We start from the raw sequence: 110,808 nt of genomic DNA on the forward strand, positions 1-110,808 counted from the left end.
CGTCACCCGTTTGCACCGTGAAACGCGGCGTGGATCGCCTCGGCCAGGGCCTCGCTGATGCCGGGCACCTTGGCCAGCTCCTCAACCCCGGCACGCTTGACCTCCTGCAGTCCTCCCAGATATTTAAGCAGCGCCTGCCGCCGCTTGGGGCCGACCCCCGGGATCTCCTCGAGTGAGCTCGATACCCGCGCCTTGGCGCGCCGTGCCCGGTGGCCGGTGATGGCGAAGCGGTGGGACTCGTCGCGAATGTGCTGAATGAGGTGCAGTGCCGGCATATCCACCGGCAGGTGCAGCTCCTCGTGGCTGTCGCCGATGATCAGCGTCTCGAGACCCGCCTTTCGGGTCACCCCCTTGGCCACCCCGATAAGCAGAGGCTGCTTGCCACCGAGCCGCTCCTGCTGGCTGGCGAGGATCTCCTCGGCCCGGCGCAACTGGCCGAGGCCGCCATCGATAAACAGCACGTCCGGTACCTTGTCCGGATCCTGTTGCTTGGCAAAACGGCGCTCCAGGGCCTGCTCCATGGCGGCATAATCATCGCCCCCGGTGATCCCCTCGATGTTGAAGCGGCGATATTCGCCGCCCACCGGCCCCTCGCGACCAAACACCACGCAGGAGGCCACGGTGCGCTCCCCCATGGTGTGAGAGATATCGAAACACTCCATGCGTGCGATCGGCGTCTCCAGCTCGAGCAGCTCCTCGAGCTGGCGCAGTCGCTCACCCATGGTGCTCTTGTGAGCCAGACGCGATTGCAGTGCGGTGAGCGCATTGGTGCTGGCAAGCTTGATAAATCGGGCCCGCTCGGCGCGGGTGCGGCTCACCACCCGCACCTTGTAGCCGGCGGTCTGCGCCAGGGTGTCGGCGATGACCGATTCATCCTCGAGGGCCACATCGAGCAACACCTCGCTCGGGATCTGCCGACCGGAGTGACCCGAGAGATAAAATTGCAGCAGGAAGGATTGCACCACCTCGTCCAGGGGCGTGTCACTCGGCACCTTGGGAAAGTAGCTACGCGAGCCGAGCACCTTGCCCTGGCGGATAAAGAGCACGTGCACACAGGCGGTGCCCTGCTCCTGGGCCACCCCCACCACGTCGAGATCGTCCAGCACGTTGCCGCTCACCGACTGCTGCTCGGTCACCCGGCGCAGGGCCTGGATCTGATCGCGAAAACGGGCCGCCTCCTCGAAACGCAGTTCCAGGCTCGCCGTCTCCATCCTGGCCACCAGCCGGCCAATCACCTCCTGGTTCTTGCCGGCCAGGAAGAGGCGCGCCAGCTCCACCTGGCGTTGGTACTCCTCGTCACTCACCAGCCCCGCCACACAGGGGCCGGCACAGCGCTTGAGCTGGTACATGAGACAGGGGCGCGAGCGGTTGGCATAGACGGCGTCCTCGCACTGGCGCACCGGGAAGATCTTCTGCATCAGGTGCAGGCTCTCGCGCACCGCACCGCCAGAGGGGTAAGGTCCGAAGTACTCCCCCTTCACCTTGCGCGCCCCACGGTGCACCCCGATGCGCGGGTGGCGCTGATCGGTGATGATGATCCAGGGGTAGGACTTGTCATCCCGCAGCAGCACGTTGTAGCGCGGCTGGTACTGCTTGATGAGGTTGTGCTCGAGGATCAGCGCCTCGGTCTCGGTGTGGGTCACCACCACCTGAATGTCGGCGATCTGGCTCACCAGGGCGCGGGTCTTGGCGCTGTCGACCTGTTTGCGAAAGTAGGAGGAGAGCCTTTTTTTAAGATCCTTGGCCTTGCCCACGTAGATGACAACGCCGCCGGCGTCATACATGCGATAGACACCGCTCTGGTGGGTCACGACCTTGAGGAAGGCCTTGCTGTCAAACTGCTCGCTCATGGTGCTCCATCAAGGGAAAAGGCGGCCACGGCCGCCTTTGACAAACGTGAGCCCAAGGCTCAGAGGGTATCGGCATCCAGCATGCCGTAGCGGATGGCCAGGTGAGTCAACTCTACGTCACCGTTGATCCCGAGCTTGCTGAAGAGGCGATAGCGGTAGCTGTTGACCGTCTTGGGGCTCAGGTTGAGCTGCTCGGAAATGTCGTTCACCTTCTGCCCCTTGGTGATCATCATCATGATCTGCAGCTCGCGCTCGGAGAGAGACTTGAAGGGGTTCTCATCGCCGGAGGCAAACTGGCTCAGGGCCATCTGCTGGGCGATCTCGGGGGAGAGATAGCGCTGCCCGGAGTGAACCAGACGGATCGCCTGGATCATCTCCTCGGGGGCCGCCCCCTTGGTGAGGTAACCGGCGGCGCCCGCCTGCATCACCTTGGTCGGGAACGGATTCTCGGAATGGATCGTCAGCACTATGATGCGCACATCGGGGCAGATACGCAGGATCTTGCGGGTCGCCTCGAGCCCGCCGATCCCGGGCATGTTCATGTCCATCAGGATCACGTCGGGATGGCTCTGGCGGCAGAAGGTGACGGCAGCCTCGCCGCTTTGGGCCTCGCCCACCACCTTGATCCCGCGCACATCTTCCAGAATTCGTCTTATCCCGGTACGCACCAGCTCATGGTCATCGACCAGAAATACATTAATCACCCGGACACCCCATTTTTATTACTTATTTCGCCCTCACTCGGGCGAACCACAATTCTTGCATCATAACCAAACTGCCCGATTTGGCAATCCGGGGCAAGTCCGAGGCAAAAAATCGAGAACATCCTCACTAAAATCAATAAATTAGACAATAACAGTGCATAAAAAAGCGACACCGGGTGTCGCTTTATCCGAAAAACAGGAAAAGAGGGTCTCTCGCCTACCCGGCCAGGACCCGGCGCACCGCCTCCAGATCCTCGGGGGTATCGACCCCCACCGGCGGCGCTTCAATGGCTTCGGCCACGTGGATCTTCTCTCCGTACCAGAGCACCCGCAGCTGCTCGAGAGCCTCAACTTGCTCGAGCTGGCTCGGTGCCCAGGAGACGTAGCGCTCGATAAAGCCGGCACGATAGGCGTAGATGCCGATGTGGCGCTGGAACCAGGGACCGATGGCCTCGCGGCTCTGGGCGAAGCGATCCCGCTCCCAGGGAATGGGGGCGCGACTGAAGTAGAGGGCGTAGCCATCCTTGTCGGTCACCACCTTCACCGCATTGGGATTGAAGGCCTCGGCGGCGGTGTGTACCGGTACGCTCAGGGTCGCCATGGGGGCACTGGCGCCGGCCAGATTGTCTGCCACCTGGCGGATGAGGGCGGGCGGAATGAGGGGCTCATCCCCTTGCACGTTGACGATGATGGTGTCCGCAGCAAAGCCGTAGTGGCGGCACACCTCGGCCAGACGCTCGGTGCCGGACTGGTGATCCTGTGATGTCATGCACACCTCGACGCCGGTCCCCGCGACAAGGGGGAGCAGCGCCTGGCGCACCCGCTCGTCATCGGTGGCGACGATCACCCGCTCGGCGCCTGACTGCAGGGCCTTCTCCGCCACGTGCTGCACCATGGGCTTGCCATGGATATCGGCCAGCGGCTTGCCCGGCAGCCGGGTCGAGGCGTAACGGGCCGGAATAATGACGATAAAACTCATGGATTGAGCTCTTCCAGGGAGAGGTGACGGGCACGGTTTTCGAGGAGCACGGGGATCCCCTCCTCCAGCGGATAGGCGAGTCGGTCAAACCGGCACACCAGCTCCTGTTTGCTCTTGTCATAGTTCAGCTTGCCCTTGCACAGGGGGCAGGCCACGATATCCAGCAGTTTCGGATCGAGAGCCACTGCGTCACTCCTTTAGCGATGTCATGAGGGTGGCGAGCAGCCCTTCCGGCAGCTCGGCACGCACGGGAATATACCACCAGTTGGGCCGGGCGAAGGCGCGGCACTTTACCGCGTCTTTCTCGGTCATCAGCAGCGGCCGCTCGCCAAAACGGGCGGTCAGCTCGGCCTCATCGAAGCCGTGGTGATCGGGGTAGCCCTGCGCCTGGACCAGGTCATAGCCCAGCTCGCGCAGGGTGGCAAAGAATCGGGGCGGATGGCCGATACCCGCCAGGGCGTCCACCTTGGGACCGAGCGCCCCCTCGGCGGGAAGCTCATCCTGCACCCGGCGCGGTGCATCCGGGACCAGGCGCATGGCCCACTCCCCCGGCGCAGGCTCGCCACCGTTGCAGATGATGGCATCTACCGAGCCAAGGCGCGAAAGCGGTTCGCGCAGTGGCCCCATGGGCAGCAGGCAGCCATTGCCGAAGCGGCGTATCCCGTCGAGCACCACTATCTCCACATCCCGGGCCAGGGCGTAGTGCTGCAGGCCGTCGTCAGTGATGATGATGTCCACCTCACCGCTCTGCTCGAGCAGCCGCACCGCATCGGCCCGTTTGGGAGAGACGGCCACCGGACAGGCGCAGCGACGGTGGATCAGCACAGGCTCATCCCCCGCCTCGGCGGTGGTGGTGCCGGCGACGAGGCGCAGCGGATAGTGCGGCGCCTTGCCACCGTAGCCACGGCTCACCACCCCGGGGCGCAGCCCCCGGGCGCGCAAGGCCTCCACCAGCCAGACCACCACGGGGGTCTTGCCGTTTCCTCCCACCGAGAGGTTGCCCACCACCACCACCGGCAGAGACGAGCGATAGGCCTTGCACAGCCCCAGCCGGTAAGCCACGCGGCGAGCGCTGCTCACGGCGGCAAACAGGGCAGCCAGGGGCAAGAGCCCCCAGCGCAGGGGGCTTTTTTGATACCAGAGGGCGTCAAGCATCAGGCTTTGTCACCAAACTGAATGGCGCGCAGCTGGGCATAGGTGCCGGCTTTGCCCATCAGCTCGGCGTGGTTGCCACGCTCGACGATGCGCCCTTCGTCGATCACCAGGATCTCGTCGGCCTTCTCGATGGTAGAGAGGCGGTGAGCGATGACCAGGGAAGTGCGCTGCTTGCACAGCTCGTCGATGGCCGCCTGGATGTGGCGCTCGGATTCGGTATCCAGGGCCGAGGTGGCCTCGTCGAGCAGCAGCACGGGGGCATCGCGCAGCAGGGCACGGGCGATGGCCAGACGCTGGCGCTGGCCCCCCGAGAGCGACGCGCCATTTTCCCCGACCACGGTGTCATAGCCCTGGGGCATCTTGCTCACGAACTCGTCGGCATGAGCGATGCGGGCCGCCTGCACTACCTCATCACGGCTGTAGCGATCCTCGGCGGCGTAGGCGATGTTATTGGCCACCGAGTCGTTAAACAGGTGCACCTGCTGGGAGACCAGGGCGAACTGTTTGCGCAGCTCACTCAGGCGATAGTCACGAATATTGACCCCATCGAGCAGGATCTCCCCCTCATCGATGTCATAGAAACGGGTGATGAGGCTCGCAATGGTGCTCTTGCCAGAGCCCGAGCGTCCCACCAGGGCCACCGACTTGCCCGCCTCGACCTTGAAACTGAGGTTGTAAAGGGCCGGGGTCTCCTTGGTCGGGTAGGTGAAGGTGACGTTGCGAAACTCGAGCTCGCCGCGGGCACGCTCCAGGGTGCGGGTGCCGGTGTCCGGCTCCGGCTCGGTGTCGAGCAGGCCAAACAGGCTGTGGCAGGCGGTGATGGCGCGCTGGAACTGGTTGTTGACGTCGGTCAGGCTTTTTAGCGGCTTGAGCAGCATCATCATGGAGGTGATCATGACGGTGAAGGTACCGGCAGTCAGGGTGCTGCGCACACTGTCGATGGTTGCCACGTAGAGGAAGGCCGCCAGGGCGATGGAGGCAACCATCTGGACGATGGGACTGCCGATGGCATCGGCCGCCACCATCTTCATGGTCTGCTGGCGCATGTTGTTGCTGACCTGGTAGAAGCGTTTCTCCTCCACCTTCTGGCCACCAAACATCAGCACCTCTTTATGCCCCTTGAGCATCTGCTCGGTAGAGGTGGTGATATTGCCCACCGCGTGCTGAATGTGGCGGCTTATCTTGCGAAAACGGCGGCTGATGAGACCGATGATGATGCCCACCAGGGGACCCACCACCAGAAAGATCACCGACAGCTGCCAGGAGTGATAGAACATCAGGCCAAGCAGGCCCACCACGGTCGCCCCTTCACGCACCAGGGTCACCAGCGTGGTACTGGCGGCCGAGGAGACCTGGCTCGCATCGTAAGTCACCTTGGAGAGCAGATGACCGGTATTTTGCCGGTCGAAGAAGCTCATCGGCATAGCCACCATGTGGTTGAATACTTGCTGCTGCAGACGCATCACTACGTGGTTGCCGACCCAGGCCATGCAGTAGTTGGAGAGGAAGTTGGCCAGCCCGCGCAGGGCGACGATGCCGAGCACGAAGAAAGGCATCCACTTGAGCACGCTCGGATCGCTGCCGTTGATCCCCTCATCGATGAGGGGCTTGATGGAGTAGACGAAGGTGGTATCGACGGCGGCGTAGCCCAGCATGCCGATGATGCCACCGATGAGACCCAGCTTGCGATCGCGCACATAACCGAGCAGGCGTTTGAAGATGGGCCAGCTCGGCTGATCATGAGTTTCTTGCATTGAAATGCTGCTTGTTAATTGAAAAGACGGGTCATTCTAGCCAAAGCGCCGGCATCCACCAAGCGCCGTGACGCCGGTACCAGGGGCCCCCTTCACGCTCGGCCTTCACCGTGAGGCCATCTGACCCCGCCACCATCACCACCTCGCCGTGTTCACCGGTGACCCACTGGCGGGCGCCGATCGCCCGATAGCGGGCCACCACCTCGGGGCGTGGAAAGCGCCAGCGGTTGTAAAGACCGGCGCTGTAGACGACGAAGCGGGGCGAGACCGCCGCCACGAAAGCCGGGGTGGATGAGGTGCGGCTGCCGTGGTGGGGCACCACCAGCAGATCGCTTCCAAGCGCAGAGCCCCAGCGCGCCACCAGGGCAGCCTCGGCCTCCTTTTCGATATCGCCGGGCAGCAACAGGCTCCACCCCTCCCCCTCAAGGCGCAGCACACAGCTGCCGTTGTTGCGGCTGTTATCCGCCCTGTGTCCCTCCTCGGGCCAGAGCACCCGCACCCGGATCCCCTGCCAATGCCACTGCTGCCCGGCCTGACAGGGCTCGGTGCTGCCTGCGAAAGGGTAGGAGGACACCTCTCGCCCCACCCTTATCTGGCGCAGCAACGCTCGCCGCCCACCCGAGTGGTCCCTGTCCTTGTGGCTGATAACCAGTGTATCGACCCGGCGGATCCCCCGCTCATGAAGATGGGGCAGCAAGACCGCCTCGGCCATGTTGTACCCGCCCGGATAGCGATCTCCGGTGTCATAGACCAGCGCGCGGCCCCCCTGGCTCACGACCACGCTGAGCCCCTGACCCACATCGAGCACGCTGACCCCGCCCCTGTCGTGGGACCAACCCGCCATCAGGCTCAGCAGCAGTGCCGGCAGCAGCAACCAGCGTCCCCCCGAGAGGCGCCAGGCCACCATAGAGAGCAGCGCCAGCGCCACGATAAGCCCCCACTCACGCCCCAAGGGCCACCAGAGCACGACCTGCCCAGCCAACCACTCGAGCAGCCAGATCACGCCCACCAGCGCCTCATTGGAGAGCCACAGCAGTGGATAGGCGAGCACTGCAGCCAGAGGCGACAACAACACCCCCAACAGGGCCGCCGGGATGATGAGCAGGCCAAAGAGGGGCAGAAGTAGCAGGTTGGTGGCAAAGGCCAGGGGCGCCACGCCGCCAAACAGGATGACTTGCAGGGGAAACAGCCCGAGCAGCATCCAGAGCTGCAACCGCCACAGGGAGGGGCGTCGCCAGAGGAGCCCCGCCACCATCAGGAGGGCCACCGCCACAAACGAGAGCCAAAAGCCGGCCGAGCAAAGCGAGAGGGGATCCCACAACAGCAGGAGGGAAAAGGCCCAGAGCCACACTCGCCAGGGTGGCCAGGCGCGGCGCCACCAACGCAGCGCGCCCCATACCAGTACCATAAGCAGCGCCCGCTCGGCCGAGACCCCGAAACCGGCCAGATAGGTGTAGATAAGGGCGAGTAGCGAAGAGAGGATGATGGCCGGACGCTCCCCCCAGAGGCGGCCGAGCCACCAACCGAGTAGCGCAACGATGGCGATGTGTTGACCCGAGATGGCGATGACATGGGTCAACCCTCCGCCGCGAAAGAGATCCCACTGGTGGCGGCTGATCCCCCCCTGCTCGCCAAAGGTGAGGGCCCGCAGCAGGGCAGCCTGGGAGAGCGGCGACCAGAGGGCATCGGCTTGGCTCAGCCAGCGTTCGCGAAGAGCCGGGGGCCGGGCCTCTTGCACCGCTACGCTATCGAGGGTGCCGGTGGCGGTGATCCCCTTCCCGAGCAGGGTACGCCGCCCATCCCAACCGGCACCGTTAGCCAGGCCATGGGCCGGCTTGAGCCGGGCAGTCAGGGCGAGGCGCGCGCCGACCGCCGGCGGAGTCAGGGGGCGATAGAGGTTGAGCTGGACCAGCGGCTCGGGCCAGAGGGGGCTCCCCTCCATTCGGTTGACGCGCACCCACCAGCGACTGAAACGCTCGTCGACACGCTCCCAACGCTCCAGTTTCCCGACCAGGGAGAGTCGCTGCTGGGCTGGCAACTGCTCAAGCCAGGCGAGCCTGAGATGCAGGCTCAGCTGCAGCCAGAGGAGCCCGATGCAGAGCCCCAGCAACAGGGGGCTGGGCCCCTTTCTGAGGGCCAAGATGAGGGTTGCCAGGGGAAGCAATGCCCATGGCCAGGCGGGGATGAAGGGCCAGAGCAGGGCCGATGCCCCGCCCAGGCAGAAGCCGATGAGATGACGGTCCATGGATTGAGTATTCGTATGGCTCGCAAGCTTCGCCACCTTGGCCACCTCTTCGGATGCAGATAGACTGACGCCTCCTCACAGCAAGAGCATGGCAACCTTGAACAGCCGGTTTTTATCCCGCCTGGGGCTGACCCCCGAGGCCCTGCGCCAGCAACGCTGGTTTGCCCTCTTCGGGGAGCGCCTGCTCGCCCCCCGCCTCTGGCGCACGACCCCCTTTGCCTTGGGCGGCGCCCTGGCCGCCGGCCTCTTTGCCAGCTGGATCCCGGTGCCCATGCACTCCCTGATCGCCGTGGTGCTGGCTCTCTGGCTCGGGCTCAACCTTCCCCTGGCCCTGCTGGCGGTCTGGTTTAACAATCCCCTGACCCTGCCCCTCATGTATCTGGCCGCCTACGAGATCGGCTGTCGCCTGCTCGGGCTTCCGGCCGAGCAGTTCCATCTGGTGTGGCGCCTGGGGTGGTTCGAGCACGAGGCACTGACCGTGCTCCCTCCCTTCCTGCTCGGCTCCCTGCTGCTGGGTCTGCTGAGCGCGGCACTGGGTTACCTGCTACTGGGCGGCACGCTTGCCCTGTGGCGACGGTGGCACTGAGTTAATCCGTGCCAACGGGGGTTGAGAGGTTTACACTCACCGCCCTTTGTGACCCAAGGAGCACACGCCATGCAGCTCAAGCGCCTGCTCAATCGTTGGATGCCCAACCCGGCGCAGTTGCGCCATCACCCCAGACTGCGCCTCTTTGGCCGCTGGCTCGACCGCCCCACCCTGTGGCACCTCAACCGGCGCACGGCGGCGCGCGCCTTCGCCGTCGGTCTCTTCTGTGCCTGGCTACCCATCCCGTTTCAGATGGTGGTGGCAGTAGCCGGTGCCCTCTTGCTGGGCGCCAATCTCCCCCTCTCGGTGGCTCTGGTATGGCTCAACAATCCCGTCACCCTGATGCCCATGTTTTACGGGGCCTACAAACTCGGCGCCAGATTGCTCGGTACGGATCCCCAACCCTTCACCTTCGAGGCAAGCTGGCAATGGCTGAGCCACTCGTTTGCTACCCTGGGACCTGCCCTGCTGCTCGGGACCCTGCTGCTTGGCTCGCTTTGTGCCCTGCTTGGCGCCATCGTCATCGAGCGCCTCTGGACCTGCTCGGTCCTGCGACGGCGAGCCCTCGACCGCCATTCCCGGTCCGGTTGTTCATGACAAGTACATACTGGTGAGTAATAATCGACGCCAAAGGTTGTGACACGGCACTGCCGTCCCCATCTCGGTGGGGTCAACAGGCCGCAGCCGGCCCATTCATCACAAGAGGATCGACAAGATGGAAACCCGTTCTGTCTTTACCGGTGTCCAGAGCACCGCCCGCGACACCAACAAGGTGCTGCGCAACACCTATATGCTGCTCTCCATGACCCTGGGCTTCTCCGCCCTGGTGGCCGGGACTGCCGCCATGCTGGCCCTGCCTGCCCCCCACTGGGCCGTCTTTCTCATCGGTGCCTATGGCCTGATGTTCCTGACCGAGAAGAACCGCAACAACAGCATGGGGCTGGTGTTCACCTTCCTGTTCACCGGCTTTATGGGCTACACCCTGGGTCCCATCATCAACCTGTTTATGAACAACGGCGGTGGCGATATCGTGCTGACGGCCATTGGCGGCACGGCGCTGACCTTCTTCGCCCTCTCCGCCTATGCCCTGACCACCAAGCGTGATCTCTCCTTCATCGGCGGCATGCTGTTCGTGGGCTTCTGGGTACTGCTGGTGGCCATGATTGCCAACATCTTCCTGCAGATGCCGGCCCTGCATCTGGCCCTCTCGGCCATGTTCATGCTCTTCTCCTCCGGTGCCATCCTGCTCACTACCCAGCAGATCGTGCGCGGCGGCGAGACCAACTACATCTCGGCCACCATCACCCTCTATATCTCCATCTACAACATCTTCGTCAGCCTGCTGAGCCTGCTCGGCGGCAGCCGCAACTAAGCCAGATGGTAAAATGACCCCCGCTTCGGCGGGGGTTTTTCTTGCCCCCTGATTTGGATCAGGATGTCGCCCCTCTCTTTTGGGCTAATATCAGGGCTTTGTTACCGCTTCGGATGTGTCACCTCTCCCATGCCGATGGATATCCTGGGCCCCCTGCGCCGCCTCGTTACCGACAGTCACGTCTATTTTGCACTCAAAGTCCTGATCGCCATCCTGGGGATCCTCGCCTTTGCCCTCGTCACCGGCGAGCTGCGTATGGCGGTGCTCCTCTCCCTCGGGGTCGTGGCCGGCGCCATCGCCGAGACCGATGACCACCCCTGGGGGCGCATCAAGAACCTGGCCATGACCCTCGGCTGCTTCCTCTTTGCCAGTGTCTGCGTGCAGTTTCTCTTCCCCTGGCCCTGGCTCTTCGCCCTGGGACTGGCCGGCTCGAGCTTCCTGTTTGTGATGGTCGGTGCCCTCGGCCAGCGCTACGCCACCATCAGTTTTGGCTCCCTGCTCATCGCCATCTACACCATGCTGGGGGCCGCCAGCGCCCCTTCACTCTTCTATCAACCCCTCCTGCTGTCGGCCGGCGCCCTTTGGTACGGGGCGGTGTCGCTCGTCTGGCTCTGGCTGCTCCCCTACAAGACCCTGCACGAGCAACTGGCTCAGGGCTATTTCGCCCTCGGCCGCTACCTGCTGGAGAAATCCCGCTTCTTTCCGGCCGATGAGCACGGCAGCCAGGCGATCCGCCACAACCTGGCCCTGCTCAATATCGAGGTGGTACAGGGGATGAACCTGGCCAAGGCCAGCCTCAACAGCCGCCTCGGCCAACCTCCGGCACCCGAGCTGGCCCGCCTGTTGCAACTCTATCTGCTGGCCCAGGAGATCCATGAACGGGCAACCTCGAGCCACTACCCCTACAGCCGCCTCGAGCAGGATCTCAAGCAGGGCATCGTTCTGGAGGGATTCCAGGAGGTGCTGCTGCAACTGGCCGAGGCGTGCCAGCGCCTGGGTTACAGCATCCTGGTGCACAAGCCTTATCAACACTCACGGCGCATTCACTGGACCCTGGAGGCACTCGGGGACCAGCTGGAGTTCACTCATCTCAAGCAGCACTATCCCAGCAGCCTCTTCACCCCCATGAAGTTTTTGCGACGTAACCTGGCCAGCATCAACGCCCTGCTGCAGAGCGCGGCGGCCCTTCCCGAGCCGGAGGGGGCGCTCCCTCCCCTGGCAAGGCCAGCCCGGATCGGCTGGCAGAGCCTGCGCCAGCACCTCTCTCTTGACTCCATGCTGCTGCGTCATGCCATCCGTATCTCTCTGGGCCTGGTGTTGGGTTACGGCCTGCTGCAAGCCTTCTCCCTCGACAAGGGGTACTGGATCCTGTTGACCCTGCTGTTCGTCTGCCAGCCCAGCTATAGCGCCACACGACGCCGTCTGGTGCAGCGAATGCTCGGCACCTTCATCGGGATCCTGCTCGGGGTTCCCGTGCTGCTGCTCTTCCCCGATCTCCACTCCCAGCTGGTGGTGATGGGGTTGGCGGCGTTTCTCTTCTTCACCCAGGTGCGCAGCAACTACAGCGCGGCGGTCTGTTTTATCACCCTCTATGTACTGATGGCCTTCAACCTGCTCGATCAGCAGGGTCTCGGCATCGTCGCCCCTCGCCTGCTCGACACCACCCTCGGCTGCCTGCTTGCCTATGCCCTGGTGGCCTGGCTCTGGCCTGACTGGCAGTACAAGCGCCTGCCGGCCCTGATAGCCCGCTCCTTGTCGGCCAATGCCGGCTATCTGGAGCGAGTCCTTTCGGCCCTTCATCAGGGACGCAGGGACTCCCTCGACTATCGTATCGCCCGCAAGCAAGCCCATCAGGCCGACAGCGAGCTGGCCCTGGCCTGGCAAAGCATGCTGGTTGAGCCCCAGAAGCGGCGCCGCTTTCTCGATCTCTGCTTCTCGCTGACCTGGCACAACCATGCCCTGCTCTCCTACATCTCGGCCCTAGGAGCACACCGGGACAAGCTCGAGAGCATAGAGGGTCTGACCGAGATCGGGCTCTATCTGGAGCAGACCCTGCACAGCGCCGCAAGGCAGGTGACCGGTCAGCCCCCCCTGCCCCCCCAGGGACATTGCCCCCTGCTTAGCCACGATCAGAGCGAGGAGCAGCAGATGTTGACCCAGCAACTCAACCTCATCAGCCAACAGGCCGAGGAGCTGCAGGCACTGGCGCGCCAGACCCGGTTGCTCGCGCCGGAGTGAGGCGCTACCATGCCCGCCTCATCACAGGAGTCATCCATGGCAGAACTGATTTTCAACGGGCGAGCCATCGCCACCGATGCCCAGGGGTATCTGTGCGACATCCACGACTGGAGCGAGGAGCTGGCACAGCTTTTGGCCGAGCAGGAGGGAATCGTGATGGAGGAGCCTCACTGGGAGGTGGTGCGTTTCGTACGCGCCTTCTACCTGGAGTTCAACACCTCGCCGGCGATCCGCGCCCTGGTCAAGGCGATGGAGAAGCACTACGGCCCCGAGAAGGGCAACAGTCGCTATCTCTACAAGCTCTTCCCCAAGGGGCCGGCCAAGCAGGCGACCAAGATCGGCGGCCTTCCCAAGCCGGTTAAATGCATCTGAAAAAACACCGCGCCAAGGCGCGGTGTTTTTAAACGCGAGAGTGACTAGGGGTTGTAGGCCACCACAGAGCCACTCAGGGCGGTCAACTGATTGAGTCGTGGCAACATTCCCTGCAGCTTGTCGCGGGAGACATCGGGCCCCACCACCACTCGATTGAGCTCTCCCTGGCGCGGAGTACGGGGGATGGTATGAGCCGGATAACCGGCAGCCCGCAGCTTGGCGACTATGCTGTTGACGCTCTCCACGTTCTTGAAGGCCCCCAGCTGGATGATCCAGGCCCCCTGACTCGGCGAGGCCGGCTTGGGTTTGTCGAGGCTGGAGACCAGATCGCCGAGGGGATCGACCGATTTGGGCTTGCTCTCCACCACGTTTTGCTTGGCCTCGACCGGCTTGGGTTTGGCCTGGGCCAGCTCGGCGGGCTTTGGCTTTGGCTTGGGTTCGGGCTCAGGCTTGGGTGGCACCGTCGCCTGCGGCACGGGTTGGCTCTGCACCGTCACCGGCTCGGCAATGGGCTCAACCTGCCAGCTATTGGCATCGCCGCTGGCCTCGGGCTGAGCCGCGGCCACCTTCGCCTGCTCATGAGCCGCCTGCAGATCGGCAGCACCGGAGACCTGCAAGGCCGGCTTGGCGGGCTCGAGTTCCGGACGCAGGGGGATCTTGGCAAAGGCGGCGTCTTCGACCTCCTGCTGCTTGTTACCATCGAGCAAGTCCGGCAGGAAGATGACCACCAGGGCGACCAGTATGATGGTGCCCACTAAACGATTCTGAAACTGCGAGGCCACTATGACTCCTTTTTCTCGTGCCCGGCCAATACATCCGCGACAGTATAAAACGAGCCAAAAACGATAACCATATCAAGGGGCCCCGATTGGGCAAGGGCTGTCCGATAGGCCTCCATCACGGCGTCATGACAGCTCGCCTCCTCTCCCAGAGCCACCTGCAGCTGGGCTGCACTGGCGCCACGCGGCCCGCCCAGACTGGCCAGATGCCACTGCCCGATCAACCCCTTGAGCTCGGCCAGCGACCCGGCCATGTCCTTGTCCTTGAGCATGCCGACCACGGCGCGGCGCACCCCGGCGCACGGCATCTGACGCAGACGTGTGGCCAGATAGGCCGCCGAATGAGGGTTATGGGCCACGTCCAGATAGACGGTCGGCCTCTCCTGCAGCAGTTGCAGGCGGCCGGCCAGAGTGGCGCAGGCCAGCCCCTCGCGGATCGCGGCCTCGCCCAGGGGCAGACCGAGGGATTCCAGGGCCGCCAATACGGTGACGGCATTCATCAGAGGCAGGCTTGGCAGCGGCAAGTTCAGATAGGTGTGCAGGCCATGGTAGTCCCAACATAGCTCCCGCACTTCACCACGAAAATCGCGGCCAACCTGACGAAGGTGAGCGCCGATCCGGGCCGCCTCACTGGCGATGGTGGCCGGTGGCTCAGGCTCACCACTGATGGCGGGCTTGCCGGCGCGGTAGATCCCCGCCTTCTCCACCGCTACCTGCTCGCGGGTATCCCCGAGCCAGTCGCAGTGATCGAGGGCAATCGAGGTGGTTACCGCCACGTCGGACGCCACCACGTTGGTGGCGTCGAGCCGCCCACCGAGCCCTACCTCAAGCAGCAGCACGTCGAGGTTGGCGCGGGCAAAAAGCCAGAGGGCGGCCAGGGTGGCGAACTCGAAGAAGGTGAGGGAGATATCGCCGCGGGCGGCCTCGACCGCCGCGAAGGCCTCGCAGTGGGCTTCGCCTTCCAATTCGGCGCCGTTGATCCTTACCCGTTCGGTAAAGCGCAGCAGATGCGGCGAGGAGTAGACCCCCACCCGATAACCCTGGGCCATCAAGATGCTGGCGGCCATGGCACAGGAGGTTCCCTTGCCGTTGGTACCCCCCACAGTGATCACCTTGCAGGGCAGCGTGGTCACCCCAAGGCGCCGGGCGACCTCACCGACCCGGGTCAACCCCATATCGATGTTGGCCGGATGGATGGCTTCCAAATAAGAAAGCCAGTCGACCAGCGACCGGCTTTGATTCTGAGACGAAGCGTTCATGCTTACTCGGCGTCGACTGTGGTGTTCATCAGTTTGGCCATGAGGCCGGCCAGGCGATCGCGCATCTCGCGGCGATCGATGATGAGGTCGATGGCCCCCTTCTCGAGCAGGAACTCGGAGCGCTGGAATCCTTCCGGCAGCTTCTCGCGCACGGTCTGCTCGATGACGCGCGGGCCGGCGAAGCCGATAAGCGCCTTGGGCTCACCCACCTGAATATCGCCGAGCATCGCCAGGCTGGCGGAAACGCCGCCCAGGGTCGGGTCGGTCAGCACGGAGATAAAGGGCAGACCCGCCTTGGAGAGGCGATCGAGGGCCGCACTGGTCTTGGCCATCTGCATCAGGGAGAAGAGGGCCTCCTGCATACGGGCACCACCGGAGGTGGAGAAGCAGATGAGACCGCGCCCTTCTTTCAGACACTCGTCGACGGCGCGCACGAAGCGGGCACCGACCACGGATCCCATGGAGCCACCGATGAAGGCGAACTCGAAGGAGCAGGCCACCACGGGCACGCCCTTGAGGGTCCCCTTCATCACCACCAACGCATCCTTCTCGCCGGTGCTCTTCTGGGCGACGGCCAGGCGCTCCTTGTAGCGCTTGGCATCCTTGAATTTGAGGATATCCTGCGGCTCCAGCTCGGCAGCCACCTCGACCCGTCCCTGCTCGTCGAGGAAGCGCTCGAGGCGCGTACGGGCACTGATACGCATGTGGTGGTCACACTTGGGGCAGACTTCCAGGTTGCGCTCCAGCTCAGCCCGGTACAGCACCTGTTCGCAAGCACTGCACTTGGACCACACCCCTTCCGGGATGTTGTGGCGACGCGGTGCGGTGTTCTTGCTCTTGGGAAGAATCTTCTCAAGCCAGCTCATGGAATTCCTTAATGCTTTTTAATGCTTGAAAACACGGCAACACCGTGCCAGTTCAATGACTTGGCGGTGTTGCTGGGACATGTGGCCTGCCATTAAAGCACACTTTTTTGGGGGCAGTTACAAAAAACTGGTCGTACCCGGGGCCGAGTCCGGCAGCCACAAGGGGCCAAGCGGAACGCGCGGCAGGGCAAAGGCCTCGGGATAGTCCACCTCCACCAGATAGAGGCCGCCAGCCTTGGCGGTGGGGCCCGCCACGTTGCGATCCCGCGCCGCCAGCACCTCGGCCACCCACGCCACCGGTTGCTCCCCCTTGCCCACCTCGATGAGGGTGCCTGTGATGTTGCGCACCATGTGGTGCAGGAAGGCATTGGCCTTGATATCGAGCACTATATAGGGGCCGGAGCGGCTGACACACAGGTGCGTCACGTTACGCCAAGGGGTGTTGGACTGGCACTGGATGGCGCGAAAGGAGCTGAAGTCTTGCTCGCCAATGAGGCACTGCCCCGCCGCATGCATCAGTTCGGCGTCGATAGGCTCGTGATAGTGGCTCACGCCACTGCCCAGAATGGCGGGGCGGTAGTTGTGGTTATAAATGACGTAGCGATAACGACGGGCTGTCGCGCTGAAGCGGGCGTGGAAATCCTCCGGCACCTCTTTGGCCCAACGCACGGCGATGTCCCCCGGCAGGTTGGAGTTGAGGCCCAGGGTCCAGGCCGACTCCTTGCGCACCGCTGCGGTATCAAAGTGGATCACCTGACCGGTACCGTGCACCCCGGCATCGGTGCGGCCGGCACACTGGATCTCGACCGGGTGATTGGCAATCTTGCCGAGGGCACGCTCAAGCTCCTCCTGAACGCTGATCACTTCCCGTTGACGCTGCCAGCCGAAGTAGCGGCTGCCGTCATATTCGATTCCAAGGGCTATACGCATGGGACACCTGAATGCAATAAAAACGCGGCGAATTATACGCAATGGGGCGACAAAAAGAAGGGCGGCCACCCGGCCGCCCCGCATCCAGACGCAGACTTATTCCTGTCAACCAAGCCGCTTGAGCAGCTTCTCGGCCTCCTTGCGCTGGCTGTCGCTACCCTGGGCCGCCGCCTCTTCGAGCAGCTCGCGAGCACTGTCCTTGTCGTCGATCTCGAGATAGGCGCGCGCCAGATCCAGTTTGGCACCCACACCGCCATCATCGGCGTCGATATCGAAGTCGCTACGCTCGGGCAGCACTTCGGGGAAACCATCGAGACCCACATCCAGAGTCGCATTCTGGTAGGGCTCCTCGCCCTGGCCGGCGGCATCAGCCTCGGCCAACAGGGTATCGATCTCCACGTAATGATTGTCATCGGCAGCCTCGCGATCCGGCACTGCCGCCGGCTCGGCCTGCTCCGCCTGTTTGAAGGCATCTTCAAAATCGGCCAGCGCCAGCTCGTTGGGATCTTCCTCCCGAGGCTCACTGTCACCGACCAGCGACTCGTCGAGGGTCAGCTCCAGAGCCTCATCCACCGATGAGAGGCTGACCTTGCTGTCATCGGAGTCGGCCAGCATCTTGTCGAGCTCGGCATCGAGCTCACTGAGATCAAACTCTTCGTAGGACTGTTGATCGACCTCGTGGGCATCATCGTCCCCCGGCAAGAGATCGGCATCGGCCATCAGCGACTCGGGGGAGTCGGCAGGCTCGGGGACCAGATCGGGATCCACGGGCCCATGGGCAGGCTCGTCGAGGTCGTGCTCATCGTGGAAGAAGAGCTCTTCTTCCTTGGTTTCCTCAAGCTGATATTCAGGTTCTGGCTCGGGAATGGGCTCAGGCTCAGGTGCAGCCTGAGGCTCGGTAGCGAGATCCAGCGCCCCCAACTCGGGAGAGAGCAGCTCATCAAATTCGTTGCTCCCCTCCTCCATGAAGGCGGAGGTGGACTCGGAGAGGCTCTTCTCCTGCTCTTCCAGCTCGCGGCGAGCGCGGGCACGCAGCCAGAGTGTCACCAGCGCCAGCACCAGCAAGACAGGCAACAGGATGATCATGGCCAGGTTGAGCGGTGACGAGAGCAGATCGAGCAACCAGTTCTTCTCGTCAGGCTTGGCAGGCCCGTCGTCGGGGGCCGCCGGGGCAGGCATACCCGCCTTGAGCTCGGCGATCTGCTTTTGCAAGGACTCCTGATCCTGCAACTGGGCCTTGAGGGTCTCGAGCTCCTGAGTCAGGGACTCTACTCGCAACTTGAGCCTGTGGTTGGTCTCGCTCACCTGCGACAGCTGGCTGGTCGCATCATCGAGGGCCAGCTTCATCTCGGTGACGCTGCTGGGCTGCTCGGTCTGGGTCTCGGGCGGCAGGGGTTTGGGGGCTTCGGCCTCGGCCTTGACCTGTGGGGCCTCCTCCACCTTGGTGGCCGGGGCCGGCTCTACCGGTTTGGGCAGGGGGGCCGGTCTCTTCTCCTCAACCTTGGCAACCACCTCGGGTTGTGGCACCGCCTCGGGCTTGGCCGGTTTGGTCGTGGTCTGTGGCTGGCTCTCAACCTTGGGCTTGCTCTCCCCGGCAGACTTGACCGCGGGTTTGGGATGGACCGTGAGGTTCTTCACCTCTGCGGTATAGCGAGAGCTGATCCCCTTCCAGCTGGCATTATCGCTGCGGAAACGGGCGCGCGCCTGCTCGTCGGAGATGCGGCTGGCCTCCTGCTCGTTTGGCAACACTATGGTGGAGCCCACCAGGATGTGGTTGATGTTGCCATCGGCAAAACTGCGCGGATTCTTCTCGTAGATGGCGACCATGGTCTGGTAGACGCTCACCCGCGTGCTGGGACGATAACGATTGGCCAGGCTCCAGAGTGTATCGGTCCGCAGAATGGGGCCATAGCGACCGACGCTGGTGGAGGCGGCAACCGGTTGACGAGGAGCCGGGGCCGGAGCCTGGGTCCGTTGCGGCACGGCGGGGGTTGCCTGGGTCGGTTGGGAAGGCTGAACCGGTTCATCCGGTCCCTTTAACTCGACAAAGAAGGGTTCACGCTGCTCTGCATGAACAGGAGTCAGCAACCCTAAAACCAGCAGCGTAGCCAATGCTATGCGGGAGTGTCCCATATTCGTTCCTTCGTGTGACGGCTCTATCACATTGAAAAGTTTAGATAGTTAGCCCGTTTTATCGAATCACTATAATTCAGCCGACGCTGTCAAACCAGTTATCGCTCACCCATCGACTCATTTTTGTCCTCTTTGCCTCTGGCAGAGTGATCCCGCGCAAATAAAAAAGGCCACCCGGGGTGGCCTCACGACTCAGAGATAGTCCCGCAACACACTTTCTGCTGCCTGAACCACCCCCAGCGCCGCCCCTCTCCTGAGGTTATCGGCGACCAGCCAAAGATCCACACCCTGAGGGTGGGTAAAATCCTGACGAACCCGGGCCACCAGCACCTCGTCACGGCCGTTGGCATCCACGACGGGTGAGGGCACCTCCCCCTCGTCCGAGAGCGCAACCCCGGGGGCGCTGCGCAGCAGCTCCTTGACCTGTTCGGCGTCGAGGGGCTGATGCAGTTCGAGGTGTACCGCCAGGGCATCGCCGTAGAAGACAGGTACCCGGGCCAGGGTCGGATTGATGGCCACCTCCTGCCCCAACACTCTCTGGCTCTCCAGCACCAGTTGCCACTCCTCACGGCTGTAGCCGTTGTCGAGCAGTTCACCACACTGACCAAGCAGGTTGAAGGCAATCTGGACCGGGAAACAGGAGGGCTCCACCGGACGGGCATTAAGCAGGGCCGCGGTCTGGCTGGCCAACTCATCCACCCCGGCCTTGCCGGCCCCGGAGACCGACAAATAACCGCTCAGATTGACCCGTGCCACCCCCACTTCGGCATGCAGGGGCTTGAGCACCGCCAGCAGCTGGCTGGTCACCCCGGAGGCGAGTGCAATCAGGTTGCGCTGGCGATAGTCACCGAGTGCTTCGGGATTGGCCTCCATGCACACCAGGGGCACCTCGTCATCGGTGACGAAGGCACCACTGGCATCGAGCACCATACAGCCCTGCGCGGCCGCCACGTCGGCCCAGCGCAGGCTGTCGCTTGCCGTGCCGACAAAGAGGGCAAGCCTTGCCTCGCTCCAGTCAAAATCGGCCACATCGCGAATATCGAGGTTACGGCCGAGGGCGCGCACCGTCTCACCCACTTCGTCGGACGAACCGAGCGGGATGATGGTGTCGACCGGCAGGCCGCGCTCCTCGATGAGTTCCAGCACCAGTTGGCCGGCAGCAGTACCGGCTCCGAATACAGCGACGCCAAGTTGCGCAGTCATGTAAAACACTCCTTGAGAGGATGGACCCGCCCCTGGGCGGGCCCGACACAATGGGTAACCCGAGAGGGTCAGGAAAGGGTAAAACCGAGTTTGGCCAGGCAGGGCGTTGTCGTCCCGCACAGGTGCAGTGACGAGAGCTCACGCCGCTCCGGGTAGTGCTTGCGTTGACGGTCGAAGCTGCCGGGGATCGCCAGCTCCCGGCGAAAACGGGCATCGTCACGGCGCACGTCATAAACCAGATGCACCAGTCGGCCGATCAGCGCCTGATCGGGCGCTTGGCCCAGCTGCATCCTGGTCACCTCGGGAGAGGGTAGCAAGGCACTCAGATCCTGACGGGCCGAACGACCGAGACGCTCGCACAGGGCCTGATAGAGCATCCAGGTGCCACGCGCCTTCCCCTCCAGGCTATAACCGGCAATATGGGGGGTCGCAATCTCCACCAGGGGCACCAGCTCGTGCAGCAAGTGTGGCTCATGCTCCCACACATCCATCACCAGATGCAGGGGCTCAGCACCCCGTTGACGCGCCAGCAATGCCCGGTTATCCCACACCTCGCCACGGGAGGCGTTAATGAGAAACTGGCCCGGTCGCAGGGCGGCGATGCGCGATGCATCGAGCAGGTGGTGGGTTGCCTCCTCGCCATCTCGGGTAAACGGCACATGAAAGCTCACCACATCGGCCGCAAGCGCCTCCTCCAGGGTGACGAAACCCGCTGTCCCTTCGATCCGGGCCCGAGGGGGATCACAACGCAGCACTCGCATGCCCAGTGCTTCTGCCCGGGTGGCGACGGCGCTCCCCGTGTTACCCGCTCCCACCACGGCCAGGCTCATTGCGCACAGAGAGAGCCCATGGCGCTCGGCCAGCACCAGCAAGGCGCTCAGCACATAGTCACCCACAGAGATACGGTTACAACCGGGAGCACTGCTAAAGGCGATACCCCGCTCGCGCAGCAGCGCCTGATCCACGTGATCGGTCCCGATGGTCGCCGTGCCAACAAACTGCAAGCGACTGGCCTTCGCCAGCAACGCCTCGTTCACCCGGGTCACCGAACGCACCAGCAGCACATCGGCATCACACAGTTGCGCCGGCAGCATCTCTCGCCCGGGAAGCAGGGTCACCTCCCCCAGCTCGCCAAACAGTGCCTCCACATGGGGCATGTTCTCATCGGCAACGATCTTAAGCACTGGCACCTCCGCGGCACGACGGCCCGCACTGTGGTAGAGAAACGGCAAGGGGCGCATTCTAGCCCAAAGCGCTGCCCGATTTCATGTCCGTTGGCTTGACCCTGCACTTGAGACAGGCAAAATGGCGCGCTTATTGCCACCCGGAGCCCCTATGCTGACCAATGCCCAAGTTCTTCGCTTCAGTGCCGCCCTGATCCTGCCCCTGGCACTGCTGGCCCTGTCCGGATGGACCCCCTTCCTCACCCACGACCTGAACCAACCCGGGCTCTATCTGGCATATCTGCTATCGGGTACGGTCGGTCTGCCCGGGCTGTTGGCGACCTTTGCTCTGCTCTTTGCCATGACCCAGTTCAAGCTGCGGCTGGGGCATCGGGAGTGGGGATTGCTGCTGGCGGTGTTCGTCCTGCTGATGGGGGCTGACTGGTGCATCAAGGCGGCTATCAAGCATCTGACCCAGGAGCCCCGTCCTTATCTGGTCTGGCTGGTCGAGCAGGGACTGCTGGACTCTCTCGAACACTTCTATGCCGCCCCGGTCAGCGAGCGTATGGAGCAAATCCATGCCACCAGCCTCTTGCTCGGTCTGCCAACCTGGCTCGGTCAGCACTGGCAGCAGGGGGTTAACTACGCCTTTCCCTCGGGTCACACCATAGTCACCATCACCCTCGCGCAATTTTTCGGTCTGATCTGGCTGGCCAGAGCCCCTCGAGGAGCCTGGCTCTTGCCTCTCTGGGCGCTGGCCGTTGCCGTCTCGCGCCTGCTGCTGGGTATGCACTGGGCAGGGGATCTGCTGGCCAGCGCGATTCTCGGATCGGCCACCGCCATTCTGGGCGCACGCTGGTGGTTGCATCAGGTCTCCAGGTAACCATCCATCGTCTCGATGAAGGCTATCGAGCAGAGTGCTTTGACCCCGGATCGACAATTCCCTAAAATCCGGCCCAAATAACCGAGCAGGACACCTAACATGAGCGAAGTCATCCACAGCAAGCTGATCATCCTGGGCTCAGGCCCGGCCGGCTACACAGCCGCCGTCTACGCCGCCCGTGCCAACCTCAACCCGCTGCTCATCACCGGCATGCAGCAGGGCGGTCAGCTCACCACCACCACAGAGGTGGAGAACTGGCCCGGAGATCCGGAAGGCCTCACCGGCCCGGCACTGATGGATCGCATGAAGGCTCACGCCGAGAAATTCGACACTCGCATCCAGTTTGACCATATCAACGAGGTGACCCTCACCGAACGCCCCTTCCGTCTGAAGGGTGACAGCGGTGAATACAGTTGTGATGCCCTGATCATCGCCACTGGCGCCTCTGCCAAGTATCTGGGGTTGCCGTCGGAAGAGGCCTTCAAGGGACGTGGCGTCTCTGCCTGTGCCACCTGTGACGGCTTCTTCTATCGCAACCAGGAAGTGGCGGTAGTCGGCGGCGGCAACACCGCAGTGGAAGAGGCACTCTATCTGGCCAACATCGCCAAGAAAGTGCACCTCATTCACCGTCGCGACGAGTTTCGCGCCGAGAAGATCCTGATCAAGCGCCTGCACGACAAGGTGGCCAGCGGCAACATCGAGCTGCATACCCATCAGACCCTGGACGAAGTCCTGGGTGACGCCATGGGGGTTACCGGTGTGCGCCTGCGCGACGTGCGTGATGAAACCACTCGCGAGTTGGCACTGATGGGGGTCTTCATCGCCATCGGCCACCAGCCCAATACCCAGATCTTTGACGGTCAACTCGAGATGCAGAACGGTTATCTCAAGGTACGCGGTGGCCTCGACGGTTTTGCCACCCAGACCAGCATCGAGGGGGTGTTTGCCGCGGGAGATGTGGCGGATCACAACTACCGCCAGGCCATCACCTCAGCCGGTACCGGTTGTATGGCGGCTCTGGATGCCGAGCGTTATCTCGACAGCCAGTAAGCCACGTTGAACCTCAAGGCATGCCCCGGCATGCCTTTTTCACTTTCAGAGCACGGATGAAGCAGAAGATTCTGATCGTCGAGGACAGCCTGACTGTCCGTCGCATGTTGATCCAGGCCATCACCCAGCAGACGGGCCTGGAGATCGATGCCTATGACACCCTGGAGGGGGCCCGCCACTGCCACGGCGAAGAGTACGTGGTGGCGCTGGTTGACCTCACACTGCCTGATGCCCCCCGGGGAGAGGCGGTCAATGTACTGCTCGAACGCGGCCTGCCTGTGGTGATCCTCACCGCCGACATCAGCGAAGAGAAACGCCACGCCTGGCTCGAAGCCGGCGTGCTCGACTACGTGATGAAGGATTCACGGCACTCCCTGCAGTACGCCGTGGGGCTGGTCCACCGACTCTATCTCAACCAGCGCATCGAGGTGCTGGTGGTGGACGACTCACGCACTTCCCGTCACCGCACCGCCGCCCAACTGCGCAAGCAGTTGTTGCAGGTTCACGAGGCAGGACATGCCCGAGAGGCGCTGGGCATCATCGAGTCCAACCCGGCCATTCGGCTGGCACTGATCGACTACTACATGCCCGAGATCGACGGTATCAGCCTGGTGCGAATACTGCGTGAACGCTACAGCAAGCAGCGTCTGGCCATCATTGGCATCTCGGTCTCCGACAAACGTGGTCTCTCTGCCCGCTATCTCAAGCAGGGGGCCAACGACTTCCTCAACCAACCGTTCGAGCCTGAGGAGTTGCAATGCCGTGTCAGCCACAACCTGGAGGCCCTGGAGCAATTCACCAGCATTCAGGAGTCGGCCAACCGGGATTATTTGACCGGGCTCTATAATCGCCGCTACTGGTTTGGGGAGGGCATGAAATGGTTTGAGGCACTCCAGCAACAAGAGACCCAGCTCTCCCTCTGCGTACTGGATGTGGACCACTTCAAGCAGGTCAACGATCACTGGGGTCATGCGGTGGGGGATCAGCTGCTCTGCCACCTGACCCAGCAACTGACCCAATTTTTCCCCGATGCACTCATCGCCCGCTTCGGCGGCGAGGAGTTTGCCCTTATGGTCCCCCACTGCAGTGTGCCGGTACTGGCCAAGCGCCTCGAGGGGCTTCGCCTGCACCTGCGCCAGCTCCCTCTCGCACGTGAGGTTCCTCTGTTTGTGCGTGCCAGCTTCGGGGTTACCGAGGTGGGGCGGCTCTCCATGGACGAGGCCCTGAGTGAGGCGGATCGACTGCTCTACCACGCCAAGCGGACGGGGCGCGACAAGATAGTCACCGAGTGCACATAACCGGCATGGGCAGGCCGGTGCCGTGACAAAGGCGGACCGGCTGGATACTATCTCCCTATGGCTCGTAATCGGTCCCTTTGGATGTCGATGTATCTCACCCAGCTGGATGCCCACTCACTGCATTTCCCCTCTGTAGATCACGCCCTCGAAGAGCCCAACGGGTTGCTCGCCATCGGCGGTGATCTCACCCCTCCCCGCCTGCTTGCGGCCTATCGTCGCGGCATTTTCCCCTGGTATGAGCCTCACAGGCCCATCCTCTGGTGGTCACCGGATCCCCGTGGAGTACTGCTCCCGGAGCAGATCCACGAAGGACGCAGCACACGCAGACTGTGGCGTCGCGGCCAATTCGATATTTGGATCAATCGCGACTTTAATAGGATCATCGAAGGGTGCGCCGCACCACGGCGTACCGCCGACTCAACCTGGATTGGCAGCGAGATGATCAGCGCGTACAAGAGACTCCATGAGCAGGGTGACGCTCACAGCATCGAGATCTGGCAAGGGGGAGAGCCCGTCGCAGGACTCTACGGACTGAGCCTGGGCCGCGTCTTCTGCGGCGAGTCTATCTTCTCGCGTATCGACGGCGGTGCACGACTGGCATTGATGGCCCTGTGTCGCCACTTTTGCGCCCATGGCGGCGCCCTCATCGACACCCAGATGCAGAACCCTTTTCTGGCCACCATGGGCATTGAAGAGTGGCCACGGCGACGTTTTCTCGATGCCCTGTCTCATCTGCAGCACGAACCGCTGCATGCCGGCTGCTGGACTACCAGGCAGGTACACTATGACTGAAGAAGTGATCCTTCGGGTTGGACTGACCCCGCAACACACCTGCAGTTATCTGGGTGACAGGCAAGAGCAACTGCTGGTGTTGATGGATCACTCCCTGCTCACGCCCAACGGCTATGAACGATTGCTCAGCGCTGGCTTTCGCCGCAGTGGCAATGATATCTATCGCCCCCACTGCCCCACCTGTTCGGCCTGCCAATCCCTTCGCATCCATAGCCAGGAGTTTGTCCCCAGCAAGCGCCAGAAACGTATCCGCCAACAGAACCGGGATCTTGAGGTGGTGTTGAGCTATCAGGACAAACCCGAGTATTACGAACTCTACGAGCGCTATATTCGTGGCCGTCATGCCGATGGCACCATGTATCCCCCCAGCCGCAGCCAATATCAGGGATTTCTTCACTGCCACTGGATGCCCCCTCTCTACATGGAGTTTCGCTCTGGCTCGAAACTGCTGGCCGTCGCGGTGACCGACCTGATGCCCCACTCCTTGAGCGCCATGTATACCTTCTTCGATCCCGAAGAAGCGGGCCGTTCATTGGGGGTCTTTGCCATCCTGAGTCAGTTGGAGCTGGCCGCTCGGACGGGCCGGAGTTGGGTCTATTTGGGCTATCTGGTCGAGCACTGCCAGAAGATGAACTACAAGAGCCAGTACCGTCCCCACGAGCTGCTCATCGGCAAAGAGTGGAAAAAAGTGCCCTCAATCCCCGAGTAAACTTTACACATAGCCTTAAATCCGGCATGATCTCGCCGTTTTTTGTTGTGGCTTATCAAGAGGATTCAATGGCTAAAGAAGACAGTATTGAGATGCAGGGCACCATTCTGGAGACTCTGCCCAATACCATGTTCCGGGTGGAACTTGAGAACGGTCACGTGGTGATCGCCCATATCTCCGGCAAGATGCGCAAGAACTACATCCGTATCCTCACCGGTGACAAGGTAACCGTTGCCCTGACCCCCTACGATCTCTCCAAGGGTCGCATCGTTTTCCGCTCTCGCTAAGCCAGGAATTCATACAAAAACCCCAACCAGTCGGTTGGGGTTTTTGTTGTTGGTTTAGTGTTGTACGGTCAGAGGCTGGGTCTGGAAGTCGAAGGTTAACCCCTCCTTGCCCAGATCCACTCTGACGGCCCCGCCATCGACCAGCGCACCAAACAGGATCTCGTTGGCCAGCGGCTTCTTGAGTTGCTCCTGAATGACACGCCCCATGGGACGAGCCCCCATAGCCCTGTCGTATCCCTTCTCTGCCAACCAGTGGCGAGCCGTATCGGTGATCTCGAGGGAGACCCCCTTGGCATCCAGTTGTACCTGCAGCTCGACGATGAACTTGTCCACCACCTGATAGATCACCTCCATATCGAGGTGGTTGAACCAGATGATATGGTCGAGACGGTTACGAAACTCCGGGGTAAACGTCTTGTTGATCACCGACATGGCATCATGGCTCATGTCCTGCTGCTGGAAGCCAATGGACTTGCGCTGGGTCTCCTGCACGCCGGCATTGGTCGTCATCACCAGGATGACATTGCGAAAATCTGCCTTGCGCCCGTTGTTATCGGTCAGGGTGCCGTTGTCCATCACCTGCAGCAGCAGGTTAAAGACATCCGGGTGGGCCTTTTCGATCTCGTCGAGCAGCACCACAGAGTGGGGATGCTTGATCACGGCATCGGTCAGCAGCCCCCCCTGCTCGAAACCCACGTATCCCGGAGGAGCACCGATGAGACGCGAGACGGTATGACGCTCCATGTACTCGGACATGTCGAAACGCAGCATCTCGACCCCCAACGCCTTGCCAAGCTGCTGGGTGACCTCCGTCTTGCCCACCCCGGTGGGACCGGCAAACAGGAAGCAGCCCACCGGGCGATGCTCGTTACCGAGCCCTGAGCGCGCCAGACGAATGGCATCGGTCAACACCTCGATAGCCCTGTCCTGACCAAACACCACCATTTTGAGGTTGCGCTCGAGGTTCTTCAGGACCTCTTTATCGGATGCCGAAACCGACTTCTCGGGGATCCTGGCAATCTTGGCCACGATCGCCTCTATCTCGGGCACATTGATCACCTTCTTGCGCTTGCTCACCGGCAGCATACGCTGGCTGGCCCCCGCCTCGTCGATCACATCGATGGCCTTGTCCGGCAGATGGCGATCATTGATATATTTGGCCGCCAGCTCGGCAGCGGCACGCATCGCCTTGACGGTGTAGCGTACATTGTGGTGCTGCTCATAACGGCTCTTGAGGCCCATCAGGATGCGGGTGGTATCATCCACGCTCGGCTCGACGATGTCGATCTTCTGGAAACGCCGCGCCAGGGCGTGCTCCTTCTCGAAGATCTGGGAGTACTCCTGATAGGTGGTCGAACCGATGCAACGGAGCAGCCCATTGGAGAGCAGCGGCTTGATGAGGTTGGCCGCATCGAGCTGGCCGCCAGAGGCTGCACCGGCCCCAATGATGGTGTGGATCTCGTCGATAAAGAGGATGGCCCCCTCCTGACGCTCCAACTGCTTGAGCAACACCTTGAGGCGCTTCTCAAAATCGCCCCGGTACTTGGTCCCCGCCAGCAGTGAGCCCATGTCCAGGGAATAGATGGTGCTACCGGCGATCACCTCGGGCACATCTCCCTTGACGATGCGATAAGCGAGCCCCTCGGCGATCGCGGTCTTGCCGACACCGGCCTCTCCGACCAACAGGGGATTGTTCTTGCGCCGGCGGCACAGTACCTGGATGGTACGGTTGAGCTCCTGATCACGGCCAATCAAGGGATCAATACGACCCTCAAGCACCAACTGGTTGAGGTTGGTGGCAAAGCTCTCAATCTGGGCTGAGGAGAGATCATCCTCCCCTTCCTGAGCCTGCTGACCGCCCTGCTCCGGCTTGTTCTCCTTGCGTACCCCATGGGAGAGGAAATTAACCAGATCGAGACGGCTGATATCAGACTTCTTCAGGAAGTAGACGGCCTGGGACTCCTGCTCGCTGAAAATAGCGACCAGCACGTTGGCGCCACTGACCTCGGTATTACCGGACGATTGAACGTGGAAGACTGCCCGTTGCAGCACGCGCTGGAATCCGAGGGTGGGTTGGGTTTCTCTGTCCTCATCGTCGCGAGGCAGCAGAGGGGTCGTCTGGTTGATGAAGGCGGCAATTTCCTGCCGCATGTTATCGACATCGGCACCACAGGAGAGCAACGCCTCCTTGGCGGAAGGATTGTCCAACAAGGCCAAGAGCAGGTGCTCAACGGTCATAAACTCATGGCGCTCATCCCTGGCATACTTGAATGCCTCATTCAGCGTCCTTTCCAGATCCTTGTTCAGCATAGGCACCTCCCCTAATACAACAGCTTATCGTGGTGTCATTCAGATCATTTATCAGGCCTTTTCCATGGTACAAAGCAGTGGATGTTCGTTCTTTCGAGCATAGGTATTGACCTGAACTACCTTGGTCTCGGCAATCTCGGCCGTAAACACGCCACAGATCCCCTTACCACTATAATGCACACTCAGCATCACCTGAGTCGCTTTATCCAAGTCCATACCGAAGAACCTTTGCAAAACCTCTACCACAAAATCCATAGGGGTATAGTCATCGTTGTTCAATACCACCTTGTACATGGGAGGCGGTTGCACATCAACCTTGGAATCTTGAGCAACCTCTTCATTTACAAAGAGTTCTTTCTGTTTAGCCATCTTTCTCCGGCACCTTAAGATTACTATCAATAGAAAAGCACTTGTCAACAGATTTTGTTAACCTGGTCACACTGATTTGTTAACAACTTCTTGACTCGACGGATTCTTGGACTAGATTGGTTACTTGCTAATCTGCCCCCGGATGAGGCCAGATATTTCTAGTTTACATGGAGCGGGCGCAGGTTACTCAACGACTTTAGGGTAATCAATAAAAGGATGTAGATGTATGGCAACCGGAACAGTCAAATGGTTCAACAACGCCAAAGGGTTTGGTTTCATCTGCCCGGAGGGGGGTGGGGAGGACATTTTTGCCCACTACTCCACCATCCAGATGGATGGCTACAAGACACTCAAGGCCGGTCAGTCTGTCCAATTTGAACTGCAAAAAGGCCCCAAGGGAAACCACGCATCCGTCATTGTGCCCACAGAAGCACAAAATATCTAATCACAAGCAGCACGAGCAGATTTGTCGCCACGCCTCCCTCGGGAGGCGGTTTTGTTTCCGGGAAACAGCACCGGCGTGCGCTGCACCTGGGCCAGTATTACTCCGGCCAGGGTCAAGCCTCCCCCCACCAGATGACTCCAGCTCAATTGCTCTCCCAGCAGGGTGACCGCCAACCCGGCCGTCATCACAGGTAGCAAGTTCATGTAGATAGCCGTTCTGCTGGCACCAAGCAGGGAGATCCCCTGCATCCAGAGCCAGGGAGAGAGGGCCGAGGTCGGGACCCCGGCATAGAGCACAAACCACAGGCTCTCCCACCCCGGCAAGCGACCATCCACCAGGAAGAAGAAGGGGGTCAGGAACATCAGGCTCATCAGCACCTGGCCGTAGAGCATCATCCAGTTGTCGAGCCCCAGAACCCAGCGGCGCAGCAGCACGCTATAGAGCGCATAAGTGAGCGCCGAGAGCAGCATGTAGACATAGCCGATGGAGATGCCATGGGTCAGCAACCGAGCCGGGTCCCCCTGCCCCAGCAACACCACCAGCCCTCCCAGAGAGACCAGCCCACCGAGCAGCGCGCCCCAAGTGGGGCGCTCACGCAGTAACAGGGTGCTGAGTACCACCGTCATCAGGGGAGTCAGACCCATGATAAGGCTGATCTCGGTCGCCCCCAGGGTTGTTGCGGCGTAATAACCGAAGGTCTGGTTAAGTACCATGCCAAGCAGTGCGAGCAACGCCAGCCTGGGGGCGCAGCGAAACAGGCGGTGCCGCAGCAGCCAGGCCCGGCGCCCCAGCCAGGGACTCAACACCAGGGCCGCCACCAGCCAGCGCGACCAGGCCAGCGCAGCCGGTGACATCAGTTGCACCGCCATCTTGCTGACGATGCCATTACCGGCCCAGATGGCGATACAGGAAACGGGGAAGAGAAAGGAGAGAGACGACATGGGAACACACTCACACAGGGATGTCGCCATATTAAGACAGCCCCGGTCGCCACTCAAATTCGGGGCAGACAATCCCTGTCGGATAGCCGCCGGGCTCAGCTACCTGACATGGCAGCCCCCGTCGACAATAGGGATAGACCCAGTGATAAGGAAAAACCATGAACAAGTCCATGTTGGGAGGCGTGCTGGTCGGCGTGGCCAGTGCCCTCACCCTCTCTGCCGTTGCCGGCAGCCACCTGTTCGAACGAGAGCCTGAAGTAGCCCAGGTGCTCGGAGTCAAGCCGGTCAGCCGCACCATCAAGACGCCCCAACAGGTGTGCGAGCAAGTAAGCGTCACCCACAGAAAACCGGTTAAGGATGAACACCAGATTGTCGGCACCGTCGTCGGCGCCGCTCTGGGGGGCGTTATCGGTCACCAATTTGGCGGAGGCAGCGGCAAGAAGGTGGCGACGGCGGCAGGGGCTGTCGCCGGTGGCTATGCGGGCAATCAGGTGCAGGGCAATATGCAAAAAGCCGATACCTACACCACGAAAGAGCAGCGCTGCCGTACCGTGCAAAAGGAATCACAGGAGTCCCTTGGCTATGACGTGACCTATCGCCTCGCCGGACAGGAGGGGGTGGTACGCATGCAGCACCAGCCCGGCAAAACCATACCGGTGAAGGAGGGACGCCTGGTGCTGGATGCTCCCGCCATCCCGGCTGCAGGCTGATGCGATGGGCAAGCCCGACAACCGCCGGGCTTGCCATCATATTTCGCCGCGCACCTTGCGGATCCCGAGTTCATAAAATCCCTCATCCGTATCGGGACGAGTGTGGAATATTTTGAGAAACCACATGTACTGCTCCGGATAGCGGGTCAGCAGCGACTCCACCGCCTGATTCATCACCAGAGTATCCCGGGTCACATCCTCGCTCGGGTAGGGCTCGGGCAGAGGCTCTATCACCAGTTCGTAGTCGTGGTTTGCCTCGTCGTAGCAGGCCAGCATCATCAGCGGACGGGCACCGGTGAGCTTGCACAGGCGTGGCAAGGCCGGCAGGGTCGCCTTCTCCATACCAAAAAAGGGAACAAAGAGGCTCGCCTCGCGCCCGTGATCCTGGTCCGGCAGATAATAAAAACCGCTGCCCGGCTGTCTGAGGTGTTTGATGATGGGTTTGAGCCCGGCGCTGCGTTCATAGATCTTGGCACCGTTGCGTCCCCGCTCCCGGTTGATGTAGCGATCGAACACGGCGCTCTTGGCGCTCTTCATCATGGTGCACATGGAGAGGGTCTGGCGATTATCGATGATGCGTCCGCAAAAATCGATGGCCCAGGTGTGGGGCACCACGAAGATCACCGATTGACCCGCCAACCTGGCGGCCTCCACATGCTCCCAACCGCTGATCCGGGTGCGTGATGCCAGATACTCGGGGGAGCGCACGCTCAGCTCGCCAAAGCCGGCGAAGGTCTTGATGCCCACTCGCATGCACTTGTGCAGCAGGGCCTCACGCTCTTCCCCGCTCAACCGGGGGAAGCAGATCTCGAGGTTGGTGCGGGCGATATAGCACTGTTTCTTGGAGAGACGCACCAGCAGCGGGGCCAGGAGATCCCCCAGACGATCGCGCAAACGGGGCGGCAGATAGCCCATCAGGCGCAGCGCGCCGACACCGAGCCAGGCTCCCCAGTGTTTTGGGTGGAGCAGCTCGCGGTGAAAAGAGTGGTCGAAAACAGGATCCAGCTGGCTCATTGCAATTCAGAGAGTCGATACAATAGGGGGAAGATTCTAGCCGATCCCCCCCTTCTGCTCAAAGGTTGCCAACACCGTGCGCTCGGGCTATGCCCTGGATCTGCTCGCACCAATGGCTCTTTTGCCCATCGCTCATCCAGCTCGCCTCGACGCCGTTAAGCGCCAGCTGTACCACCTGCCCGGCACTCAGGGAGAGCCCCTCCACCAGTGCCCGATAGTTGGCCGTGAGATAGCCACCGAAGTAGGCGGGATCGTCGGAGTTGACCGTCACGCAAAGCCCGTGCTCCAGCAGGTGCCTCATGGGATGATCGCTCATCGTTTTGACCACCTGCAGGCGCAGGTTGGAGAGGGGGCAAACCGTCAGGGGCAGTCGGCTGCGGGCCAGCGCCTCCAGCAGCTCGGGATCGTCGATGGCGCGCACCCCGTGATCGATACGCCGTACCTGGAGTCGTTCCATCGCCTGCCAGATATATCCGGCGGGCCCCTCCTCTCCCGCATGGGCGACAACGGGAAGACCCAGCTCTCTGACTCTGGCAAAGACCCGGGCAAATTTCTCCGGCGGATTCCCCCGCTCGCCGGAGTCCAGACCAAAACCGTGCAGCCGGTCGAGCCAGGGCTCGGCCTCTGTCAGGGTCTGCCAGGCGGACTCTTCGCTAAGATGGCGCAAGAAGCAGAGAATGAGTCGGGAGCTGATCTGCCAGCGGCGCTGCCCCTCGTCAAGCGCCTCGAGCAGCCCCTCCATCACCTCGGAGAAGGGGACTCCCCGCTCGGTGTGGGTCTGGGGATCGAAGAAGATCTCCGTGTGCACGATCTTCTCCTGGTGACAGCGCTCCAGATAGGCCAGGGTCAGATCAAAGAAGTCGCGGGCCGTGCAGAGGACGGCCGCGTTTTGATAGTAGAGATCGAGAAAAGACTGCAGGTCGGTGAAACGGTATGCCGAGCGAAGTGCCTCGACCGACCCCCAGGGCAGCTCAATATGGTTACGCCTGGCCAGCGCAAAGACCAGCTCAGGCTCCAGTGTGCCCTCGATATGCAGATGCAGCTCAACCTTGGGCAGTTCGGCAATCAATGTCTCCATCATCATCACCTCCACAAGAAAACGGCTGTAACCCAGTTGCCAAACGGGCTTATAATCCCCGCGTCAAAGAAGCTAACTGATTGATAGACTAGGTTCTTCCACCCTGGCATGCCACGCAAGGAGGCAATATGAAGAAAAGTGTTATTTGTGACATAGACGGCGTCATTTTGCACAACAACGACCTGATCCCCGGCGCCGATCGCTTTGTCCACCGCCTCCTCGAGCAGGGCCACAAGTTGCTCTTTCTGACCAACTACCCGGCCCAGACCCAGAAAGATCTGCAAAACCGCTTCCGCTCCGCCGGCATCGAGGTGCCCGAGGAGTGTTTTTACACCTCGGCCATGGGGACCGCCGACTTTCTGCGCCGCCAGGACGGCAAGAAGGCCTATGTGATCGGTGAGGGGGCCCTGACCCACGAACTCTACAAGGCCGGATTTACCATCACCGACATCGATCCCGACTTCGTGGTGGTGGGCGAGACTCGCAACTACAACTGGTCCATGATGCAGCTGGGTGCCAAGTTCGTGGCCCAGGGGGCACGTTTTATCGCCACCAACCCCGATACCCACGGCCCTCACATGTACCCGGCCTGCGGAGCCCTGTGCGCCCCCATCGAGCGGATGACCGGCAAGAAGCCGTTTTATGTGGGCAAGCCCAGCGCCTGGATCATCCGCGCGGCACTGAACCGGATGGAGGCCCACTCGGAGAGCACCATCATCATCGGCGACAACCTGCGCACCGATATTCTGGCCGGCTTCCAGGCGGGCCTCGAGACCATACTGGTGCTCTCGGGCGTGAGCCGTGCCGAGGATATCGATCAGGTACCGTTTCGTCCCAACCATATCTTTGGCTCTGTCAACGAGATCGACATCGTTTAGGAACCCGTTACACCATGGATTTGATGATCATCGCCGTGGCCTTCGGCTGCGGCATGCTGGCCAACCTCCTCAAGCTGCCTCCCCTGCTCGGTTATCTGGCCGCCGGCTTTGCCCTCAAGGGACTCGATGTCCCCCACAGTGAGACCCTCACCACCCTGGCCGACCTCGGGGTCACCCTGCTGCTCTTTACCATCGGCCTCAAGCTGGAGGTCAAGACCCTGCTCAAGCGGGAGGTGTGGGGCACCACCAGCGTGCACATGCTGCTCTCGACCCTGCTCTTTACCCTGGTATTACTGGCTTGCAAGGGGGTAGGCGTCACCCTGGCCAGCGAACTCAACTGGCAACTGGCACTGCTGCTCGGCTTTGCCCTCTCCTTCTCCAGCACCGTCTTCGCGGTCAAGGTGCTTGAGGAGCGAAGCGATATGAATGCCCTCTACGGCCGCCTCGCCATCGGCGTGCTGGTGCTGCAGGATCTCTTCGCGGTAGCCTTCCTCACCGTCTCGAGCGGCAAATTGCCGAGCCTGTGGGCCCTTTGGGTATTGGCGCTCCCCCTGCTGCGCCCCCTGCTCTTTCTGCTGCTCGAGCGGGCCGGTCACGGGGAGCTGCAGGTGCTGATGGGGATCTTCCTGGCTCTGGTGGTGGGGGCCGGCGGCTTCGAGCTGGTGGGCCTCAAGCCCGATCTCGGTGCCCTGGTGATGGGGATGCTGCTGGCCAGCCATCCCGCCTCGAGCGGCCTGGCCAAGTCGCTCTTCAACCTCAAAGATCTCTTCCTGGTCTGCTTCTTCGTCTCCATCGGTCTGCACGGGTTGCCCACCTCGGACACCCTCTTGATGGCGGCGATCTTGCTGCTGGTGCTGCCGCTCAAGAGCCTGCTCTACTACGTGGTTTACTGCAGCGCCCATCTGAGGGTTCGCACCGCCCTGCTCTCTACCCTGGCCCTGGCCAACTTCTCCGAATTCGGCCTCATCGTCGGCGCCATTGCCACCAAGGCGGGCTGGCTGCCTGCGGAGTGGTTGGTGGCCATCTCCTTGATGCTGGCGGCCAGCTTCATGATCTCCGCCCCCCTCAACGGCATGGGAGAACGCCTCTATCACCGCTTCGGGGATCGCCTGCGGCGCTGGCAGACCGCCATGTTGCACCCTGAGGACAGACCCATCGAGTTGGGCGATGCCCAGGTCATCATCCTCGGCATGGGGCGTATCGGTCAGGGTGCCTATGCCGAGCTGGAGCGTCGTCACGGTCCGGTCGTGCTCGGGGTGGAGAACGACAGCAGCAAACTGCCGGGGCTGCGTGAGCGTGGCCTCAACGTCATCGAAGGGGATGCCACCGACACCGATTTCTGGGACAAGGTGCTGCTCTCCAACCAGGTCTCTCTGGTGCTGCTCGCCATGCCTCACCACTCCGGGAACCTCTATGCGGTCGACAAGCTGCGCAGCCACGGTTTTAGTGGGCGCATCGCCGCCATTGTCCGCTTCGAAGATGACATCCCCTCCCTGCTCGAGCAGGGGATCGACGCCGTCTTCAACGTCTATAACGAAGCGGGTAGCGGTTTTGCCCGTCATGTCATGCGTGAGCTGCGTCCCTTTGAGGAACGTGACCCCTTGGCAAGTGACGGCCAGACCGCTAAGGTCGAAGGTGGTTAGAATACTAAACGGGGGCATGATGCCCCCCTTCATCCATGGCCAAGGAGGTTCCATGTCATCCCCCCTCATCAGCGATCTCGTGCTCTTCTCCGAGTCAGTCCCCCCCCAACCCCTCTACCCGGCCGAAGATCGCCTCATCGCCGGGGATCCCAAGCAACTGCTCTGGAACCACTACTCGGACCCGAGCGCCCAGTTTCATGCCGGGATCTGGCAGGGCGAACCGGGCAGTTGGGAGGTTCGTTATAGCGAGCACGAGTTTTGCCACCTGCTCGAGGGCAAGGTGCAACTGTCGGATCAGGAGGGCAACAGCATGATCCTGGTCGCCGGGGATCAGTTCGTCATCCCGGCCGGTTTTCGCGGCACCTGGGAGACCATCGAGACCTGCCGCAAGATCTACGTCATCTTCGAGCCGAGCGAGCAGAGCTGATCCTCTCCACCAGGAGGTCCCCAAGAGAAGCCGGATATTATCCGGCTTTTCTGTTTGCAAAAGAGCCTTGCTCTGGCATTGTGAGGGACGAGGAATGTAAACGGACTTTCGGGCCCAAACGTGGGGGGCCCTACAAAAATAAAGAGGATTTACATCGATGTGCTCCATCTTCGGTATTCTGGACATCAAGTCTGATGCAGCGGCCCTTCGCAAATCGGCCCTCGAGATGTCCAAGCGATTGCGTCACCGCGGGCCCGACTGGTCCGGCGTCTACAGCACCGACAAGGCCATTTTGGTGCACGAGCGCCTGGCCATCGTCGATCCGGGCAACGGCGCCCAGCCCCTCTACAACCCCGAGCGCACCCATGTGCTGGCGGTCAACGGCGAGATTTACAACCACAAGGAGCTGGAGAAGAACCTCAAGGTCGACTTCCAGTTTCAGACCCACTCCGATTGCGAGGTGCTGCTCGCCCTCTACAAGGAGAAGGGGCCCGCCTTTTTGGACGATCTCAACGGCATCTTCGCCTTTATCCTCTATGACGCCGAGCAAGATGCCTACCTCATCGGTCGCGACCACATGGGGATCATCCCCCTCTATACCGGGCGCGACGAGCACGGCAACTTCTACGTCGCCTCCGAGATGAAGGCGCTGGTGCCGGTGTGCAAGAGCGTCGAGACGTTTCCGCCGGGACACTACCTGTGGAGCAAGGATGGCGAGCTCAAAAAATGGTACCAGCGTGACTGGATGAGCTATGAGGCGGTCGAACACAAGGTCAGTGACAAGGCCGAGCTGAAAGCCGCCCTGGAAGCGGCGGTCAAACGCCAGCTGATGTGCGACGTCCCCTACGGCGTGCTGCTCTCCGGCGGTCTGGATTCGTCCGTTATCTCCGCCATCACCAAACTCTATGCGGCGCGCCGCATCGAGGACGATGGCCAAAGCGAGGCCTGGTGGCCCCAGTTGCACTCCTTCGCGGTCGGTCTCAAGGGCTCGCCGGATCTTGCCGCCGCCCAGAAGGTGGCCGATCACCTGGGCACAGTACACCACCAGATCCACTTCACGGTGCAGGAGGGGCTCGATGCCCTGCGGGACGTCATCTATCACCTCGAGACCTATGACGTCACCACCATCCGAGCCTCCACCCCCATGTACCTGATGGCCCGCTATATCAAGGCGATGGGCATCAAGATGGTGCTCTCGGGCGAGGGCTCTGACGAGCTGTTTGGCGGCTACCTCTACTTCCACAAGGCCCCCAACGCCCGCGAATTCCATGAAGAGACGGTGCGCAAGCTCGACGCCTTGCATCTGTATGACTGCCTGCGCGCCAACAAATCCATGGCCGCCTGGGGCGTGGAGGGTCGCGTGCCCTTCCTCGACAAGGAGTTTATGGATGTGGCGATGCGCCTCAATCCCGTCGACAAGATGTGCGGCAATGGCAAGATAGAAAAGCATATCCTGCGCGAGGTGTTTGGCGAGCTGCTGCCCCATGAGGTGGCATGGCGCCAGAAGGAGCAGTTCTCCGACGGCGTCGGCTACTCCTGGATCGACAGCCTCAAAGCCATGGTAGAGAAGGAGGTAACCGATCAGATGTTCGAGGCCGCCGCCTATCGCTTCCCGGTCAACACCCCGCTCACCAAGGAGGCCTACTACTACCGAGCCATCTTCGAGGAGCACTTCCCGCTCGAATCGGCCGCCCGCACCGTGCCCTACGGCAAGTCGGTCGCCTGCTCTACCCCCACTGCACTGGAGTGGGATGCCAAGTTCAAGGAGATGGCCGACCCGTCGGGACGCGCCGTCCTCGATGTGCATCAGCAGGCCTATTGATAGAGACCCACCCCCGCCCTGGCGGGGGTGGTTGTTTTTGTGCCGCCCTGCTAGCCTGAACCCTCTTGCCAACCACAAGGATGTAAGGATGAAATCCCTCACCGCCCTGCTGCTCGCCTGTGCCCTGCTGCCCCTCCCGACCCTGGCCGCCGGCTGGGCCGATGGTCAGCCCGGCTACAGCCAGGCTTACGATCCCGCCCGCAATCCGTTGAACGATCTCAGCGGAGCACGCCTCAAGGCGTCGATGGAGAAGAAGAAGATCTTGCTGTTTGTCGGAGGAGAGTGGTGCCGCTGGTGCAAGGAGATGAACCGTTTTCTCGATGCCGACCCGCACCTCGCCAAGGCCTTCACCGACACCTTCGTCGTGATCAAGGTCAATGTGAGCGACGAAAACAAGAACACCCATTTCTTGAGCGTCTATCCCGAGTTTCAGGGGGTACCCCACTTCTTCATCCTGGACAAAAATGGCACCCTGATCGAGTCAGTCAATACAGGACTGCTCGAGCAGGGGGACAGCTACAGCCGCGACAAGTTTGTCCGCTTTGTCGACTACTTCGCCAAGTGGTAACCCCGACGGGCCTGTCCGTCATGGGATGGCCCCAAGATCAGGGTGAGAAGGCGTCGGGGAAGGGGCGGCCCCCTCGCCCAGTCCCACTCGAGCCAGCAACCCCCCAAGGGATGGTCCCCGCTCGAGCGAGAGCCCGCTTCCGTGGTAATGGGCGATGTCACGCACCAGGGCAAGACCGAGGCCAGCCCCGGGCTGATCGCCTCCGTGCTCGAGTCGTACGAAGGGTTGGGCGGCACGCTCACACTCATCCGGCGCAATGCCGGGGCCCGAGTCTTCCACCTCAAGCCAGACCCGCCCCGCCTCTCGCCGCACCCGCACCGTCACCATTCCCCGCGCCGGAGTGTACTTGATGGCGTTGTCGATGAGGTTGGCACACAGCTCTCCAAGCAGAAGAGGCTCTCCTGGCACCATGCACTGCGCCTCCCCCTCATAACCGAGATCGATCCCCCGGGTACGAGCGGCCGTCAGTCGCGAGAAACAGGCCTCCTGCACCAGAGCCACCAGATCCAACGGGTTAAGGGTGCGTCGGCCGGCACACTCGTCGGCCTTGAGCCGTGCCAGAGTGAGCAGTCGCTCGGTCAGCCCTATGGTGCGGTCCAGGGTGTGCACCATGGCGACGAGCTCGGCCTTGGGATCGGTGCTCGCCTGGGCCACGGCCACCTGGGTCTTGAGTACGGCCAGGGGGGTTCGCAGCTGATGCGCGGCATCGGCGCTGAATCGCTCCTGGCGGGTTACCATCTGCCTTAATCTCTCCAGATGACGGTTGAAGGCGAGGATCAGCGGCCGGGTCTCCTGCCAGGGGAGCAAGTCCGGCAGCGGTGCCAGGTTGGCGGCGTCGCGGCGGAGCAGCTCGCGCGAGAGACGGCGCATGGGAGTGAGCAGCCGCTTAAGCAGCAGGTAGGCGATAAGCCAGGTCAGACAGAGCAGGGCCCCCTGGGAGAAGAATGCGCTCCACAGCAGCTGTTCGGCGAGCTGGCGGCGCCCGAGCAGGGTCTCGGCCACCGTGATGGTCGCCATGCCGCTAACCCCGCCCTGGTTCACCGGCTGCAGCAGGGCGACGGCACGGATCGGCGCCCCCTGATACTCCCCGTCGTAGAAATAGGCGAGCGCCGGATAGCGATCGGTGAGCGGCGTGTCGGCCGGTCGTACCGGTAGCGCCTCATAGCCGGAGATGACCCGCTGCGAGGGCCCACGCACCTCATAGTAGAGGCGATCGCGCATGTTGCGCTCGAAGCTGTCGAGCACCACATAAGGCACGTCGACCCGTAATCTACCTTCGGCCACATCGAGACGCTCGGCCACGGTGCGGGCCGAGGCGAGCAGGGTGCGATCATAGGCCTGGGTGGCCGCGGCCAGGGCAGTGTGGTAACTGCTCCAGGTAGAGAGTGCCCACAGCACCATCATGGGCAGCCCCAGGAAGAGCAGTAGCTGGCCGAGCAGGGAGCGATTAATCCTCAGCCTCCTCGAGCAGGTAGCCCAGGCCACGCAATGTGGTGATCATCACCCCGCTGCCGGCGAGCTTCTTGCGCAGGCGATGGATGTAGAGATCGATGCTCTCCCGGCTCGCCTCCTCCCCCAGAGTGAACACCTGCTCAAACAGTTGCCCCTTGGCCACCGGGCGACCGCGGCGGTACATCAGGACGGTGAGCAGGGCATGCTCACGCGGGGTGAGCGGTAGCGGCACCTCCCCCACCAGGAAGTAACCTCCCGGGTGCAAACAGAGGGCGCCAAGGCGCTGCTCGGCGCTGACAGCCCCCTGACTGCGGCGCAGCAGGGCTCGCAGACGGGCGTCGAGCTCGCCGAGGTCAAACGGCTTGGCGAGGTAGTCGTCGGCCCCCGCCTGCAGGCCGCGGATGCGATCCTCGACCGCCCCGTGGGCGGTGAGCAGCAACACCGGCAGATCCTGCCCGCGGCGGCGCAGTCGGGCCAGCACCTCGAGCCCGCCCCTGCGCGGCATCTCGATATCGAGCACCGCCAGGGCGTACTGCTCGTGCTGCAGCAGGTGATCCGCCGCCGCCCCGTCCTCGGCCCAGTCAACGGCAAACCCGGCGTCGCCCAACGCCCGACTCAGCCAATGAGCCAGCTCGTGATTGTCCTCGGCCAACAAGAGACGCATGTCACAACTCCGCAACATCGTGGCGCGATGAAAGGTAAATGAAAGGTGGCTGTTTTAACAATTTCGCATCACCTCGTCCAGCGGGCGGGGTCACAGAGTGCGACATGGGGTCGCCTGACGGAGAAAAAACAATGACAAAAGGAACGCTTCACGCCCTGACCTTGCTGGCCCTGCTGGCCGGTCACCCCGCCTTCGCCGCCGAGGGAGCCCCCTCGCGCACCGAGTGCATCGCCCCCGCCAAACCGGGCGGCGGCTTCGACCTCACCTGCAAACTGCTGCAGGTGAGCCTGCAAGAGAGCGGAGCCATCGACAAGCCCATGCGCGTCACCTACATGCCGGGTGGCGTCGGCGCCGTGGCCTACAACGCCATCGTGGCCCAGCGCCCGGCCGAGGCCGGTACCGTGGTCGCCTTTTCGAGTGGTTCACTCTTGAACCTCTCCCAGGGCAAGTTCGGCCGTTACGGGGTCGATGACGTGCGCTGGCTGGCCGCCGTTGGCACCGACTACGGCATGATAGCGGTGCGCCACGACGCCCCCTACCAGAGCCTCAAGGAGCTGGTCGCAACCCTGAAGCAAAATCCCGACAGCGTGGTGATCGGTGCCGGCGCCTCCATCGGCAGTCAGGACTGGATGAAAGCCGCCCTGCTGGCCAAGCTGGCCGGGGTCGATCCCCACAAGATGCGCTACGTCGCCTTCGAAGGGGGTGGCGAGCCGGTGACCGCCCTGCTTGGCAATCATGTGCAGGTGGTCTCGGGCGATCTGAGCGAGATGGTCCCCTACCTTGGCGGCGACAAGCTCAAGGTACTGGCGGTGTTTGCCAAGGATCGCCTGCCGGGCCAGCTGGCCGACATTCCCACCGCCAGGGAGCAGGGTTATGACCTGGTGTGGCCGGTCATTCGCGGCTTCTACGTGGGCCCCAAGGTAAGCGACGCCGGCTACCAATGGTGGAAGCAGACCTTCGATCAGCTGGCCAAGAGCGATGCCTTCAAGGCCCAGCGTGATCAGCGCGGCCTGTTCGCGTTCGATCTCACCGGCGACGAGCTTGACCGCTACGTCAAGGCCCAGGTGGCCGACTATCGCGAGCAGGCCAAGGCCTTCGGTCTGGCCAAGTAAGAGGGAGCCGGCACCATGAGCGATCGTCTGTTTGCCCTGTGCTGGCTGCTGCTGAGCCTGGGGGCCGCCGCCCTCGCCTGGCAGCTGCACAGCGAATACAGCTACGAGCCGGTGGGGCCGCGCCCCTTCCCGCTTGTGATCAGCCTGTTGATGGCCGGCTGCGCCCTGCTGCTGCTTAAGCGCACGCCGGATCCGGCCAGCTGGCCGGCGCGTCCCGCGCTGCTGCGCATCGCCGCCATGGTGCTGGCCCTGTTTAGCTACGGCTGGGGCTTCGAGTGGCTGGGCTTTCCGCTCGCCACCACCCTGCTCACCGTGGTGGTCGGGCGGCTGTTTGGCGCCAGCTGGCGCGCCGCCCTCATCGCCGGGCCCCTACTCGGCATCTGCCTCTTTTACGCCTTCGACCGGCTGCTGGATGTCACTCTGCCGCTCGGCGCCTGGCTGGCCTAAGGAGTAGTCATGGATACCTGGATGTACCTCGCGCAAGGTTTCGCGGTGGCCCTCACCCCCGAAAACCTGCTGATCGCCCTCATCGGCTGCTTCGTCGGCACCGTGGTGGGGCTGCTGCCGGGGCTTGGCCCCATCAACGGGGTGGCGATCCTGCTGCCCCTCGCCTTTGCCCTGAAACTGCCCCCCGAGTCGGCCCTGATCCTGCTCGCCACCGTCTACATCGGCTGCGAGTACGGCGGGCGGATCTCCTCCATTCTGCTCAACGTGCCGGGGGACGCCGCCGCCATCATGACGGCGCTCGACGGCTACCCCATGGCCAAGCAGGGGCGCGCCGGGGTGGCCCTCTCCATCTCGGCGGTGAGCTCGTTCGTCGGCTCCCTGCTCGCCATCGGCGGCATCATACTGTTCGCCCCGGCCCTGGCCCGCTGGTCGCTCGCCTTCGGCCCGGCCGAGTACTTCGCCCTCATGGTGTTCGCCATCGCCTGCCTCGGCAGCATGATGAGCCAGAACCCGCTCAAATCCTTCCTCGCCGCCCTGATTGGCCTCGGGCTCGCCACCGTCGGCGTCGACGCCAACACCGGCGTCTACCGCTTCACCTTCGACAGCGTGCACCTGTCGGACGGGATCCAGTTCATCGTGGTGGTGATCGGCCTCTTCTCGGTGAGCGAAATTCTGCTAATGCTCGAGCACACCAAGGGGGGTCAGCAGCTGGTGCGCCAGACCGGTCGCCTGCTGTTTAGCTTCCGCGAGCTGACCCGGTGCACCGGCACCATGCTGCGCTCGGCCACCGCCGGCTTCTTCGTCGGCATCCTGCCGGGGGCCGGCGCCACCATCGCCAGCGCCCTCACCTACATGACCGAGAAGCGCCTGGCCGGCCCGCAAGGCACCTTCGGCCAGGGCGATATCCGCGGCGTGGCGGCTCCCGAGGCGGCCAACAACGCCTCCGCCTGTGGCTCCTTCATCCCCATGCTGACCCTGGGTGTGCCGGGTTCGGGCACCACGGCGGTGATGATGGGGGCCCTGACCCTCTATAACATCACCCCGGGACCGACACTGTTCACCGAGCAGCCGGACATCGTCTGGGGGCTGATCGCCGCCCTGCTGCTGGCCAACATCATGCTGCTCATCATGAACATCCCCCTCATCGGGTTGTTCACCCGCATGCTCAGCATCCCGCTCTGGTTCCTGGCACCGGCCATTGCCACCGTTTCGGCGGTGGGGGTCTACGCGGTGCACAGCACCACCTTCGATCTGCTGCTGATGGCCGGTCTCGGGGTGTTTGGCTATGTGCTGCGCAAACTCAACTTCCCCCTCTCGCCGCTGATCCTGGGCTTCGTGCTGGGGGAGATGCTGGAGCAAAACCTGCGCCGGGCACTCTCCATCAGCAACGGCGAACTCGGCATTCTGTGGGGCAGCACCATCAGCCAGAGCCTGCTGGTGCTGGCGGTGCTGGTCATCGTTCTGCCCCCCCTGGTGCGCCTGCTGCGCCGGCGCCTCCCTCTCTCAAGGGAGTCCTTTGGCCAGACGCTCCCTCCCCCTTGAGGAGGCACACAATGACGCGATGCCGGTCCAGCGGGCCGGCACTCGTCGGAATCAATTCAGGGACACCCTGGAGTGAGGGTATAGCTGCGGTTGGCCGCCACGGCGGCATCCATCTGGGCCAGCGTATTGCGGCCTATCAGCACGGGATAGCTCATCTTCTTGCGATCGTTGAGGGTAAATTCGTCCTCAAGCAGCCGATTGCCGATGCAGATAGCCATTCTCACCACCGGTCGGTTATCGCTTCCACCGGCACCTCGTACCCTGACGTAGCGGATCACTTCCCGCTCTATTCGCACCGTTCTGGCCCCCTCTTTATCCTCACCGCGTACCGTGAAGCTGACCCAGCGCTCCCCGTCTCGCTCAAACTCGCGCAGCTGCCGCGCATCGAGTGAGGAGGTATCGGCCCCGGTATCGAGCTTGAGATCCATCATCAGGCCAGCCGGCTCGAGCACCCCGCGCTCGGCCCAGCCATAGATGACGGGGGCCGCCTGGGCACTGACGCCATACATGAGGGCGATGCACCACCCCTTCCAACGATTCATGTCACACTCCTTTCTCTTCTGATGGACAGAGCATCACGAGCCTCTTGCGGGAGGCCATCGATGTGATGTCACAAAGTGATGAAACAATCGCGTCCATCGTTTCTTATTGAGTTAAGTTTCAGTAGCTTGCCTTCAGACCGCCATCGGGTGCACAAGGAGAAGGTGATAGATGTCGACTCTCAGAGATAAACTGCGCCGATTTGATTCCTACCGACGCCACGCCACACGGGGATGGGAGCGCCGCCTGCTGGGCTGGGTTGCCTCACGCAATCGCATCGTGCGAGAAGAGACAGAGGTGCGCCGAATTCTGGTGGTACGCAGCACCAACCGGATCGGCAATGCCATCTTCCAACTGCCTTTTCTGCATGCACTGCGGGCCCGTTATCCCGATGCCACCATTGAGCTGGTGCAGAGCTCGGGGCTGATGACCCCCTTCATCGAAGAGCTCGCCGTCAGCCGCATCCACCTCCTCCATTTCCGCTGGGGGAAGCTGACTGCCTCGTTGCAGGCCCTGCTCGCATTGCGCAAGACCCCCTTCGATCGCGTCTATACCCCCTTCCCCTCCAGCACGGATCACCTGATCACCGCCTGCATTCGAGCCTCCGACAAGAGGGGATTTAACGAAATGAACGGGGATGTGCTGTTTGATGAGGCCATCACCCCCCTCGACGATTGGCATTATGCGCATACCCCGCTGCAACTGCTCGGGATCACTAGCCCCCCTCGCTATCTGGAGCACGCACCTCGCCTCTGGAAGGAGGCGGCGCTGCCCGTTCAGTCAGGAGAGACGGTACGGATCGGCTTCTTCACCGGCGCCCGGGATGGCAAGGGGCTGACCCACAGGCAGTGGCAACATCTGCTCGGCCGAATACGCAGCCACATGCCCTCGGCTCACCTCATCCATATCCAGGACCCCACTCTGCCCGAGCCCAACCTGGGCGATGAGATCATCAGCCTGCAGAGCCTGGAGGCACTGGCCCGCTTTACCTCAGGCCTGCACCTCTTTATCTGCGCCGATACGGGACCCTTGCACCTGGCCGCTGCCAGCGGAGTCCGCTGCCTCGCCCTCTACACCCAGACCACGCCGAGCCGCTACGGGTGCCTGGGGGCCAACCATCACCATCAAGAGGTGACGGACAGGGAGAACATCCCCCTGGATGGCAACTGGTTACAGGGGCTGCAACCGGCTCACCTCTCACGGGCCAGTTAGCCGGGTTCGGGTAACAACTTGCGCCTGCGAAGTGGCATCTGCCCTACGGCAATACCGAGCAAGACGGTGAGGCAGGCTATCCCCTGCAAAGGGGTGAGCCGCTCACCGAGCAGCAGATAGGCGAAGATAAGGGTAAAGACCGGCAGCAGGTTAACATAAGCCGCCGCCAGGGTGACCTTCACCTGAGTCACCGCCCAGTTGTAGAGCAGATAAGCCCCCAGGGTCACGAAGGCGCCGAGAAAGAGGATCACGGCGAGATCGAAGGGGCGCCACGCTGTGGGCCAGGGGGATGAGAAGGCAAAGGGCGCAAAAAAGAGGATGCCCACGAAGGCTTGCAGGGCCGTCAGGGGGAGCACCCCATAGCGGCTTGAGAGCTTTTTGAGTACCACCGAATAGGTGGCGGCGCAGAGCATGGCCAGCATCTCCAGGGCGTTACCCAGCAAGGGGTTGGGGGCACTGGCCTCCTGCTCGCCCCCCAGGCTCAGGGCCACTACCCCGATGATGGCGATCATGCAACCCAGCAATTGCCGGCGGGAGATACGCTCCCCGAGCAGCAGGTAGGCAACCATGGCCACCAACAACGGTAGCAGGGCACACACCATGCCCGCCTGTCCGGCACTGGTATAGCGCAGGGCATTGACCTCGAGCAGGAAGTAGAGGCAGGGCTCGAGGGTGCCAAGCAGTGCCAGCCAGCGCCAGTCTCCGGCCTGATAGGTAAAGCGCCACAGGTGTCGCCACAAGAGCAGCCAGCACAGCCCCGCTACCAGCATCCGCATGAAGAGCACCTGACCAAACTCCCACACCCCGAGCACATGCTTGAGGGCGATAAAGGAGCTGCCCCACAGCAGCATGGCCAAGGTGAGGGCCAACATGGGCAGAAGACGCACGACTTCCTCCGTGAAAATAGGGATTTGCTGAATAACCCTGCCCCGGCAGAGTTGTTTAGCGAAGAGTTACATCAGATAATATCTGCCGTTTTACTCCGAAAACGCTGATACCCTGATGACTGAATACCTACTCTTGTTGATTAGCACCGTGTTGGTCAACAACTATGTACTGGTCAAGTTTCTCGGCCTCTGCCCCTTCATGGGTGTGTCGAGCAAGCTCGAGACCGCCATCGGCATGGGACTGGCGACCACCTTCGTCATCACCCTGGCCAGCGCCTGCGCCTATCTGGTCGAGCACTACATACTGCTGCCGCTGGGCATCGGTTACCTGCGCATTCTCGCCTTCATCCTGGTGATCGCCGTGGTGGTGCAATTTACCGAGATGGTGGTGCACAAATCGAGCCCGGCCCTCTATCGACTGCTCGGGATCTTTCTCCCTCTCATCACCACCAACTGCGCCGTACTCGCCGTGCCGCTGCTCAACGTCAACAGCCAGCACGACTTCTTCCAGAGCGTACTTTACGGCTTTGGGGCCGCTCTCGGTTTCTCGCTGGTACTGGTGCTCTTTGCCGCCATGCGTGAACGCCTGGTGGCCGCCGATGTGCCGGCGCCCTTCAAGGGCGTCTCCATCGCCATGATCACCGCCGGCCTGATGTCCCTGGCCTTTATGGGCTTTAGTGGCCTAATAAAGATGTAACCTCATGATTCATATTATTTTTGTCATACTGGTGCTGACCCTGCTGGCGGTCGCCTTCGGGGTGATCCTGGGGTTTGCCGCCGTCCACTTTCGGGTCGAGGCGGACCCCATCGTCGATCAGCTCGATGCCCTCTTGCCCCAGACCCAGTGCGGTCAGTGTGGCTATCCCGGTTGCAAGCCCTACGCCGAGGCGCTCGCAGGCGGCGATGCCATCAACAAGTGCGTCCCCGGCGGTGAGCCCACCATGCGCAAGATAGCCGAGCTGATGGGGGTCGAGCCCCAACCCCTGGGCGGCGAAGAGAGCGCCAACCCGGTGCGCAAGGTTGCCTTTATTCATGAAGATCAATGTATCGGCTGCACCAAGTGCATCCAGGCTTGTCCGGTCGATGCCATCATAGGCGCCACCAAGGCGATGCACACCATACTCCAGGACGAATGCACCGGCTGCGACCTCTGCGTCGCCCCCTGCCCCACCGATTGCATCGAGATGGTGCCGGTGCCGACCACGGTCGACAACTGGAAGTGGGACCTGCAGTCGATCCCGGTCAAGGTGGTGGAGTAGTCATGCAGCACGTCATCGAACGCATCAAGGCCGGCGCCATGTGGGACTTCCACGGCGGCATTCATCCGGCAGAGAACAAAGATCAATCCAGTCACACCCCGATTCGCCACGCAGGCTTGCCCGAGGCACTTATCATCCCCCTGCGCCAACACGCGGGTCCGGCCGGCGAGCTACTGGTCAAGGTGGGTGACAGGGTCCTGCGCGGGCAGCCGCTCACCAGCTGGCAGGGAGGTCGCACGGTACCGGTGCACGCCTCTACCTCGGGGACCATTACCGCCATCGGCCCCCATACGGTGGCTCACCCCTCGGGACTGGCCGATCCCTGTATCACCCTGACCCCGGACGGGGTGGATGAGTGGTGCGAGCGCGATGCCCGCCCCGATTTTTGGAATCTCGAGCGCAGCGAGCTGCTGACCCGCATCCAGCAGGCAGGGATCGCCGGCCTCGGCGGCGCCGTCTTCCCCACCCACAGCAAGCTCGATGGCCGCGGCCAGCGCACCGAGGAGCTCATCGTCAACGGTCTGGAGTGCGAGCCCTACATCACCACAGATGATCGCCTGATGCGTGACTATGCCAGCGACATCATCGAAGGGATCCGGGTGCTGCGCCACCTGCTCAAGCCCAAGCTCTGTCTCATCGGCATCGAAGACAACAAGCCCGAGGCAATTGCCGCCCTGAAGGGGGCCATCGGCGAGCATGACGACGACATCATGGTACGGGTAACGCCGACCAAATATCCCTCGGGGGGCGCCAAGCAGACCATCGAGATCCTCACCGGCCGCCAGGTTCCCAAGGGGGGACGTGCGGTGGATATCGGCATCATGGTGCTCAACGTAGCCACTGTGTTCGCCATCAAGCGCGCCATCGTCGACGGTGAGCCCCTGCTCGAGCGGCTGGTCACCCTGACCGGCGAGCGATTCAGCCAGCCGGGTAACGTCTGGGTTCGCCTCGGCACCCCGGTGCGCTGGCTGCTGCGCCAGTTTGATCTCAACCCGGAGCCTGGTCAGCGGGTCATCATGGGCGGCCCCATGATGGGCTTCACCCTGCCCCATGCCCAGGTGCCCGTGGTCAAGGCGACCAACTGCCTGCTGGCCCCGAGCCAGCGAGAGCTGCCTGCACCGGGACCGGAGCAGGCGTGCATTCGCTGCAGCGCCTGCGCCGATGCCTGTCCGGCCAACCTGCTTCCTCAGGAGCTCTACTGGTACAGCCGCGCCAAGGAGTACGACAAGAGCGAGCAGCTCAACCTCTTCGACTGTATCGAATGCGGGGCCTGTGCCTGGGTCTGCCCGAGCGAGATCCCCCTGGTGCAGTATTACAAGATTGCCAAGGACGATATCCGCGAGACCCGCGCCGAGGCCGAGAAGGCCGAGCGAGCCAAGGCTCGCTTCGAGGCCAAGCAGGCGCGCTTCGAGCGGGAAAAGGCGGCGCGCGAAGCCCGCCATGCGCAGGCCGCGGCCAACCGCCGGCAGACCATGACCGACGCCGCTGGTGAAGACCCGGTAGCGGCAGCGCTGGCCAGGATCAAGGCCAAGAGTCAGGCTCCCACCACAGCGGGAGCACTGGCCGACGGCAACCCGGATAACAGTGCCGTGATTGCCGCCCGCGAGGCGAGAAAACGCGAGGCCGAGGCCCGTCGTGCCGCCAAACAGGCGCAGCAGCCCCCACATCAAGAGCATGCCGCCGCCCCCGAGGAAGCCGAACAAGCGGGCGATCCCAAGAAGGCCGCCGTGGCCGCCGCCCTTGCCCGCGCCAAGGCCAAAAAGGCTGCCGCAGAGCAGGCTGAGGCCACGACGCCTCTGCCTGTCCCCGAGCCGCAGGAGGGCGCCGGAGATCCCAAGAAGGCCGCCGTGGCCGCCGCCCTTGCCCGCGCCAAGGCCAAAAAGGCTGCCGCAGAGCAGACTGAGGCCACGACGCCTCTGCCTGTCCCCGAGCCGCAGGAGGGCGCCGGGGATCCCAAGAAGGCCGCCGTGGCCGCCGCCATCGCCCGTGCCAAGGCCAAAAAGGCTGCCGCAGAGCAGGCTGAGGCCACGACGCCTCTGCCTGTCCCCGAGCCGCAGGAGGGCACCGAGGATCCCAAGAAGGCCTCCGTGGCCGCCGCCATCGCCCGCGCCAAGGCCAAAAAGGCTGCCGCAGAGCAGGCTGAGGGCACGACGCCCCCTGCCCCCGGGCCGCAGGAGGGCGCCGAGGATCCCAAGAAGGCCGCCGTGGCCGCCGCCATCGCCCGCGCCAAGGCCAAAAAGGCTGCCGCAGAGCAGGCTGAGGCCACGACGCCTCTGCCTGTCCCCGAGCCGCAGGAGGGCGCCGAGGATCCCAAGAAGGCCGCCGTGGCTGCCGCCATCGCCCGCGCCAAGGCTAAAAAAGCCGCCGCCGAGGCTGCAAAAATCGAAATAACCGACTCCGACAAGGTGGGTGAGTGATGTTCAAGATTGCCGGTGCACCCTTCTCCCATAGTCGCAAGCAGACCTCGACCCTGATGGGGCTGGTACTGCTTGCCTGTCTGCCGGGTCTGCTCGCCCAGACCTGGTTCTTCGGCTGGGGCACCCTGGTTCAGCTGCTGCTGGCCAGTGCCACAGCCCTGACGTGCGAGGCGCTGGTGCTGCGTTTGCGCCGTCGTCCGGTGCGCCCCGCCCTGTGGGATGGCAGCGCCGCCGTGACCGCCGTGCTGATCGGCCTGTCGCTGCCCCCCTTCGCCCCCTGGTGGCTGGTCGTCATCGGCACCGCCTTTGCCATCGTGGTGGCCAAGCACCTCTATGGCGGCCTGGGTCAAAACCTCTTCAACCCGGCCATGGTCGCCTATGTACTGCTCCTGGTCTCCTTTCCGGTACAGATGACCAACTGGCTGCCCCCGCTGGGGGTGCGAGCCTACGAACTGGGGCTCTGGGATGCCCTCTCCACCATCTTCACCGGTCTGAGTCTCGACGGCTACAGCATGAGCCAGCTGCGGCTCGGGATCGATGGCACCACCATGGCCACTCCGCTCGACACGCTCAAGACCGGGCTGACTCAGGGCCTGACCACGGGCGAGATCATGAAGGGCTCTCTCTATCAGGGGTGGGGCGGGATCGGCTGGAGCTGGGTCAACCTCGGCTATCTGCTGGGAGGCCTCTTCCTGTTGCAGCAGAAGGTGATCGCCTGGCGCATCCCGGTCGCCGTGCTCGCCTCCTTGCTGGGCGCCTCCGTCATCGGCTGGCTCATCACCCCGGATGCCACCGCGACCCCCATGCTCCACCTCTTCAGCGGCGCCACCATGCTGGGAGCCTTCTTTATCGCCACCGATCCGGTCACCGCCAGCACCACGCCCAGGGGGCGGCTCATCTATGGAGCGCTGATTGGCCTGCTGGTCTATCTCATCCGCCGCGTCGGCGGCTATCCGGATGCCTTCGCCTTCGCCATCCTGCTCGCCAACCTCTGCGTGCCCCTTATCGACAGCCTCACCCGTCCTGCCATCTATGGCCAGCGTAAGGGGATCCGCAAATGATCCGCAGCATGAGCAAAAACGGCCTGATCCTGGGGGGCTTCGCCCTGGTCTGCACCGCAGTGGTCGCCCTGACCAACCAGCTGACGGCCGAGCGCATCGAGCATCAACACCAGCAGGAGAAGCTCTCGACCCTCTCTGCGCTGCTCCCCCCCGGCACCTATGATAACGATCTGGTCGCGAGCTGCCGCCAGGTCACCGATCCTGAGTACCTGGGTAGCAGCAAGCCCCAGCCCCTCTATGTGGCCAAACAGGGGCAGCAGATCTCCGGTTATGCCCTCGAGACGGTGGCCCCTGACGGCTACAGCGGGGCCATTCGCCTCATCGTGGGCTTCACCCCCGATGGCAAGATCACGGCGGTGCGAACCCTGGCCCACAATGAGACACCGGGGCTCGGGGACAAGATTGATCTCAAGAAATCGAACTGGATCGAGCGTTTTCGCGGTCGTTTCCTGACCAGAGAGAACGAGCGAAGCTGGGCGGTGAAGAAAGACGGTGGCGATTTTGACGCCTTCACCGGTGCCACCATCACACCACGGGCCGTGGTCAAAGCGGTCAAACGGGTGCTGGAGCTCAATGCCCGCCACCCCGAGCGACTCGAGACCGCCCCCCTGTGCAGCGAGAAGGGAGAGTAACCATGAAGGCCGAATTCAAGAGTCTGATGGCCGAGGGATTGTGGAAGAACAACCCGGCCCTGGTGCAGGTGCTGGGTCTGTGCCCCACCCTGGCGGTCACCTCCACCCTCACCAACGCACTCGGGCTGGGGCTTGCCACCATGGCGGTGCTGATGGGCTCCAACCTGGCCGTCTCTCTGGTGCGACACTATGTTCCCAAGGATATTCGTATCCCCGTCTATGTGCTGATCATCTCGGCCCTGGTGACCTGCGTGCAACTGCTGATGAACGCTTACGCCTATGGCCTCTATCAATCTCTCGGCATCTTCATCGCCCTCATCGTCACCAACTGCATCATCATTGGTCGCGCCGAGGCCTATGCGGTGAAAAACCCGCCGCTGCATGCCCTGCTCGATGGGCTGATGATGGGGCTTGGCTTCACCCTGGTACTCTGCGTGCTGGGAGCCATGCGCGAGATCATCGGCATGGGGACCCTGTTTGACGGTGCCGAGCAGCTGCTCGGCAGCTGGGCCAGCGTACTCCATGTGCGGGTGCTGCCGGCCGATGCCTCCATGATGATCGCCATCCTGCCGCCGGGGGGCTTTATCGGCCTGGGACTGCTCATCGCCGCCAAGAACGCCATCAACGAGTGGCGTGGCAAACAGAGTGCCGAGCGAGCTCACTGCGCCGTCCCGGCTGCGGGTGCCCGCGCCACCGAGTTGTAAAGGAGTTTCATGAACAACGAGAAACGACGCCAGATCCTGGAGCGCCTGCGGGAGAACAACCCCAAGCCAACCACAGAGCTCAACTTCAGCTCGCCCTTTGAGCTGCTTATCGCCGTGCTGCTCTCGGCCCAGGCCACCGATGTCAGCGTCAACAAGGCCACCGACAAGCTCTATGCCGTCGCCAATACCCCCGCAGCCATGTTGGCACTCGGGGTGGACGGGGTGAAGGAGTACATCAAGACCATTGGCCTGTTTAACACCAAGGCCGAGAACGTCATCAAGACCTGCGCCATCTTGCTCGAGCGCCACGGGGGCGAGGTGCCGGAAAATCGCGAGGCCCTCGAGGCCCTGCCCGGAGTGGGCCGCAAGACCGCCAACGTGGTGCTCAACACCGCCTTCGGCTGGCCCACCATCGCCGTCGACACCCACATCTTTCGGGTCTCGAACCGCACCGCCTTTGCCGTGGGCAAAAACGTGGATCAGGTGGAAGAGAAGCTGCTCAAGGTGGTACCGGCCGAATTCAAGCTCGACGTGCACCACTGGCTGATCCTGCACGGGCGCTACACCTGTCTGGCTCGCAAGCCCCGCTGCGGCTCCTGTATCATCGAAGATCTGTGCGAATACAAAGAGAAAGTCTACCCGGAGGCATAATCCATGAGAATCCTGCATACCATGCTGCGCGTCGGTGATCTGCAGCGCTCCATCGACTTCTACACCCGCGTGCTCGGCATGAAGCTGCTGCGTCAGAGCGAGAACAGCGAGTACAAGTACACCCTGGCCTTCGTCGGCTATGGCGACGAGAAGGACGAGGCCGTCATCGAACTCACCTACAACTGGGGGGTGAGCGAGTATGAGCTGGGGTCGGCTTACGGCCACATCGCCCTGGAGGCGGACGACATCCATGCCACCTGCGACGCCCTGCGCGCCGCCGGCGCCAAGATCACCCGCGAGCCGGGTCCGGTCAAGGGGGGCACCACCGTCATCGCCTTCGTCGAAGACCCGGATGGTTACAAGATTGAGCTGATCGCCAAGAAAGATGCCGGTCAGGGACTGGGCCAGACCCGCTGATCGAACCGGGGCGCCGATCCGGCGCCCCTCTCTGGCGGCTCGGTACAATCCTGCTCCCCCTCCTTCCACTAACATGGTCTCTCATTCACCAGAGAGGTCGTCTCCATGTCCAGAGTATTCAAAGCCGCCTTTATGTTTGTCGCTCCCCATGCCCGTGCCGCCGAGCACCAGGCCTGGGTCCGCACCGCACAGGTCGAGGTGAAAATGATCGCCGTCGCCGATTATGAGTCGGCAATCGCCGAACTCGATACCCTGATCGCCGAGGGGATCCAGGCCATCGAACTCTGTGCCGGATTTGGCCACCAGGGCGTGGCGCGCATGGTCGAGGCGGCGGCCGACCGCCTCCCTGTCGGCGTGGTTCGCTTTGACAAGCATCCCTGCCTCGGCCACGTCAGCGGCGACACCCTGTTCCAGTGATGGAGCCGGCCTCCCATCGCCGCCACTGGCCGGCCCCACCGGCGCTGTCGCCCTGGCTGGCCAGAAGCTGGCACTGGTCCATACCTGCCGGTGGGCGCCTGCCCTCCCTCTATCCGGGCACGGGAGCCGAACTTATCGGCAATCTGGGTTGCCCCGTCGAGATCCGGGTGTGTGGCCCCGACGGGGAGTCCATGACCCGCCGCTGGCTAACCGGGGAGACCCTGTTGCTGGCGCCACGCCGCAGCCAGATGCACTTTCAAAGCCGGGGTCCAGTGCACTGGGTTGGGGCCAGGCTGCGCTCCGGAGCCCTGTTTCCCCTGCTCGGTCATCCTCTGACCCTGGTGGGTGATACCCCCTGCTCTCTGGCCGATCTGGGGTTGCCGGCCCTGGAAGAGGGGCGCCTCAGAGCGGGGGGAGTGACCGCTCTCCTGGACTGGCTGATGGGGCGTGCCGCCCCCCTTCCCCTCCTGGCGCAGGGGGTCGAGCGTCTCTACTACGGGGCCACATTAACCACTCTGCAGCAGGATCTCGCCATGAGTGAACGCAGCCTGCAGCGACACCTGCGACCCTATCTGGGGATCAGTACCCGCCAGTTTCTGCACATCGCGCGTTTCCAGCGGGCGCTGCGGCTACTGCATCAGTCGGGCCAGTCGCTCGAGAGCGCCCATCAGGCCGGCTTTTGCGATCAGTCCCACTTTATCAAGAGCTGCCGGCGCTTTACCGGCCTGTCACCGGGTTGCTGGCTCGCCAGCGAGCCAGCGGGCTTTAGCCACTATGGGGAGTAAGGGAAGGGATCCCATATAACAAAGGGGCCTGTACGGCCCCTTGGTTTATCTCGCCATCACTCACGGCTTACCGAGCAGGCTGGTGAACTCGTCACCCTTGGTGTGGCGCACATCCTTACCCTTGACGTAGTAGATGATGTACTCACAGATGTGCTGGCAGCGATCCCCGACCCGCTCGATGGCACGGGCCGCCCACAGGACGTTAAGCACCTGGGGAATGGTACGCGGATCTTCCATCATGTAGGTCATCAACTCGCGAATGACCGACTCATACTCCTTGTCGACCTTGTCATCCTCTTGATAGACGGTGACGGCCGCGTCTATGTCCATGCGGGCGAAGGCGTCGAGCACGTCATGCAGCATCTTGATGGTGCGACGCCCCATGTTCTCGAGCGACACCAGCGGCGGCTGGGGCTTGTTGGCGTTGTCGGTCAGCATGCGGGCGATCCGCTCGGCCACATCACCGATCCGCTCGAGCTCGGCAATGGTCTTGATGATGGCCATCACCAGACGCAGGTCGGAGGCGGTAGGCTGACGCTTGGCGATGATGCGGGTGCACTCCTCGTCGATGGCCACCTCCATGGCGTTGACCTTGTGATCGCTGCCGACGATGCGGCGGGCCGCCTCCAGATCCTGATCGTGAATGGCGGCGATGGCGTCGGTCAGCTGCTGCTCGACCAGCCCCCCCATCACCAGCACCTGGTTGCGCACGTTCTCCAGCTCGGTGTTGAACTGGCCCGAGATATGTTTGCCGAGATTCATATTATCCATGTCGAAATCCTTAACCTGGCTCGATTATGCCTTAGCCATAGCGGCCGGTGATATAGTCCTCGGTCTTCTTCTTGGCCGGGGTGGTGAAGATGGTGTTGGTGTCGGCGTACTCGATAAGCTCGCCCATGTACATGAAGGCGGTCTGATCCGACACCCGCGCCGCCTGCTGCATGTTGTGGGTGACGATCACCACGGTGAACTGCTTCTTGAGCTCGTTGATGAGCTCTTCGATGGTGAGGGTGGAGATGGGGTCCAGCGCCGAGGTGGGCTCATCGAGCAGCAGCACTTCCGGCTCGATGGCGATGGCACGGGCGATCACCAGTCGTTGCTGCTGACCACCGGAGAGGCCAAACGCGTTCTCGTGCAGACGGTCCTTCACCTCTTCCCACAGGGCGGCGCCGCGCAGGGAGCGCTCTACCGCATCATCCAGGGTGCGGCGGTCGTTGATCCCCTGCAGGCGCAGGCCATAGACCACGTTCTCGTAGATGGACTTGGGGAAGGGGTTGGGGCGCTGGAACACCATGCCCACCCGGCGGCGCAGGGCCGCCACGTCCACGCTCTTGTCGTAGATGTTGTTGCCGTGCAACAGGATCTCTCCCTCGATGCGGCAGCTCTCCACCAGATCGTTCATCCGGTTGATGCAGCGCAGCAGGGTCGACTTGCCACAACCGGAGGGGCCGATAAAGGCGGTCACCTGCCCCTTGGGGATCTTCATCTCGACGTTATAGAGGGCCTGCTTGTTGCCGTAGTAGAGATCCAGCCCCTTCACCTCGAGCGCGGTCTGCTCGGGAGAGAGGTTGGCCAGATCCAGTGCCTGGGGCTGCTGCATGGTGGTGTTGACGTTAATCATGTTGACCTCGAGTCGGTGGGGCCGGATCAGTGATCCAGCGCCTTGAATTTTTCACGCAAGTGGTTACGAATGCCGATGGCGGTGAGGTTCAGCCCCACGATGACGGTCACCAGCAAGAAGGAGGTGGCATAGACCAGGGGGCGCGCTGCCTCTACGTTGGGGCTCTGGAAGCCCACGTCATAGATGTGGAAGCCCAGGTGCATAAACTTGCGCTCTACGTGCAAGTAAGGGAAGTTGCCATCCACCGGCAGGGTCGGCGCCAGCTTGACCACACCGACCAGCATCAGGGGGGCGACCTCTCCCGCCGCACGGGCGATGGCCAGGATGAGACCGGTCATGATGGCCGGGCTCGCCATGGGCAGCACGATGCGCCACAGGGTCTCGGCCTGGGTAGCGCCCAGCGCCAGGGAGCCGTGACGAATGGCACTCGGGATCCGCGCCAGCCCCTCCTCGGTGGAGACGATCACCACCGGCAGGGTCAGGATGGCCAGCGTCAGGGCCGACCAGATGACGCCGGGAGAGCCGAAGGTGGGGCTCGGCAGGGCCTCGGGATAGAAGAGCCGGTCGATGCTCCCCCCCAGGGTGTAGACGAAGAAGCCCAGGCCAAACACCCCGTAGACGATGGAGGGCACACCGGCCAGGTTGATCACCGCGATTCGGATGAACTTGGTCATCACGTTCTTGCCCGCATACTCGTGCAGGTAGACGGCCGCCACCACGCCCAGGGGCGTCACTATGATCGCCATCAGGATCACCATGAAGACGGTGCCGAAGATGGCCGGGAAGACCCCCCCCTCGGTGTTGGCCTCACGGGGATCGCCACTCACGAACTTGCCTATCTGGTGGAACCAGTAGCCCACCTTGGTGAAGAGCCCCATCTCGTTGGGCCAGGTGACGTCGAGCACCTTGGAAAGCGGTGTGGTCACCACCTCCCCGCGCATGTCACGGACACTGACGCTGTCACGGCCGGCATCGGCACGCAGGGCGAAGAGCTCCTTCTCCAGCACCAGGTAGTCGGCCTGCAACTGGGTACGCTCGGCCTCAAAACCGGCCTTGAGTTCAGGGGTCAGGTTCCCCTCCAGCTCGGCCTTGCGCTCCTTGAGGCGTATCTTCTCGAGCTGATAGTTGATGGCACCTATCTTCCCCTTCTGCAGGGAGTCCGCCTTTGCATTGAGGCCCACCGCACGGGCGATAGCCTGCTCCAGCGCCTCGCGATCGCTGCCGTCCACCTCCTGGCCGTCGACCTTGAGGGAGACCACGGTGCCATAGAAGTTACCGTTGGTGGTGCGCTCGAGCATGGCCAGATCCGCCGGCTGGGTACGGCTCAGGATGTCGGTCTCGAGGATCCAGCGAAAATCGAGATCCACAAACTCCCGGTTGCCGGTCTTGACCAGATAGCGGGTCAGCGACTCTCGCTCTTCTCCTGCCAGGGGCAGGCCGGCGGCACGCAACCGCTCGACCGGTACCATCTCTTCGTCGTAGAGCTCGCCGATGATGCTCTGCTGAGCGCCGCTCTGATCCTGTACCTTCCACTCATAGATGGGGTGCGGCCAGAAGTAGACCAGACCGCGCCAACCGATGAGGAGCAGGAGGCCCAGCACCGCAACCAGGCTCATGCTGACGGTACCGGCTGTCATCCAGATCCAGGGAGTACCCGATTTAAACCACTTTCCCATTGCTTGATTCCTTGCCCTTACAGGGAGCTGTACTTGTCACGCAGTCGCTGGCGAATGAACTCGGCGAGCGTGTTGAAGACGAAGGTGAAGACGAACAAGACGAAAGCCGCGAGGAAGAGCACCCGGTAGTGGGAGCTGCCCACCTCGGACTCGGGCATTTCCACCGCGATGTTGGCCGCCAGGGTACGCAGCCCCTGGAACATGGAAAAGTCCATGATGGGGGTATTCCCCGTAGCCATCAGCACTATCATGGTCTCGCCCACGGCACGCCCCAGGCCCATCATGACGGCAGAGAAGATGCCGGGGCTGGCGGTGAGGATCACCACCCGGCTCAGGGTCTGCCAGGGGGTGGCACCGAGGGCCAGTGAGCCTTGGGTCAGGTGCTTGGGCACCGAGAAGACCGCATCTTCTGCGATGGAGAAGATGGTCGGAATGACCGCAAAGCCCATGGCGATACCGACGACCAGTGCATTACGCTGATCGAACTTCATGCCCATGTCATTGGTCAGCCAGATCCGGGTATCACCGTGGAAGAAGAGGTTCTCGATGACCGGGCTCAGGGCGAAGGCCCCCCAGCCGAGCAGCAGCAGAACCGGGATCAGCAAGATAGCCTGCCACCCTTCCGGCACCCACTGGCGCCACCGCTCCGGCAGATAGTGCCAGGCCAGTGCCGAGGCGAGCATGCCCGCCGGCAACAGGATCAGCAGCATGACGATGCCAGGGAGGTGATCCTCCACCAGGGGAGCGAGCCAGAGACCGGCCAGGAAGCCCAGGATAACCGTGGGCAGGGCCGCCATGATCTCGACCGTGGGCTTGACCACCTTGCGCAGACCCGCCGACATGAAGTAGGCGGTATAGATGGCGCCGGCCACACCCAGGGGCACCGCAAAGAGCATGGCATAGAGGGAGGCCTTGAGGGTCCCGAAGGCGAGCGGCACCAGACTCAGCTTGGGCTCGAAGTCGTTGCTGGCGGAGGTGGACTGCCAGACAAACTGGGGCTCGGGATAGCCCTCATACCACACCTCATGCCAGAGAGCAGACCAGGTCACCTCGGGGTGCTCGTTCTCCACGTTGAAGACGCGGATCTCGTCCCCCTTTTCCACCAGCAGCAGGTTGTTGCGCGGCGAGAGCGCCACACCGTTGAGATCCGCGGTCTCCATCTTCTCACTGAGCAGACGGGTCTCTCCCGTGGTGTGGAAGATATCGACCGTGCCCTTGTCGGTGGTGGCGACGAATCCCTTTCGGTGGGTCTCCATGGCCATGTCGTTGACCGGCCCGGTCGCATCGAAATCACGAATATGGGCAAACTCGCGCTGACCGTCACGGGCTACCTCGAACCACTGGGAGATGACACCGTTGTCGTTGGCGACCAGCAGGGAAGAGGCGCCGGAGAGGAGGGAGACGCGGGTCACATTGCCCCCCTTGGCATTGATCTCCAGCACGCTGCGCAGGGTGATGTCATCCGGGTTGCGGATGTCATAGACGGAGAGACGATTGCCATCGCGCAGGAAGAGATAACGCTGATTGGGCGTCATCAGCATCTGATCCACGTGACGCGGCAGGGTCGGAATGGCGTAGTTGCTGCTGCTCCACTCGGTCTCGCCGGTGAGGAAGTTTTGCTCCCCGGCGAGCACTGTCATGACGCCGCGCCCATCCTCGGTCAGGGCCGCCGCCACCAGCTTGCTGCTGTTGGCCTCGAAGGCGATGCGGGTGAGCGCCTTGCCCTCGGGATCGACCACCATGGGCTCTTCACCAAAGGGATATTTAAGCTCGGGCGCGATGACGCGGGTATCGTTGGGGTAGCTGACGGCGAAGGCGGGGCGCAGCGCGAGCACACGACCATCTTGCAGACCGTAGACGATCGCCTCTTCATCCCCGTGAGAGCGGGTGACGCTGGTGACGGGCAAGGGGAGCTGGGACTGGGAGATAAGCTGCCCCCCCTTGAAACCATTTTTGCCCTGCAGGGCAAAGAAGCTCACCTGCCCCTCGTCGCCGAAGCGAAAACCGATCTCGTTTTGCTCTTCACTGCCGAGCCAGACCGTCTTGCCCTTGGCCGGTAACGTGATGGTGCCGGCGGCCTCCATCGACGCGCTGTGGAAGATAGGCTTCACCACATAGAGGAGGTAAAAGAAGATGAGCAGCAGCGCCACCAGAACCAGGGATCCCCCTATGGTGACGCTGTACTTGGCCAGTTTGTCCTTGACCCGGCGTTTTCTGCTGCCCGCCATGGCCAGGGCGATTGTTTCCGATGACATGCAAGACCTCGAGAAGGGTTAGCTTGCGCCCGATTATATGGCCGTTAGATGACACTAATGTTACACGGTGGACATCCCCTCCCCTTGGGAACCCCACAAGATCAGAGCTCAGACCAGAATAAAAGTGCAGTAAAAATGATTAGCATCAATATCCGGTCACACCAGGTTCATAAAGTGATCCTACTATTCTCTGGTAACCTCGATGCAAGGAGTGCAGCGATGAAGTGGACCCTGACCGAAATCGGTAACGCCAGCCAGTTTCACGAATATCTCACTATTTTGGGTATAGATGCCTCATTTGAGCCATTCGAACAGGGGTGGGAATACCATCGTCGCGATGAACTGGTGGCAAGAGTGTTGATCGATCCGGAAGGGAATCACCGCTACTACCTGAGTGCAAGGCACCTCTGCCAGCACCATTAAGCCCGCGGGGCACCACCGGCCATGACTGCATTTTTATGCATAAAGAGTGGCAAGACCTGTGCACCCGATACCATTGACCCCTGACGGGCGTGGAACAACGGGTAATGAAGTACATGACCGGTGCGATAGCGCCCCCCTTGCCGGGGGGCTCACATCAAAAGAAGGGCCCTTGTGGGCCCTTTGCTTTACTGCCACTCCAGCACCGGCCAATGCCTCGCCCTCGCCAGCTCGCGCAGGGCCTTGGCCGGGTTGGTGGCATGGGGAAAGGTGGCCCACTCCAGCATGGGAAGATCGTTCATCGAATCGCTGTAGGCAAAGCTGCCGGTGCTGGCCGCCTCCCCGAAGCGCTCGCGAAGGCGCGCCACCTTGCCCTCACGAAAACTCAGGACGCCGCGGGTCTGGCCGGTGAGGCGCCCATCGCACTCGTCCAAGTTGATGGCGATACAGTGCTCCATCCCCAGATGGCGCGCCATGGGGGCGACCAGGTGCTCCCCCGAGGCGGAGATGAGCACCAGGGTATCACCCCGCCCCCGGTGCCAGTCGATGCGCTCGAGCCCCTGCGGGTAGAGACGCGGCAGCAGCCACTGCTCGCAAAAGCGCTGGCAGTGGCCGTCGACCCAGTCGCGGGACTTGCCGGCCAGCGGTGTCAGGGTGAAGGCCATGTAGTCGTGCATGTCCAGCTTGCCCTGGTGGTAGAGGTTCATCATGGCCTGCTCGCGGGCAATCATGTCGGCCGGGGCCAGCGCCTGCTCCACCAGGTATTCGAGCCAGAGGCTGGCGCTGTCGCCGCGCAGCAGGGTTTCATCGAGATCAAACAGGGCCAGGGCCATCATGCCACCTCACACAGTTGGTCGAGGGGAACCACCAGCTGCAGCGGGCGCCCCACGGGGTGTAACTCCTTGGCGCTGCGATTGAGAACATCGACGGTGAAGTCGGTGTCGCCGCAGCGCACCCGGTAGCGTACCACGTTGCCAAGCAGCTGCGCCTCCTCCACCACGCTGGGCAGCACCCGCCACCCCTCCCCTTCGGTGGCGCACTGGGCCAGGCTCAGGGTCTCGGGACGCAGGGCCACGGCTCGGGCAAAGGGCCGCCCCAGCAGGCGGCTGGCCACCTCGGGCTCGAGCAGGTTGTAGCTGCCCATAAAACCCGCCACGAAGCGGCTCGCCGGCCGGGTGTAGATCTCCTCCGGGGTGCCGGCCTGGATGATGCTTCCCTTCTCCATCAGGAAGACCCGATCCGAGAGGGTCATCGCCTCCTCCTGATCGTGGGTGACAAACAGGGTGGTGAGCTCGAGTTGACGCACTATGTCGCGAATTTGGCTGCGCAATACCCGGCGGATGCGCGCATCCAGTGCCGAGAGGGGCTCGTCGAGCAGCAGGATGCGCGGGCGCACCACCAGGGCGCGAGCCAGGGCCACCCGTTGGCGCTGGCCCCCGGAGAGGGCCGCCGGGTAGCGCTCGGCCAACTGGGTGAGCTCCACCAGCGCGAGAGCCTCGCGCACGGCCTTGTCGAGATCGCGCCCGGGCTGCGGCTTCATGCGCAGGCCAAAGGCGACGTTGTCATAGACCGTCATGGTGGGGAACAGGGCATAGCTCTGAAACACCATGCCGATGCCGCGCTTTTGCGGCGCCAAGTGGGTGATCTCCTCCCCCGCCACCTGGATCCGCCCGCCGTCGACCTCGGTCAAGCCGGCGATGGCCCGCAGCAGGGTCGACTTGCCGCAGCCCGAGGGGCCGAGCAGGGTGATGAGCTCCCCCTTGCGGATGCCGAACTCGATGCCGGCAAACACCGGGGTGTCGCCGTAGGATTTGTGCAGTTGACTCACTTCGAGATGAAACATGGGATGTCACCGACTGAAACGGTTGGCCGCCCAGGTGAGCACCAGGGTCAGCAGGAAGTAGCTCATCACCAGGGCACTGGTGAAGTGACCCGAGGTGGAGCGCATGTTGTAGAGGTAGACCTGCAGCGTCTCATAACGGGTGCCCACCAGCATGTTGGCGAACACGAACTCCCCGAGCAGGAACGAGAGCGACAGGAACAGGGCCGAGAGCAGCCCCTTGCGAAGGCACGGCAGCACCACTTGCACGAAGGCGACCGGAGTCGAGGCGCCAAGCAGGTGCGCCGCGTCCATCAGGTCTTTGAGCGGAATAGCCTGCAGGTTGTTGGCCAGGGCCCGGTACATGAAGGGGAGCATGATGGTGAACCAGGTACCGATGAGGATCCAGGGGGTGCCGACCAGGGTGTCGGCATAGATCTGCAAGAGCCCCACCGACGAGACCACGGGTGGCACGGCGAAGGGCACCAGGATCAGCAGGTTCATCCAGGGGTCGAGGCGCGGCGCATGGTAGAAGATGACCAGCACCAGGGGCACCAGCACCAGGGTACCGAGCGCCAGGGTCCCGAAGCAGACCAGCAGGCTGCGGCCAAAGGCGGCGAGAAAGCGCGGATCGCTCCACAGCTTGCCATACCAGGCCAGGGTCAGATCGTCCGGCAGCAGGGTCGCCCCCCAGCGGGTCGACAGGGAGTAGACCAGGGTAGCGAGCAGGGGCAACACCAGCACGGCGGTCAGGGCCCACAGGCTGGCGCGGGCCCAGCGCGGTGCCGGGGTAGTCAGCGCGTGGGGACGCGCGCCATGAGAGAGGGACGCATTAGCCATGGGCGGCCTCCTTGAAGCGTTGGGCACGGCGAATGAGCCACTGATTGAGCGCCGTGACCAGGGTCAGCGCGGCCATCAGCCACACCGCCAGCGCCGCGGCGAGATTGGGCTCGAGGAAGATATCCCCCGACACCAGGCTCGCGATGCGGATGGTCACCAGGTTGAAGTTACCCGTGGTGAGCGCATAGGCCGAGGCATAGGCCCCCACCGCGTTGGCGAGCAGGATGATAAAGGTGGCCAGCAGCGCCGGGGTCAGCACCGGCAGGGCCACGTGCCACACATAGCGGGCGCGGGATGCCCCGAGCAGGGCCGCCGCATCGCGCCAGTCGTCTTGCAGGGCGTCGAACGCCGGATAGAGCAGCAGCAGTGCCAGGGGGATCTGAAAATAGGTGTAGATGAGGATGAGGCCGCTACCCGAGTAGAGGTTAAACCCCTCGATCACTCCCCACTGGCGCAGCAGCAGGGTCAGGGCGCCGTTGACCCCGAGCACGATGATGAAGGCAAACGCCAGGGGCACGCCGCTGAAGTTACCGGTCATGGTGACAAAGGCGAGCATCACCCGGCGCACCCGTTCGCTGCTGTGGCGCAGGGCCGCCGCCCCCAGGGTGGCGATGGCAAGCCCGAGCAGGCTCGACCAGAGGCCAATCTTGAGCGAGTTGCCAAACGACTGGCGATAGAAGGGGGAATCCCAGATGGCGCGATAGTGAGCGAGCCCCACCCCGTCCGGGGTCTGCAGGCTACCCACCAGCACCCAGACCAGCGGCGCCACCTGAAACAGCAAGAACAGCGCGGCAAAGGGCAGCAGCCAGATATACGGGAGCCAGCGGCGCGCCGGGCGCCCCACCGGCACCGTGACGGGCGGCGCGATCGTCGCCGCGTCCACCGCGATATCGTGATGTGAGGTCATACTCCCTCCCGTGCCAGCAGCCAGGGGAGCGACACCTTGTCGTGCTCAAGCCCCATGAGATCGGCCAGCAGCCCGCACAGGGCGGTCTGGGGGATGGCCTGCGCCGTGGCGCCGTGATCGAACGCCTCACCCAGCAGCCAGAGGGGCACCTGCCGCTCGTCGTCCAGGGTGCCGCCGTGGCTGCCATCCTCGTTCATGCCGTGATCGGCGGTGACCACCACCTGATAGCCGGCGGCCAGCCAGTGGGGCAACACGGCCGCCAGCAGCACATCCATGCGCCGGGCACTGTTGCGATACTCGGGGCTACCCAGCCCGAAGCGGTGGCCTGCGTCGTCCACCCCCATGGGGTGCACCAGCAGGAAGTCAGGATCGTGGCGTGCGCGCAGGGCCTCGGCATCCGCCAGCAGGTGGCTGTCGGGGTAACCGTCGTCCCAGTAAAAGAGGCCGTGTTGAATGGGCAGGCCCTCGTCGTCGGTGACGCGATGATGCACCTGCCAGGGGCTCACATTGTAGAGCTCGCTCACCCAGTGGTAGGCGGCGGCCGCGGTGCGGCGACCCTGGCGGGTGGCCAGATGAAAGAGGGAGATCTGGGTCGAGAGACGGCTCACCCCGTTATGGGTGATGCCACTTTGTACCGGATTGGCCCCGGTCAGCAGACATTCGTAGAGGGGGCGCGAGAGGGAGGGCAGCTCGCACGCGAGGCGATGGTGACTCCCCTGCCCCGCCGCCACCAGGGCGGCAAGGTAGCCCATGCCATGGGCTACCCTGGCCGACAGGCCGTCCACCAACACCAGGATGACCTTGTGTCGCATCATGGGCTCCTTACTGCATGTGGATCATGACGCTTTCCTGCCACTGGCGCGGCAGGGCCTTGGAGCTCTGCTCCCAGGCGGCCTGATCGGTCACCGGCTTGGCGCTGGCGTACTGCTCGGCCGGCAGCAGCTTGGCCTTGACCTCCTCCGGCAGCACCACGTTGCTGCGGATGGGGCGGGCGTAGCCACGGGCCAGGTTGATCTGGCCGGCATCCGAGAGGATGTATTCACGGGCCAGCTTGGCGGCGTTGGGGTTCTTGGCCCACTTGTTGATGATGGTGGTGTAGCCCGCCATCACAGAGCCGTCGCTCGGGATCACCACATCAAACTTCTTGGGATCGATCCGGTCGCGGTAGTTGAGCGCGTTGAAGTCCCACAGCACCCCCACTTCCACCTCGCCCTTCTCGATGTTGGCGATGGAAGGGTCGTTGAGCGACAGCCTGCCCTGCTGGGCCAGCTTGCCGAACAGGTCCAGCGCCGGCTTCAGATCCTTCTCGCTGCCACCGGTGGCAAAGGCCGCCGCCAGCACGCCGTTGTTGGCCTGGGAAGCGACCCCCACATCCCCCAGGGTCACCTTGTAGCTGCCATCGAGCAGGGAGGTCCAGGAGGTGGGGTTCTTCTTGACCAGATCCTTGTTGATGAGGAAGGCGATGGTGCCGGTGTAGGCCAGCATCCAGTGGCCGTCGGCATCCTTGGCCCAGTTCGGAATGTCGGACCAGGTGGAGGGCTTGTAGGGCTGGGTGACCCCCTGCTGCACCGCGACCGGTCCGAAGGCACCGCCCACGTCGCCGATGTCGGCGGTGGCGTTCTCTTTCTCGGCGGCGAACTTGGCGATCTCCTGGGCCGAGCTCATGTCGGTGTCCTGGTGCTTGATACCATAGGTGCTGCCGATCTGCTGCCAGGTATCCTTCCAGTTGGCCCAGCTGTCGGGCATGCCGATGCTGTAGAGCTGGCCCTCCTGACGGGCGGCCTGTTCAATCTTTGCAAGGGAGTCGGCAGCCAGGGCCGGTTGCAGGCTGGCCAGCACGGCCAGGGCAGTCACGAGCGGTTTGTTCATCATCCCATCCTTCTGGACTAGGTCAGTTAAGGTTCGAGAGGGATGCTAGAGGCCAAAAATGACAGCGGCGGGGCAGTTTGATGTCACTTTGGTGACAATCGGCGCTGGTTTAAGCGATCTCTTACCTTGTCACCGGGCTGTCACAGGGTCGCGCTATCACTGCTCTGGCCTAGTCCAAGGAGAGCCTATGTCCGCAGCGTTCGAGAGCAGTGCCCCTGCCCGCCACTATGCACGCAAAAGCGAGCAGATAGCCCACACCCTACGCACCCTGATCCAGGGGGGCACCCTGACCCCCGGCGAGCAGCTGCCGGCGGAGCGGATACTGGGCGAGCGCTTTGCCACCACCCGCATCACCGTCAAGGAGGCCCTGCAGCGCCTGGAGGCCGAGGGGCTCATCTACCGGGCCGAGCGGCGCGGCTGGTTTGTCTCCCCACAGCGCCTCACCTACGATCCCGCCCGTCATCTGCACTTTCACCACTGGATTGACAGCACGGCGCGGCGCGCCCACACCCGGCTGCTGGCGGTGGAGCCGCTGCTTGCCGGCGCCGGAGAGTGCCAGTGGCTGGGCGTCGCGCCGCTCACACCGCTTGTGGAGATCCGGCGCCTGCGCGCCATCGACGGGCGGCCGGTGCTGCACGTGACCCACCAGCTGGTGGCGGCGCGCTTTGTGGGGATAGAGCACGAAGATCTGGAAGGGTCGCTCACCGAGCTCTATGCCCGGCACTTTGGCATCCCCCAGGGCAGTGCGGCCCTCGAGATTGAGGCCACCGCCGCCCGCGGCGAGGTGGCCCGCAGCCTGAACCTCGCCGAAGGGAGCCAGGTGCTGCGCATTCGGCGCCGCAACCTGGACCCGGAAGGCCGGCTGGTCGACGGGGACATAGAGCACTGGCGCCCGGATGCGATCCGGATCTGTCTCGAGACGGGGATGCTTGCGGCAGGGCATCCGTTGGCGCCCCCTGACAACCTGACCGCCGCCATGAGCAACCGGGGATAGAATAAGCAATGCTCACCACGCCCCCGCCCTGGCGCTCGCCCTGCGGGCGGCCTCTGGCCGTCCAGGCGGGCTTTCCTGCCCACCTGTCGAACCAGGGCCCGAACCGAGCCGCCCAAGCTTCTCACCCTCCTTCCTTAAGCATCAGGCTTTGCGCTGCAACCAGGTGCAAAAACCGACCCTGGGGTCGGTTTTAACATTTGAGGGTGGGTCGGGATTGACTCACGCCATCCCTGGCGCTCGCCCTGCGGGCGGCCTCTGGCCGTCCAGGCGGGCTTTCCTGCCCGCCTGTCGAACCAGGGCCCGAACCGAGCCGCCCGTCAGCGGATAAAACAAAAGGGCCTGTCTTTCGACAGGCCCTTTTGTTTTATTTGGCGGTGAGGGAGGGATTCGAACCCTCGATACGTTGCCGTATACACACTTTCCAGGCGTGCTCCTTCAGCCACTCGGACACCTCACCAAATTGTTTTTGGTTTATTGTTGGTGGCTGCGCGGAGCACGCTCTGCGCGCTTCTTTATGTCGACCTTGTCGACGGGCAGCCACTCGGACACCTCACCAAATTGTTTCCGGTTTAATGTCAGTGGCTGTGCGGAGCACGCTTTGCGTGCTTCTTGATGTCGACCTTGTCGACGGGCAGCCACTCGAACGCTAAACCAAATTGTCGATTGTTTTTACGTGGTCAATCGCCACGGCACTCTGTCGTAATTTGGCGGTGAGGGAGGGATTCGAACCCTCGATACGTTGCCGTATACACACTTTCCAGGCGTGCTCCTTCAGCCACTCGGACACCTCACCAAATTGTTTTTGGTTTATTGTTGGTGGCTGCGCGGAGCACGCTCTGCGCGCTTCTTTATGTCGACCTTGTCGACGGGCAGCCACTCGGACACCTCACCAAATTGTTTCCGGTTTAATGTCAGTGGCTGTGCGGAGCACGCTTTGCGTGCTTCTTGATGTCGACCTTGTCGACGGGCAGCCACTCGAACGCTAAACCAAATTGTCGATTGTTTTTACGTGGTCAATCGCCACGGCACTCTGTCGTAATTTGGCGGTGAGGGAGGGATTCGAACCCTCGATACGTTGCCGTATACACACTTTCCAGGCGTGCTCCTTCAGCCACTCGGACACCTCACCAAATTTTGTCAGCTTAATGTTTGCTGGCTGTGCTGAGCACGCTATGCGTGCTTTTCATGTCGACTTCGTCGACGGGCAGCCACTCGGACATCTCACCAAATTGTCGGTTGTTGTTAACGTGGGCAATCTCCACGGCACCGCGCTGTGCGTCGGAACGGGGCGTACTTTAGAGTCATCGCCCCTCACCGTCAACCGATTTCTGAATGAATCGGTCTGTTTGCGCAATTAGTGTACCGGCGAGCTGCCGACCTGGATCTCGGGCAGGTTGAGGTAGGCCTCGCGCTCGCATTCGGCGATCACCTCGTGGGTGGCCGAGACGGTGCTGTTGACAAACAGCAGGAACTGCTCGACCGAAAGACCCGCCTTGGTGAAGACGGTATGACCCACCACCAGACGAGGCAGGCTGTCGTCGGTCACATCCACAAAGACCTTCAGGGAGGGGTACTGCATATTGAGGCGCCCCAGATCCGAGACCACCGCCAGCAGGGCCGACGGACGCAGCTCCAGCTCGGTGGAGAAGAGCAGCCCCTCCTCCTCGACGAAGATGCGGCTCTCCTGAACCCCGTCCACCGACTGCAGGGAGACGATATGAATGCCATGGCACTGATCGCAGATGTAGTGCTCGATGCGGGCGGCCTGCAGCCAGCGCATCACCATTTCGTAACTGGGCGTATTCATGCTGTACAAGAGAACTCTTCAAGATGGAAGCGCGCAGTCTAAACCAAATCGCCAGCGACCAAAAGCGCCGCGCTTCCCTCCCCCCTACCCTTTTGCTAACTCCCTGCCCCACAACTATTTTCATCATTCTGTCACCTGTTTTACACAGAACCGAAACAGAGCCCCTCTACCCTGCCGGCAGTCTTAACAAGGAGTGACAGTAATGAAAAAAGTGGCAGGACTTGCACTGCTTATCGGCGCCGCCCTGGCAGCCGGGTGCAACTCCACGAACGATTCCACCCCCGTCGCCAAGAACGTGATCTTCTTTCTCGGTGATGGCATGGGCATCAATACCCTGACTGCCTCACGCATCTACAGCGTCGGTGAAGAGGGGAGTCTCACCATTGACACCCTGCCCCAGAGTGCCTTTATCAAGACCTTCTCCCACGATGCCCAGGTGACCGACTCTGCCCCCTCCATGTCCGCCTACATGACCGGGGTCAAGAGCAACAACGGCGTCATCTCCATGGACGGGGATGCCACCTACGAGAGTGATTGCAGCAAGAGTGCCGGCAAGCGGGCCACCACCCTGCTCGAGCTGGCCAAGCAGGCAGGACGCGCCACCGGCGTGGTCACCACCACCCGCATCACCCACGCCACTCCGGCCGCCACCTATGCCCATATCTGCAACCGGGATCTGGAAAACGACATCGCCGCCCAACTGGTACCGGGCGGGGCTGGTTTCAACGGTGCCCTCGGTGACGGGGTCGACGTGGTGATGGGGGGTGGCAGCCGCCACTTCCTGCCCGGCGACCAGAAGGGAAAACGCGGCGACGGACGCAACCTCATCGACGAGATGCGGGCCCAGGGCTATCAGTTTGTGAGCAACGAAAGCGAACTGGCCGCCGCCACCACCGACAAGAAGTTGCTGGGGCTGTTTGGCAGCAGCCACATGAACTACGAGCTCGATCGCAAGAGCGGCGAGCCGTCGCTCTCCGAGATGACAGTAAGCGCCCTCAAGCACCTGAAGCAGAACAAGCGCGGCTACTTCCTGATGGTCGAGGGGGGGCGCATCGATCACGCCCTGCACGACACCAACGCCAAACGCGCCCTGGTCGACACCGTGGCTTTTAACGACGCCATCCAGGCCGCCATCGACGAGGTGAAAAAGAGCGATCCCGAGCTCAAGAACACCCTCATCGTGGTGACCGCAGACCATGACCACACCCTGGTGCTGAACGGTTATGCCAAACGCACCGGCAAGACTACCGCCACTAACCCGGGGGTACTGGGTCTGGTGAAGAACTACGGGGACGGCAACCCGACCCTCGACAAAGAGGGTAACCCCTACACCATCATCGGCTTTGGCAACGGCCACAACCGGGTCGAGGGGCCACGCCAGAGCCTGGATGAGGCCACCGTCAGCGCCAATGACTACGCCCAGGAGGCGGTCGTGCGCATCAGCGACGTGGCCGGTGAAGAGACCCACGGCGGCACCGATGTCTTCCTCGGGGCCATGGGCCACGGGGCCGAGGGCTTCCACGGATCCATGGACAACACCGCCGTCTTCAACGTCGTCAAGGCCGCCGCCGAGCTGTAAGGAGCACACCATGAACAAGCACACTCTCGCCGCCGCCCTTGGCCTGGCGCTCGCCAGTGGCGCCACCCAGGCCGCCCCGGCCAAGAACGTCATCCTCTTTATCGGCGATGGCATGGGCCCCACCGTCCTCACCGCCACCCGTCTCTACAAGGTGGGGGAAGAGGGCAACCTGGAGATGATGAAGCTGCCCTACGCGGCGCGCGTCAAGACCTTCTCCCACGATGCCCAGACCACCGACTCAGCCCCCTCCATGGCCGCCTACACCACGGGCATCAAGATGAACAACGAGGTGATCGGCATGAGCAGCGATACCCTGGCGGTGGCGCCGGGCAAGGATGCCAACGGCAACAAGAGCATCAACAACTGCGCCAGCGATAACGGCACTGCGGTACCCAACCTGCTCGAGCTGGCCAAGGCTGCCGGCAAGTCGGTCGGCGCCGTCACCACCACTGAGCTGACTCACGCGACCCCGGCCGCCACCTATGCCCACATCTGCCACCGTGACGCGGCTTACGCCATCGCGGCCCAGGCGGTACCAGGGGGAGCGGGCTTTAACCAGGCGCTCGGTGACGGGGTCGACGTGCTGCTGGGGGGGGGGGCCAACCACTGGACCCCTTACGGTCCCGGCAACAAGAAGGGGCGCGCCGATGGCCGCGATCTGACCGCCGAGCTCAGCGCCCAGGGCTATCACTACGTCACCACCAAGAGCAGTCTGGCGGGCGTGAATGCTGGCAAGGTGCTCGGCCTCTTTAGCGCCACCTCGCACCTGGATTACGACCTCGATCGCCAGAACAAGGGCGCGGCCTCGACCCAACCGTCCCTCTCGGAGATGACCGCCAAGGCGATCGATCTGCTGGCCGGTAACGACAAGGGCTTCTTCCTGATGGTGGAAGGGGGGCGTATCGACCACGCCCTGCACGGCACCAACGCCAAGCGGGCACTGACCGATGCGGTGGCGCTGGACGAGGCGGTCAAGACGGCCCTGGCCAAGGTGGATCTCACCGAGACCCTGGTGGTGGTCACCGCCGACCACGACCACACCATGACCATCAACGGCTACGCGGCCAAGGGCAACCCTGTGCTGGATCTGGTCAAGGACAAGGCCGGCACCCCGGCCCTGGATGCCGACGGCAAGCCCTACACCACCCTGGTGTTTGGCAACGGCCCCAACCGCCCGGACACTCGCCCCGTGCTGACCAGCGAGGTGGTCACCGCCGATGACTACCTGCAGGAGACCGGCGTCAGACTCGACTCCGAGACCCACGGCGGCGGCGACGTCATGCTCTTCTCGGGGGGCGCCGGCAGCACCGCCTTCAAGGGCACCATCGACAACACCCAGGTGTTTGGCAAGATCAAGGCCGCCCTCGGCCTGTAATCCCCCGCGGGGCGGCCACGCCGCCCCGCCTCTCTTGAGAAGAGCCCATGCAACGAATCTCCCTCCCGGTTCTGGCCCTGCTGGCCGCCCCCTTCACTCAGGCGGCAGGCGCCCCAGACCTGGCCGCCCGCATCAGCTACGAGGTGCGCACCACCACCGCCGACGGCATCGTCAAGGAGAGCCGCTGGCAGGAGCGCTGGCTGCGCGTCGGCGACACCCTGTGGAGCGAACGGCTCATCCCGCTGCCCATCGCCCGCGCCTTCCACGCCCGCCACGACGGCCAGAGCGGCCACAAACACTTCGCCTATCAGATGGCGGCACGCTGGATAAGCCCGGACGACCGGGGCGCCCCCTGGCTGCGCTACGCCGACGCCTGGCATCGCCAGGTGGTGGAGGTGCCCCCCGAGGAGTATGGCCAGGTCGCCTTCAAGCCCGACTGGGCACGCCTGCGTCACCTGGTCGACCCGGCCAGCCTGGCCACCATGACGCCGCAAGACGACCCTGCCCCGGAAGGGGCGCGTTGGTATGAGCAGCGTCAGGGGAACGAGCGTACCCGGGTGCTCTGGTCCGAGCGCGAGCAGGTGGCTCTGGCGCTGGAGTCGGGGAGCCTGGATGGCTGGCGCAGTTACCGCATGACGCTGACCCGCCAACCCATTCCCAAACAGCTCCCCTGGCAGGCCTTTAACGACTATCCCACCCAGGATCTGCGCGATTTCTTTGACTGAGCCCCGCCCATGGGGGAGGATGGAGCCCCCCTCTCCCTTGCTATCTGGCCCGCTGCCCTATGCCACTGCTGCTCTGTGCCCTGCTTGCCCTGCTCGTCAGCGGTTCCGCCCTGGCCATCGAGGTATTGGCTGCCGAGGTGCCCCCTTACGCGATCAAGTCGCAGCAAGGGGCACCGACGGGCATGGCCGTCGAGGTGCTGGAAGAGGCCGCCCGGCGCCTGGGTGAGCCACTCCATATCGAGGTACTCCCCTTTGCCAGGGCACTCAGTCAGGCCCGTCATCGCAAAGATGTGCTCCTGCTGCCCCCCGCCTGGAGCGAGGAGCGCGCCTCGCACTTTCTCTGGATTGTGCCCCTGCTCGAGGAGTCGTTCGTGCTGGTCACCGACCGCCGTCACCACCCGACCCCGCTCACCCTGGCCGAGACCCGCCGCCGCGGGGACAAGATAGGGGTGCTACGCAACTCCCTCGCCCACGACCGGCTGCGCCGGGTCGAGGGGGTGACCCTGGAGCTGGCCACCGAGGAGGTACGCAACGCCCAGAAGTTGTCGCTCGGGCGCATCTCGGCCTGGGCGGCGGCCTGGAATACGGTTAACTACAACCAGCTCAGGGCCGAGCTTCCCACCTCCCATCTCCTGCGCGGGGAGACGCTCCAGCGCACCAGCCTCTATCTGGCCGCCCACCCCGAGTTCCCCGCAGCCCAGGCGAGCCGCTGGCGCGCCGCCCTGGAGTCGATGCACCGAGACGGCACACTGCGGCGCATCCTGGCCCAATACGACTACCAGGCCCCCGAGCCGTAAATTGCCAAACGCATCCCTTCTGGTTATGGTATGCCCATGAGACCCGCCATTTCCCCCCTCTTCAGGGCCACCCCCTCCTAAGCCCCCGGCCCGCCCCGTCGACCGGGGGCGCCTCATCTTCTTTCGCCAGCTTGCGCCACTTTGGGTGGTCGCGAGCCCTTGACCATATGGACAAACAGCAAGGAGTCACCCCATGCAACGACCCAAGATCACCCTCTCCTCCCTCGATCTGGCGCGCCTCGAGCGACTGCTCGAGAGCCTGCCTCCCCAGCAGGCCCTCAACCATCCCCTGCAAGGGGAGCTCAGTCGCGCCGAGGTCCTCGAGCCCGGACAGATGCCCGCCGATGTGGTGACCATGAACTCCACCGTTCGCTTTCGTCTGGAGAGCAGCGGTGAGGAGCACAGCCTCACCCTGGTCTACCCCAAGGATGTGCAGGGAGATCCACAGCGCATCTCGGTGTTGGCCCCGGTCGGCTCGGCCCTGATTGGCCTGACGGTGGGTGATGAGATGACATGGCCGGGTCCTGCCGGCCAGCCCCTGCGGATTCGCATCCTCGAGGTGCTCTATCAGCCGGAGCGTGCCGGCGAGCTGCACCGCTAAAAAGGGGAATGCAGATCAAGGGAGGCGCCGCTTCGACTTGAGTCGGGCCATGGCCAGGGGTAAGGTAGCGCCTCCTCCCTATTTCGGTTGTCACCATGATCACCATCGCCCTCATCGACGATCACCTGATCGTGCGCTCCGGCTTTGCCCAGCTGCTCTCCCTCGAGCCCGATCTCGAGGTGGTGGGCGAATTTGGCTCGGGCCAGGAGGCACTGGCCGGCCTGCCCGGCTGCGCCCCCCGGGTCTGTATCTGTGACATCTCCATGCCCGATATCTCGGGGCTGGACCTGTTGAGCAAGCTGCCCAGAGGGTTGGCGGTGATCATGCTGTCGGTGCACGACAGCCCCGCCCTCATCGAGCAGGCGCTCAAGGCCGGCGCCAAAGGATTCCTCTCCAAGCGCTGCCACCCGGACGAGCTGATCGCGGCGGTGCGCACCGCCGCCAGCGGCGGCTGCTACCTCACCCCCGAGATCGCCCAGAAGCTCGCCTGTGCGCGTCAGGATCCCCTGACCAGCCGCGAGCGCCAGGTGGCCGAGCGCCTCGCCCAGGGGATGGAGGTCAAGGCCATCGCCGCCGAGCTCGGCCTCTCTCCCAAGACGGTGCATGTGCATCGGGCCAATCTGATGGAGAAGCTGGGGGTGGGCAACAATGTCGAGCTGGCCCGCCGCCTCTTTGACAACTGGTGATGTACCGCCTTCCCCGCCTGCTGCCCCTGGCTCTCTCCGGCAGCATCATCTTCAGCGCCGGTTGGTTTTGCCTCTGGAGCATCAGCCTGCATCTGGTAGAGCGCCCCGAGCTGGCCGCCCTGCTCTTCCCCTTCGGCCTGCGTCTGGGATTGATGCTGCAATGCCCGCGCCGGTTCTGGCCGGTGCTGCTGCTCAGCGAGTGGGGGCTCATCGCCTGGCTTCATAGCCAGGTGGGCATGCCCAATGCGAGCTGGCTGGTGGCCGGCTCCCTGCTCACCCTGCTGCCGGTGGCTCTGGCCCATCAGTGGCGCCGTGCCGACGAGTGGCACACCCTGCTGCTGCAAGGGGCGGCCCTGGTGGCGGCGGCCCTGCTGCAATCCTTGCTCTGGTTTGGCCAGGATGGGCTCACCGCCCTGCTGCTCACCCTCACCGGTGGTCTCACACTGGCCCCCACCTGCCTGCTTATCTGGCACTACCTGACCCGGGCCAGCTGGCAGCCCCTGGGCCCTGCCCTGGTGGCCCAGCCGGTGGCCTGGCGCGCCCGTCACCTCATCTGGTATCTGCTGCTGTTCGCGGTGAGCCTCTCCCTGCAGCTGGGGCTGCCCAAGGAGCTGGCCCGCTTCACCCCCTTCTGTCTGGCGCTGCCCATCATCGCCCTTGCCTGGCGCTATGGCTGGCAGGGAGCCCTGTTGGCCACCCTGATGAACGCCATCGCCCTTATCGCGGGCCAGACCTGGCACGATCATGCGGTGGACCTGCTTCTCTCCCTGCTGGCCCAGAGCCTGACCGGCCTGCTGCTGGGGGCCGGGATCCAGCGTCTGCGCGAGCTCAACGGCGAGCTCGAGCACCAGCTCGCCTGCAATCGCCAGCTTGCCGAGCGACTGGTGGAGACCGAGGAGCACGTGCGCCGGGAGGTGGCCCGCGAGCTGCACGATGACATAGGCCAGACCATCACCGCCATCCGCACCCAGGCGGGGATCCTGCCGCGTCTGGCACCGGATAACCCCGGCGTGACCCAGAGCAGCGCCCTCATCGAGCAGCTCTCCCTCGGGGTCTATGATGCGGTGCGCCGCCTGCTGGGACGGCTGCGCCCGCGCCAGCTCGACGATCTCCCCCTGACCCAGGCGGTACGCGCCCTGCTGCGGGAGATGGAGCTGGAGGCCCAGGGGATCGTCACTCACCTGGAGTGGCGCATCGACGAGGAGCAACTCAGTGAAGGACAGAGGGTTACCCTGTTTCGGGTCTGCCAGGAGGGGCTCAATAACGTGGTCAAACACGCCGGCGCGAGCGCCGTGACCCTGCAGGCCTGGCATCAGGGGCAGTGGCTGCATCTGGTGCTCGAAGACGACGGCTGCGGGCTGCCCCAGGATCAGGCCCCCCGGGGCTTTGGCCTGCTTGGCCTGCGCGAGCGGCTGCAGGCCATGGGGGGGGAGCTCTCCCTCTCCTGCACCCACGGCACCCGCCTCTCGGTCACCCTGCCCGGCAGACGTAACAAGGAGCGCTGATGTTCGGTTTTTTAAGAAGCCCGGCCTGGGCCCCGGCTATCACGGACCCGGCAGAGATAGCGCAGCGCTATCGCTATTGGCGCCGTCATATCCTGCTCTCTATCTATCTGGGGTACGCCCTCTTCTACTTCACCCGCAAGAGCTTCAACGCCGCCATGCCCGACATGCTGGCCAGCGGCATCATAGCGCGCACCGATATCGGGTTGCTGGCCACCCTCTTCTACATCACCTACGGGCTGTCGAAGTTCTTCTCGGGCATCGTCAGCGATCACTCCAACCCCCGCTATTTCATGGGGCTGGGGCTGATGGCCACCGGTGTGGTCAACATACTGTTCGGTCTCTCCTCCTCGCTCTGGCTGTTCGCCCTGCTCTGGGTCGCCAACGCCTTCTTCCAGGGATGGGGCTGGCCTCCCTGCTCCAAGCTGCTCACCACCTGGTATTCGCGTTCCGAGCGGGGTGGCTGGTGGGCCCTGTGGAACACGGCCCACAACGTGGGGGGCGCCCTCATCCCCATGGTGGTGGCCACCGTGGCCCTGCACTATGGCTGGCGCGCCGGCATGATAGTGCCGGGGCTGTGCGCCATTGCCGCCGGTCTGTTCCTGTGCTGGCGACTGCGGGACAAACCCCAGACCCTCGGGCTACCGAGCGTGGGGGTATGGCGCCAGGATGCTCTGGAGATGGCCCAGCAGCAGGAGGGGGCGGGTCTCTCCCGGCGCCAGATCCTCCATCGCTACGTGCTGACCAACCCCTATATCTGGCTGCTCGCCTGCTGCTATGTGCTGGTCTATGTGGTGCGTGCCGCCATCAACGACTGGGGCAACCTCTATATGCAGGAGCGGCTGGGGGTGGATCTGGTGACGGCCAACTCGGCGGTGACCCTGTTTGAGCTGGGGGGCTTTGTCGGCGCCCTGGTGGCGGGCTGGGGATCGGACCGGCTCTTTAACGGCAACCGGGGTCCCATGAACCTCATCTTCGCCGCCGGCATACTGCTCTCGGTGGGCTCACTCTGGCTGATGCCCTTCGCCACCTACGTGATGCAGGCGGCCTGCTTCTTTACCATCGGCTTCTTCGTCTTCGGCCCCCAGATGCTGATCGGCATGGCCGCGGCCGAGTGCTCCCACAAGGACGCGGCGGGTGCCGCCACCGGCTTTGTCGGCCTCTTCGCCTACATGGGCGCGGCCCTCTCGGGCTACCCCCTGGCCAGGGTGATGGAGATCTGGCACTGGCAAGGTTTCTTCGTGGTGATCGCCATCGCCGCCGGCATCTCGGCCCTGCTGCTGCTCCCCTTCCTGCGGGCCCAGGCTCCTCGCCAACCGGGCTGACCGGGCTGCCGTCCTCAGAGTCCGGACGGCATCTTGTCCAGACACTCGCTACCACAGACCCGGTTCTTGCCCAGGCGCTTGGCCCGGTAGAGGGCGAGATCGGCCCGCTTGAGCGCCGCCTCCAAACGCTCACCGGCCAGGATGCGGTCCACCCCCAGGCTGGCAGTCACCCTCACCTCGCCAAAGCTCAGCAGGGCTATCTCGGCACAGAGCTGCTCGCAGAGCCGATAGCTCTGCTCCTCATCGAGGTGCGTCAGCAACACAAACTCCTCACCCCCGATCCGGGCGGCGACGGTGCCCGGCAGGCACTGCAGCTGGCGGCCCACCCCCTGCAGCACCCGATCCCCCATCTCGTGGCCAAACCTGTCATTGATCTGCTTGAAGTCATCGAGATCCATCATGGCCACCATCAGTGGCGCCCGATCCATCAGGGTACGCATCCGCTGGTGCAGCCCCCGGCGGTTGTAGAGCCCGGTCAGCGGGTCATGGGTGGCCTGTTGGCGCAGGGCGAGGGTGTGGTGCTGAATACAGAGCAGCAAGACCCCCACCGGAGTCAGGTAACCGGCCACCAGCATGGCCAGACAGGCGGTGATGATTGCGGCACGATGATCCCAGGGCAGGGGTATGCCGCTCATCAGCAGGGTGTTGATCAACACGAAGAGGGTGAGAGAGAGGGTCACCAGCCCCAGCAGTGGCATCACCAGGCGATAGTCTCGCCCCCCGTGGCGCGCCAGTTGCCAGATGAGCATGGCGCCAAACCCCGAGAAGGCGATCGCCATCAGGAGCAACGAGGCTCGCGGCATCCCGAGCCAATGGCTCAAGCCCAGCAATCCGAGCAGCAGCAACAGGCCGCTGCACCAGCGTTGCCACTCGTTGGGAAGTTGCAGGAAGGCACGCACCCCCGCCAGCATCAGGGCCGCATGAAGCAACAAGAAGAGATTACCGGCCCACAACCCCGACTGGAGGGTGAGCTGGGTACCCACCACAAAACCGGTCAGGCCGGCCAACGCCATCAGGCTGGCTGCCCACCAGAAGTGGATACCCGGGATTTGACGATAGGCCCGCCAGGTGAGGGTGAGGGTGAGAAAGGCCAGCACATAGCCAAACAGAACCATCAGTATCAGGAGGCGAGTATCGGTATGGGAGAGAGCTGCATCCATGCTTGTCTAACCTGACTCAACACTGACGGGAGTATATGGAAAAGCCGCTGCCGTGTCCCTATTGAAACATGACGGTAACAACACTTTTGACATCCTCATCATTGTTCCCCGCAGATACGGCCCAAAAGCACCCCAAAAGGGGGATCGCCGCCTGTTAATCGAATGCAAAAAGTGCAGTATGCTGGGCAAAACATCGACAAGGATGACTCATATGGATGTGAAGCTGATCCTCCTCTACCTGGCCCCCCTGTTCCTGCTCTTTATCGGAGCCGAGATGTGGTACCTGCATCGTCACGGGGAGCGCTTCCCCACCGCCCGCTACCAGTGGCGCGATCTGCTGGCCAACGCCACCCTGGCCCTGATGCACCAGGGGGGGGATCTGCTCGCCGCCCTGCTCATCACCCACATCTATGATGCGGTCTGGGGATGGCGCCTGCTGGACATCCCGCTCACCTTCTGGAGCGTACTGCTGCTCTTCTTGCTACAGGATCTCTGCTACTGGCTGTTCCACTTCGCCAGCCACCACGTGCGCTGGCTGTGGGCCTCCCACGTGGTGCATCACAGCTCGGAGCACCTCAACCTCTCCACGGCCTTTCGCCAGAGCCTGATGTACCCGGTCTCGGGGATGTGGCTCTTCTGGCTGCCGATGATCCTGCTCGGTTTTCCTCCCGAGGCGGTCGTCGCCACCGTGCTCCTGAGCCTCGCCTTCCAGTTCTTTGTCCATACCCAGGTCATAGGGCGCCTGGGCTGGCTCGAGTGGGTACTCAACACCCCCTCCCACCACAGGGTCCACCACGCCAGCAATCCGGGCTATATCGATCGCAACTTCGCCGGCGTGCTGATCATCTGGGATCGCCTCTTTGGTACCTTCGTGGAAGAGGATCCGGCCACGCCGTGCCGCTATGGCATCACCAAGCCCATTCACAGCTTCAACCCCATCACCCTCACCTTCCATGAGTGGCGCGACATGCTCCGTGAGGCGCGCCCCCTCCCCTGGCGAGAGCGGCTCGGGGTACTGTTTGGTCCCCCGCTGCCCCGCCAACATGACAGCGTGCCCGGGAAGGCTATCTTTAGGGAACCCTAATCCCCGGAGATATCCCCATGTTCAGGAGTCGACTCGCACAGGCCATCTTGCCCCTGCTCACCGCCACGGCCACCCAGGCTGTCACCCTCACCAGCCTGGACTGGCCTCCCTACACGGGGGCGACCCTGCCCGGGCAAGGAAAGACCAGCGAGGTGGTCAAGGCCGCCTTCACCGCGGCCGGAGAGCCGCTCACCATCAAGTTCCTCCCCTGGCAGCGAGCCGTGGACGAGGCCAAGGCCAATCCCGAGGTGGTGGGCTACTTTCCCGAGTACCAGGATCCCCAGAGCCCCTGCCTCTTTTCGGATCCCATCGGCCATGGCCCCCTCGGCTTTGCCCAGCAACAGGCAAACCCCGTCACCTGGCAGAGCCTGGACGATCTCAAGGGCAAGAAGATAGGAGTGGTGACCGGCTATGTGAACACCGCCGACTTTGATAGTCGGGTAGCCAGCAAGGCTCTCAGTGTCGATGCGACCACCTCGGATGCCCAAAACCTGCTCAAACTGGGCAACGGGCGGCTGGATCTCGCGGTGATCGACAAGAATGTGATGGGCTTTCTGCTGCAAAGCGATCCCAAGCTGCAAGGGCTGGCCGACAAGATCGGCTTCAACGATCGACTGCTGGAGGACAAGACCCTGCATGTCTGCTTCACCGACACTCCCCAGGGGCGGGAGGCACTGGCCCGCTTCAATCAGGCGCTGACCCGGGAGGCGGTGAAAAAGCTGATGGAATAACCGGCAAGACATCACCGAATGCAAAAAAGAGAGGGCCGATCGTGGATCGGCCCTCATCATATCACCCGGTGTTACCCAAGTATGATCAGTTGTGCTCGCGGCGCTTGTTACCAAACTTGCGCTTGTCAAAGCCACCTTCGCGGTTGCCGTGCTCGCGGTTACCATTGCCTTCGCGACGCTCCTTGAACGGACGGCGCTCCTTGTTGAAGGGGCGGTCACGGAACTGGCGCGGGGGAGCGCTGCGGGTCCCTTCCGGTACTTCGGTGTAGGGAGTGATCATCAGCGGGCGCTGGCAGACACGGGCGCGACGCAGCACTTCCATCACCTCGGCGCTCATGCCCTTGGGCAAGTCGACGGTGGAGAAGTCATCGGCGATCTCGATGTTGCCGATGAAGCGGCTCTCGAGGTTGGCCTCGTTGGCGATGGCGCCGACGATCTGACCCGGCTTGACGCCGTGATGGGAACCCACGTCAACGCGGAAACGCTCCATCTTCACGTCAGGATTGTCTTTGAGCGGACGCGGCTCCAGACCCGGCATGCGACGGGCCGGGCGATCGCCACGGTTAAAGTCGCGCTCGCCGCGGTTGTTGAAGTCACGGTCACCGAAGTCGCGCTGACGGTCGAACTCGCGGGACGGCTGGGAGAGCAGCGGATCCGGCTTGGATTCGTCGAGCAGCAGGGGCTGATCCCCTTGCACCAGCTTGGCCAGGGCGGCAGCCAGCTCGATGGGGTCGACAGACTCATCCTGCACCAGCTCGTTGACCAGTTCGTAGTAGGTCTCGAGCTCCTCACCCATCATGGTCTCGCGAATGCGCTCCTTGAACTTGGTCAGGCGGTGCTGGTTGATGTCGGCGGTGGTCGGCATCTTCATCGGCTCGATGCTCTGACGGGTCGCGTGCTCGATAGAACGCAGCATGCGACGCTCGCGCGGAGCCACAAACAGAATGGCCTCACCCTTACGACCGGCACGACCGGTACGGCCGATACGGTGCACGTAGGACTCGGTATCGTAGGGAATGTCGTAGTTCACCACGTGGGTGATGCGCTCGACGTCGAGACCGCGGGCGACCACGTCGGTGGCGATCAGGATATCCAGTTGACCCTGACGCAGCTTCTCGACGGTACGCTCACGCAGCTTCTGCGGGATGTCGCCGTGCAGGGCTTCACAGGCATGGCCACGAGCGGCCAGCTTGCCGGCCAGCTCTTCGGCGGCGTTCTTGGTACGCACGAACACCAGCAGGGCCTCGTAAGGCTCGACTTCCAGCAGACGGGTCATGGCTTCCAGCTTGTGGGAGCCGGTCACCTGCCAGTAACGCTGACGGATGGTGGTTGCGGTCGCAGTCTTGGAGGCGATCTTGATCTCTTTGGGGTTCTTCAGGTGCTTCTGGGCCACGCGGCGGATCTGCTCCGGCATGGTGGCAGAGAAGAGGGCAACCTGACGACCGGCCGGGCACTGGTCCATGATCCAGTCCACGTCGTCGATAAAGCCCATGCGCAGCATCTCGTCCGCTTCATCCAGCACCAGGGCCTTCAGACCGGAGAGATCCAGGCTCTTGCGACGGATCAGGTCCATGACGCGACCCGGGGTACCGACGACCACCTGGGCACCGCGACGCAGGGCGCGGATCTGGGTGTCGTAGGAAGAGCCGCCATAGATGGGCAACACGTGGAAATCGGGCATGTGGTGGGCGTAACGCTGGCACGCCTCGGAGACCTGGATGGCCAGCTCACGGGTCGGAGCCAGAACCAGAATCTGGGTAGAGCGATTGCCCGCCTCCAGGCGAGACAAAAGCGGAAGCGCGAAAGCAGCGGTCTTCCCTGTACCGGTTTGAGCCTGCCCCAGCAGATCATGACCCGCCAGGAGCGGCGGAATGGAGGCGGCCTGGATCGGTGACGGGCGCTCGTAGCCAACGTCATGCAGCGCCTTCAAAATGGGCGCGGCCAATCCCAGCTCGTCAAACAGGGGCAGTTGTTCGGTATCAGACATAGATTCTTCCAGGTTTAAGGCAGGCGGTTCACACCGCGGAATAGCAAAAAGGCGGCGATTATAGCGCCACTTTCTCCGGCTGTCTTGAAAAATGTGATTGGCATCTCAAAGACATGGCAAGTATATGCCTGTGCGGCACGATTGGCATGGTGATTTTTCAACCAGCGCTCTGGCACGCGCTTCAGAGGGTGCTGCCCGAACGCTTGGCCTTGAGTACCGCCATGGTGATCCGGCTGGTGCAGATGAGGCGATCCCGCTCATCCTTTATCTCTATCTGCCACACCTGGGTGGTGGCTCCCAGATGCACCGGACGGGTCACCCCGGTCACCACCCCTTCGCGCTTGGCACGTATGTGGTTGGCGTTGATGTCGAGACCGACACAGTAGTGATCCCCATCCACCGCCATATTGGCGGCAATCGACCCAAGTGTCTCGGCCAGCACCACGGAGGCGCCCCCGTGCAACATGCCCAGCGGTTGGTGGGTGCGACTGTCGACCGGCATGGTGGCGGCAATCCAGTCGTCGCCAAAGCCACTGTAATGAATATCGAGGTGGGCCATCAGGGTGTTGTGCGAACTCGCCTCCAACCCCGCCAGGCTCATGGGTTTCTTCCAGATAGACATTGCTCTTCTCTACACAGGTGTAGCCTTCGGCTACCAGGGATAAGTGACCCCGGGCCACTCTACCCAGGGCATGTCACGGCCGGGAAACACGGGCTGCTTCCAGTGCCAGCGGTTGACCAGCCAGCGCCGTAGCGCCAGGCCAAAGCTCTCCTCATCGATGGGGGCCTCCCCGACAAGCCAGAAGAAGGCCTCCACCTGCACCCCGGGCAGCAGCGAGGGGTAGAGGTAGACGCCCCCGATAAGCTTCGTCTCGGCGGCATCCCACACCGAGTAGACAAAGGAGCGGCGGGCGCGAAACTCCGATACCTGCCACTCCAGATCCGCCTCGTGCTGGGCCAGGGAGAAGTGCGCCGACGGCCAGGGGTCATCGGGGCGAAACAGCTGATGCAGCCGCTCTCGCTCGCGCATCAGCGCCACATACTCCACCACCGCCTGTGCCTCGCCACACCCCTTGAGCACGAAGCGGGCGTGGCAATACTCCTCGGGCACCAGGAAGCGCTTGCTGGGTTTGAGCATCACAGCCGCTCGAGCAACGCCTGCAGCGGGTGCTTGAGCTTCTCCCCCTCCATGCGTCCCACCTGGCTGCGACACGAATAGCCGGTGGCGAGGCAGCGCTCTTTGGGCAGCCGCGAGAGGGGCTCGGCCCAGCTCAACCCATAGATGGCGCGCGAGTGCTCCAGATGGCGGGCGTCGTGGCCATAGGTACCGGCCATGCCGCAGCATCCCACCGCCACCGCCTCGAGGCGGGCACCAAAGCGCTCGAATACCTGCTTCCACTGTTGGGTGCTGGCCGGCAGGGCGGTCTTCTCGGTGCAATGTCCAAACAGGTACCATGGCTCGTCACCGCCGGCCTCTACCTCGGGGGCCGGCAGCGAGAGCAGCCACTCCTGGGGCAGCAGCACCTTGAACTCACCGCGCGCCTCCCCCAGGGCCTTGACGTACTCGTCCCGGTAGCAGAGCACCATGGCCGGATCGACCCCGATGAGGGGCACCCCGAGGCGGGCCACCTTGCCCAGAAACTGGGCCGTGTTGGCGGCGGTGCGGGCAAAGGCGCGCAGGAACCCCTTCACATGCTGGGGCTTGCCGTTGGGCTTGAAAGGCAGCAGATAGGGCTGGTAACCGAGCCTGCCACACAGGTGCACCAGATCCCGCACCACGGGGGCGTCGTAGTAGCTGGTGAAGGGATCTTGCACGATCAGCACCACCTTCTGGCGCTGCTCGGCACTCATGTGCTCGAGCCCCGGCAAGTCAAAGTAACGCGCCTTGTGGTCGTGCAGCGATTCGGCCAGGGTCGGTACCGACAGCAGGGGCACATCCACCATGCCGAGCACCTTCTCGCTCGCCTTCTGCATCCACTCCTTTTCCAGGAAGAAGTTGACCATGCGCGGCGCCTTGGCCATCAGGGGGGTATAGCTCTCTACCGTGCCGACGAAGTAGTCCTTGGGGGCGCGCAGGTAGCGGCTGTGGTAGAGCTGCATGAAACGGGAGCGAAAGCTCGGCACATCCACCTTGATGGGGCACTGGCTGGTGCACGCCTTGCACGCCAGACACCCCTCCATCGCCTCCATCACCTCGTGAGAGAAGTCGTACTGACCGCGCGAGCGGGCCCAGGTGTTGCGCACCTTGTCGACAATCTGCTTGAAGCGTACGCCGCCCGACTGCAGGGCCACCTCTTCGGCGAGGGGATCGAATCCCTGCAGGGCCAGCTGGCGCAGCCACTCGCGCATCAGGCCGGCGCGTCCCTTGGGGGAGTGACGCCGGTCGCGGCTCACCTTGACCGAGGGGCACATGGGGGAGTCGGTCTCGAAGGTAAAGCACAGGCCGTTACCGTTGCAGTCCAGCGCCCGGGTGTAGCTCTCGCGCACCGCCACCGGGATCTGGCGGTCATACTTGCCACGCTTGGGGCCGTCCACCGACACCAGCTCGGCGGCACTGCCGAAGGGGGTACAGATCTTGCCCGGGTTGAGGCGGTTATTGGGGTCGAATGCTCCCTTGACTCGCTGCAGCTCCTCCCACAACTCTCCGAAGAAGGCGGGACCGTACTCGGAGCGGAACCCCTTGCCGTGCTCGCCCCACATCAGGCCGCCGTATTTGGCGGTCAGTGCCACCACCCGATCCGAGATGCGTCGCAACATCACCTCCTGCTCGGGATCACACATGTCCAGGGCCGGGCGCACGTGCAAGACGCCGGCATCCACGTGACCAAACATGCCGTAGTCGAGGCCGTGCTCGTCGAGCAGGGCGCGAAACTCCATGATGAAGTCGGCCAGGGACTCCGGCGGCACTGCCGTATCCTCGGCAAAGGCGACCGGCTTCTTGCGCCCGTCGGCATTGCCAAGCAGCCCCACCGATTTCTTTCGCATGGCATAGATGGTCTCGATGCTCGGCAGGTGGTCACACACCTGATAACCGATGATGCCCGCCTCGCCGCGCGCCATCAGCTCGTCGATGCGCCGGCACAACTCGGCGACCTTGGCGGCGTGCTCGGCCTCGTCAAGATCAGCAAATTCGACGATGTTGAGCCCGTCCATCCGCTTGCCCGGCACCTCCTCGATGAGGCTGCTCACCGAGTGCCAGATGATATCGGCCTTGGCCAGGTTGAGCACCCGCGAGTCCACTGTCTCCACCGAGAGGGCCTCGGCCGCCACCATAAAGGGGGCGCTGCGCAGGGCTGACGGAAAGCTGTCGTACTTGACGTTGACCAGGGTGCGAAAGCGGGGGATGGGGGTGATGTTGAGGCGCGCCTCGACGATAAAACCGAGGGAGCCTTCCGAGCCGCACAGCACCCGGCTCACGTCGAGGGCATCCTCGACGGGGTCATAGAGGTGCTTGAGGTCATAGCCGGTCAGGAAACGGTTGAGCCTGGGGAAGGTCGCCTCGATATCGGCGCGGCGCTCGCGGCCGATGCGATAGAGGGTACGATAGACCTCCCCTTCCCGGCTCTTGAGGGCCAGCTTGTCGGCGAGGCGCGATCCCTTGAGGGGCTCGGTGGCGATGATGTCGCCATTTTCCAGCACCGCCTTGAGACCGAGCACGTGATCCGAAGTCTTGCCGTACACGAGTGAGCCCTGCCCCGAGGCGTCGGTGTTGACCATGCCGCCTATGGTGGCGCGGTTGGAGGTGGAGAGATCCGGAGAGAAGAAGAAACCGTGGGGCTTGAGGGCGGCATTGAGCTGATCCTTGATGACCCCCGCCTGGACCCGCACCCACCCCTGCTCGGGATTGATTTCCATGATCCGGTTCATATATCGGGAGAGATCGACGATAATGCCGGCGCTTAAAGACTGGCCATTGGTGCCGGTGCCGCCGCCCCGGGGAGAAAACGTCAGCTCCCGGTAGCGGGACTCCTGTGCCAGGGTCAGCATACGGCTGATGTCGTCGGCGTCTCTTGGGAAGAGCACCGCCTGGGGCGTCACCTGATAGACGCTGTTGTCCGTCGCCATCGCGAGCCGGCCCGCATATGACCTGTCCATATCGCCCTGAAAGCCTCCTGCCCTCAAGGCATCGAGGAAAGCCAGGACGAGAGGGGACACACTGCCTTGATAATCGAGTCTCGGGATCATGAATCCTTGTTCCCTGCTTGTTTAACCATGTCAGTCGACATGCTGCTCCAGCCGGCGCTCCGGCGACCACAATGCGGCCGGCATCCACGCCGTCCGACATTCGCTCACATCTTGTTATTCGTCGGCGGGCAGTATACCAGCCACGACGGCGGCGGGATCAAGCCTGTCAGGCACCTTTCCACCACCTTGTTTGACTACCTATGGAGGATTGTTATGGCTTCTCTTAGCCATGTTATCAGTACAGAGAAACAGGCCCTCACCCTCTCTCTGTTTGGCTGTATCGGTTTTGCCACCTTCGGCATCGCCTACGGTCTGTTTGTCGGCTCCCATGCCATCTTGCTCGACGGCATCTTCACCCTCTTCAGCATGGGGATGACGGGTCTGGGTCTGGTCACCGCCTATCTGGTCACCCGCCCCCACGACGCCCGCTTCCAATACGGCTATGCCCACTTCGAGCCCATCGCCAACGTCGTCAATGGCGCCCTCATACTGATCCTCTGTCTGGTTGCCCTCGGGGAGGGGATCACCGCACTGCGCCAGGGGGGACGAGAGATAGCGCTCGACCACGCCCTGCTCTACGCCGGCATCTCAACCCTCTTCTGTGCCGGGATCTACACCCTGGAGGCCAAGGTGGCACGGCGCACCGGCTCCGAGCTGGTGCGGGTCGATGCCAAGGAGTGGCTGGTCGACACCATTTTGAGTGCCACCCTGCTGGTGGGATTTGTCATCGCCCTGCTCCTCGAGCAGGCGGGTTATGGCCACTACAACCGCTATATCGACCCTGTGCTGGTCTCGGTGCTGGCCCTGTGTGCCACCCTGATCCCCATCAAGGTACTCGGACGCAATCTGCGCGAGGTGCTGAAAATCGCCCCCAGGGGGGAGGTACAGCAAAGGGTGCACCAAGAGGTGCAGGCCCTTCGCGATCGCTACGGGGTCGAGTGCTACAGCCATCTGGCCAAGAGCGGCCGCCGCTTCGATCTCGAACTCAATATTCTGGTGCCCCAGGGCCAGGAGTGGCCCATCGCCCGCCAGGATGCCCTGCGCCAGGAGCTCTGGAGCCGCCTCGGCGACACCCTGGGAGATGCCTGGCTATCGGTCTGCTTCACCGCCGAGAAGCGCTGGTTGTGATCCCCCCCATATAGGGTCTTTCACCGAGTTGTAACAAATATGTAAATGAAGTGACTCCTGTGCCCGGCATAACACGGGCACATTCCATCCAATGACAAGGAGTCACTCATGTACCACGCCCGGTTAGCCCTTCCTCTGCTGCTCACCAGCGCCTTCGCCCTGGCCGACACAGATGTCTATCTCACCAATAACAGCCCCGAGCCGGTTCAGATCGAGGTGCGCCACGATGGCCCCCTGCAAGAGGGAAGTCAGTGGACCCAGCACCGCCAGGAACTTGGTCCCTGGGAGCGGGCCATGGTACTGAGCTTCAACCGCTACGAGGGGGTCAAGGCCGGTCAGGTCGATCGCTTCGAGACCCGGGTCACCACCGCCGACGGCAGCCGCTACACCCTGAGTCAGGAGATGGTCGGCACCTGGTGGAACAGCAGCCTGCGCCACGGGGGCGCCACCGATGAGAGCAGCTCGGGCTGGCTGTCGGATCGCACCATCCATCGTCTCTCCGGCGCCAGCGAACTCGCCTTTGCCGCCCGCTATACCGGCCGCTATGACGATCTCGACTATCAGATCACGGCCCCCCAGAGTGCGCCCACCCCATCACCCGACGAGGGGCGCCTCTCGGTCGCTACCTACAACATCTGGGCCCTTCCCGTCATCGCCAAGCGCATCGGCGAACGGCTGGCCCTGCTGCCATCACACCTCAAGGGGTATGACGCCCTGCTGCTGCAAGAGGTGTTCGACGGGCGGCGCGACGCCTTCTTGCAGGCACTGGCCAGGGAGTATCCCTACCAGACCAAGGTGCTCGACAAGCCCGGCATCAACATTCACGACGGGGGCGTGGTGATCGTCAGCCGTTACCCCATAGTGCGCGAGGCCCAGTTCGTCTATCCCGACTGCACCGGCACCGACTGCTTCGCCGACAAGGGGGTGGTCTATGCCGAGGTGATCAAGGGGGGCAAGGCCTGGCACCTGTTCGCCACCCATGCCGCCTCCTTCGATACCGACGCCGCCCGCGCCATCCGTCAGACCCAGTTCCGCCAGATCCGCGACTTCGCCGCGCGTCTGGCCATCCCCAAGGGGGATACAGTGCTCTATGGGGGCGACTTTAACGTCAACAAGCGCAAGTTCCCGGACGACTACGCCGGCATGCTGGCGGGCCTCAACGCCAGCGAGCCCGGCTATGCCGGTTGGGATGCCACCTTCGATCCGCGCGTCAACGCCTACTCCGGCGGCCTGCTCTCGGGTGGCGCCAACGTGGAGTATCTGGACTACGTCATGGTGAGCCAGGATTACGCCCCGGCCAGTGCAAACCGCAACACGGTGGCCATACCGCGTACCAGCGCCGCCGGGATCTGGCCCGAGAGCAACCTCTCGGATCACTTCCCGGTACAGGCCGAGGTGAGTCGATGAAGGCGCGGCTGGGGGCGCTCGCCCTCTGCCTGCTCGGCGTCTGGCTGCTGTGGCCCGCAGACGGCCCCGCACAAACAGGTGCCGCGCCCGGGGCCCCGCTTCCCGCGCCGCAGGCCCACCCGCTCGCGCAGGAGACGCTTCGACAGGCGCCCAGCACGCCGCCCGCGGCTGCGACCGCGCCGGCTGTCGAGCCCCTGCCACCGCTGAGTCCCGGGCAGGAGAGCCTGCTCGCCGGGGAGGCGCAATCGAGCGACGCCCCCCTCAGTGACAAGGTGGCGGCCCTGTCGTCCCTGCTCGGGGAGCTGCCCTCGGCCCTGCTGGTGCAAGGACGCTACGCCCTCGCCCTGGAGGCCCTCGCCGAGGCGACCGAAGGGCTCTCGCAGGGCGAGCGCCTGGCCGCGCTCTCGAGCCTGCAGGATCAGTGGGCTCACGATGAGCCGGCCCTGGCTCCCGATCTTTTCAATCCCGCCGCCCGCCTGCAGCAGGCGCGTCAGCTCTGGCCCGATGATCCCGTGGCGCCGATGGCACGCCACTTTCTGCCAAGGGAGCAGGCCAGTGCCACCCTCGCCTTCGAGGCGCAGCAACAGGCCCAACGGACCGAGCGCCGCCACTACCAGGAGGCCTTGGCCGAGCTGGAGGCAAACCTGGCCCTGCGCCGGGACGCCATGGATGAGGCGAGCTGGCAGGCCGAGCGGGAAGCGGCCATCGGACGCTTTCGGCGCGACTTCTTTACGCCCGCCACACCCGTTCGGGAATAACCACAGCGGGGGCTCATGCCCCCTCTTCTCCCTCTATTGCTGCGATAAATGCAGCACTGCTTTGCTGTTAATGGTCTTTTTTGACAATAACACGCCCCCTATGCTGGAGCCCTCTGTTTGACACCTCTCGAGGCACCCCATGCAACCCGATCCCCTCTTCACCCCCTTTACCCTTGGCCGGCTGACCCTCTCCAATCGCATCGTCATGCCGCCCATGACCCGCTCGCGCGCCGCCCAGCCCGGCGACGTGGCCACCGAGCTGATGGCCACCTATTATGCCCAGCGTGCCGGTGCCGGCCTTATCGTGAGCGAAGGCACCCAGATCTCCCCCCTCGGTAAGGGCTACGCCTGGACCCCCGGCATCTATAGCCCAGATCAGGTGGCCGGCTGGCGTACCGTGACCGATGCGGTGCATGCCAACGGGGGCACCATCTTCGCCCAGCTCTGGCATGTGGGTCGCGTCACCCACCCGGACAACATCGGCGGCGCCCAACCGGTCAGCGCCTCGGCCCTGCGCGCCGAGGGGGTGCGGGTGTTTGTGGACAAGAACAATGCCCCGGGCTTTGTGGAAACCGTTACTCCACGCGCTCTTTCGGTCCAAGAGATTGCCGACGTGGTGCAGGCGTTTCGCCAGGCGGCCCGCAACGCCATGGCGGCGGGCTTTGATGGCATCGAGCTGCACGGGGCCAACGGTTATCTCATCAACCAGTTTCTCGACTCGGAATCCAACGCCCGCACAGACTGCTACGGCGGCTCCCTCGACAACCGCCTGCGCTTCCTGCGCGAGGTGGTCGAGGCGGTCGGCGCCGAGATCGGCATGGAGCGGGTCGGCGTGCGTCTGGCGCCGCTCACCACCCTCAACGGCACGGTCGACGCCGATCCCGAGCAGACCTACACCGCCGCCGCGCGCCTGCTTGGCGAGCTCGGCGTGGTCTACCTGCACATCGCCGAGGCTGACTGGGACGATGCCCCCCTGATGGGCGTCGACTTCAAACAGGCTTTGCGTGAGGCCTATCCGGGCACCCTCATCTACGCCGGCAAATACGATGCGGCACGCGCCCGCGCGGCCATCGCCGAGGGTTGGGCCGACCTGGTGGGCTTTGGCCGCCCCTTCGTCGCCAACCCGGACCTGCCGGAGCGGATCCGCCGCGATCAACCCTGGGCCCAGCACGATCCGGCCACCCTGTTTGGCGGCGGTGCCAAGGGGCTGACCGATTACCCCAGGGCCGACGGCTCGGCCGCCTGATCCCCGCCAAAGAGAGGCCCCGCACTGCGGGGCCTGACGTTTTTGCCGATGCGCCTAGAGAGCCCCCTCACCGAGGCTGGCTTTGAGAAAGTCGAGCCAGACACGCAGGCGCGGATCGCGCTGGGCATCGGAGTAGAAGACGGCATTGATCGGGCGCGAGGCGCCGCTGTTGGCGCTGGCCAGCACCTCGACCAGGGCCCCGCTGGCCCTATCCTCGCCGGTCATAAAGTCGGACAGGCAGACGATCCCCTCCCCGGCCAGGGCCAGCTGGCGCAGGGTCTCGCCGCTGCTGGCGCGAAGGCCGGGGGTCACCGGCAGGCGGTCCCCCAAGGCCGAGCGAAGGGGCCAGTGATTGAGGTGATCGGGCGCGATAAACCCAAGCAGGGTGTGCTGGCTCAGGCTTGCCACCGTCTCGGGTGTACCACTGCGAGCGAGGTAGGCGGGTGAGGCCAGCAGGCGAATGCGCGTGCGCCCGAGGGGCATGACGCGCAGGGAGGAGTCCTCCAGCTCGCCGATGCGGATGGCCACATCGACCCGGCGCTCCATCAGGTTGATAAACCCCTCCGAGCTGTGCAGCTGCAGCTCGATACGCGGATAACGCTGCCGAAAACAGCCGATGAGGGGCACCAGCTGGTGCAGGATAAAGGGGGTGGCGGCGTCGACTCGCAAGATCCCCTCGGGCTGCTCCCGGCGCATCAGGAGCGTCCCTTCCACCTCGGCCATCTCGGCGATGATCGTGAGCGCCTTCTGATAGAGCCAGGCCCCCTCTTCGGTCAGGCCCAGGCGCCGGGTGGTGCGGTTGAGCAGCACGGTGGAGAGCTTCTGCTCGAGGCGCTTCACGCCCCGGCTAAGCGCCGAGTTGTCGATGCCGAGGTTGTCGGCCGCCTGGCGAAAACTGCCCGCCTCCACCACGGCCACGAACTGCATCAACTCATCGGAGTGGATCTTCATGATGACGGATTTCCATGCAATAGTATCAGGGCTTTATATCGTCCCGGTCAGGGCCATGACAAGCCGTGCCCTGCCACCTCTCTCTGATTAACAGGAGCCCTCCATCATGGATGCCCCCCATCGCGATCCGGTTCGCCGCCTGACCCTCACCCTTGTGCTCCTGGCCCTGGTGGTCCTCGTCTATGTGCTGTTTGCCCAGCGCCTTACCCCCTTGAGCCGCGAGGGGAGCGTGCAGGCCTTTCTGATCCGCATCGCCCCCGAGGTGGCCGGCAAGGTGAGCGCCGTCGAGGTGAGCGATAACAGCCAGGTGGCCGCCGGCGCCCCCCTGTTTCGCATCAATCCGGATCCCTACCGCATCGCCCTGGCCCAGGCCGAGGCCCATGTCTCTAGCGTAGGGCAGGCGATCGGCGCCGACACCGCCGCGGTGCAGACCGCCCAGGCCCGCATGGTGCAGGCCAAGGCCGCGCGCGATAACGCCGCCGACAATGCGGCCCGGGTGCTGGAGCTGGCGCGCCGGGGCGTCATGTCGGCCGCCCAGCGGGATCAGGCCAGCGCCACCCTGGCCCAGGCCGAGGCCGCCCTCACCGCCAGCGAGGCCGATCTGCAGCGCGCCCGCCAGAGTCTGGGTCCCCAGGGGGAGGAGAACCCCCGCCTCAAGGAGGCGATGGCCACCCTGGCCAAGGCACGCCTGGACCTGATGCGCACCACAGTGGTGGCCCCCAATCAGGGCGCCATCACCAATATCCAGTTGGCCCCTGGCCAATATGCGGCCGTGGGCACCCCGGCCATGACTTTTATCGACACAGGCGCAATCTGGATCACCACCATGCTCGACGAGAATGCCCTGGAGTATCTCAGGGCGGGACAACCGGCCGAGATCCTGTTTGATGTGCTGCCCGGACGGGTCTTCAAGGCCCGCCTCGAGAGCCTGGGCTTTGGCAGTGCCGGCAGCCTGGGCACGGATCAGAGCACGGGTCTGCTGATGGCCCCCAGCGGCAAACAGGCCGGGCGCCAGTTCCCCGTCACCCTGGTGCTGGACGAACCGCTGCCACGTGGCCTGCGCTATGGCTCCCAGGCGACCGTGCTCTTCTATCCGGGCAAGAGCGCCTGGATGGAGTGGGTCGGCGGCCTCTGGCTGCGTGTACTGGCCCAGCTCTCCTACCTCTCATGAGCGGGCAAGCATGGCGCCATGGGGCACTGCGTCTTGGGATAATGCCCATGGTTGTCCTGGCCATAGAGATGCAAAGCGGGGCCAGCCTGCCCATGCTCGCCCCCATCTTCACGGTGATCCTGCTGTTGCTGATGCCAGGACGCCCCCCCCTGGTGATGCTGGTCAAACTGTTGGGGGTAGTGGTGACCTGCAGTGCCCTCATCGGTCTGATGGCCCGCCTGACCGGCGGCAATCTCTTCGCCTTCTGGCTGACCATGATCGCGCTGGTGGTGGCCCTGTTTGCCCGCCTCGAGCGTAACCCGGCCGATCTGGTGGGGCTGCTTGGGCTCATGGTCACCACCATGAGCCTGGTGCTGGTACAAAGCGATCCGGGCTGGCCCATGGCCATCGCCCCCCTGATGGGCAAGGCCATCGTCAAGGCCATCTTCTGGACCCTGCTCGCCTTCGCCCTCTGGCCCCGCCCCTGGCCGAGCTGGCCGACCCCGGCGGCAACCGACAGCCGCCCCCCTTCGGCACTGCAGGTGCTGGGCAAGAGCGCCGCCCTGCTGTTGGCCGTGGCCCTGGCCATCGCGGCCCAGGATCAGAGCGCCATCCTCATCGGTGCCACCCTGGCCAACCTGCTGCGGGCCAATGATCCCACCCTGACCCGCAGCAATGCCCGCACCCTGCTCACCGCCAACCTGCTGGGCGCCCTGGTGGCCCTGCCCCTGGTATTGATCATCTGGTTGCTGCCCAATCCCCCCTTCGCCCTGCTCTGCGCCCTGGCGGCCAGCCTCTGGCTCTCGGGACGCCTGGCCTGCGGCTGGCCCATCCCCGTCATCCAGAGCGCCATGACGGTGCTGCTGACCCTGCTGGCCAGCCTGCTGCCGAGCCAGAGTCTGGTCGCCATGGGGGATCGCCTCCTCACCGTGCTGCTCACCGTGCTCTACTGCGCCCTGGTGATGCGGCTGCTGCACCCCGGCCATGGCGAATTGCTGAACACAGACCCATGACCACAGAGCGCCCGGGCCTCGCCTCGAGCCCGGGTCTCCTTCCTGGTGTCACCACCCAACCGTCACGATATGGAGCTTCGATGTCCTCTCCCTTCTCTCCCCTCGAATGGCGCCGTATCAACCTGGCCCGCCAGGGGCTGCTCACACCTCCTGCGGATCTGCTCACCACGGTGCAGCGCCTCGGCTATGTGCAGATAGATTCGATCAACGTAGTCGAGCGCGCCCACCACCATGTGCTGCACTCACGCCTGCCGGGCTACCAGCCCGCTCAGCTCGATGCCGCCCTCGCCCGTGGCGAGCTGTTCGAATACTGGTCGCACGCCGCCGCCTACCTGCCCATGGAGGACTACCGCTTCAGCCTGCCGCGCAAGCTGGCCCTGCGCGATGGCCAGCGTCACTGGTTCGAGCGTGACTGTGCCGTGATGGATCAGGTGCTCGGCCGCATCCGCGAGCAGGGCCCGTGCAAGGCGAGCGACTTCGACCACCCCGGTCACAAAGGGGGCTGGTGGGAGTGGAAGCCGGCCAAGAAGGCCCTCGAGCAACTCTTTATGGAAGGAGCGCTCATGGTGGTGCGGCGGGAGAAGTTTCAGAAGGTGTTCGACTTGACCGAGCGGGTGCTGCCTGCCGGCATCGACACCCGGCCCCCCGATGACGAGGCATTCGCCCGTCACCTTGTCGAGCGCTACCTAGCCGCCCAGGGCTTTGGCAGCCTCAGGCAGATGGGGTATTTGCGCCGCAACGTGCAGGCGCCCATCAAGGCGGCGCTGGCGGCCATGGAGGAGGAGGGCCGACTCGAGAGCTTTGCGGTCGGGCGCGAGCGCTACTGGTTCGAATCCGATCTCGCAGCCCCCACCGGAGTGCCCAACCGGGTGTGGCTGCTCAACCCGTTCGATAACCTGCTCATCCAGCGTGAGCGGCTGCGCCACTGGTTCGGGTTTGACTACCAGCTGGAGGTCTACCTGCCCGCACCCAAGCGCCGCTTTGGCTACTACACCCTGGCGCTGCTCTGGGGGGAGCACTTCATCGGCCGTCTCGACGTCAAGGCCGAGCGAGCCTGCGGCAAGCTGCTGCTTAAAAATCTGGTGCTGGAGCCGGCCGCCTATCGCGAAGACGGTCGGCTGCACGACTTCCTGCCGGCCCTGGAGCAGACGCTGGCCGACTACACCGCCTTCAACGGCTGCCAGCGCTGGAAGCTGGAGCGCAGCAGCGACCCCCAGCTAAAACGCCACTACAGCCGCCAGCAGTGGATCTCATAGCGAGGCGGCGATGGCCCAATGTCGGCTTGAGAAACAGGCGGAAGAGAGAGCAAAGCGGAAGAGCGTCAGGCTGCGCCTCCTCGTCCACACCATGTGGATGACCAGAGGGCAAAGGGGAGATAAGCGATAGATATTCCAGAAATGGAGGCGGCCCCACCAGCCACATCCCGGCACTCGAGTCCCCCGCCTTGGCTGCTTCCTTCCGGACCTGACCAGGTAGACGGGTTATCGATGCGAGAGGACCAATGGGGCCACCATCGAACGCGGTGAAGTCTAACAGAGCGCCCCTTCAATGCAACGGCTTTTTGCCTCTTTCAGGCGCGTTCGTCTGCTTTTTCAGCAAGTTGCCGCAACCTGGCGCAGCAGCCTCAGCTAAAGAGCATAAATTTCGCCCCCACCACGAGCAGCAGGCAGGCAAACCCCTGTTTGAGGCGCTTGGGAGGCAGACGATGGGCCAACCTGGCACCGATGCGGGCAAACTGGGTGCTGGTAAGCACTATGCCAAGAAGCGCCGGCAGGTAGACGTAGCCCACCGACCACTCGGGCAAGTCCCCATGCCCCCATCCGGCATAGAGATAGGAGAGGCTACCCGAGAGCGCGATGGGAAGGCTACAGGCCGCCGAGACCGCCACCGCCCGGCTCATGGGCACGCTGCACCAGGAGAGATAGGGCACGGTGAGCGAGCCCCCGCCGATGCCGAAGATGGCCGACATCCAGCCGATCACCAGCCCGGCCACCCCGTTACCCGCCCGTCCGGGCAGCGGCCGCCCCCCCTTGGGTTGCAGGGAGAGCCCCATCTGCAGGGCCATGGTCCAGGCGAAGATGCCGATGATAAGGTTGAGGGTGGTGGCCGGCAGCAGGCTGGCGGTGAGACCACCGAGCCAGCCCCCCAGGATCATGCCGACGGCAAGCTGGCGGATCAGGGGCCAATCCACGGCCCCGCGCTTCTGGTGCACCCGCAAGGAGCTCACCCCGGTGAAGATCATGGTGAGCATGGAGGTGCCCAGCGCCAGGTGAGTGATGACATCGGGATGGACCCCCTGCAGGCGGAAGGTGGCGACCAGCACGGGGACTATGATGAGTCCGCCGCCGATGCCAAACAGACCGGCCAGCATGCCGGCGCAGGCCCCCAGCAACAGATACCCGAGAAACAACATAAGAATTCCTTGCTCATAACAACACGGGATGGCGTAGAGCCATCCCGTCATGGTGCCTGTTAATTGAGGGGAATGGTACCGTCCATCACCTTGTAGAAGGCCAGCACGGCAAAGCCGAGCAGGGCCGCCGTCATCCCCTGCTCGAGGCGGTTCATGCCGCGCAGGCCGTGATGCTGACGCGCCTTCCAGTAGATGAAGATCCCCGGGCTATAGAGCAGGGCCACCAGCAGCAGGTACTCGATCCCCGCCGCATAGACCAGCCAGCAACCGTAGCCGGTGGCGATCAGGGCCAGCAGCATGTCGCGCTTGCGCTGATGGGGCTGCCCCTCATAGGTCTGCCCCGAGAGCGCCAGCTTGAGGCCATAGGCGCCGGAGAAGACATAGGGCACCAGGGCGGCCGCGGTGGCGATGTTCACCAGCGCCAGATAGGTGGAGCTCTGGAAGTAGATGACGATGAGGAAGAACTGCACCAGGGCAGCCGAGCACCAGAGCGACACCTGGGGCGAGCCGTTCTTGTTCTCCCGGGAGAACCACTCGGGGAAGACCCCGGTCTTGCCGGCGATATAGGGTACCTCGGCCGCCAGCACGGTCCAGCTCAGCAGGGCGCCCATCACAGAGATCACCAGGCCGATGTTAATCAGCCAGGCGCCCCAGGGACCGACCACCTTCTCGAGGATCAGGGCGGTGGAGGGGTTCTTGAGGGCGGCCACTTCCGGCTGGCTCATCACCCCCAGGGTGAACAGGGTCACCATGACGTAGAGAGCCAGGGCGCCGAGCAGGGCCAGTACGGTGGCGCGTCCCACGTCGCGGCGATGACGGGCGCGAGCCGATACCACCACGGCCCCCTCGATGCCGATAAAGACCCACAGGGTCACCTTCATGGTGGACTTGACCTGCTCGAGCACGGAGCCGAGCTCAGGGGTCTGTTGGCCCCAGATATCGAGGGTGAAGGTCTCCATATGGAAGGCGAGCAGGATCGCCACACAGAAGACGATGAGGGGCACCATCTTGGCGATGGTGGTCACCACGTTGACCATGGCGGCCATCTTGACCCCCTTGAGCACCAGGGCGTTCACCGACCAGATGAGCAGGGAGGCAAGCACGATGGCAACGGGGGTGTTGCCATCGCCGAAGATGACCCGTTCCGGGGTATCGAAGAAGTAGCTCAGGGCGCTGAAGACCACCACGGCATAGGAGACGTTGGCCAGCAGTTGGCAGATCCAGTAACCCCAGGCGGCATTGAAACCGATGAAGTCACCAAACCCCGCCTTGGCATAGCTGAAGATGCCGCCGTCGAGATCCGGACGACGCATGGAGAGCGACTGATAGACCAGGGCCAGGCAGATCATGCCAAGGCCGGTGACGAGCCAGCCGATGGCGATGGCACCGACCCCGGCGTGGGAGGCGATATTTTGCGGCAGACTGAAGACGCCGGCTCCCACCATGGAGCCAATGACCAGGGAGACGAGGGCGCCAAGACCCAATTTATTATCCATCTCTGTCCCGTTGCTTGCTGTGGCAGCGATTGACGTCCCTATTCAATCCACTCGCACTAAAGAAGGCAAACCCCGCTCCGGGGCCCATGAAAAGGGCGGCAACTATATTGCATGATTATGCCTGCCGCAACGTTCATCACCTCTAATCGATCCGGTTTTGACCGGGCGCAATTTTACAGAAATGACACAGGTTGCCTGTGACAGGGGTCAAATTAGACAAGATCCCCTGACATTTCACACAGTTGCAATTTGGAGAAAGAGATGGCATGGAGGACGGCTGCATGGCCATGCAGCCGTCCATGCTGGCCATTCAGAGACGCAGGCCGCCGTCGATCTCGATCATGCGCCCACTCAGGTAGTCGTTGCGAAGGATAAAGCGCACCGTGTCGGCGATCTGGGCCGCCTCACCGAGTCGCCCGACCGGGATGGCCTGACGCATCCGATCCATCGCCTCGGGCTTCATGGCTGCCGTCATGTCGGTGGCAAACACCCCGGGGGCGATGCCCATCACCCGGATACCATAGCGCGACAGCTCACGGGCCCAGGTGACCACCAGGGCTGCCACCCCCGCCTTGCTCGCCGCATAGTTGCTCTGGCCCATGTTGCCGGCCCGGGCAATGGAGGAGACGTTGATGATGACGCCGCCCCCGGTCTGGCTCATCAGGGCCGCCGCCTCGCGGCCACACAGGAAGGTGCCGGTGAGGTTAACGTCGATGACCGCCTGCCACTGGGCCAGCGACAGCTTCTCGAGGGGATGACCATCCCGGCGCTTGATGAGCAGGCCGTCGCGCAATATGCCGGCACAGTTGACAAGCCCGCTGAGGGGACCGAGTTCGCCGAGTCGGGCGAAGGCCCCCTCCACCTCGGCCTCATCGGCCACGTTGCAGGGCAGCAGCAGCGCCTCCCCTCCCCGACTCTCCACCTCGGCCTGGGTCACCTCCAGATCGCTGCGATTGACGTCAAGCAGCGCCACTCTGGCCCCTTCAGAGGCCAGCGCCAGGGCGATGGCCCGACCCAGACCACGACCGGCACCGGTCACCGCAATCAGCTTGTCATGAATATCCATGCTTACTCCTCTCAATGCTCCGGACCACGATAGAGCCGTTGAATGCTGGAAAAGTCGAGGGCCTCGTTGCCCCATTGGGCGTGGAGCTGAAACAGATTGCGGGCGGCGGCACCGAGCGGCACCGGTCTCCTGGCGTGTTCGGCCAACGCCATGGCCAGTCCCAGATCCTTGACCATCAGCCGGGTCATGAAGCCCCCCTGATAGTCGCGTGACGCCGGGGCACTCTCCATCACCCCGGGCCAGGGGTTGTAGCGCTCCAGGCACCAGTTATTGCCCGAGCTCTTGCCCATGATGGCCGAGAGCACGGCGGGATCGAGTCCCTCGCTCACCCCGAGGGCCAGGGCCTCGGCGGTGCCCGCCATCTGGATGGCGAGCAGCATATTGTTGCACATCTTGGCGATCTGACCGGCGCCAAGGGGGCCTGCGTGAAACAGGTTCTGCCCCATGGCCGCGAGTACACGCTTGGCGGCCTCCACGTCGAGCGCCTCCCCCCCCATGATGAAGGTCAGGGTCCCGGCCCGGGCCCCGGCGGTGCCACCTGAGACAGGCGCATCCACAAAGCGCAGCCCGCGTGCCCGCGCCGCCTCACCCACGGCGCGGGCCGAGGCAACGTCGATGGTCGAGCTGTCGATGACCAGGGTGCCGGGTGGCAGGGCGCCGAGCAGATCGTCGCCGAGCCAGAGGCCGGTGACATGCTGCCCCGCCGGCAGCATGGTGATGGCTACCTCACAGTCCGAGACCGCCTCGCGGGCGCTGGCCGCCGCGATGCAGCCGGCGGCGGCCGCCTCGGCCAGGTGCTCGGCCAGCAGATCGTAGACCCGCACCCGGTGACCGGCGCGGACCAGGTTGGCGGCCATGGGGCCACCCATGTTACCAAGACCGATAAATGCGATGTTCATTCTCTCTCCTTAGGCAAGTTGGGCCAGGGGATTGTCCCCGCCGCGCCAGCGCCACATGTCGGCCAGCCAGTCGGCGGGCACCTCGCTCTGCCTGGCGAAGCGCCAGCGCGGGGACTTGTCCTTGTCGATAAGCAGGGCGCGCACCCCTTCCAGAAAATCCCCCTCCAGCACGCAGTTGACCGAGAGGGCGAGCTCCTCGGCAAACACCTCGGCCAGCGACAGGTGGCGGGCATGCCCGTATTGCTGCCAGGCGATGGCCCGGCTGATGGGGCTGCCACCGTGGCACGTCGCCTGGGCCTGGGCCAGGGCCGGCCAGGGCGCGAGATCGGCGGCAAACAGGCGCGCCAGGATCCCCTCGAGGGAGCGACCGGCCAGCAGCGCCTCTATCTGCACCCTGTGGGGCAGCAGCAGAGGCTCGGGGGCCGGCATCCCCTCCCCGAGGCGATCGATCAGGCCGAAGATGGCCTCATCGAGCGCCTCCCCCTCGAGCCGCCAGTCCAGCCCCTGCAGCCGCTCCTTGAGCTCAGCGCGGCGCGCCGCCGGGATCAGGGCATCGGCCATCCCGAGCGCCAGGGCATCGCTGCCGTTAAAGCGGGCCCCGGTGAGACCGAGCCAGAGCCCGAGCCGCCCCGGCATACGTGACAGGAACCAGCTGCCGGCCACATCCGGGTAGAGGCCTATGCTCACCTCGGGCATGGCGAGCAGGCTCTGCTCGGTCAGGATGCGAAAACGGGCCCCCGCCAACAGGCCGATACCGCCGCCCATGACGATGCCATGGCCCAGGCAGAGGATGGGCTTGGGATAGGTGTGAATGGCGTGATCGAGGCGGTACTCCTGCTCGAAGAAATCGGCGGCGAACTCACCGAGCACACTCACCGGCTGCTCCTGGGCCAGGTGGTAGAAGGAGCGGATATCACCGCCGGCGCAAAACGCCTTCTCTCCCCCCTCCAGCCAGACGGCGCGTACCCTTGGATCCTCAGCCCACAGGGCGAGCTGCCGGCTCAGGAGCCGGATCATCGGCAGGCTCAGGGCATTGAGGGAGGCGGGGGCATCCAGGGTCAAGACGCCGATACACAGATCCCCGGGCAGGGGCAGATGGCTGACATGGACTGTCATCAGGCTCTCCTCGTCTCAGTAGTGCCAGCGGGGTGGACGTTTTTCCAGGAAGGCCTGCACCCCCTCCTGCTGATTGGGGTCATCGAACAGGGCGAGGAAGGCCTCGCGCTCCAAAGGCAGCGCCTCGTCACGGGGACGACGACGCCCCTGATTGATGAGCCCCTTGCAGGCACGCAAGGCCGCCGGGCTCTGCTGGGCGGCGTGAGCCGCCATGCGCCGGGCCGCCTCGACCCCGTGCCCGCTCTGCACCACCTGCTCCACCAGCCCAATCTCGTAACCCAGGGTCGCATCGACCCGCTCGCCGCACAGGATCATCCGCTTGGCCCAGCCCGGCCCCACCAACTCGGTGAGGCGCTGGGTACCGCCGGCACAGGGGAGCAGCCCTACCGAGGCCTCCGGCAGGGCCAGCACCGCCTGCTGCTCGGCGATGCGGATGTCGCAGGCGAGCGCCAACTCGAGCCCGCCCCCCATGGCAAAACCGTTGATGGCGGCAATGGTGACGCCGGGGAAGGCGGCCAGGGTGTCGAAGGCCTGGCCAAAGGCCTCGCCCACCTCGCGGGCCAGCCCCTTGTCATCGCCGGAAAACTGCTTGAGATCGGCCCCGGCACAGAAGAACTTCTCGCCGCTGCCAGAGAACACCAGGGCCACCACCTCGGGGCGGCTTGCCACCTCCTGCAGTATGTGGGTAAGGGCCTGCAATCCGTGCAGGGTCAGGGTATTGGCGGGAGCATGGTCCAGGGTCAACAGGGCGGTATGACCGTGATACTCCACATGGATCCTTGTCATCATGGGGCATTTACTCCAGGCTGAGCCCCTGCTCGCTGAGCAGGCGGCGGGCAATAATGAGGCGCATCACCTCGTTGGTTCCCTCCAGAATGCGATGCACCCGGGTATCGCGCAGATAGCGCTCGAGGGGGTAGTCGCGGGTATAACCATAGCCACCGAACAGTTGCAGCGCCTCGTCACAGATCCTGAAGCCGATGTCGGTCGCAAAGCGTTTGGCCATGGCGCACCAGGCGCTCTTGTCGGGGCAGCCCTCATCGAGCCTCGCCGCCGCCTGACGCACCAAGAGGCGCGCCGCGGCAAGCTCGGTCGCCATATCGGCCAGACGAAACTGCACGCTCTGAAATTCGCTGATCGGGTGACCGAACTGCTCGCGCTCCCGTACATAGGCGAGTGCGTCGTCGAGGGCCCGCTGGGCGGTTCCCACCGAGCAGGTGGCGATGTTGATGCGCCCGCCATCGAGCGCCTGCATGGCAAACTTGAACCCCTCACCCTCCTGCCCCAGACGATAGGCGGCAGGCACCCTGACCCCTTCGAAGATCACCTCGCGGGTCGGTTGGCTGTTCCAGCCGAGCTTCTCCTCGGCCTTGCCGTAGCGCACGCCCCTTGTCTCGGCCGGCACCATGAAGGCGGAGATCCCCCCCGCCCCGGGGCCACCGGTGCGGGCCATCACCACCAGCACGTCGGTGCTGCCTGCCCCCGAGATAAACACCTTGCTGCCGTCGATGAGGTACTCCTCTCCCTCGCGCACCGCTCGAGTCTTGAGGGCAGCGGCATCCGATCCTGCCCCCGGCTCGGTGAGGCAGTAAGAGCCGAGCAGCTCGCCGCTCGCCAGGCGCGGCACCCAGACGGCGGCCGTCGCCTCGGGCAACCACTGCCCCAGCATCCAGCTCACCATGTTGTGGATGGTGAGGTAGGCGGTGGTCGAGGTGCAGCCCATGGCGAGCTGCTCGAAGATGAGGCTGGCATCGAGGCGGGGCAGCCCCAGACCGCCGTGATCCGGCGTGGTGTAGAGGCCGCAGAAGCCGAGCTCGGCCGCCCCCTTGATGGTCTCGATGGGGAACTCATGCTCCCGATCCCAGCGCGCCGCGTGGGGGGCCAGGGCCTCCTCGGAGAAGGCGGCCGCTGCCGCCATAAAGGCTCTCTGATCCTCGGTGGGTCTAAAGTCCATGTCTGCTCCTCAGCGCAGGGTGATGGTGAGATTGGGGCCGGCGGCCGACTCGTCGTCGAACCAGCGTTCGGTGACCGTCTTGGTCTCGGTATAGAAGCGCACCGCCTGTTTGCCGTAGGCGTGGAGATCCCCGTAGAAGGAGCCGCGCCAGCCGGTGAACGAAAAGAAGGGGAGCGGCACCGGGATAGGGACGTTGATCCCCACCTGGCCCACCGCCACCTCATGGCGGAAGTGACGCGCCGCGGCGCCGCTGCCGGTGAAGAGCGAGGTGCCGTTGCCATAGGGGTTGTCATTGATAAGTGCGATGGCCTGCTCCAGGCTCTCCACCTCCATGCAGGCGAGCACCGGGCCGAAGATCTCCTCCCGGTAGAGCCCCATCTCTGTGGTCACGCCGCGAAACAGGGTAGGCCCCATCCAGTTGCCCTCGGGGTAGCCGGGCACCTCCACCGAGCGCCCATCCACCAGACACTCGGCCCCCTCACGGACGCCGGCCTCGATAAGACCCGCCACGCGTGCCTTCGCCCCCTGGCTGATGAGGGGGCCATAGGCCGCCCCTTCGTCGTTCCAGGGGCCCGGGCGCACCGCGCGAAACGCCTCGGCCAGCTCGGGGATCCAGTCACGGGCCGCCCCCACGAAGACCGCCACGCTGATGGCCATGCAGCGCTGGCCGGCGGCGCCGACCCCGGCCCCCACCAGATTGCTCAGCACCTGGCTCTTGTTGGCATCGGGCAGGATCACCATGTGATTCTTGGCGCCGACGAAGCACTGGGCCCGCTTGAGGTGATGGGTGGCGGTGCGGTAGACATGGGCCCCGACCCGGGCCGAGCCGACGAAGCTCACCGCCTTGATGAGAGGATGGGTAATGAGCTGATCCACCTGCTCTCCCCTGCCGTGGATGACGCTGAGGATGCCATCGGGGGCGCCGGCCTCCTTGAAGAGCTCGGCCAGGCGCATGGGAGTGAGGGGATCCTGCTCGGAGGGTTTGAGCACGAAGCCGTTGCCACAGGCGATGGCGAGCGGAAACATCCAAAGCGGGATCATGGCCGGGAAGTTAAAGGGGGTGATACCGGCGCACACCCCGAGGGGCTGCATCCAGGAGTGGCCATCCACTCCGCGGGCCACGTTGCCCAGGGTCTCTCCCATCATCTGGCTGGCGATGCCGGAGGCTTGCTCCACCACCTCAATGCCGCGCCACACGTCCCCCTTGGCGTCGGCCAGGGTCTTGCCGGTCTCCTGGGCCAGCAGCTCGGCCAGCTCGTCATGATGCACCTTGAGCAGGTGGGCAAAACGCATCATCACCCGCGCCCGCTCCGGGGCAGGTACCTGTCCCCAACTGCGCTGGGCCTCGGCGGCGCTCTGGATAGCCAGCTCCACCTCATCGCTGGTGGCGCAGGGCACGCGCGCCAGCAGGCGCTGATCGAGGGGGCTGTGAACCGGCAACCACTGATCGCTTTGGGACGGCACGGCGTGCCCCCCGATGAGCAGGGGAAGGTCGCCAAAACGGGGGGATAACGAACTGGCCATGGCAGGGCTCCTCATGGAAATTTACCTTAGACTAACAACTGATTTACGTTTACGCTAACGTAAACTTACCCCTGGATTGGACGGACCAGTTGGGGTCATTCAGACCCGGCTGTCGCTCTGGGCGCCCATCCCCATGACTCACGGAGAGAGAACCCATGCATGACGACAGCCTCGCCCCCCTGATCGATCAGGTAGAAGCCTTCTGCCAGAAGCGGATCGCCCCGCGCGCCGCCGAGATCGACGTGAGCAACCAGTTTCCCCGCGATCTCTGGCCCGAGCTCGGCGAGCTGGGACTGCACGGCATCACGGTGGCCGAGGAGTATGGCGGGGTGGCACTGGGCTATCTCGCCCACGTCATGGTGATGGAGCAGGTGAGCCGGGCCAGCGCCTCGGTGGGCCTCTCCTACGGCGCCCACTCCAACCTCTGCATCAACCAGATCCACCGCCACGGCACGCCGGAGCAAAAAGCCAAGTACCTGCCGGAGCTGGTGAGCGGCCGCCACGTGGGGGCACTGGCCATGAGCGAGCCGGGCGCCGGCTCCGATGTGGTGAGCATGCGCCTGACCGCCCGGCGCGACGGGGATGACTTCATCCTCAATGGCAACAAGATGTGGATCACCAACGGCCCCGATGCCGAGGTGTTCGTCATCTACGCCAAGACAGATCCGGCCGCCGGCCCCAAGGGGATCAGCGCCTTCATCGTGGAGAAGGGCACCCCGGGCTTTGGCACCGCCCAGAAGCTCGACAAGCTCGGCATGCGTGGCTCGAACACCTGCGAGCTGGTGTTCGACCAATGCCGGGTGCCCGCCGCCAACCTGCTCGGCGCCCTGGGGGGCGGCGTGCGGGTGCTGATGAGCGGCCTCGACTACGAGCGCATCGTGCTCGCCGCCGGCCCCCTTGGCATCATGCAGGCCTGCATGGACGTGGTGCTCCCCTATGTGCGCGAGCGCAAGCAGTTTGGCCAGCCCATCGGCGAGTTCCAGCTGGTGCAGGGCAAGCTCGCCGACATGTACACCCGTCTGGCCAGCGCCCGCGCCCTGGTCTATTCGGTGGCCCGCGACTGCGACGCCGGGCGCACCAGCCGCAAGGATTGCGCCGCGGCCATCCTCTACGCCGCCGAGAGCGCCACCCAGATGGCCCTCGATGCCATCCAGCTGCTGGGGGGCAACGGCTACATCAATGACTACCCGACCGGGCGTCTGCTGCGCGATGCCAAGCTCTACGAGATAGGCGCCGGCACTTCGGAGATCCGCCGCTGGCTCATCGGCCGGGAATTGATGGGAGAGGCATGATGGCGCACCTTCTCTCCAGCCTCGACACCCGCGCTCCCGACTTTATGGAGAAGCAAGCCGCCATGGCCGCCCTGGTGGCCGATCTCGACGCCCGACTGGCCGCCGTGCGCCAGGGCGGGGGCGCGGCCAACAACGCCCGCCACCAGGCCAGGGGCAAGCTGCTGCCCCGGGATCGACTGCTGCATCTGCTCGATGCGGGCTCCCCCTTTTTGGAACTCTCCCCCCTGGCGGCCCACGAGGTCTATGACGAGCCGGTGCCCGCCGCCGGCATCATCACGGGGATCGGCCGTATCCAGGGACGCCTGTGCATGCTGGTGATCAACGACGCCACCGTCAAAGGGGGCACCTACTACCCGTTGACGGTGAAAAAACACCTGCGCGCCCAGGCCATCGCCGAGCGGCTGCACCTCCCCTGCCTCTATCTGGTCGACTCGGGCGGTGCCTTCCTGCCGATGCAGGACGAGGTGTTTCCAGACCGGGATCACTTTGGTCGCATCTTCTACAACCAGGCGCGCATGTCGGCCCGGGGGATCCCCCAGCTCGCCGTGGTGATGGGGCTCTGTACCGCCGGCGGCGCCTATGTGCCGGCCATGGCCGACGAGTCCATCATGGTGAAGAATCAGGCCACCATCTTCCTCGCCGGTCCGCCACTGGTTAAGGCGGCCACCGGCGAGGAGATCAGCGCCGAGGCGCTCGGGGGTGCCGAGGTGCACTGCGCCCTCTCGGGGGTGGCGGATCACCTGGCCCGGGACGATGCCCATGCCCTCGCCCTGGCTCGCACCCTGGTGAGCCATCTGCCTGGCGATGACAGTGAGCCGGCCCCTTATGCAGAGCCGCGCTACCCCATCGAGGATCTCTACGGCCTGGTGGGTGCCAACCTCAAAAAACCGGTGGAGGCGCGGGAGATCATCGCCCGCCTGGTGGACGACTCGGCATTTGACGAGTTCAAGGCGCGCTTTGGCACCACCCTGGTCACCGGCTTCGCCAGCATCTGCGGCATGCCGGTGGGGATCCTCGCCAACAACGGGGTGCTGCACAGTGACAGCGCCCAGAAGGGGGCCCACTTCATCCAGCTCTGCAACCGGCGCGGCACCCCACTGCTGTTTTTACAGAACATCACCGGCTTCATGGTCGGCAGCGCCGCCGAACATGGGGGCATCGCCAAGCACGGGGCCAAGCTGGTCACGGCAGTGGCCTGCAGCCGGGTACCCAAGCTCACCCTGATCACGGGTGGCAGCTTCGGTGCCGGCAACTATGGCATGGCCGGGCGCGCCTTCGAGCCCGACTTCCTCTTCAGCTGGCCCAACAGCCGCATCTCTGTGATGGGGGGAGAGCAGGCCGCCGGCGTACTGACCCAGGTGCGCCTGGACAAGCTCGCCGCCGAGGGACGCCGCCCCGGGGATCAAGAGCTAGAGGACATTCGCCGCCCCGTGCTCGAGCAGTACGAGCGTCAGGGCCACCCCTACTACGCCAGTGCCCGCCTCTGGGATGACGGGGTGATCGATCCGGCCGACAGCCGGATTGTGTTGGCCCTGGCCCTGGCCGCCTGCCGGCAGCGTCCGCTGGGCGATGAGCAGTACGGCATCTTTCGCATGTAAAGGAGGCCCCATGAACGGATTGAGAGTGGAGCAGCACGGCCCGGTCGCCGAGCTCATCCTGTGCCGCCCCGAGCGCCACAACGCCCTCGATGAGCGGCTCATCGAGCAGTTGCAAGAGGCCCTGGAGGATCTTGGGCACGCCCATAGCCAGCCCATCGAGCGGCGCCCCCACGTCCTTATCCTGCGCGCCGAGGGGGCCCATTTCTGCGCCGGGGCCGACCTCAACTGGATGAAGAGCCAGGCCCACAGCGACTTCGAACACAACCGGGAAGATGCCCGCCAACTGGCGCGTCTGCTCCACATCCTCCATACCCTGCCCATGCCGACCCTGGCCCTGGTGCAGGGGGCGGCCTATGGGGGAGCCCTGGGTCTCATCGCCGCCTGCGACATGGCCATCGCCGCCGAGGATGCCCGCTTCTGCCTCTCCGAGGTCTCTCTGGGTCTGGTGCCCGCCATGATAGCCCCCTATGTGGTACGGGCCATGGGGGGGCGTCAGGCCCAGCGCTATATGCTAAGCGCCGAGCCCTTCGACGCCATTACCGCCTGCCGCCTGGGGCTGGTACACGAGACCGCCCGCACCACCGAGCTGCTCACCCAGGGCCGCCAGCGAGCCGTGCGCCTGTGCCAAAACGGCCCGGAGGCGATGAAAGAGACCAAGCGACTGCTCGCCCACCTCTCTCTCGATCCGGCTCTCTATGAGGAGATCACGGTCGACGCCATCGCCCGGGTGCGTGTCGGCAAGGAGGCCCAGGAGGGGATGCAGGCCTTCTTCGACAAACGCCGCCCCGCCTGGCGCCAACATCAGGACCCCGACAAGGAGACCCCATGAGTCCGATCCGTCGCCTGCTTATCGCCAATCGGGGCGAGATAGCTTGTCGCATCATTCGCACTGCCCGCACCCTCGGCATCCACACTATCGCCGTCTACTCCGAAGCCGACGAGGGGGCACTTCACACGACCCTGGCGGACGAGGCCTGGCCCATAGGCCCGGCCGCCGCCCGGGAGAGCTATCTCGACGGTGAGAAGATACTCGCGGTCGCCCGCGCCGCCCGTGCCGATGCCGTGCACCCGGGTTATGGCTTTCTCTCCGAAAACGACCGCTTCGCCGAACGTCTCGAGCAGGAGGGGCTGATCTTCGTCGGCCCACCGGCCAGCGCCATCCGCGCCATGGGAGACAAGGCCGGCGCCAAGGCGTTGATGGCTGCCGCAGGCCTGCCCCTGATGCCCGGCTACCACGGGGAAGATCAGAGCGAGGCCACCCTGCTCGCCGAGGCCCGCCACATCCCCTTACCGCTGCTCATCAAGGCGGCGGCAGGGGGCGGCGGCAAGGGGATGCGCCGGGTCGACCGACTGGAGGATCTCTGCGAGGCGCTCGCCTCGGTGCGCCGTGAGGCAGCCAGCGCCTTTGGCGATGAGCGGGTGCTGCTCGAGCGCTATCTCGAGCGGGCCCGCCATGTGGAGGTGCAGATCTTCGCCGACCGTCACGGCCACGCCATTTATCTGGGGGACAGGGACTGCTCCTTGCAGCGCCGCCACCAGAAAGTGATCGAAGAGGCCCCGGCGCCGAGCCTGCCCGACTCGCTGCGCCAGGCCATGGGGGAGGCCTCGGTCGCTGCCGCCCTGGCCATCGGTTACGTGGGGGCCGGCACCATGGAGTTTTTGGTCAGTGGTGACGACTTCTACTTTATGGAGATGAACACCCGACTACAGGTGGAGCACCCGGTCACCGAGTGCGTCACCGGCCTGGATCTGGTGGCCTGGCAGCTGGGTGTCGCCCAGGGAGATCCCCTCCCCCTGACCCAGGAGCAGGTACGGCTCACCGGTCATGCGGTGGAGGCCCGGCTCTATGCCGAGGACGTGGCCGCCGGTTTTTTGCCGGCCAGCGGCCCCATTGAGTGCCTCACTTGGCCGGACGGGGTGCGCATCGATACCGGTGTGCGCGCCGGGGATATCATCAGCCCCCACTACGATCCCATGATCGCCAAGTTGATCGCCCACGGCCGGGATCGCGCCGACGCCCTGGCCAGACTGGCCTGCGCGCTGGATGCACTGACCCTGACCCCCCTGAGCCACAACGGTCCCCTGCTGGCACGCCTGTGCCGCGACCCGGATGTGCTGACCATGGCCCACCACACCCAGTGGCCTCTGCCGACCGCTGATGCCGCCCCCCCGGAGATCGCCTGGCTCGCCGCCGCCCTGCTACTGATGCCACAGACCGGCGACAGGGATCCCTGGCTGCAATTTCGGGGCTTTCGACTCGGGGGATTTCAGGAGCTGCAACTCACCCTGCAACTGGGGGAGATGCGGCGCCCCCTGACGCTCACCTTCGATCGCCGTTCCCATGTGGCCTGGCAGGGACAATGGATCCCCTGGCGCCGGGAGGACTCGCAATTGCAACTCTTTATTGGCGGGCACTGGTGCACCATGGGGTGGCGCGGGGCGGCCCTCCATCTGGAGGGCGCCGCCTACCCCTTCCTCTTGTGTCACCCTGACCTTGACCCTGTCGAGGCCGAGGCGGCACACGGCGCCATCGCCCCCATGCACGCCATGGTGGTGGAGGTGCTGGTGCGCACCGGTGAGCGGGTCGCCAAGGGGCAACCTCTGGTGGTGCTCGAGGCGATGAAGATGGAGCACACCCTGCGCGCCCCCGAGGAGGGGCAGGTCGCCGCCATCCACTGCACCCATGGCGATCAGGTCAGCCAGGGCATGACGCTGGTCAGCTTCGAGGAGACCTAGATGAGCGATCGTGTAACCCTGGTGGAGATGGGCCCCCGGGATGGCCTGCAAAACGAACCCCACCACCTCCCCCTGCCACTTCGCATCGAACTGGTGGAACGCCTG

At 63.8% G+C, this 110,808-nt stretch carries 104 protein-coding genes, 3 tRNA genes and 1 other RNA gene (1 of these 108 running past the window's edge); 56 read left to right on the top strand and 52 right to left on the bottom strand.

Features of this window, described 5'->3' with window-relative positions:
• Positions 1–2 precede the first annotated feature (2 nt).
• The 7 genes from uvrC to AB5Y48_RS07420 form a co-directional block, all read right to left on the bottom strand.
• The gene (gene uvrC, locus AB5Y48_RS07390; protein WP_136613676.1) at positions 3–1,850 is read right to left on the bottom strand and encodes an excinuclease ABC subunit UvrC; all 1,848 of its coding nucleotides are present in this window, start codon (positions 1,848–1,850) and stop codon (positions 3–5) included.
• 59 nt (positions 1,851–1,909) lie between these two features.
• Positions 1,910–2,554, bottom strand: coding sequence for a UvrY/SirA/GacA family response regulator transcription factor (gene uvrY, locus AB5Y48_RS07395; RefSeq protein WP_050665552.1), 645 nt, complete (start codon positions 2,552–2,554; stop codon positions 1,910–1,912).
• A gap of 217 nt (positions 2,555–2,771) precedes the next feature.
• Positions 2,772–3,533 (bottom strand): 3-deoxy-manno-octulosonate cytidylyltransferase, encoded by a 762-nt coding sequence (kdsB, locus tag AB5Y48_RS07400; protein ID WP_060586491.1) that lies wholly within the window; start codon positions 3,531–3,533, stop codon positions 2,772–2,774.
• Complete coding sequence (locus tag AB5Y48_RS07405; protein WP_005354121.1) at positions 3,530–3,718, bottom strand: Trm112 family protein; 189 nt, start codon at positions 3,716–3,718, stop codon at positions 3,530–3,532. Before AB5Y48_RS07405 ends, kdsB begins: the two co-directional genes overlap by 4 nt.
• Positions 3,719–3,722: 4 nt before the next feature.
• Entirely contained in the window at positions 3,723–4,688 is a 966-nt protein-coding gene (gene lpxK, locus AB5Y48_RS07410; RefSeq protein ID WP_368164094.1) for a tetraacyldisaccharide 4'-kinase, read from the bottom strand.
• A complete protein-coding gene (msbA, locus tag AB5Y48_RS07415; RefSeq protein WP_050665549.1) occupies positions 4,688–6,442 on the bottom strand; it encodes a lipid A ABC transporter ATP-binding protein/permease MsbA in 1,755 nt (584 codons plus the stop codon). The genes lpxK and msbA overlap by 1 nt, the downstream gene beginning before the upstream one ends.
• Before the next feature lie 31 nt (positions 6,443–6,473).
• Positions 6,474–8,687, bottom strand: coding sequence for a DNA internalization-related competence protein ComEC/Rec2 (locus AB5Y48_RS07420; RefSeq protein WP_368164095.1), 2,214 nt, complete (start codon positions 8,685–8,687; stop codon positions 6,474–6,476).
• A 97-nt stretch (positions 8,688–8,784) separates the two neighbouring features.
• Between AB5Y48_RS07420 and AB5Y48_RS07425 the strand changes: the two genes are divergently transcribed.
• The 5 genes from AB5Y48_RS07425 (at position 8,785) to AB5Y48_RS07445 (ending at position 13,255) form a co-directional block, all read left to right on the top strand.
• Positions 8,785–9,273 carry a DUF2062 domain-containing protein gene (locus AB5Y48_RS07425; protein WP_050665623.1) on the top strand — a complete coding sequence of 163 codons (489 nt, stop codon included), beginning with the start codon at positions 8,785–8,787 and terminating at the stop codon, positions 9,271–9,273.
• A gap of 69 nt (positions 9,274–9,342) precedes the next feature.
• Positions 9,343–9,870, top strand: coding sequence for a DUF2062 domain-containing protein (locus AB5Y48_RS07430; RefSeq protein WP_050665547.1), 528 nt, complete (start codon positions 9,343–9,345; stop codon positions 9,868–9,870).
• Positions 9,871–9,988: 118 nt separating this feature from the next.
• The gene (locus tag AB5Y48_RS07435) at positions 9,989–10,645 is read left to right on the top strand and encodes a Bax inhibitor-1/YccA family protein (protein WP_050665546.1); all 657 of its coding nucleotides are present in this window, start codon (positions 9,989–9,991) and stop codon (positions 10,643–10,645) included.
• A gap of 129 nt (positions 10,646–10,774) precedes the next feature.
• Positions 10,775–12,883 (top strand): YccS family putative transporter, encoded by a 2,109-nt coding sequence (yccS, locus tag AB5Y48_RS07440; protein WP_050665545.1) that lies wholly within the window; start codon positions 10,775–10,777, stop codon positions 12,881–12,883.
• A 36-nt stretch (positions 12,884–12,919) separates the two neighbouring features.
• Positions 12,920–13,255 (top strand): TusE/DsrC/DsvC family sulfur relay protein, encoded by a 336-nt coding sequence (locus tag AB5Y48_RS07445; RefSeq protein WP_368164096.1) that lies wholly within the window; start codon positions 12,920–12,922, stop codon positions 13,253–13,255.
• 44 nt (positions 13,256–13,299) lie between these two features.
• Here AB5Y48_RS07445 and dedD read toward each other — a convergent pair whose 3' ends face one another.
• The 7 genes from dedD to AB5Y48_RS07480 all read right to left on the bottom strand — a co-directional run bounded on the left by dedD (position 13,300) and on the right by AB5Y48_RS07480 (position 21,666).
• Complete coding sequence (dedD, locus tag AB5Y48_RS07450) at positions 13,300–14,037, bottom strand: cell division protein DedD (RefSeq protein ID WP_136613680.1); 738 nt, start codon at positions 14,035–14,037, stop codon at positions 13,300–13,302.
• Positions 14,037–15,293 carry a bifunctional tetrahydrofolate synthase/dihydrofolate synthase gene (folC, locus tag AB5Y48_RS07455; protein ID WP_136613681.1) on the bottom strand — a complete coding sequence of 419 codons (1,257 nt, stop codon included), beginning with the start codon at positions 15,291–15,293 and terminating at the stop codon, positions 14,037–14,039. Before folC ends, dedD begins: the two co-directional genes overlap by 1 nt.
• Positions 15,294–15,295: 2 nt before the next feature.
• Positions 15,296–16,159 carry an acetyl-CoA carboxylase, carboxyltransferase subunit beta gene (gene accD / locus AB5Y48_RS07460; RefSeq protein WP_050665541.1) on the bottom strand — a complete coding sequence of 288 codons (864 nt, stop codon included), beginning with the start codon at positions 16,157–16,159 and terminating at the stop codon, positions 15,296–15,298.
• 117 nt (positions 16,160–16,276) lie between these two features.
• The gene (truA, locus tag AB5Y48_RS07465; protein WP_368164097.1) at positions 16,277–17,089 is read right to left on the bottom strand and encodes a tRNA pseudouridine(38-40) synthase TruA; all 813 of its coding nucleotides are present in this window, start codon (positions 17,087–17,089) and stop codon (positions 16,277–16,279) included.
• 105 nt (positions 17,090–17,194) lie between these two features.
• Positions 17,195–19,222: a FimV/HubP family polar landmark protein gene (locus AB5Y48_RS07470; RefSeq protein ID WP_368164098.1), complete on the bottom strand. Its 2,028-nt coding sequence runs from the start codon at positions 19,220–19,222 to the stop codon at positions 17,195–17,197.
• A gap of 192 nt (positions 19,223–19,414) precedes the next feature.
• On the bottom strand, positions 19,415–20,425 hold the full coding sequence (locus tag AB5Y48_RS07475; RefSeq protein ID WP_368164099.1) for an aspartate-semialdehyde dehydrogenase: 1,011 nt from the start codon (positions 20,423–20,425) through the stop codon (positions 19,415–19,417).
• A gap of 68 nt (positions 20,426–20,493) precedes the next feature.
• Complete coding sequence (locus tag AB5Y48_RS07480; protein ID WP_050665537.1) at positions 20,494–21,666, bottom strand: 4-phosphoerythronate dehydrogenase; 1,173 nt, start codon at positions 21,664–21,666, stop codon at positions 20,494–20,496.
• A gap of 94 nt (positions 21,667–21,760) precedes the next feature.
• Between AB5Y48_RS07480 and AB5Y48_RS07485 the strand changes: the two genes are divergently transcribed.
• From AB5Y48_RS07485 to infA, 6 genes are all read left to right on the top strand, one after another.
• Complete coding sequence (locus AB5Y48_RS07485) at positions 21,761–22,471, top strand: phosphatase PAP2 family protein (RefSeq protein WP_050665536.1); 711 nt, start codon at positions 21,761–21,763, stop codon at positions 22,469–22,471.
• A gap of 99 nt (positions 22,472–22,570) precedes the next feature.
• Positions 22,571–23,521: a thioredoxin-disulfide reductase gene (trxB, locus tag AB5Y48_RS07490; protein WP_050665535.1), complete on the top strand. Its 951-nt coding sequence runs from the start codon at positions 22,571–22,573 to the stop codon at positions 23,519–23,521.
• 56 nt (positions 23,522–23,577) lie between these two features.
• Entirely contained in the window at positions 23,578–24,819 is a 1,242-nt protein-coding gene (locus tag AB5Y48_RS07495) for a diguanylate cyclase (protein ID WP_050665534.1), read from the top strand.
• Between the two features lie 81 nt (positions 24,820–24,900).
• Positions 24,901–25,611: a leucyl/phenylalanyl-tRNA--protein transferase gene (gene aat, locus AB5Y48_RS07500; RefSeq protein WP_368164100.1), complete on the top strand. Its 711-nt coding sequence runs from the start codon at positions 24,901–24,903 to the stop codon at positions 25,609–25,611.
• Positions 25,604–26,320 (top strand): arginyltransferase, encoded by a 717-nt coding sequence (locus tag AB5Y48_RS07505; RefSeq protein WP_050665532.1) that lies wholly within the window; start codon positions 25,604–25,606, stop codon positions 26,318–26,320. Before aat ends, AB5Y48_RS07505 begins: the two co-directional genes overlap by 8 nt.
• 68 nt (positions 26,321–26,388) lie before the next feature.
• Complete coding sequence (infA, locus tag AB5Y48_RS07510) at positions 26,389–26,607, top strand: translation initiation factor IF-1 (RefSeq protein ID WP_005300033.1); 219 nt, start codon at positions 26,389–26,391, stop codon at positions 26,605–26,607.
• A 54-nt stretch (positions 26,608–26,661) separates the two neighbouring features.
• On the opposite strand, the gene clpA is transcribed toward infA, so the two are convergent.
• Together clpA and clpS are read right to left on the bottom strand one after the other, a co-directional pair.
• Entirely contained in the window at positions 26,662–28,917 is a 2,256-nt protein-coding gene (gene clpA / locus AB5Y48_RS07515) for an ATP-dependent Clp protease ATP-binding subunit ClpA (RefSeq protein ID WP_368164101.1), read from the bottom strand.
• A gap of 51 nt (positions 28,918–28,968) precedes the next feature.
• Positions 28,969–29,286: an ATP-dependent Clp protease adapter ClpS gene (gene clpS, locus AB5Y48_RS07520; protein ID WP_050665530.1), complete on the bottom strand. Its 318-nt coding sequence runs from the start codon at positions 29,284–29,286 to the stop codon at positions 28,969–28,971.
• Between the two features lie 226 nt (positions 29,287–29,512).
• On the opposite strand from clpS, the gene cspD reads away from it, so the two are divergent.
• Entirely contained in the window at positions 29,513–29,731 is a 219-nt protein-coding gene (gene cspD / locus AB5Y48_RS07525) for a cold shock-like protein CspD (protein WP_050665529.1), read from the top strand.
• Here the strand turns inward: cspD and AB5Y48_RS07530 are convergent.
• On the bottom strand, positions 29,728–30,672 hold the full coding sequence (locus AB5Y48_RS07530) for a DMT family transporter (RefSeq protein WP_050665528.1): 945 nt from the start codon (positions 30,670–30,672) through the stop codon (positions 29,728–29,730). The two genes, cspD and AB5Y48_RS07530, sit on opposite strands and share 4 nt — an antisense overlap.
• A gap of 158 nt (positions 30,673–30,830) precedes the next feature.
• Here AB5Y48_RS07530 and AB5Y48_RS07535 point away from each other — a divergent pair, with 158 nt between their 5' ends.
• Entirely contained in the window at positions 30,831–31,382 is a 552-nt protein-coding gene (locus AB5Y48_RS07535; protein WP_368164102.1) for a glycine zipper 2TM domain-containing protein, read from the top strand.
• 36 nt (positions 31,383–31,418) lie between these two features.
• On the opposite strand, the gene AB5Y48_RS07540 is transcribed toward AB5Y48_RS07535, so the two are convergent.
• Both AB5Y48_RS07540 and AB5Y48_RS07545 read right to left on the bottom strand, forming a co-directional pair.
• Positions 31,419–32,396: a lauroyl-Kdo(2)-lipid IV(A) myristoyltransferase gene (locus AB5Y48_RS07540; protein ID WP_368164103.1), complete on the bottom strand. Its 978-nt coding sequence runs from the start codon at positions 32,394–32,396 to the stop codon at positions 31,419–31,421.
• 58 nt (positions 32,397–32,454) lie between these two features.
• Entirely contained in the window at positions 32,455–33,474 is a 1,020-nt protein-coding gene (locus AB5Y48_RS07545; protein WP_136614646.1) for an adenosine deaminase, read from the bottom strand.
• A 128-nt stretch (positions 33,475–33,602) separates the two neighbouring features.
• Here AB5Y48_RS07545 and AB5Y48_RS07550 point away from each other — a divergent pair, with 128 nt between their 5' ends.
• The 5 genes from AB5Y48_RS07550 to AB5Y48_RS07570 all read left to right on the top strand — a co-directional run bounded on the left by AB5Y48_RS07550 (position 33,603) and on the right by AB5Y48_RS07570 (position 38,812).
• Complete coding sequence (locus tag AB5Y48_RS07550; RefSeq protein WP_050665525.1) at positions 33,603–34,352, top strand: HAD-IIA family hydrolase; 750 nt, start codon at positions 33,603–33,605, stop codon at positions 34,350–34,352.
• A gap of 14 nt (positions 34,353–34,366) precedes the next feature.
• Positions 34,367–35,995 carry a cation:proton antiporter family protein gene (locus tag AB5Y48_RS07555; RefSeq protein ID WP_050665524.1) on the top strand — a complete coding sequence of 543 codons (1,629 nt, stop codon included), beginning with the start codon at positions 34,367–34,369 and terminating at the stop codon, positions 35,993–35,995.
• 52 nt (positions 35,996–36,047) lie between these two features.
• Entirely contained in the window at positions 36,048–36,422 is a 375-nt protein-coding gene (locus tag AB5Y48_RS07560) for a cupin domain-containing protein (protein ID WP_136613688.1), read from the top strand.
• A gap of 157 nt (positions 36,423–36,579) precedes the next feature.
• Positions 36,580–38,244 (top strand): asparagine synthase B, encoded by a 1,665-nt coding sequence (gene asnB / locus AB5Y48_RS07565; protein ID WP_050665522.1) that lies wholly within the window; start codon positions 36,580–36,582, stop codon positions 38,242–38,244.
• 88 nt (positions 38,245–38,332) lie between these two features.
• Positions 38,333–38,812 (top strand): thioredoxin family protein, encoded by a 480-nt coding sequence (locus tag AB5Y48_RS07570; RefSeq protein ID WP_224160913.1) that lies wholly within the window; start codon positions 38,333–38,335, stop codon positions 38,810–38,812.
• An 18-nt stretch (positions 38,813–38,830) separates the two neighbouring features.
• On the opposite strand, the gene AB5Y48_RS07575 is transcribed toward AB5Y48_RS07570, so the two are convergent.
• Positions 38,831–40,216, bottom strand: a complete 1,386-nt coding sequence (locus AB5Y48_RS07575; RefSeq protein WP_368164104.1) for a sensor histidine kinase — start codon at positions 40,214–40,216, stop codon at positions 38,831–38,833.
• Between the two features lie 43 nt (positions 40,217–40,259).
• Complete coding sequence (gene tctD / locus AB5Y48_RS07580) at positions 40,260–40,928, bottom strand: transcriptional regulator TctD (protein WP_368164105.1); 669 nt, start codon at positions 40,926–40,928, stop codon at positions 40,260–40,262.
• A 131-nt stretch (positions 40,929–41,059) separates the two neighbouring features.
• Between tctD and AB5Y48_RS07585 the strand changes: the two genes are divergently transcribed.
• The 3 genes from AB5Y48_RS07585 to AB5Y48_RS07595 are packed head-to-tail and all read left to right on the top strand — an operon-like array spanning position 41,060 to position 44,029.
• On the top strand, positions 41,060–42,040 hold the full coding sequence (locus AB5Y48_RS07585) for a tripartite tricarboxylate transporter substrate binding protein (protein WP_050665519.1): 981 nt from the start codon (positions 41,060–41,062) through the stop codon (positions 42,038–42,040).
• A 15-nt stretch (positions 42,041–42,055) separates the two neighbouring features.
• Positions 42,056–42,487 carry a tripartite tricarboxylate transporter TctB family protein gene (locus AB5Y48_RS07590; RefSeq protein ID WP_050665518.1) on the top strand — a complete coding sequence of 144 codons (432 nt, stop codon included), beginning with the start codon at positions 42,056–42,058 and terminating at the stop codon, positions 42,485–42,487.
• Positions 42,488–42,496: 9 nt separating this feature from the next.
• Positions 42,497–44,029 (top strand): tripartite tricarboxylate transporter permease, encoded by a 1,533-nt coding sequence (locus AB5Y48_RS07595; RefSeq protein WP_050665517.1) that lies wholly within the window; start codon positions 42,497–42,499, stop codon positions 44,027–44,029.
• 56 nt (positions 44,030–44,085) lie between these two features.
• Here the strand turns inward: AB5Y48_RS07595 and AB5Y48_RS07600 are convergent, their stop codons facing one another.
• Positions 44,086–44,571: an ATP-dependent zinc protease gene (locus AB5Y48_RS07600; RefSeq protein ID WP_368164106.1), complete on the bottom strand. Its 486-nt coding sequence runs from the start codon at positions 44,569–44,571 to the stop codon at positions 44,086–44,088.
• Between the two features lie 169 nt (positions 44,572–44,740).
• Between AB5Y48_RS07600 and AB5Y48_RS07605 the strand changes: the two genes are divergently transcribed.
• Positions 44,741–45,781, top strand: a complete 1,041-nt coding sequence (locus AB5Y48_RS07605) for a glycosyltransferase family 9 protein (protein ID WP_368164107.1) — start codon at positions 44,741–44,743, stop codon at positions 45,779–45,781.
• Here the strand turns inward: AB5Y48_RS07605 and AB5Y48_RS07610 are convergent.
• A complete protein-coding gene (locus AB5Y48_RS07610) occupies positions 45,778–46,668 on the bottom strand; it encodes a DMT family transporter (protein ID WP_050665514.1) in 891 nt (296 codons plus the stop codon). The two genes, AB5Y48_RS07605 and AB5Y48_RS07610, sit on opposite strands and share 4 nt — an antisense overlap.
• Before the next feature lie 115 nt (positions 46,669–46,783).
• Between AB5Y48_RS07610 and rsxA the strand changes: the two genes are divergently transcribed.
• The 10 genes from rsxA (at position 46,784) to AB5Y48_RS07660 (ending at position 55,011) form a co-directional block, all read left to right on the top strand.
• Positions 46,784–47,365: an electron transport complex subunit RsxA gene (gene rsxA / locus AB5Y48_RS07615; RefSeq protein WP_005362397.1), complete on the top strand. Its 582-nt coding sequence runs from the start codon at positions 46,784–46,786 to the stop codon at positions 47,363–47,365.
• A 4-nt stretch (positions 47,366–47,369) separates the two neighbouring features.
• Positions 47,370–47,927 carry an electron transport complex subunit RsxB gene (gene rsxB, locus AB5Y48_RS07620; protein WP_050665513.1) on the top strand — a complete coding sequence of 186 codons (558 nt, stop codon included), beginning with the start codon at positions 47,370–47,372 and terminating at the stop codon, positions 47,925–47,927.
• Positions 47,928–47,929: 2 nt separating this feature from the next.
• Complete coding sequence (gene rsxC, locus AB5Y48_RS07625) at positions 47,930–50,344, top strand: electron transport complex subunit RsxC (RefSeq protein ID WP_368164108.1); 2,415 nt, start codon at positions 47,930–47,932, stop codon at positions 50,342–50,344.
• Positions 50,344–51,405, top strand: coding sequence for an electron transport complex subunit RsxD (gene rsxD / locus AB5Y48_RS07630; RefSeq protein WP_136613696.1), 1,062 nt, complete (start codon positions 50,344–50,346; stop codon positions 51,403–51,405). Before rsxC ends, rsxD begins: the two co-directional genes overlap by 1 nt.
• Positions 51,402–52,037, top strand: coding sequence for an electron transport complex subunit RsxG (gene rsxG / locus AB5Y48_RS07635; RefSeq protein WP_368164109.1), 636 nt, complete (start codon positions 51,402–51,404; stop codon positions 52,035–52,037). Before rsxD ends, rsxG begins: the two co-directional genes overlap by 4 nt.
• Before the next feature lie 2 nt (positions 52,038–52,039).
• Positions 52,040–52,741, top strand: coding sequence for an electron transport complex subunit E (locus AB5Y48_RS07640; protein WP_050665509.1), 702 nt, complete (start codon positions 52,040–52,042; stop codon positions 52,739–52,741).
• Positions 52,742–52,750: 9 nt separating this feature from the next.
• On the top strand, positions 52,751–53,392 hold the full coding sequence (nth, locus tag AB5Y48_RS07645) for an endonuclease III (protein ID WP_060586553.1): 642 nt from the start codon (positions 52,751–52,753) through the stop codon (positions 53,390–53,392).
• Positions 53,393–53,395: 3 nt separating this feature from the next.
• The gene (gloA, locus tag AB5Y48_RS07650) at positions 53,396–53,809 is read left to right on the top strand and encodes a lactoylglutathione lyase (protein ID WP_136613697.1); all 414 of its coding nucleotides are present in this window, start codon (positions 53,396–53,398) and stop codon (positions 53,807–53,809) included.
• 105 nt (positions 53,810–53,914) lie between these two features.
• Complete coding sequence (locus AB5Y48_RS07655) at positions 53,915–54,226, top strand: DUF6506 family protein (RefSeq protein WP_368164110.1); 312 nt, start codon at positions 53,915–53,917, stop codon at positions 54,224–54,226.
• A complete protein-coding gene (locus AB5Y48_RS07660; RefSeq protein WP_368164111.1) occupies positions 54,226–55,011 on the top strand; it encodes a helix-turn-helix domain-containing protein in 786 nt (261 codons plus the stop codon). Before AB5Y48_RS07655 ends, AB5Y48_RS07660 begins: the two co-directional genes overlap by 1 nt.
• 60 nt (positions 55,012–55,071) lie before the next feature.
• Here AB5Y48_RS07660 and phoU read toward each other — a convergent pair whose 3' ends face one another.
• Genes phoU through AB5Y48_RS07680 form a run of 4 tightly spaced genes read right to left on the bottom strand, consistent with a single transcriptional unit; the run spans position 55,072 to position 60,563 of the window.
• Positions 55,072–55,782 carry a phosphate signaling complex protein PhoU gene (phoU, locus tag AB5Y48_RS07665; RefSeq protein ID WP_050665504.1) on the bottom strand — a complete coding sequence of 237 codons (711 nt, stop codon included), beginning with the start codon at positions 55,780–55,782 and terminating at the stop codon, positions 55,072–55,074.
• A 31-nt stretch (positions 55,783–55,813) separates the two neighbouring features.
• Complete coding sequence (pstB, locus tag AB5Y48_RS07670; RefSeq protein ID WP_005363598.1) at positions 55,814–56,632, bottom strand: phosphate ABC transporter ATP-binding protein PstB; 819 nt, start codon at positions 56,630–56,632, stop codon at positions 55,814–55,816.
• A gap of 26 nt (positions 56,633–56,658) precedes the next feature.
• Positions 56,659–58,308, bottom strand: coding sequence for a phosphate ABC transporter permease PstA (gene pstA, locus AB5Y48_RS07675; protein ID WP_368164112.1), 1,650 nt, complete (start codon positions 58,306–58,308; stop codon positions 56,659–56,661).
• Between the two features lie 17 nt (positions 58,309–58,325).
• Positions 58,326–60,563 (bottom strand): ABC transporter permease subunit, encoded by a 2,238-nt coding sequence (locus AB5Y48_RS07680; RefSeq protein WP_368164113.1) that lies wholly within the window; start codon positions 60,561–60,563, stop codon positions 58,326–58,328.
• A gap of 219 nt (positions 60,564–60,782) precedes the next feature.
• Here AB5Y48_RS07680 and AB5Y48_RS07685 point away from each other — a divergent pair, with 219 nt between their 5' ends.
• Entirely contained in the window at positions 60,783–60,986 is a 204-nt protein-coding gene (locus tag AB5Y48_RS07685; RefSeq protein ID WP_050665501.1) for a hypothetical protein, read from the top strand.
• A gap of 185 nt (positions 60,987–61,171) precedes the next feature.
• On the opposite strand, the gene AB5Y48_RS07690 is transcribed toward AB5Y48_RS07685, so the two are convergent.
• Genes AB5Y48_RS07690 through AB5Y48_RS07715 form a run of 6 tightly spaced genes read right to left on the bottom strand, consistent with a single transcriptional unit; the run spans position 61,172 to position 66,418 of the window.
• The gene (locus AB5Y48_RS07690; RefSeq protein WP_368164150.1) at positions 61,172–61,816 is read right to left on the bottom strand and encodes an HAD family hydrolase; all 645 of its coding nucleotides are present in this window, start codon (positions 61,814–61,816) and stop codon (positions 61,172–61,174) included.
• A complete protein-coding gene (locus AB5Y48_RS07695) occupies positions 61,816–62,826 on the bottom strand; it encodes an ABC transporter ATP-binding protein (RefSeq protein ID WP_060586569.1) in 1,011 nt (336 codons plus the stop codon). The genes AB5Y48_RS07690 and AB5Y48_RS07695 overlap by 1 nt, the downstream gene beginning before the upstream one ends.
• A 6-nt stretch (positions 62,827–62,832) precedes the next feature.
• The gene (locus tag AB5Y48_RS07700; protein WP_368164114.1) at positions 62,833–63,642 is read right to left on the bottom strand and encodes an ABC transporter permease; all 810 of its coding nucleotides are present in this window, start codon (positions 63,640–63,642) and stop codon (positions 62,833–62,835) included.
• Positions 63,635–64,549 carry an ABC transporter permease gene (locus AB5Y48_RS07705; RefSeq protein WP_368164115.1) on the bottom strand — a complete coding sequence of 305 codons (915 nt, stop codon included), beginning with the start codon at positions 64,547–64,549 and terminating at the stop codon, positions 63,635–63,637. Before AB5Y48_RS07705 ends, AB5Y48_RS07700 begins: the two co-directional genes overlap by 8 nt.
• Positions 64,546–65,361, bottom strand: a complete 816-nt coding sequence (locus AB5Y48_RS07710; protein ID WP_368164116.1) for an alkaline phosphatase family protein — start codon at positions 65,359–65,361, stop codon at positions 64,546–64,548. The genes AB5Y48_RS07705 and AB5Y48_RS07710 overlap by 4 nt, the downstream gene beginning before the upstream one ends.
• A gap of 10 nt (positions 65,362–65,371) precedes the next feature.
• Positions 65,372–66,418, bottom strand: coding sequence for an ABC transporter substrate-binding protein (locus tag AB5Y48_RS07715; RefSeq protein WP_368164117.1), 1,047 nt, complete (start codon positions 66,416–66,418; stop codon positions 65,372–65,374).
• Between the two features lie 187 nt (positions 66,419–66,605).
• On the opposite strand from AB5Y48_RS07715, the gene AB5Y48_RS07720 reads away from it, so the two are divergent.
• On the top strand, positions 66,606–67,412 hold the full coding sequence (locus AB5Y48_RS07720) for a UTRA domain-containing protein (RefSeq protein WP_368164118.1): 807 nt from the start codon (positions 66,606–66,608) through the stop codon (positions 67,410–67,412).
• Between the two features lie 369 nt (positions 67,413–67,781).
• Here the strand turns inward: AB5Y48_RS07720 and AB5Y48_RS07725 are convergent.
• From AB5Y48_RS07725 to AB5Y48_RS07740, 4 genes are all read right to left on the bottom strand, one after another.
• Positions 67,782–67,869, bottom strand: a tRNA-Ser gene (locus tag AB5Y48_RS07725).
• A gap of 248 nt (positions 67,870–68,117) precedes the next feature.
• Positions 68,118–68,205: transfer RNA gene (locus AB5Y48_RS07730), tRNA-Ser, on the bottom strand.
• A 248-nt stretch (positions 68,206–68,453) separates the two neighbouring features.
• A tRNA-Ser gene (locus AB5Y48_RS07735) sits at positions 68,454–68,541 on the bottom strand.
• Positions 68,542–68,766: 225 nt separating this feature from the next.
• Positions 68,767–69,219, bottom strand: coding sequence for a YbjN domain-containing protein (locus tag AB5Y48_RS07740; protein ID WP_050665619.1), 453 nt, complete (start codon positions 69,217–69,219; stop codon positions 68,767–68,769).
• A gap of 202 nt (positions 69,220–69,421) precedes the next feature.
• On the opposite strand from AB5Y48_RS07740, the gene AB5Y48_RS07745 reads away from it, so the two are divergent.
• From AB5Y48_RS07745 to AB5Y48_RS07780, 8 genes are all read left to right on the top strand, one after another.
• Positions 69,422–70,798 (top strand): alkaline phosphatase, encoded by a 1,377-nt coding sequence (locus AB5Y48_RS07745; protein WP_368164119.1) that lies wholly within the window; start codon positions 69,422–69,424, stop codon positions 70,796–70,798.
• 10 nt (positions 70,799–70,808) lie between these two features.
• Entirely contained in the window at positions 70,809–72,173 is a 1,365-nt protein-coding gene (locus AB5Y48_RS07750; protein ID WP_368164120.1) for an alkaline phosphatase, read from the top strand.
• Between the two features lie 47 nt (positions 72,174–72,220).
• The gene (locus AB5Y48_RS07755) at positions 72,221–72,898 is read left to right on the top strand and encodes a hypothetical protein (protein WP_224162004.1); all 678 of its coding nucleotides are present in this window, start codon (positions 72,221–72,223) and stop codon (positions 72,896–72,898) included.
• 59 nt (positions 72,899–72,957) lie between these two features.
• Complete coding sequence (locus AB5Y48_RS07760) at positions 72,958–73,695, top strand: substrate-binding periplasmic protein (protein WP_368164121.1); 738 nt, start codon at positions 72,958–72,960, stop codon at positions 73,693–73,695.
• A gap of 193 nt (positions 73,696–73,888) precedes the next feature.
• Complete coding sequence (rnk, locus tag AB5Y48_RS07765) at positions 73,889–74,296, top strand: nucleoside diphosphate kinase regulator (protein WP_224159992.1); 408 nt, start codon at positions 73,889–73,891, stop codon at positions 74,294–74,296.
• A gap of 95 nt (positions 74,297–74,391) precedes the next feature.
• Positions 74,392–74,982 carry a transcriptional regulator UhpA gene (gene uhpA, locus AB5Y48_RS07770; protein WP_050665998.1) on the top strand — a complete coding sequence of 197 codons (591 nt, stop codon included), beginning with the start codon at positions 74,392–74,394 and terminating at the stop codon, positions 74,980–74,982.
• Positions 74,979–76,487: a signal transduction histidine-protein kinase/phosphatase UhpB gene (gene uhpB / locus AB5Y48_RS07775; RefSeq protein ID WP_368164122.1), complete on the top strand. Its 1,509-nt coding sequence runs from the start codon at positions 74,979–74,981 to the stop codon at positions 76,485–76,487. The genes uhpA and uhpB overlap by 4 nt, the downstream gene beginning before the upstream one ends.
• The gene (locus AB5Y48_RS07780) at positions 76,487–77,809 is read left to right on the top strand and encodes an MFS transporter (protein ID WP_060586667.1); all 1,323 of its coding nucleotides are present in this window, start codon (positions 76,487–76,489) and stop codon (positions 77,807–77,809) included. The genes uhpB and AB5Y48_RS07780 overlap by 1 nt, the downstream gene beginning before the upstream one ends.
• A 14-nt stretch (positions 77,810–77,823) precedes the next feature.
• Here the strand turns inward: AB5Y48_RS07780 and AB5Y48_RS07785 are convergent, their stop codons facing one another.
• On the bottom strand, positions 77,824–78,969 hold the full coding sequence (locus AB5Y48_RS07785) for a diguanylate cyclase (RefSeq protein WP_368164123.1): 1,146 nt from the start codon (positions 78,967–78,969) through the stop codon (positions 77,824–77,826).
• A gap of 211 nt (positions 78,970–79,180) precedes the next feature.
• On the opposite strand from AB5Y48_RS07785, the gene AB5Y48_RS07790 reads away from it, so the two are divergent.
• Positions 79,181–80,053: a sterol desaturase family protein gene (locus AB5Y48_RS07790; RefSeq protein ID WP_224161998.1), complete on the top strand. Its 873-nt coding sequence runs from the start codon at positions 79,181–79,183 to the stop codon at positions 80,051–80,053.
• 17 nt (positions 80,054–80,070) lie between these two features.
• Positions 80,071–80,784 carry a substrate-binding periplasmic protein gene (locus AB5Y48_RS07795; protein ID WP_368164124.1) on the top strand — a complete coding sequence of 238 codons (714 nt, stop codon included), beginning with the start codon at positions 80,071–80,073 and terminating at the stop codon, positions 80,782–80,784.
• Positions 80,785–80,869: 85 nt separating this feature from the next.
• Here AB5Y48_RS07795 and AB5Y48_RS07800 read toward each other — a convergent pair whose 3' ends face one another.
• From AB5Y48_RS07800 to AB5Y48_RS07815, 4 genes are all read right to left on the bottom strand, one after another.
• Positions 80,870–82,771: a DEAD/DEAH box helicase gene (locus AB5Y48_RS07800; RefSeq protein ID WP_224161984.1), complete on the bottom strand. Its 1,902-nt coding sequence runs from the start codon at positions 82,769–82,771 to the stop codon at positions 80,870–80,872.
• A gap of 181 nt (positions 82,772–82,952) precedes the next feature.
• The gene (locus AB5Y48_RS07805) at positions 82,953–83,393 is read right to left on the bottom strand and encodes a hotdog fold thioesterase (protein WP_050665991.1); all 441 of its coding nucleotides are present in this window, start codon (positions 83,391–83,393) and stop codon (positions 82,953–82,955) included.
• A gap of 30 nt (positions 83,394–83,423) precedes the next feature.
• A complete protein-coding gene (locus AB5Y48_RS07810; RefSeq protein ID WP_060586679.1) occupies positions 83,424–83,909 on the bottom strand; it encodes a hypothetical protein in 486 nt (161 codons plus the stop codon).
• Entirely contained in the window at positions 83,909–86,956 is a 3,048-nt protein-coding gene (locus AB5Y48_RS07815; RefSeq protein WP_368164125.1) for an FAD-binding and (Fe-S)-binding domain-containing protein, read from the bottom strand. The genes AB5Y48_RS07810 and AB5Y48_RS07815 overlap by 1 nt, the downstream gene beginning before the upstream one ends.
• 213 nt (positions 86,957–87,169) lie before the next feature.
• On the opposite strand from AB5Y48_RS07815, the gene AB5Y48_RS07820 reads away from it, so the two are divergent.
• From AB5Y48_RS07820 to AB5Y48_RS07835, 4 genes are all read left to right on the top strand, one after another.
• Positions 87,170–88,084 (top strand): cation diffusion facilitator family transporter, encoded by a 915-nt coding sequence (locus AB5Y48_RS07820; protein ID WP_368164126.1) that lies wholly within the window; start codon positions 87,170–87,172, stop codon positions 88,082–88,084.
• Between the two features lie 108 nt (positions 88,085–88,192).
• Positions 88,193–89,491: a sphingomyelin phosphodiesterase gene (locus tag AB5Y48_RS07825; protein ID WP_368164127.1), complete on the top strand. Its 1,299-nt coding sequence runs from the start codon at positions 88,193–88,195 to the stop codon at positions 89,489–89,491.
• Positions 89,488–90,249 carry a hypothetical protein gene (locus AB5Y48_RS07830; RefSeq protein WP_082177953.1) on the top strand — a complete coding sequence of 254 codons (762 nt, stop codon included), beginning with the start codon at positions 89,488–89,490 and terminating at the stop codon, positions 90,247–90,249. The genes AB5Y48_RS07825 and AB5Y48_RS07830 overlap by 4 nt, the downstream gene beginning before the upstream one ends.
• A gap of 139 nt (positions 90,250–90,388) precedes the next feature.
• The gene (locus AB5Y48_RS07835) at positions 90,389–91,495 is read left to right on the top strand and encodes an alkene reductase (protein ID WP_368164128.1); all 1,107 of its coding nucleotides are present in this window, start codon (positions 90,389–90,391) and stop codon (positions 91,493–91,495) included.
• Between the two features lie 54 nt (positions 91,496–91,549).
• Here the strand turns inward: AB5Y48_RS07835 and AB5Y48_RS07840 are convergent, their stop codons facing one another.
• The gene (locus AB5Y48_RS07840) at positions 91,550–92,446 is read right to left on the bottom strand and encodes a LysR substrate-binding domain-containing protein (RefSeq protein ID WP_368164129.1); all 897 of its coding nucleotides are present in this window, start codon (positions 92,444–92,446) and stop codon (positions 91,550–91,552) included.
• 106 nt (positions 92,447–92,552) lie between these two features.
• On the opposite strand from AB5Y48_RS07840, the gene AB5Y48_RS07845 reads away from it, so the two are divergent.
• The 3 genes from AB5Y48_RS07845 (at position 92,553) to AB5Y48_RS07855 (ending at position 95,865) form a co-directional block, all read left to right on the top strand.
• Positions 92,553–93,617, top strand: coding sequence for an HlyD family secretion protein (locus AB5Y48_RS07845; RefSeq protein ID WP_368164130.1), 1,065 nt, complete (start codon positions 92,553–92,555; stop codon positions 93,615–93,617).
• Positions 93,614–94,609, top strand: a complete 996-nt coding sequence (locus AB5Y48_RS07850; protein WP_368164131.1) for a DUF2955 domain-containing protein — start codon at positions 93,614–93,616, stop codon at positions 94,607–94,609. The genes AB5Y48_RS07845 and AB5Y48_RS07850 overlap by 4 nt, the downstream gene beginning before the upstream one ends.
• Before the next feature lie 80 nt (positions 94,610–94,689).
• Complete coding sequence (locus AB5Y48_RS07855; protein ID WP_368164132.1) at positions 94,690–95,865, top strand: winged helix-turn-helix domain-containing protein; 1,176 nt, start codon at positions 94,690–94,692, stop codon at positions 95,863–95,865.
• 151 nt (positions 95,866–96,016) lie between these two features.
• Here AB5Y48_RS07855 and ffs read toward each other — a convergent pair.
• The 9 genes from ffs to AB5Y48_RS07900 all read right to left on the bottom strand — a co-directional run bounded on the left by ffs (position 96,017) and on the right by AB5Y48_RS07900 (position 105,077).
• Positions 96,017–96,113: signal recognition particle sRNA small type (gene ffs, locus AB5Y48_RS07860), an RNA gene on the bottom strand.
• Between the two features lie 120 nt (positions 96,114–96,233).
• On the bottom strand, positions 96,234–97,022 hold the full coding sequence (locus AB5Y48_RS07865) for a sulfite exporter TauE/SafE family protein (protein WP_224159979.1): 789 nt from the start codon (positions 97,020–97,022) through the stop codon (positions 96,234–96,236).
• Positions 97,023–97,081: 59 nt separating this feature from the next.
• Positions 97,082–98,518, bottom strand: a complete 1,437-nt coding sequence (locus tag AB5Y48_RS07870; protein WP_050665980.1) for a basic amino acid/polyamine antiporter — start codon at positions 98,516–98,518, stop codon at positions 97,082–97,084.
• A 310-nt stretch (positions 98,519–98,828) separates the two neighbouring features.
• Positions 98,829–99,584 (bottom strand): SDR family oxidoreductase, encoded by a 756-nt coding sequence (locus AB5Y48_RS07875; RefSeq protein ID WP_368164133.1) that lies wholly within the window; start codon positions 99,582–99,584, stop codon positions 98,829–98,831.
• An 11-nt stretch (positions 99,585–99,595) separates the two neighbouring features.
• Entirely contained in the window at positions 99,596–100,483 is an 888-nt protein-coding gene (mmsB, locus tag AB5Y48_RS07880) for a 3-hydroxyisobutyrate dehydrogenase (protein WP_368164134.1), read from the bottom strand.
• 9 nt (positions 100,484–100,492) lie between these two features.
• Complete coding sequence (locus AB5Y48_RS07885; RefSeq protein ID WP_368164135.1) at positions 100,493–101,599, bottom strand: enoyl-CoA hydratase/isomerase family protein; 1,107 nt, start codon at positions 101,597–101,599, stop codon at positions 100,493–100,495.
• Positions 101,600–101,614: 15 nt separating this feature from the next.
• Positions 101,615–102,385, bottom strand: coding sequence for an enoyl-CoA hydratase (locus tag AB5Y48_RS07890; protein ID WP_368164151.1), 771 nt, complete (start codon positions 102,383–102,385; stop codon positions 101,615–101,617).
• Positions 102,386–102,395: 10 nt separating this feature from the next.
• Positions 102,396–103,553: an acyl-CoA dehydrogenase family protein gene (locus tag AB5Y48_RS07895; RefSeq protein WP_050665976.1), complete on the bottom strand. Its 1,158-nt coding sequence runs from the start codon at positions 103,551–103,553 to the stop codon at positions 102,396–102,398.
• Between the two features lie 9 nt (positions 103,554–103,562).
• Positions 103,563–105,077, bottom strand: a complete 1,515-nt coding sequence (locus tag AB5Y48_RS07900; protein ID WP_224159976.1) for a CoA-acylating methylmalonate-semialdehyde dehydrogenase — start codon at positions 105,075–105,077, stop codon at positions 103,563–103,565.
• Between the two features lie 155 nt (positions 105,078–105,232).
• Between AB5Y48_RS07900 and AB5Y48_RS07905 the strand changes: the two genes are divergently transcribed.
• The 5 genes in view from AB5Y48_RS07905 to AB5Y48_RS07925 are tightly spaced (at most 10 nt apart) and all read left to right on the top strand, a layout consistent with a single transcriptional unit that may run on beyond the window.
• A complete protein-coding gene (locus AB5Y48_RS07905; protein ID WP_050665974.1) occupies positions 105,233–106,369 on the top strand; it encodes an isovaleryl-CoA dehydrogenase in 1,137 nt (378 codons plus the stop codon).
• Positions 106,369–107,967 (top strand): carboxyl transferase domain-containing protein, encoded by a 1,599-nt coding sequence (locus AB5Y48_RS07910; protein ID WP_368164136.1) that lies wholly within the window; start codon positions 106,369–106,371, stop codon positions 107,965–107,967. The genes AB5Y48_RS07905 and AB5Y48_RS07910 overlap by 1 nt, the downstream gene beginning before the upstream one ends.
• Positions 107,968–107,977: 10 nt before the next feature.
• Entirely contained in the window at positions 107,978–108,796 is an 819-nt protein-coding gene (locus AB5Y48_RS07915; protein WP_368164137.1) for an enoyl-CoA hydratase-related protein, read from the top strand.
• Entirely contained in the window at positions 108,793–110,703 is a 1,911-nt protein-coding gene (locus tag AB5Y48_RS07920) for a biotin carboxylase N-terminal domain-containing protein (protein WP_368164138.1), read from the top strand. Before AB5Y48_RS07915 ends, AB5Y48_RS07920 begins: the two co-directional genes overlap by 4 nt.
• Positions 110,704–110,808: the start of a hydroxymethylglutaryl-CoA lyase gene (locus AB5Y48_RS07925; protein ID WP_060586728.1), read on the top strand. 810 nt of this gene lie beyond the right edge of the window; only the first 105 of its 915 coding nucleotides appear in the window; the start codon lies at positions 110,704–110,706; its stop codon lies off the right edge, out of view.

The organism is Aeromonas sp. R6-2 (assembly GCF_040908155.1).
GTDB lineage: Bacteria > Pseudomonadota > Gammaproteobacteria > Enterobacterales > Aeromonadaceae > Aeromonas > Aeromonas schubertii.

What these genes read in the sequence shown, in the direction of transcription:
- AB5Y48_RS07695 (WP_060586569.1), bottom strand. Translation starts at nt 62,826, where the DNA reads ATGTTTCATCTCGAAGTGAGTCAACTGCACAAATCCTACGGCGACACC.
- msbA (WP_050665549.1), bottom strand. Translation starts at nt 6,442, where the DNA reads ATGCAAGAAACTCATGATCAGCCGAGCTGGCCCATCTTCAAACGCCTG.
- AB5Y48_RS07660 (WP_368164111.1), top strand. Translation starts at nt 54,226, where the DNA reads ATGGAGCCGGCCTCCCATCGCCGCCACTGGCCGGCCCCACCGGCGCTG.
- AB5Y48_RS07920 (WP_368164138.1), top strand. Translation starts at nt 108,793, where the DNA reads ATGAGTCCGATCCGTCGCCTGCTTATCGCCAATCGGGGCGAGATAGCT.
- yccS (WP_050665545.1), top strand. Translation starts at nt 10,775, where the DNA reads ATGCCGATGGATATCCTGGGCCCCCTGCGCCGCCTCGTTACCGACAGT.
- AB5Y48_RS07575 (WP_368164104.1), bottom strand. Translation starts at nt 40,216, where the DNA reads ATGATGGTGCTGTGGGCACTCTCTACCTGGAGCAGTTACCACACTGCC.
- AB5Y48_RS07780 (WP_060586667.1), top strand. Translation starts at nt 76,487, where the DNA reads ATGTTCGGTTTTTTAAGAAGCCCGGCCTGGGCCCCGGCTATCACGGAC.
- AB5Y48_RS07785 (WP_368164123.1), bottom strand. Translation starts at nt 78,969, where the DNA reads ATGGATGCAGCTCTCTCCCATACCGATACTCGCCTCCTGATACTGATG.
- AB5Y48_RS07890 (WP_368164151.1), bottom strand. Translation starts at nt 102,385, where the DNA reads ATGACAAGGATCCATGTGGAGTATCACGGTCATACCGCCCTGTTGACC.
- AB5Y48_RS07715 (WP_368164117.1), bottom strand. Translation starts at nt 66,418, where the DNA reads ATGAACAAACCGCTCGTGACTGCCCTGGCCGTGCTGGCCAGCCTGCAA.
- uvrC (WP_136613676.1), bottom strand. Translation starts at nt 1,850, where the DNA reads ATGAGCGAGCAGTTTGACAGCAAGGCCTTCCTCAAGGTCGTGACCCAC.
- AB5Y48_RS07850 (WP_368164131.1), top strand. Translation starts at nt 93,614, where the DNA reads ATGAGCGGGCAAGCATGGCGCCATGGGGCACTGCGTCTTGGGATAATG.
- AB5Y48_RS07700 (WP_368164114.1), bottom strand. Translation starts at nt 63,642, where the DNA reads ATGGCTAATGCGTCCCTCTCTCATGGCGCGCGTCCCCACGCGCTGACT.
- AB5Y48_RS07585 (WP_050665519.1), top strand. Translation starts at nt 41,060, where the DNA reads ATGACAAAAGGAACGCTTCACGCCCTGACCTTGCTGGCCCTGCTGGCC.
- truA (WP_368164097.1), bottom strand. Translation starts at nt 17,089, where the DNA reads ATGCGTATAGCCCTTGGAATCGAATATGACGGCAGCCGCTACTTCGGC.
- AB5Y48_RS07750 (WP_368164120.1), top strand. Translation starts at nt 70,809, where the DNA reads ATGAACAAGCACACTCTCGCCGCCGCCCTTGGCCTGGCGCTCGCCAGT.
- uhpA (WP_050665998.1), top strand. Translation starts at nt 74,392, where the DNA reads ATGATCACCATCGCCCTCATCGACGATCACCTGATCGTGCGCTCCGGC.
- accD (WP_050665541.1), bottom strand. Translation starts at nt 16,159, where the DNA reads ATGAGCTGGCTTGAGAAGATTCTTCCCAAGAGCAAGAACACCGCACCG.
- AB5Y48_RS07905 (WP_050665974.1), top strand. Translation starts at nt 105,233, where the DNA reads ATGCATGACGACAGCCTCGCCCCCCTGATCGATCAGGTAGAAGCCTTC.
- AB5Y48_RS07835 (WP_368164128.1), top strand. Translation starts at nt 90,389, where the DNA reads ATGCAACCCGATCCCCTCTTCACCCCCTTTACCCTTGGCCGGCTGACC.
- AB5Y48_RS07655 (WP_368164110.1), top strand. Translation starts at nt 53,915, where the DNA reads ATGTCCAGAGTATTCAAAGCCGCCTTTATGTTTGTCGCTCCCCATGCC.
- AB5Y48_RS07535 (WP_368164102.1), top strand. Translation starts at nt 30,831, where the DNA reads ATGAACAAGTCCATGTTGGGAGGCGTGCTGGTCGGCGTGGCCAGTGCC.
- AB5Y48_RS07445 (WP_368164096.1), top strand. Translation starts at nt 12,920, where the DNA reads ATGGCAGAACTGATTTTCAACGGGCGAGCCATCGCCACCGATGCCCAG.
- AB5Y48_RS07810 (WP_060586679.1), bottom strand. Translation starts at nt 83,909, where the DNA reads ATGCTCAAACCCAGCAAGCGCTTCCTGGTGCCCGAGGAGTATTGCCAC.
- AB5Y48_RS07755 (WP_224162004.1), top strand. Translation starts at nt 72,221, where the DNA reads ATGCAACGAATCTCCCTCCCGGTTCTGGCCCTGCTGGCCGCCCCCTTC.
- AB5Y48_RS07430 (WP_050665547.1), top strand. Translation starts at nt 9,343, where the DNA reads ATGCAGCTCAAGCGCCTGCTCAATCGTTGGATGCCCAACCCGGCGCAG.
- tctD (WP_368164105.1), bottom strand. Translation starts at nt 40,928, where the DNA reads ATGCGTCTCTTGTTGGCCGAGGACAATCACGAGCTGGCTCATTGGCTG.
- AB5Y48_RS07845 (WP_368164130.1), top strand. Translation starts at nt 92,553, where the DNA reads ATGGATGCCCCCCATCGCGATCCGGTTCGCCGCCTGACCCTCACCCTT.
- AB5Y48_RS07680 (WP_368164113.1), bottom strand. Translation starts at nt 60,563, where the DNA reads ATGTCATCGGAAACAATCGCCCTGGCCATGGCGGGCAGCAGAAAACGC.
- AB5Y48_RS07435 (WP_050665546.1), top strand. Translation starts at nt 9,989, where the DNA reads ATGGAAACCCGTTCTGTCTTTACCGGTGTCCAGAGCACCGCCCGCGAC.
- AB5Y48_RS07475 (WP_368164099.1), bottom strand. Translation starts at nt 20,425, where the DNA reads ATGACTGCGCAACTTGGCGTCGCTGTATTCGGAGCCGGTACTGCTGCC.
- AB5Y48_RS07800 (WP_224161984.1), bottom strand. Translation starts at nt 82,771, where the DNA reads ATGTCTGATACCGAACAACTGCCCCTGTTTGACGAGCTGGGATTGGCC.
- AB5Y48_RS07595 (WP_050665517.1), top strand. Translation starts at nt 42,497, where the DNA reads ATGGATACCTGGATGTACCTCGCGCAAGGTTTCGCGGTGGCCCTCACC.
- clpA (WP_368164101.1), bottom strand. Translation starts at nt 28,917, where the DNA reads ATGCTGAACAAGGATCTGGAAAGGACGCTGAATGAGGCATTCAAGTAT.
- AB5Y48_RS07505 (WP_050665532.1), top strand. Translation starts at nt 25,604, where the DNA reads ATGACTGAAGAAGTGATCCTTCGGGTTGGACTGACCCCGCAACACACC.
- rsxB (WP_050665513.1), top strand. Translation starts at nt 47,370, where the DNA reads ATGATTCATATTATTTTTGTCATACTGGTGCTGACCCTGCTGGCGGTC.
- AB5Y48_RS07915 (WP_368164137.1), top strand. Translation starts at nt 107,978, where the DNA reads ATGAACGGATTGAGAGTGGAGCAGCACGGCCCGGTCGCCGAGCTCATC.
- folC (WP_136613681.1), bottom strand. Translation starts at nt 15,293, where the DNA reads ATGAACGCTTCGTCTCAGAATCAAAGCCGGTCGCTGGTCGACTGGCTT.
- AB5Y48_RS07740 (WP_050665619.1), bottom strand. Translation starts at nt 69,219, where the DNA reads ATGAATACGCCCAGTTACGAAATGGTGATGCGCTGGCTGCAGGCCGCC.
- AB5Y48_RS07830 (WP_082177953.1), top strand. Translation starts at nt 89,488, where the DNA reads ATGAAGGCGCGGCTGGGGGCGCTCGCCCTCTGCCTGCTCGGCGTCTGG.
- AB5Y48_RS07870 (WP_050665980.1), bottom strand. Translation starts at nt 98,518, where the DNA reads ATGGATAATAAATTGGGTCTTGGCGCCCTCGTCTCCCTGGTCATTGGC.
- AB5Y48_RS07855 (WP_368164132.1), top strand. Translation starts at nt 94,690, where the DNA reads ATGTCCTCTCCCTTCTCTCCCCTCGAATGGCGCCGTATCAACCTGGCC.
- AB5Y48_RS07470 (WP_368164098.1), bottom strand. Translation starts at nt 19,222, where the DNA reads ATGGGACACTCCCGCATAGCATTGGCTACGCTGCTGGTTTTAGGGTTG.
- AB5Y48_RS07820 (WP_368164126.1), top strand. Translation starts at nt 87,170, where the DNA reads ATGGCTTCTCTTAGCCATGTTATCAGTACAGAGAAACAGGCCCTCACC.
- AB5Y48_RS07760 (WP_368164121.1), top strand. Translation starts at nt 72,958, where the DNA reads ATGCCACTGCTGCTCTGTGCCCTGCTTGCCCTGCTCGTCAGCGGTTCC.
- AB5Y48_RS07895 (WP_050665976.1), bottom strand. Translation starts at nt 103,553, where the DNA reads ATGGACTTTAGACCCACCGAGGATCAGAGAGCCTTTATGGCGGCAGCG.
- rsxG (WP_368164109.1), top strand. Translation starts at nt 51,402, where the DNA reads ATGATCCGCAGCATGAGCAAAAACGGCCTGATCCTGGGGGGCTTCGCC.
- AB5Y48_RS07910 (WP_368164136.1), top strand. Translation starts at nt 106,369, where the DNA reads ATGGCGCACCTTCTCTCCAGCCTCGACACCCGCGCTCCCGACTTTATG.
- AB5Y48_RS07570 (WP_224160913.1), top strand. Translation starts at nt 38,333, where the DNA reads ATGAAATCCCTCACCGCCCTGCTGCTCGCCTGTGCCCTGCTGCCCCTC.
- rnk (WP_224159992.1), top strand. Translation starts at nt 73,889, where the DNA reads ATGCAACGACCCAAGATCACCCTCTCCTCCCTCGATCTGGCGCGCCTC.
- AB5Y48_RS07485 (WP_050665536.1), top strand. Translation starts at nt 21,761, where the DNA reads ATGCTGACCAATGCCCAAGTTCTTCGCTTCAGTGCCGCCCTGATCCTG.
- AB5Y48_RS07865 (WP_224159979.1), bottom strand. Translation starts at nt 97,022, where the DNA reads ATGTTGTTTCTCGGGTATCTGTTGCTGGGGGCCTGCGCCGGCATGCTG.
- clpS (WP_050665530.1), bottom strand. Translation starts at nt 29,286, where the DNA reads ATGGCTAAACAGAAAGAACTCTTTGTAAATGAAGAGGTTGCTCAAGAT.
- gloA (WP_136613697.1), top strand. Translation starts at nt 53,396, where the DNA reads ATGAGAATCCTGCATACCATGCTGCGCGTCGGTGATCTGCAGCGCTCC.
- AB5Y48_RS07795 (WP_368164124.1), top strand. Translation starts at nt 80,071, where the DNA reads ATGTTCAGGAGTCGACTCGCACAGGCCATCTTGCCCCTGCTCACCGCC.
- AB5Y48_RS07690 (WP_368164150.1), bottom strand. Translation starts at nt 61,816, where the DNA reads ATGGCCCTGGCCCTGTTTGATCTCGATGAAACCCTGCTGCGCGGCGAC.
- pstA (WP_368164112.1), bottom strand. Translation starts at nt 58,308, where the DNA reads ATGGGAAAGTGGTTTAAATCGGGTACTCCCTGGATCTGGATGACAGCC.
- kdsB (WP_060586491.1), bottom strand. Translation starts at nt 3,533, where the DNA reads ATGAGTTTTATCGTCATTATTCCGGCCCGTTACGCCTCGACCCGGCTG.
- AB5Y48_RS07545 (WP_136614646.1), bottom strand. Translation starts at nt 33,474, where the DNA reads ATGGAGACATTGATTGCCGAACTGCCCAAGGTTGAGCTGCATCTGCAT.
- phoU (WP_050665504.1), bottom strand. Translation starts at nt 55,782, where the DNA reads ATGGATAATATGAATCTCGGCAAACATATCTCGGGCCAGTTCAACACC.
- AB5Y48_RS07600 (WP_368164106.1), bottom strand. Translation starts at nt 44,571, where the DNA reads ATGAATCGTTGGAAGGGGTGGTGCATCGCCCTCATGTATGGCGTCAGT.
- mmsB (WP_368164134.1), bottom strand. Translation starts at nt 100,483, where the DNA reads ATGAACATCGCATTTATCGGTCTTGGTAACATGGGTGGCCCCATGGCC.
- AB5Y48_RS07555 (WP_050665524.1), top strand. Translation starts at nt 34,367, where the DNA reads ATGGATTTGATGATCATCGCCGTGGCCTTCGGCTGCGGCATGCTGGCC.
- AB5Y48_RS07685 (WP_050665501.1), top strand. Translation starts at nt 60,783, where the DNA reads ATGAAGTGGACCCTGACCGAAATCGGTAACGCCAGCCAGTTTCACGAA.
- rsxC (WP_368164108.1), top strand. Translation starts at nt 47,930, where the DNA reads ATGCAGCACGTCATCGAACGCATCAAGGCCGGCGCCATGTGGGACTTC.
- AB5Y48_RS07495 (WP_050665534.1), top strand. Translation starts at nt 23,578, where the DNA reads ATGAAGCAGAAGATTCTGATCGTCGAGGACAGCCTGACTGTCCGTCGC.
- AB5Y48_RS07550 (WP_050665525.1), top strand. Translation starts at nt 33,603, where the DNA reads ATGAAGAAAAGTGTTATTTGTGACATAGACGGCGTCATTTTGCACAAC.
- nth (WP_060586553.1), top strand. Translation starts at nt 52,751, where the DNA reads ATGAACAACGAGAAACGACGCCAGATCCTGGAGCGCCTGCGGGAGAAC.
- AB5Y48_RS07590 (WP_050665518.1), top strand. Translation starts at nt 42,056, where the DNA reads ATGAGCGATCGTCTGTTTGCCCTGTGCTGGCTGCTGCTGAGCCTGGGG.
- AB5Y48_RS07605 (WP_368164107.1), top strand. Translation starts at nt 44,741, where the DNA reads ATGTCGACTCTCAGAGATAAACTGCGCCGATTTGATTCCTACCGACGC.
- AB5Y48_RS07530 (WP_050665528.1), bottom strand. Translation starts at nt 30,672, where the DNA reads ATGTCGTCTCTCTCCTTTCTCTTCCCCGTTTCCTGTATCGCCATCTGG.
- AB5Y48_RS07900 (WP_224159976.1), bottom strand. Translation starts at nt 105,077, where the DNA reads ATGGCCAGTTCGTTATCCCCCCGTTTTGGCGACCTTCCCCTGCTCATC.
- rsxA (WP_005362397.1), top strand. Translation starts at nt 46,784, where the DNA reads ATGACTGAATACCTACTCTTGTTGATTAGCACCGTGTTGGTCAACAAC.
- AB5Y48_RS07815 (WP_368164125.1), bottom strand. Translation starts at nt 86,956, where the DNA reads ATGATCCCGAGACTCGATTATCAAGGCAGTGTGTCCCCTCTCGTCCTG.
- lpxK (WP_368164094.1), bottom strand. Translation starts at nt 4,688, where the DNA reads ATGCTTGACGCCCTCTGGTATCAAAAAAGCCCCCTGCGCTGGGGGCTC.
- asnB (WP_050665522.1), top strand. Translation starts at nt 36,580, where the DNA reads ATGTGCTCCATCTTCGGTATTCTGGACATCAAGTCTGATGCAGCGGCC.
- AB5Y48_RS07875 (WP_368164133.1), bottom strand. Translation starts at nt 99,584, where the DNA reads ATGGATATTCATGACAAGCTGATTGCGGTGACCGGTGCCGGTCGTGGT.
- AB5Y48_RS07420 (WP_368164095.1), bottom strand. Translation starts at nt 8,687, where the DNA reads ATGGACCGTCATCTCATCGGCTTCTGCCTGGGCGGGGCATCGGCCCTG.
- AB5Y48_RS07560 (WP_136613688.1), top strand. Translation starts at nt 36,048, where the DNA reads ATGTCATCCCCCCTCATCAGCGATCTCGTGCTCTTCTCCGAGTCAGTC.
- AB5Y48_RS07705 (WP_368164115.1), bottom strand. Translation starts at nt 64,549, where the DNA reads ATGACCTCACATCACGATATCGCGGTGGACGCGGCGACGATCGCGCCG.
- infA (WP_005300033.1), top strand. Translation starts at nt 26,389, where the DNA reads ATGGCTAAAGAAGACAGTATTGAGATGCAGGGCACCATTCTGGAGACT.
- pstB (WP_005363598.1), bottom strand. Translation starts at nt 56,632, where the DNA reads ATGATTAACGTCAACACCACCATGCAGCAGCCCCAGGCACTGGATCTG.
- AB5Y48_RS07745 (WP_368164119.1), top strand. Translation starts at nt 69,422, where the DNA reads ATGAAAAAAGTGGCAGGACTTGCACTGCTTATCGGCGCCGCCCTGGCA.
- AB5Y48_RS07790 (WP_224161998.1), top strand. Translation starts at nt 79,181, where the DNA reads ATGGATGTGAAGCTGATCCTCCTCTACCTGGCCCCCCTGTTCCTGCTC.
- trxB (WP_050665535.1), top strand. Translation starts at nt 22,571, where the DNA reads ATGAGCGAAGTCATCCACAGCAAGCTGATCATCCTGGGCTCAGGCCCG.
- aat (WP_368164100.1), top strand. Translation starts at nt 24,901, where the DNA reads ATGTCGATGTATCTCACCCAGCTGGATGCCCACTCACTGCATTTCCCC.
- AB5Y48_RS07540 (WP_368164103.1), bottom strand. Translation starts at nt 32,396, where the DNA reads ATGAGCCAGCTGGATCCTGTTTTCGACCACTCTTTTCACCGCGAGCTG.
- AB5Y48_RS07480 (WP_050665537.1), bottom strand. Translation starts at nt 21,666, where the DNA reads ATGCGCCCCTTGCCGTTTCTCTACCACAGTGCGGGCCGTCGTGCCGCG.
- AB5Y48_RS07840 (WP_368164129.1), bottom strand. Translation starts at nt 92,446, where the DNA reads ATGAAGATCCACTCCGATGAGTTGATGCAGTTCGTGGCCGTGGTGGAG.
- AB5Y48_RS07805 (WP_050665991.1), bottom strand. Translation starts at nt 83,393, where the DNA reads ATGTCTATCTGGAAGAAACCCATGAGCCTGGCGGGGTTGGAGGCGAGT.
- AB5Y48_RS07640 (WP_050665509.1), top strand. Translation starts at nt 52,040, where the DNA reads ATGAAGGCCGAATTCAAGAGTCTGATGGCCGAGGGATTGTGGAAGAAC.
- cspD (WP_050665529.1), top strand. Translation starts at nt 29,513, where the DNA reads ATGGCAACCGGAACAGTCAAATGGTTCAACAACGCCAAAGGGTTTGGT.
- AB5Y48_RS07885 (WP_368164135.1), bottom strand. Translation starts at nt 101,599, where the DNA reads ATGACAGTCCATGTCAGCCATCTGCCCCTGCCCGGGGATCTGTGTATC.
- AB5Y48_RS07720 (WP_368164118.1), top strand. Translation starts at nt 66,606, where the DNA reads ATGTCCGCAGCGTTCGAGAGCAGTGCCCCTGCCCGCCACTATGCACGC.
- rsxD (WP_136613696.1), top strand. Translation starts at nt 50,344, where the DNA reads ATGTTCAAGATTGCCGGTGCACCCTTCTCCCATAGTCGCAAGCAGACC.
- AB5Y48_RS07825 (WP_368164127.1), top strand. Translation starts at nt 88,193, where the DNA reads ATGTACCACGCCCGGTTAGCCCTTCCTCTGCTGCTCACCAGCGCCTTC.
- AB5Y48_RS07710 (WP_368164116.1), bottom strand. Translation starts at nt 65,361, where the DNA reads ATGCGACACAAGGTCATCCTGGTGTTGGTGGACGGCCTGTCGGCCAGG.